Annotated in this window: 107 protein-coding genes, 1 tRNA gene and 1 riboswitch (2 of these 109 cut by a window edge); of the genes, 51 read left to right on the forward strand and 57 right to left on the reverse strand. The window is 34.0% G+C overall.

Annotated elements, in window-relative coordinates:
- A protein-coding gene (locus MTX13_RS09405; RefSeq protein ID WP_250434363.1) for an energy transducer TonB crosses the window boundary here: on the forward strand, positions 1-324 show its final stretch. It extends 405 nt beyond the left edge of the window; the window shows 324 of its 729 coding nt (coding positions 406-729); its start codon lies beyond the left edge, outside the window; the stop codon is at positions 322-324.
- Here the strand turns inward: MTX13_RS09405 and MTX13_RS09410 are convergent.
- Positions 321-1,553: an alpha/beta hydrolase-fold protein gene (locus tag MTX13_RS09410; protein ID WP_250434364.1), complete on the reverse strand. Its 1,233-nt coding sequence runs from the start codon at positions 1,551-1,553 to the stop codon at positions 321-323. The two genes, MTX13_RS09405 and MTX13_RS09410, sit on opposite strands and share 4 nt — an antisense overlap.
- A 205-nt stretch (positions 1,554-1,758) precedes the next feature.
- Between MTX13_RS09410 and MTX13_RS09415 the strand changes: the two genes are divergently transcribed.
- From MTX13_RS09415 to MTX13_RS09435, 5 genes are read left to right on the forward strand one after another with little or no spacing between them, the layout of a single operon-like run.
- Positions 1,759-2,382: a tetratricopeptide repeat protein gene (locus MTX13_RS09415; protein WP_250434365.1), complete on the forward strand. Its 624-nt coding sequence runs from the start codon at positions 1,759-1,761 to the stop codon at positions 2,380-2,382.
- A gap of 22 nt (positions 2,383-2,404) precedes the next feature.
- On the forward strand, positions 2,405-3,736 hold the full coding sequence (locus tag MTX13_RS09420) for a 2TM domain-containing protein (protein WP_250434366.1): 1,332 nt from the start codon (positions 2,405-2,407) through the stop codon (positions 3,734-3,736).
- Positions 3,736-4,047 carry a 2TM domain-containing protein gene (locus MTX13_RS09425; protein WP_250434367.1) on the forward strand — a complete coding sequence of 104 codons (312 nt, stop codon included), beginning with the start codon at positions 3,736-3,738 and terminating at the stop codon, positions 4,045-4,047. The genes MTX13_RS09420 and MTX13_RS09425 overlap by 1 nt, the downstream gene beginning before the upstream one ends.
- Position 4,048: 1 nt before the next feature.
- On the forward strand, positions 4,049-4,378 hold the full coding sequence (locus MTX13_RS09430; protein ID WP_250434368.1) for a 2TM domain-containing protein: 330 nt from the start codon (positions 4,049-4,051) through the stop codon (positions 4,376-4,378).
- 34 nt (positions 4,379-4,412) lie between these two features.
- Positions 4,413-5,168: a LytR/AlgR family response regulator transcription factor gene (locus MTX13_RS09435; RefSeq protein WP_250434369.1), complete on the forward strand. Its 756-nt coding sequence runs from the start codon at positions 4,413-4,415 to the stop codon at positions 5,166-5,168.
- Positions 5,169-5,174: 6 nt separating this feature from the next.
- Here the strand turns inward: MTX13_RS09435 and MTX13_RS09440 are convergent, their stop codons facing one another.
- Entirely contained in the window at positions 5,175-6,347 is a 1,173-nt protein-coding gene (locus MTX13_RS09440; RefSeq protein WP_250434370.1) for an LETM1-related biofilm-associated protein, read from the reverse strand.
- A 147-nt stretch (positions 6,348-6,494) separates the two neighbouring features.
- Here MTX13_RS09440 and MTX13_RS09445 point away from each other — a divergent pair, with 147 nt between their 5' ends.
- The 4 genes from MTX13_RS09445 (at position 6,495) to MTX13_RS09460 (ending at position 11,383) form a co-directional block, all read left to right on the forward strand.
- Entirely contained in the window at positions 6,495-7,142 is a 648-nt protein-coding gene (locus MTX13_RS09445; RefSeq protein WP_250434371.1) for a DUF4331 family protein, read from the forward strand.
- A 19-nt stretch (positions 7,143-7,161) separates the two neighbouring features.
- Positions 7,162-7,737 carry a DUF4331 family protein gene (locus MTX13_RS09450; RefSeq protein WP_250434373.1) on the forward strand — a complete coding sequence of 192 codons (576 nt, stop codon included), beginning with the start codon at positions 7,162-7,164 and terminating at the stop codon, positions 7,735-7,737.
- Positions 7,738-7,819: 82 nt separating this feature from the next.
- The gene (locus MTX13_RS09455; RefSeq protein WP_250434375.1) at positions 7,820-9,118 is read left to right on the forward strand and encodes a tetratricopeptide repeat protein; all 1,299 of its coding nucleotides are present in this window, start codon (positions 7,820-7,822) and stop codon (positions 9,116-9,118) included.
- Between the two features lie 21 nt (positions 9,119-9,139).
- Positions 9,140-11,383 (forward strand): TonB-dependent receptor, encoded by a 2,244-nt coding sequence (locus MTX13_RS09460; RefSeq protein ID WP_394801246.1) that lies wholly within the window; start codon positions 9,140-9,142, stop codon positions 11,381-11,383.
- 233 nt (positions 11,384-11,616) lie between these two features.
- On the opposite strand, the gene MTX13_RS09465 is transcribed toward MTX13_RS09460, so the two are convergent.
- The 3 genes from MTX13_RS09465 to MTX13_RS09475 all read right to left on the reverse strand — a co-directional run bounded on the left by MTX13_RS09465 (position 11,617) and on the right by MTX13_RS09475 (position 13,670).
- Positions 11,617-12,447 carry an anti-sigma factor gene (locus MTX13_RS09465; RefSeq protein ID WP_250434376.1) on the reverse strand — a complete coding sequence of 277 codons (831 nt, stop codon included), beginning with the start codon at positions 12,445-12,447 and terminating at the stop codon, positions 11,617-11,619.
- 2 nt (positions 12,448-12,449) lie between these two features.
- Positions 12,450-12,980 (reverse strand): RNA polymerase sigma factor, encoded by a 531-nt coding sequence (locus tag MTX13_RS09470; RefSeq protein WP_250434378.1) that lies wholly within the window; start codon positions 12,978-12,980, stop codon positions 12,450-12,452.
- Between the two features lie 90 nt (positions 12,981-13,070).
- Positions 13,071-13,670 (reverse strand): superoxide dismutase family protein, encoded by a 600-nt coding sequence (locus MTX13_RS09475; protein WP_250434380.1) that lies wholly within the window; start codon positions 13,668-13,670, stop codon positions 13,071-13,073.
- A 136-nt stretch (positions 13,671-13,806) separates the two neighbouring features.
- On the opposite strand from MTX13_RS09475, the gene hemN reads away from it, so the two are divergent.
- The 15 genes from hemN (at position 13,807) to MTX13_RS09550 (ending at position 28,760) form a co-directional block, all read left to right on the forward strand.
- The gene (hemN, locus tag MTX13_RS09480) at positions 13,807-15,171 is read left to right on the forward strand and encodes an oxygen-independent coproporphyrinogen III oxidase (RefSeq protein WP_250434381.1); all 1,365 of its coding nucleotides are present in this window, start codon (positions 13,807-13,809) and stop codon (positions 15,169-15,171) included.
- A 34-nt stretch (positions 15,172-15,205) separates the two neighbouring features.
- Positions 15,206-16,039, forward strand: coding sequence for a universal stress protein (locus tag MTX13_RS09485; protein WP_250434383.1), 834 nt, complete (start codon positions 15,206-15,208; stop codon positions 16,037-16,039).
- A 192-nt stretch (positions 16,040-16,231) separates the two neighbouring features.
- Positions 16,232-16,735, forward strand: coding sequence for a c-type cytochrome (locus MTX13_RS09490; RefSeq protein WP_250434385.1), 504 nt, complete (start codon positions 16,232-16,234; stop codon positions 16,733-16,735).
- Between the two features lie 7 nt (positions 16,736-16,742).
- A complete protein-coding gene (locus MTX13_RS09495; protein ID WP_250434387.1) occupies positions 16,743-17,318 on the forward strand; it encodes a fasciclin domain-containing protein in 576 nt (191 codons plus the stop codon).
- Between the two features lie 30 nt (positions 17,319-17,348).
- Positions 17,349-19,319, forward strand: a complete 1,971-nt coding sequence (nosZ, locus tag MTX13_RS09500; protein ID WP_250434389.1) for a Sec-dependent nitrous-oxide reductase — start codon at positions 17,349-17,351, stop codon at positions 19,317-19,319.
- Between the two features lie 138 nt (positions 19,320-19,457).
- Positions 19,458-20,057 carry a hypothetical protein gene (locus MTX13_RS09505; RefSeq protein WP_250434391.1) on the forward strand — a complete coding sequence of 200 codons (600 nt, stop codon included), beginning with the start codon at positions 19,458-19,460 and terminating at the stop codon, positions 20,055-20,057.
- A 44-nt stretch (positions 20,058-20,101) separates the two neighbouring features.
- Positions 20,102-20,539 carry a nitrous oxide reductase accessory protein NosL gene (locus MTX13_RS09510; RefSeq protein ID WP_250434392.1) on the forward strand — a complete coding sequence of 146 codons (438 nt, stop codon included), beginning with the start codon at positions 20,102-20,104 and terminating at the stop codon, positions 20,537-20,539.
- A gap of 1 nt (position 20,540) precedes the next feature.
- Positions 20,541-21,776 (forward strand): nitrous oxide reductase family maturation protein NosD, encoded by a 1,236-nt coding sequence (locus MTX13_RS09515; RefSeq protein ID WP_250434393.1) that lies wholly within the window; start codon positions 20,541-20,543, stop codon positions 21,774-21,776.
- Positions 21,770-22,477 carry an ABC transporter ATP-binding protein gene (locus tag MTX13_RS09520; RefSeq protein ID WP_250434394.1) on the forward strand — a complete coding sequence of 236 codons (708 nt, stop codon included), beginning with the start codon at positions 21,770-21,772 and terminating at the stop codon, positions 22,475-22,477. The genes MTX13_RS09515 and MTX13_RS09520 overlap by 7 nt, the downstream gene beginning before the upstream one ends.
- Complete coding sequence (locus MTX13_RS09525) at positions 22,470-23,252, forward strand: ABC transporter permease (RefSeq protein WP_250434395.1); 783 nt, start codon at positions 22,470-22,472, stop codon at positions 23,250-23,252. The genes MTX13_RS09520 and MTX13_RS09525 overlap by 8 nt, the downstream gene beginning before the upstream one ends.
- Positions 23,253-23,254: 2 nt before the next feature.
- On the forward strand, positions 23,255-23,707 hold the full coding sequence (locus tag MTX13_RS09530; protein ID WP_250434396.1) for a hypothetical protein: 453 nt from the start codon (positions 23,255-23,257) through the stop codon (positions 23,705-23,707).
- Between the two features lie 52 nt (positions 23,708-23,759).
- The gene (locus tag MTX13_RS09535) at positions 23,760-24,155 is read left to right on the forward strand and encodes a hypothetical protein (RefSeq protein ID WP_250434397.1); all 396 of its coding nucleotides are present in this window, start codon (positions 23,760-23,762) and stop codon (positions 24,153-24,155) included.
- 166 nt (positions 24,156-24,321) lie between these two features.
- On the forward strand, positions 24,322-25,173 hold the full coding sequence (locus MTX13_RS09540; protein ID WP_250434398.1) for a hypothetical protein: 852 nt from the start codon (positions 24,322-24,324) through the stop codon (positions 25,171-25,173).
- An 88-nt stretch (positions 25,174-25,261) separates the two neighbouring features.
- Entirely contained in the window at positions 25,262-27,259 is a 1,998-nt protein-coding gene (locus MTX13_RS09545) for a TonB-copper family protein (protein WP_250434399.1), read from the forward strand.
- Between the two features lie 232 nt (positions 27,260-27,491).
- Positions 27,492-28,760: an alginate export family protein gene (locus tag MTX13_RS09550; protein ID WP_250434401.1), complete on the forward strand. Its 1,269-nt coding sequence runs from the start codon at positions 27,492-27,494 to the stop codon at positions 28,758-28,760.
- Positions 28,761-28,802: 42 nt separating this feature from the next.
- On the opposite strand, the gene MTX13_RS09555 is transcribed toward MTX13_RS09550, so the two are convergent.
- The 12 genes from MTX13_RS09555 to MTX13_RS09610 all read right to left on the reverse strand — a co-directional run bounded on the left by MTX13_RS09555 (position 28,803) and on the right by MTX13_RS09610 (position 40,419).
- Positions 28,803-29,270, reverse strand: coding sequence for a hemerythrin domain-containing protein (locus tag MTX13_RS09555; RefSeq protein ID WP_250434402.1), 468 nt, complete (start codon positions 29,268-29,270; stop codon positions 28,803-28,805).
- Positions 29,254-30,411, reverse strand: coding sequence for a hypothetical protein (locus MTX13_RS09560; protein ID WP_250434404.1), 1,158 nt, complete (start codon positions 30,409-30,411; stop codon positions 29,254-29,256). Before MTX13_RS09560 ends, MTX13_RS09555 begins: the two co-directional genes overlap by 17 nt.
- A 140-nt stretch (positions 30,412-30,551) precedes the next feature.
- Positions 30,552-31,283, reverse strand: coding sequence for an iron-sulfur cluster repair di-iron protein (gene ric, locus MTX13_RS09565; RefSeq protein ID WP_250434406.1), 732 nt, complete (start codon positions 31,281-31,283; stop codon positions 30,552-30,554).
- Positions 31,284-31,330: 47 nt separating this feature from the next.
- Positions 31,331-31,765 (reverse strand): RrF2 family transcriptional regulator, encoded by a 435-nt coding sequence (locus MTX13_RS09570; RefSeq protein WP_250434408.1) that lies wholly within the window; start codon positions 31,763-31,765, stop codon positions 31,331-31,333.
- A 68-nt stretch (positions 31,766-31,833) separates the two neighbouring features.
- Complete coding sequence (locus MTX13_RS09575) at positions 31,834-32,535, reverse strand: sulfite exporter TauE/SafE family protein (protein WP_250434409.1); 702 nt, start codon at positions 32,533-32,535, stop codon at positions 31,834-31,836.
- Positions 32,536-32,982, reverse strand: coding sequence for a FixH family protein (locus tag MTX13_RS09580; RefSeq protein ID WP_250434410.1), 447 nt, complete (start codon positions 32,980-32,982; stop codon positions 32,536-32,538).
- A 10-nt stretch (positions 32,983-32,992) separates the two neighbouring features.
- Positions 32,993-34,417: a cytochrome c oxidase accessory protein CcoG gene (gene ccoG / locus MTX13_RS09585; protein ID WP_250434411.1), complete on the reverse strand. Its 1,425-nt coding sequence runs from the start codon at positions 34,415-34,417 to the stop codon at positions 32,993-32,995.
- Between the two features lie 23 nt (positions 34,418-34,440).
- Positions 34,441-35,391 carry a cbb3-type cytochrome c oxidase N-terminal domain-containing protein gene (locus tag MTX13_RS09590; protein ID WP_250434412.1) on the reverse strand — a complete coding sequence of 317 codons (951 nt, stop codon included), beginning with the start codon at positions 35,389-35,391 and terminating at the stop codon, positions 34,441-34,443.
- Positions 35,388-35,579: a CcoQ/FixQ family Cbb3-type cytochrome c oxidase assembly chaperone gene (locus MTX13_RS09595; protein WP_103052714.1), complete on the reverse strand. Its 192-nt coding sequence runs from the start codon at positions 35,577-35,579 to the stop codon at positions 35,388-35,390. The genes MTX13_RS09590 and MTX13_RS09595 overlap by 4 nt, the downstream gene beginning before the upstream one ends.
- Before the next feature lie 4 nt (positions 35,580-35,583).
- A complete protein-coding gene (gene ccoN, locus MTX13_RS09600) occupies positions 35,584-37,770 on the reverse strand; it encodes a cytochrome-c oxidase, cbb3-type subunit I (RefSeq protein ID WP_250434413.1) in 2,187 nt (728 codons plus the stop codon).
- 5 nt (positions 37,771-37,775) lie between these two features.
- Positions 37,776-37,967, reverse strand: coding sequence for a cbb3-type cytochrome oxidase assembly protein CcoS (ccoS, locus tag MTX13_RS09605; RefSeq protein WP_103052712.1), 192 nt, complete (start codon positions 37,965-37,967; stop codon positions 37,776-37,778).
- 82 nt (positions 37,968-38,049) lie between these two features.
- The gene (locus MTX13_RS09610) at positions 38,050-40,419 is read right to left on the reverse strand and encodes a heavy metal translocating P-type ATPase (protein WP_250434414.1); all 2,370 of its coding nucleotides are present in this window, start codon (positions 40,417-40,419) and stop codon (positions 38,050-38,052) included.
- Between the two features lie 105 nt (positions 40,420-40,524).
- Here MTX13_RS09610 and MTX13_RS09615 point away from each other — a divergent pair, with 105 nt between their 5' ends.
- Complete coding sequence (locus tag MTX13_RS09615; RefSeq protein ID WP_250434415.1) at positions 40,525-41,202, forward strand: Crp/Fnr family transcriptional regulator; 678 nt, start codon at positions 40,525-40,527, stop codon at positions 41,200-41,202.
- A 34-nt stretch (positions 41,203-41,236) separates the two neighbouring features.
- On the opposite strand, the gene MTX13_RS09620 is transcribed toward MTX13_RS09615, so the two are convergent.
- The 14 genes from MTX13_RS09620 to MTX13_RS09685 all read right to left on the reverse strand — a co-directional run bounded on the left by MTX13_RS09620 (position 41,237) and on the right by MTX13_RS09685 (position 62,095).
- The gene (locus MTX13_RS09620) at positions 41,237-43,183 is read right to left on the reverse strand and encodes a S9 family peptidase (protein WP_250434417.1); all 1,947 of its coding nucleotides are present in this window, start codon (positions 43,181-43,183) and stop codon (positions 41,237-41,239) included.
- A gap of 28 nt (positions 43,184-43,211) precedes the next feature.
- Positions 43,212-46,454, reverse strand: a complete 3,243-nt coding sequence (locus MTX13_RS09625) for a WD40/YVTN/BNR-like repeat-containing protein (RefSeq protein WP_250434419.1) — start codon at positions 46,452-46,454, stop codon at positions 43,212-43,214.
- A 44-nt stretch (positions 46,455-46,498) separates the two neighbouring features.
- Positions 46,499-47,065, reverse strand: coding sequence for a YdeI/OmpD-associated family protein (locus MTX13_RS09630; protein ID WP_250434420.1), 567 nt, complete (start codon positions 47,063-47,065; stop codon positions 46,499-46,501).
- 2 nt (positions 47,066-47,067) lie between these two features.
- Positions 47,068-48,705 (reverse strand): M1 family metallopeptidase, encoded by a 1,638-nt coding sequence (locus tag MTX13_RS09635; RefSeq protein ID WP_250434422.1) that lies wholly within the window; start codon positions 48,703-48,705, stop codon positions 47,068-47,070.
- Between the two features lie 87 nt (positions 48,706-48,792).
- The gene (locus MTX13_RS09640; RefSeq protein WP_250434424.1) at positions 48,793-50,601 is read right to left on the reverse strand and encodes an acyl-CoA dehydrogenase family protein; all 1,809 of its coding nucleotides are present in this window, start codon (positions 50,599-50,601) and stop codon (positions 48,793-48,795) included.
- A gap of 19 nt (positions 50,602-50,620) precedes the next feature.
- The gene (locus MTX13_RS09645) at positions 50,621-51,811 is read right to left on the reverse strand and encodes an acetyl-CoA C-acyltransferase (protein WP_250434426.1); all 1,191 of its coding nucleotides are present in this window, start codon (positions 51,809-51,811) and stop codon (positions 50,621-50,623) included.
- A gap of 4 nt (positions 51,812-51,815) precedes the next feature.
- Complete coding sequence (locus MTX13_RS09650; RefSeq protein WP_250434428.1) at positions 51,816-54,224, reverse strand: 3-hydroxyacyl-CoA dehydrogenase/enoyl-CoA hydratase family protein; 2,409 nt, start codon at positions 54,222-54,224, stop codon at positions 51,816-51,818.
- Positions 54,225-54,226: 2 nt separating this feature from the next.
- On the reverse strand, positions 54,227-54,682 hold the full coding sequence (locus tag MTX13_RS09655) for a MarR family winged helix-turn-helix transcriptional regulator (protein WP_250434430.1): 456 nt from the start codon (positions 54,680-54,682) through the stop codon (positions 54,227-54,229).
- Between the two features lie 131 nt (positions 54,683-54,813).
- The gene (locus tag MTX13_RS09660) at positions 54,814-55,206 is read right to left on the reverse strand and encodes a hypothetical protein (protein ID WP_250434432.1); all 393 of its coding nucleotides are present in this window, start codon (positions 55,204-55,206) and stop codon (positions 54,814-54,816) included.
- A 100-nt stretch (positions 55,207-55,306) separates the two neighbouring features.
- Positions 55,307-57,073, reverse strand: coding sequence for an AMP-dependent synthetase/ligase (locus MTX13_RS09665; RefSeq protein ID WP_250434433.1), 1,767 nt, complete (start codon positions 57,071-57,073; stop codon positions 55,307-55,309).
- A gap of 90 nt (positions 57,074-57,163) precedes the next feature.
- On the reverse strand, positions 57,164-57,925 hold the full coding sequence (locus MTX13_RS09670) for a LytR/AlgR family response regulator transcription factor (RefSeq protein WP_250434434.1): 762 nt from the start codon (positions 57,923-57,925) through the stop codon (positions 57,164-57,166).
- Between the two features lie 7 nt (positions 57,926-57,932).
- Complete coding sequence (locus tag MTX13_RS09675) at positions 57,933-59,717, reverse strand: sensor histidine kinase (RefSeq protein WP_250434435.1); 1,785 nt, start codon at positions 59,715-59,717, stop codon at positions 57,933-57,935.
- A 48-nt stretch (positions 59,718-59,765) separates the two neighbouring features.
- Entirely contained in the window at positions 59,766-60,968 is a 1,203-nt protein-coding gene (locus MTX13_RS09680) for a histidine kinase (RefSeq protein ID WP_250434436.1), read from the reverse strand.
- Between the two features lie 131 nt (positions 60,969-61,099).
- Positions 61,100-62,095 (reverse strand): hypothetical protein, encoded by a 996-nt coding sequence (locus tag MTX13_RS09685; RefSeq protein WP_250434437.1) that lies wholly within the window; start codon positions 62,093-62,095, stop codon positions 61,100-61,102.
- Positions 62,096-62,367: 272 nt separating this feature from the next.
- Between MTX13_RS09685 and MTX13_RS14435 the strand changes: the two genes are divergently transcribed.
- The 3 genes from MTX13_RS14435 to MTX13_RS09700 all read left to right on the forward strand — a co-directional run bounded on the left by MTX13_RS14435 (position 62,368) and on the right by MTX13_RS09700 (position 64,795).
- Positions 62,368-62,832, forward strand: a complete 465-nt coding sequence (locus tag MTX13_RS14435; RefSeq protein WP_250434438.1) for a T9SS type A sorting domain-containing protein — start codon at positions 62,368-62,370, stop codon at positions 62,830-62,832.
- 3 nt (positions 62,833-62,835) lie between these two features.
- Positions 62,836-64,689 carry a tail fiber domain-containing protein gene (locus MTX13_RS09695; protein ID WP_250434440.1) on the forward strand — a complete coding sequence of 618 codons (1,854 nt, stop codon included), beginning with the start codon at positions 62,836-62,838 and terminating at the stop codon, positions 64,687-64,689.
- 31 nt (positions 64,690-64,720) lie between these two features.
- A tRNA-Pro gene (locus tag MTX13_RS09700) sits at positions 64,721-64,795 on the forward strand.
- 169 nt (positions 64,796-64,964) lie between these two features.
- Here MTX13_RS09700 and purL read toward each other — a convergent pair.
- From purL to MTX13_RS09715, 3 genes are all read right to left on the reverse strand, one after another.
- Positions 64,965-68,627: a phosphoribosylformylglycinamidine synthase gene (purL, locus tag MTX13_RS09705; RefSeq protein ID WP_250434442.1), complete on the reverse strand. Its 3,663-nt coding sequence runs from the start codon at positions 68,625-68,627 to the stop codon at positions 64,965-64,967.
- A gap of 145 nt (positions 68,628-68,772) precedes the next feature.
- Positions 68,773-70,656 (reverse strand): endonuclease, encoded by a 1,884-nt coding sequence (locus MTX13_RS09710; protein WP_250434444.1) that lies wholly within the window; start codon positions 70,654-70,656, stop codon positions 68,773-68,775.
- Between the two features lies 1 nt (position 70,657).
- The gene (locus tag MTX13_RS09715; RefSeq protein WP_250434446.1) at positions 70,658-71,869 is read right to left on the reverse strand and encodes an RsmB/NOP family class I SAM-dependent RNA methyltransferase; all 1,212 of its coding nucleotides are present in this window, start codon (positions 71,867-71,869) and stop codon (positions 70,658-70,660) included.
- A gap of 64 nt (positions 71,870-71,933) precedes the next feature.
- Between MTX13_RS09715 and MTX13_RS09720 the strand changes: the two genes are divergently transcribed.
- The gene (locus MTX13_RS09720) at positions 71,934-72,974 is read left to right on the forward strand and encodes a WD40/YVTN/BNR-like repeat-containing protein (protein ID WP_250434448.1); all 1,041 of its coding nucleotides are present in this window, start codon (positions 71,934-71,936) and stop codon (positions 72,972-72,974) included.
- Positions 72,975-73,005: 31 nt separating this feature from the next.
- Here the strand turns inward: MTX13_RS09720 and MTX13_RS09725 are convergent, their stop codons facing one another.
- The 7 genes from MTX13_RS09725 to MTX13_RS09755 form a co-directional block, all read right to left on the reverse strand.
- The gene (locus tag MTX13_RS09725; RefSeq protein ID WP_250434449.1) at positions 73,006-73,458 is read right to left on the reverse strand and encodes a sensor of ECF-type sigma factor; all 453 of its coding nucleotides are present in this window, start codon (positions 73,456-73,458) and stop codon (positions 73,006-73,008) included.
- Positions 73,459-73,470: 12 nt separating this feature from the next.
- The gene (locus MTX13_RS09730; RefSeq protein WP_250434451.1) at positions 73,471-73,965 is read right to left on the reverse strand and encodes a hypothetical protein; all 495 of its coding nucleotides are present in this window, start codon (positions 73,963-73,965) and stop codon (positions 73,471-73,473) included.
- Positions 73,966-74,001: 36 nt separating this feature from the next.
- Positions 74,002-74,547, reverse strand: a complete 546-nt coding sequence (locus MTX13_RS09735) for an RNA polymerase sigma factor (protein WP_250434452.1) — start codon at positions 74,545-74,547, stop codon at positions 74,002-74,004.
- A 282-nt stretch (positions 74,548-74,829) separates the two neighbouring features.
- Positions 74,830-76,659, reverse strand: coding sequence for an ABC transporter ATP-binding protein (locus tag MTX13_RS09740; RefSeq protein WP_250434453.1), 1,830 nt, complete (start codon positions 76,657-76,659; stop codon positions 74,830-74,832).
- Positions 76,660-78,390: a phospho-sugar mutase gene (locus MTX13_RS09745; RefSeq protein ID WP_250434454.1), complete on the reverse strand. Its 1,731-nt coding sequence runs from the start codon at positions 78,388-78,390 to the stop codon at positions 76,660-76,662.
- 78 nt (positions 78,391-78,468) lie between these two features.
- Entirely contained in the window at positions 78,469-79,416 is a 948-nt protein-coding gene (locus MTX13_RS09750; protein ID WP_250434455.1) for a glycosyltransferase family 2 protein, read from the reverse strand.
- Between the two features lie 40 nt (positions 79,417-79,456).
- Positions 79,457-79,978, reverse strand: coding sequence for a DUF4199 domain-containing protein (locus MTX13_RS09755; protein ID WP_250434456.1), 522 nt, complete (start codon positions 79,976-79,978; stop codon positions 79,457-79,459).
- Positions 79,979-80,138: 160 nt separating this feature from the next.
- Here MTX13_RS09755 and MTX13_RS09760 point away from each other — a divergent pair, with 160 nt between their 5' ends.
- Both MTX13_RS09760 and MTX13_RS09765 read left to right on the forward strand, forming a co-directional pair.
- A complete protein-coding gene (locus MTX13_RS09760; protein ID WP_223034978.1) occupies positions 80,139-80,390 on the forward strand; it encodes a type B 50S ribosomal protein L31 in 252 nt (83 codons plus the stop codon).
- A gap of 74 nt (positions 80,391-80,464) precedes the next feature.
- The gene (locus tag MTX13_RS09765; RefSeq protein WP_250434457.1) at positions 80,465-81,640 is read left to right on the forward strand and encodes a GlmU family protein; all 1,176 of its coding nucleotides are present in this window, start codon (positions 80,465-80,467) and stop codon (positions 81,638-81,640) included.
- On the opposite strand, the gene MTX13_RS09770 is transcribed toward MTX13_RS09765, so the two are convergent.
- Complete coding sequence (locus tag MTX13_RS09770) at positions 81,641-83,221, reverse strand: ABC transporter substrate-binding protein (protein ID WP_250434458.1); 1,581 nt, start codon at positions 83,219-83,221, stop codon at positions 81,641-81,643. It lies immediately after the preceding gene.
- Between the two features lie 56 nt (positions 83,222-83,277).
- Here MTX13_RS09770 and MTX13_RS09775 point away from each other — a divergent pair, with 56 nt between their 5' ends.
- Positions 83,278-84,123, forward strand: coding sequence for a T9SS type A sorting domain-containing protein (locus tag MTX13_RS09775; protein ID WP_250434459.1), 846 nt, complete (start codon positions 83,278-83,280; stop codon positions 84,121-84,123).
- A 96-nt stretch (positions 84,124-84,219) separates the two neighbouring features.
- A complete protein-coding gene (mtaB, locus tag MTX13_RS09780) occupies positions 84,220-85,545 on the forward strand; it encodes a tRNA (N(6)-L-threonylcarbamoyladenosine(37)-C(2))-methylthiotransferase MtaB (protein WP_250434460.1) in 1,326 nt (441 codons plus the stop codon).
- A 2-nt stretch (positions 85,546-85,547) separates the two neighbouring features.
- Here the strand turns inward: mtaB and MTX13_RS09785 are convergent, their stop codons facing one another.
- Positions 85,548-85,844, reverse strand: coding sequence for an N-acetyltransferase (locus tag MTX13_RS09785; protein WP_250434462.1), 297 nt, complete (start codon positions 85,842-85,844; stop codon positions 85,548-85,550).
- Between the two features lie 118 nt (positions 85,845-85,962).
- Between MTX13_RS09785 and MTX13_RS09790 the strand changes: the two genes are divergently transcribed.
- Genes MTX13_RS09790 through cls form a run of 3 tightly spaced genes read left to right on the forward strand, consistent with a single transcriptional unit; the run spans position 85,963 to position 89,062 of the window.
- A complete protein-coding gene (locus MTX13_RS09790) occupies positions 85,963-86,634 on the forward strand; it encodes an alpha/beta hydrolase (protein ID WP_250434465.1) in 672 nt (223 codons plus the stop codon).
- Between the two features lie 44 nt (positions 86,635-86,678).
- The gene (locus MTX13_RS09795) at positions 86,679-87,608 is read left to right on the forward strand and encodes a lytic transglycosylase domain-containing protein (protein ID WP_250434467.1); all 930 of its coding nucleotides are present in this window, start codon (positions 86,679-86,681) and stop codon (positions 87,606-87,608) included.
- Positions 87,608-89,062 (forward strand): cardiolipin synthase, encoded by a 1,455-nt coding sequence (gene cls / locus MTX13_RS09800; protein WP_250434469.1) that lies wholly within the window; start codon positions 87,608-87,610, stop codon positions 89,060-89,062. The genes MTX13_RS09795 and cls overlap by 1 nt, the downstream gene beginning before the upstream one ends.
- A gap of 4 nt (positions 89,063-89,066) precedes the next feature.
- Here the strand turns inward: cls and MTX13_RS09805 are convergent, their stop codons facing one another.
- Complete coding sequence (locus tag MTX13_RS09805) at positions 89,067-89,645, reverse strand: DUF2892 domain-containing protein (protein ID WP_223034987.1); 579 nt, start codon at positions 89,643-89,645, stop codon at positions 89,067-89,069.
- A 219-nt stretch (positions 89,646-89,864) separates the two neighbouring features.
- Here MTX13_RS09805 and rpmH point away from each other — a divergent pair, with 219 nt between their 5' ends.
- From rpmH to MTX13_RS09820, 3 genes are all read left to right on the forward strand, one after another.
- Positions 89,865-90,026, forward strand: a complete 162-nt coding sequence (gene rpmH / locus MTX13_RS09810; protein ID WP_103052680.1) for a 50S ribosomal protein L34 — start codon at positions 89,865-89,867, stop codon at positions 90,024-90,026.
- Between the two features lie 96 nt (positions 90,027-90,122).
- Positions 90,123-92,975 (forward strand): carbamoyl-phosphate synthase large subunit, encoded by a 2,853-nt coding sequence (gene carB / locus MTX13_RS09815; RefSeq protein ID WP_250434470.1) that lies wholly within the window; start codon positions 90,123-90,125, stop codon positions 92,973-92,975.
- A 75-nt stretch (positions 92,976-93,050) separates the two neighbouring features.
- Entirely contained in the window at positions 93,051-93,914 is an 864-nt protein-coding gene (locus MTX13_RS09820) for a T9SS type A sorting domain-containing protein (protein ID WP_250434471.1), read from the forward strand.
- Between the two features lie 50 nt (positions 93,915-93,964).
- Here MTX13_RS09820 and MTX13_RS09825 read toward each other — a convergent pair whose 3' ends face one another.
- From MTX13_RS09825 to MTX13_RS09860, 8 genes are all read right to left on the reverse strand, one after another.
- Positions 93,965-94,669, reverse strand: coding sequence for a DUF3307 domain-containing protein (locus tag MTX13_RS09825; protein ID WP_250434472.1), 705 nt, complete (start codon positions 94,667-94,669; stop codon positions 93,965-93,967).
- Entirely contained in the window at positions 94,653-95,291 is a 639-nt protein-coding gene (locus MTX13_RS09830) for a SatD family protein (RefSeq protein WP_250434473.1), read from the reverse strand. Before MTX13_RS09830 ends, MTX13_RS09825 begins: the two co-directional genes overlap by 17 nt.
- A 142-nt stretch (positions 95,292-95,433) precedes the next feature.
- Entirely contained in the window at positions 95,434-95,802 is a 369-nt protein-coding gene (locus MTX13_RS09835) for a 6-phosphogluconate dehydrogenase (RefSeq protein WP_250434474.1), read from the reverse strand.
- A 14-nt stretch (positions 95,803-95,816) separates the two neighbouring features.
- The gene (gene rmuC / locus MTX13_RS09840; RefSeq protein WP_250434475.1) at positions 95,817-97,142 is read right to left on the reverse strand and encodes a DNA recombination protein RmuC; all 1,326 of its coding nucleotides are present in this window, start codon (positions 97,140-97,142) and stop codon (positions 95,817-95,819) included.
- A gap of 76 nt (positions 97,143-97,218) precedes the next feature.
- A complete protein-coding gene (locus MTX13_RS09845) occupies positions 97,219-98,940 on the reverse strand; it encodes a tetratricopeptide repeat protein (RefSeq protein WP_250434476.1) in 1,722 nt (573 codons plus the stop codon).
- Positions 98,941-99,049: 109 nt separating this feature from the next.
- Positions 99,050-99,844, reverse strand: a complete 795-nt coding sequence (locus MTX13_RS09850; protein WP_250434477.1) for an ABC transporter ATP-binding protein — start codon at positions 99,842-99,844, stop codon at positions 99,050-99,052.
- Positions 99,844-100,860: a FecCD family ABC transporter permease gene (locus MTX13_RS09855; protein ID WP_250434479.1), complete on the reverse strand. Its 1,017-nt coding sequence runs from the start codon at positions 100,858-100,860 to the stop codon at positions 99,844-99,846. Before MTX13_RS09855 ends, MTX13_RS09850 begins: the two co-directional genes overlap by 1 nt.
- On the reverse strand, positions 100,861-102,039 hold the full coding sequence (locus tag MTX13_RS09860; RefSeq protein WP_250434481.1) for an ABC transporter substrate-binding protein: 1,179 nt from the start codon (positions 102,037-102,039) through the stop codon (positions 100,861-100,863). It lies immediately after the preceding gene.
- A gap of 171 nt (positions 102,040-102,210) precedes the next feature.
- Positions 102,211-102,415, forward strand: a riboswitch (cobalamin riboswitch).
- Between the two features lie 32 nt (positions 102,416-102,447).
- Here MTX13_RS09860 and MTX13_RS09865 point away from each other — a divergent pair.
- Positions 102,448-104,280, forward strand: a complete 1,833-nt coding sequence (locus MTX13_RS09865; protein ID WP_250434482.1) for a TonB-dependent receptor plug domain-containing protein — start codon at positions 102,448-102,450, stop codon at positions 104,278-104,280.
- Positions 104,281-104,283: 3 nt separating this feature from the next.
- Entirely contained in the window at positions 104,284-105,342 is a 1,059-nt protein-coding gene (locus MTX13_RS09870; RefSeq protein WP_250434484.1) for a YncE family protein, read from the forward strand.
- Positions 105,343-105,392: 50 nt separating this feature from the next.
- Here MTX13_RS09870 and MTX13_RS09875 read toward each other — a convergent pair whose 3' ends face one another.
- Entirely contained in the window at positions 105,393-106,088 is a 696-nt protein-coding gene (locus MTX13_RS09875; protein WP_250434486.1) for a Dph6-related ATP pyrophosphatase, read from the reverse strand.
- 41 nt (positions 106,089-106,129) lie between these two features.
- The gene (locus tag MTX13_RS09880) at positions 106,130-107,545 is read right to left on the reverse strand and encodes a S41 family peptidase (protein WP_250434488.1); all 1,416 of its coding nucleotides are present in this window, start codon (positions 107,543-107,545) and stop codon (positions 106,130-106,132) included.
- Between the two features lie 134 nt (positions 107,546-107,679).
- On the opposite strand from MTX13_RS09880, the gene MTX13_RS09885 reads away from it, so the two are divergent.
- The 5 genes from MTX13_RS09885 (at position 107,680) to MTX13_RS09905 (ending at position 110,719) form a co-directional block, all read left to right on the forward strand.
- Positions 107,680-108,189 (forward strand): RNA polymerase sigma factor, encoded by a 510-nt coding sequence (locus tag MTX13_RS09885; RefSeq protein WP_250434555.1) that lies wholly within the window; start codon positions 107,680-107,682, stop codon positions 108,187-108,189.
- Positions 108,176-108,640, forward strand: coding sequence for a hypothetical protein (locus MTX13_RS09890; protein ID WP_250434489.1), 465 nt, complete (start codon positions 108,176-108,178; stop codon positions 108,638-108,640). Before MTX13_RS09885 ends, MTX13_RS09890 begins: the two co-directional genes overlap by 14 nt.
- 11 nt (positions 108,641-108,651) lie before the next feature.
- Positions 108,652-109,500: a DUF4252 domain-containing protein gene (locus tag MTX13_RS09895; protein WP_250434490.1), complete on the forward strand. Its 849-nt coding sequence runs from the start codon at positions 108,652-108,654 to the stop codon at positions 109,498-109,500.
- 91 nt (positions 109,501-109,591) lie between these two features.
- Positions 109,592-110,155 (forward strand): DUF4252 domain-containing protein, encoded by a 564-nt coding sequence (locus MTX13_RS09900; protein ID WP_250434491.1) that lies wholly within the window; start codon positions 109,592-109,594, stop codon positions 110,153-110,155.
- Between the two features lie 21 nt (positions 110,156-110,176).
- Entirely contained in the window at positions 110,177-110,719 is a 543-nt protein-coding gene (locus MTX13_RS09905) for a DUF4252 domain-containing protein (RefSeq protein ID WP_250434492.1), read from the forward strand.
- Between the two features lie 46 nt (positions 110,720-110,765).
- Here the strand turns inward: MTX13_RS09905 and MTX13_RS09910 are convergent, their stop codons facing one another.
- Both MTX13_RS09910 and purB read right to left on the reverse strand, forming a co-directional pair.
- A complete protein-coding gene (locus tag MTX13_RS09910; RefSeq protein WP_250434493.1) occupies positions 110,766-110,981 on the reverse strand; it encodes a hypothetical protein in 216 nt (71 codons plus the stop codon).
- 7 nt (positions 110,982-110,988) lie between these two features.
- On the reverse strand, positions 110,989-112,332 hold the full coding sequence (gene purB, locus MTX13_RS09915; protein ID WP_250434494.1) for an adenylosuccinate lyase: 1,344 nt from the start codon (positions 112,330-112,332) through the stop codon (positions 110,989-110,991).
- 124 nt (positions 112,333-112,456) lie between these two features.
- Between purB and MTX13_RS09920 the strand changes: the two genes are divergently transcribed.
- Both MTX13_RS09920 and MTX13_RS09925 read left to right on the forward strand, forming a co-directional pair.
- The gene (locus MTX13_RS09920; RefSeq protein WP_250434495.1) at positions 112,457-113,437 is read left to right on the forward strand and encodes a DUF1028 domain-containing protein; all 981 of its coding nucleotides are present in this window, start codon (positions 112,457-112,459) and stop codon (positions 113,435-113,437) included.
- A gap of 4 nt (positions 113,438-113,441) precedes the next feature.
- A complete protein-coding gene (locus MTX13_RS09925; protein ID WP_250434496.1) occupies positions 113,442-114,212 on the forward strand; it encodes a hypothetical protein in 771 nt (256 codons plus the stop codon).
- A gap of 4 nt (positions 114,213-114,216) precedes the next feature.
- Here MTX13_RS09925 and MTX13_RS09930 read toward each other — a convergent pair whose 3' ends face one another.
- Positions 114,217-114,780 (reverse strand): adenylosuccinate lyase, encoded by a 564-nt coding sequence (locus tag MTX13_RS09930; protein ID WP_250434497.1) that lies wholly within the window; start codon positions 114,778-114,780, stop codon positions 114,217-114,219.
- A gap of 38 nt (positions 114,781-114,818) precedes the next feature.
- Between MTX13_RS09930 and MTX13_RS09935 the strand changes: the two genes are divergently transcribed.
- Together MTX13_RS09935 and MTX13_RS09940 are read left to right on the forward strand one after the other, a co-directional pair.
- Positions 114,819-115,289, forward strand: a complete 471-nt coding sequence (locus tag MTX13_RS09935) for a heme-binding domain-containing protein (RefSeq protein ID WP_250434499.1) — start codon at positions 114,819-114,821, stop codon at positions 115,287-115,289.
- Between the two features lie 3 nt (positions 115,290-115,292).
- Positions 115,293-115,343, forward strand: partial view of a glycosyltransferase gene (locus MTX13_RS09940; RefSeq protein WP_250434501.1) — the 5' portion only. It continues 1,182 nt past the right edge of the window; only the first 51 of its 1,233 coding nucleotides appear in the window; it begins with the start codon at positions 115,293-115,295; its stop codon lies off the right edge, out of view.

A 115,343-nucleotide genomic window follows, 5' to 3' on the forward strand; every position in this document is an offset into this window, starting at 1 on the left:
CCCATCTTCCCAGGATGTAAAGGGAAAAACAATACAGAACTGCGTAATTGCTTTGCCCTAAAAATGAACGAGCATATTAAAAAGCATTTTAAGTACCCAGAGTCTGCACTGGAAATGGGTGTGCATGGTAAAGTATTTGTATTGTTTGCTGTAGATGCTAATGGTAACGTGAGCAATATTAAAACACGTGGCCCAGACAAAAAATTAGAGGAAGAAGCATACCGCATTATTAGTTTGCTGCCAACCATGGAGCCTGGCAAACAGCGCGGAAGACCTGTAAAAGTACCTTATAGTATTCCTATACATTTTAAAATACAAAATTAGTTTCCTGCTTTTAAAGCATCTAATTTAGCTTGCGAATAGCCATTTCCGCCATTGGTGGACATGGCTTTTTCGTAGGCCTCAATAGCCTTGTCGGTTTGGTTAACAGCCGTATAATAATCACCTAACGAATCGTAAACATTAGAACTGTTGGGATAGTTTTTAACGTTCAGCTTAAAAAAAGCTTCAGATTTGTCGTTCATGTTTTGGCGTAAAAAGGCATAGCCTAACTGATTGATAACGGCCTCTGGTGGCAATAATGTGTAGCCCATTTTTTGTGAGGCCCTTGCATAATGGTTTTCAAAAGCGGCTATAATACGTTCCGTGGTTATATCGTCTTCCATAATTCGCGGAATAATGTCGCCCATATCATACCAGGAAAAAATATACCGCAAACCGTCATACGTGCTAATTAAAGGGACACTGCCATGGGAGTCATCATTATAATACTTGTAATCAAATGCCAATCTACTACTGCTATTGGGAACAACTTGAGTAGAAAATTCCAAGATATCGCGAATGTGTTGCGTAGTACCTGTAGTATCTTGCATAACAGTGTTGACATCTATCCCAGGTGCCATGGTATTGGCAATACCCACAAATACGGTTTCCGCACTGTAATTGTTGCGGTTTAAGAGTACTTTAGATTTGTTGAGTAAATCAGAATGGGCCCACCACAAACTTGGGTCAATAGCAATATAGGCATTAAACAAGTCTGGGTGGTTTAAAAGGGTATGTAACACAGTTAATCCACCAAGCGAATGACCAATAAATAACCGATAAGGTGTTGTAGGGTAGGTTTCATCAATGTAGGGCATAAGCTCATCAGATATAAACTTAATAAAGTTTTCGCCACCACCAGTAACGTTTAAGGCACCCATGCTGCCATCGGCCACAGGTGTTAAGTCACGCATACGGTTAGTGTTGGGAATACCAACTACTATCATTTTGGGTATAAGGGTATTACCATTAATGGAGCTTAATTGACGTATCATACCAACCACAGACGGAAAGTGCGCACTGCCATCCAACAAATACACAACAGGAAAACGCTCTCCAGAATTAGGCTCTGTATTGGGTACATGAACCCAAAGTCTACGGTCTTCATTCAGTATTTGAGATGAAATAGTATCTATAGACCCAATATTGATTTTTCCATAATCTATATGTTGTGCAAAAGTAAATGGTACAAAAAACAGGAATAAAAGGGCAATAGATAAACGGGATTTCATGGCTTAAGTATTTTAAACGAAGGCTTTCATGGTCGATTTGATACCATTAAAGTAAAGAAAATTAATGGCGAATAGATTATATTTAACATTTCATCATGAAAAAATAACAGTTCGGTGTATTCTATTTTATTTCTCTGTAAATGGTGTAGATATTTGTCCTATCAATTTAAACGAACAGTTACAATATATTTTTAAAACTCGAATTATGAAAAAACTATTACTAACCGTATTTGCCCTAGTAGCATTAACAGTGCAGGCACAAACACCATTTGAAAAAGGAATGCAAAAGGCCTTTGCACTTTGGGAATCTGGAGACATGAATGCAGCCGAACAACTTTTTGAACGTATAGCTAATGCTGAAAAAGACGAATGGTTGCCTTATTATTACGTGGCACAGATTAATAGCTTAAAAAGCTGGGAGGAAAAAGATATTAATGTATTAAAGGCACAATTGGACAAGGCCCAAAACTATATAGATCAGGCCAAGGCCATTAGCCCTAAAAACCCCGAGATTATGGTCATGCAAGCCCACATATATACCAATTGGGTGGCTTACGATGGCGCAACTTATGGCATGAAATATGGCGGCATTGTTTCAGGAATTTATAGCGAAGCCTATACTATAGCTCCTAACAATCCCAGAGTGGTTTACAATAAGGCAGAATGGGAAATGGGAAGTGCACGATACTTTGGTAACGATACAGCACCATATTGTAAGGACATTGAAAAATCCATAGAACTTTTCACTAACTTTAAACCGGAATCACCTTTTGCCCCTAATTGGGGGAAAGAACGTGCCGAACAAGTATTGGCAGAATGTAAACAATAAGCCTTTAAGCAGATAGATACCTATGAACAAACATGTGAAAAATATTGTTATCACCTTCTGTATTGGAGTTGGTGTTTTTATAATTGGAAACTTCATTTCAGATGGTTTCGAATTTGAAAGTACAACCGACTTTTTTATTGAATTTTTGTTCTATCAGCTATATACATTTGTGTTGGGGTATTCCAATATGTACTTCTTTGGGTATTTAGAGTCTATTAATTGGAAGAAGACTGACAGGATTAAACGGTTGACAATAGGTATCGTAGGATCAGTAGGTATTACCTTAATGGGATTGTTTTTGCTTCGCATGGGAACCTCATTGTATTATTTTGGTAATACATTTCAACAGTTTTTAGAGCACGAAACCTTTAGAGCCTATCAATTTGGACTGTGGATTACCCTAAGCATCGTAATCGTATTTCACATCATTTACTTTTACAATAAGTATCAGCAGAACAAAATAAAGGAACAAAAAGTTATTGCTGGTACAGCTAGTGCCAAGTTCGATGCCTTAAAAAATCAGTTAGACCCTCATTTTTTGTTTAACAGCTTAAATGTATTAACCAGTTTAATTGATGAAAACCCAGATAACGCGCAGCGGTTTACAACAGCCTTATCCAAAGTGTACCGATACGTATTGGAACAAAAAAACAAGGACTTGGTTTCGGTAGATGAGGAATTGGACTTTGCCCGAACCTATATGATGCTCCTTAAAATGCGCTTTGAAGATAGCATTGTTTTTGAAATACCCAAAAAAGCATCAAATCCAGAAAGTAAGGTAGTGCCTTTGTCATTACAATTGTTACTGGAAAACGCGGTAAAACATAACACGGTAACATCCAGTAAGCCCTTACACATTAAAATTTATGAAGACCATGGCGACTTAATTGTAGAAAACAATTTTCAGCCCAAACAAATTGTAAAAAAGAGTAGTGGTGTAGGTTTAAGTAATATTATGCAACGCTACCAATTATTAACAAATAGAAAAGTAAACATCAATCAACAAGCAAACCGTTTTGCAGTAGCAATACCAATGCTTACAAAACAAATATCAATTATGGAATCAAATTATTCAAACAGTAAAGAAGAGGCTTACTATAAAGCTAAAAAACGGGTAGAGGAAATAAAAGGTTTCTATGGCAATGTCATTTCTTTTATGGTAGTAATCCCCTTTTTAATTTTTATTAATTATAGAACATCATGGGATTTTCAATGGTTTTGGTTTCCTATTTTGGGCTGGGGAATGGGTATTGTATTTCATGCTTTTGGCGTTTTTGGATATGGCAGAAACTGGGAAGAGCGTAAAATTCAAGAAATTCTAGAGAAAGAAAATCAACGTAAAAACTGGAACTAATGGAAACGGCATTCGAACAACAAAAACGATTGGAACGCGCTAAAAAACGTGTTAAGAAAATAAAAGGGTTCTACTCACACCTATTGGTGTATGTGGTTATAAATATAATGATTGTCATTATCAACGTTCAAAACTTGGAACCAGGAGAAAGTTATTTTCAATATAAGAACTTTTTTACCCTGTTCTTTTGGGGATTGGGACTAGCAGTACATGGCCTATCAGTTTTTCTACCTGATTTTGTACTGGGAAAAAACTGGGAGGAACGCAAGATTAAAGAAATTATGGACCGCGATAAAAAACACTGGAGTTGATATGGAACAGGATGCGTTTAAACCCTACCAACAGGATAAGGCAGAAAAAAGAGTAAAAGAAATAAAAGGCTTTTATGTGCATGTGTTTATATATCTGGTTACCAATCTGGTTTGGATAATGATTTTGTTGTATTACAACCAAATGTCCAGCTATACCCAATATGGTTTTTGGGGAATGGGTTACGGTCAGGTAGCTATGGCTGTATTTTGGGGTGTTGGCATACTTTCGCACTGGTTTTTAGTTTTTGGCAAAAACATATCATTTTCAAAAAAATGGGAAAACCGAAAGATCAAGGAACTACTTGATAAGGAAAACCAGAAATGGGAATAACATAAAATCAATTTATTAGTAAATTTAAAAAGTAATGACCGTAATAATTATAGAAGACGAAAAACCATCAGCTAGGCGTTTACAACGTATGTTGGATAAATTGGATATTCAGGCCAATACGCTGTTGCATTCGGTAGAAGAGTCTATTGAATGGTTTCAAAACAACCAGCATCCCGATTTAATATTTTTAGACATTCAGTTAAGCGATGGGCTCTCGTTTGAAATATTTGAATCTGTTGCCGTTAAATCAGCCATTATTTTTACAACCGCTTATGATGAATATGCCTTGCAAGCTTTTAAATTAAATAGTATAGATTATTTGTTGAAACCTATTGACGAAAGCGAACTTGAAAAAGCAATACATCAATACCGCGACAACTTTCCGGTTAATAAACAAGTAACTTTAGATTTTAGTGATATTAAAAATTTATTGGTCAACCCCATTGAGCGTGAGTATAAAAAACGGTTTTCAGTAAAAATAGGTCACCATTTAAAGCTGGTGAATATTGATGATATTGAATGTTTTTACAGTGAAAACAAAGGAACATATTTGCATACGGTCGATGGTAGAAATTACCTTATAGACCATACTTTAGAGCAGTTGGAAGAGGAGTTGGAACCACAAACGTTTTTTAGAATAAGCCGTAAGTTTTTTGTTAACATCAATGCCATCCAAGATATAATAAGCTATACCAACTCCAGATTACAAATCAAACTGAAAACATTCAATGGGCAAGAGGTAATTGTTGCTCGAGAACGTGTAAAAGATTTTAAAAACTGGTTGGAATAAATAGTATTACTCTTCTATACGATTATCATCAAATGCCGATGGCAATAACTTGGGAATAAACTTTATGACTATAGGGAGCAGCAAAGCGCCACCTGGTAGTAAAAAAATAGCCAGGCTAGGTATAGACTTAAAAATATCGAGTAATTGGTCGTTAACCTTTTTTTGCTCGTCTTCGGTTAAATCCCGAATTGTAGACTTGGTCAAGAGTTTCATAAGCTCTTTACTTTCACGCAACTCCCTCTGCAAACGCTTACTATTTCTAGAAATTAATTTAGTAACCATTTTACTGGAGTTGTCGTAAAAAGTCTTTACAATGTTTTTAGAACTTAATAACGCTATCTTATCTTTATGCTTGGCGTAAAAGACGTTTATAGATTCCATGGCAGCTAAAACTTTCTTGTTGTCCAATTGTAAATCGGTGCCCAATTGTTTTAGAAATTTTTTCTCGTCCTTATCAATAACCGAATCACCCCAAGTGGCCATACAGGCTATATCAATTATGTAATACGATTCTTCTGGTGTTTTAATATTAGCAATGGCTTCAGCATAGCTTATTTTATGGATATGTTGGTAGCGTAAGGATTGCTCAAATAGGTTGATTAAGCTATGGTCATAGTCACTTTTTTCAACTTTGGCATTTAGGGCCTCCATGACAATGGTTTCAATTGAAGACTCAAAATTCTGAATATAGGATTCAGAAATTTCATTGCGTTCCAAGAATGTTTTATAGGCTAATATATCTGTAAACAAAAGAGCATTGGTGATAAAGTAGTTAAAGCTTTTGTCTATAATGTTGTCATCAATCTGTATGCGCTTATGAATAATTTTTTCCAATAAACCATTGGACTTCTTTTCTCCGAGTAATTCAGAAAAAAAAGTGGTTTTATGGGCATTGATTTGAGTGTAAAAGTCAATAACACTATGCGTAAAGTCGTGTTTGCTGCCTGAAATATGGTACGTATAATAAAAAGCTATTAAAAAGTTTATTTTGCAAATTTCTTCATTGGTAAAATCGTCATTCTTAATCAGGTTACCAATAACCATAATATTGCTACCATATATAAAACCACTAGACCTTAAGGCCTCATAGAATGGAGTAACCGCTATCTCATGTATGCGCTCAATGAGTACTTGGTCTTTCAGTAATTTTTTTATCCAGCCATTTGCCGATGGATTCATACCGTGAATTTTATGAAGTAAAGATAATTTTTATATCCATAAGAAAAAGAGTTTTTGGCATTAACAAAACTTTAACAAAACCACTATAGGTGTTTTTCCGTAGGTAGGTGTGAGAGTCAAAAATTAATTAACAAAAACCTCAAAATTATGAAAAACATGAAAATTTATTTGGGAATAGGCATTATTGCAATTGCTGGTTTCCTATTAGTAGCAGCCGATCATATAGATGCGCCTGCAGTATCAGGTGGTACAAGTGATATTACCGACTTTTACGCCTTTCAGGCAGAGGATACAGACAATGTTGTGTTTGTAGCGAACCTTCAAGGGTTATTGGCACCGGGAGCAACCGAAAATGCTGCCTTTGATGAAAATGTACTTATTGAATTCAACATTGATACCGATCAAGATAATGTTGAAGATCTCGTTATTCAAGCAATCCCAAGAGATGGTAAAATGTACTTTTTTGGACCAGCGGCTCCTAACTCAACGGGATTAAACAGTATAATACTAACAAGCGCAACACAATCAAGTGTTGATATTTCTACAAGAATGACGCCTGTTACAGAGGACAATGCTGGTATGAAATTTTTTGCAGGACCTCGCGATGATCCTTTCTTTATGGATTTTGCTCAATACAGTGATATTATAGCCGGAAATGCTTCTGGATTTGATAATCCAGGTAGCGATACATTTGCGGGTAGTAATGTGTTATCGGTGGTTGTTGAGGTGCCTAAATCCATGGTTGGCGGTTCAGGAACTGTAAACACCTGGGTAGAATCAAAAAGAAAACAATAAAACATTAAAGACTTAGATTATGAAAATTTTGAATATAAAAAACACGTTAACCCTAATAGCAATTGCAGCCTTGTGCTTTAATTGTTCAAATGATGATGATTTTACACCAAATACTGGTGGAGATGGAAATAATGAACCTGATTTTTCTGGAGTATACATACAACAGGATCAAATGGGTAGGCCAGCGGTAAACACAGTATTTGTTTCGAGCGATAGTAAAAATATGTTTAATACTACAATTCCATCAGAGCAAAATGCAGATTTCCAAAATATGTTTCAAACCAATTTAGAGGCTTTAAGTCCAGCTTTTGCAAACCCTGGAGATATGAACGCCCTTGGACAGGATGCCGCTGCATTCACAACATTATTGGCTACAGATGTGCTGAATTTATCTTTAGACGGAACAACAACATTTTATGATGGGACCAATGTACTTACCGGTCGCGCTTTGGCAGACGATGTAATTACAGTTGAGTTACTATTAATTTTTGGAGGTGAAGACTTTAGCGAAAACCCAACGTTGTCCAATGATAACGTTGATGCTAACGATAAACCGTTCTTAACCTCGTTTCCCTACCTAGCAGCCCCTTGGTAGGAGTATGTAATCAGAGCATGCGTTCTGTGTGCTCTGATTTTTTTTTTTTTTTTTTTTTTTTTTCACTAATTAAAACCACAATATGATGACATTAACAACAAACCATATAGTCGTATTAATCTGTTTTATTTTTCTAATGGGATGTAACAATAACCCCAAGAAAATAACAGATGTCAATACTTACAATACATACCTTGAATTAGTCGAGAATGATGCGCTGCAAATGGCAAAAAGTGACTTACAATTTTGGGAAAAAAAGCTAGAAAAAGAACCGAAACAGTTTCCTTACTTTGCTAAAATTGCAGCCTGTCACTCTCAATTATTTAGTCATACTGGAGAAATTGTCCATTTAATCAATGCCGAAAAAAGTTTAATACAAGCTAACAAACGCACAAATTATAACCATGCAGGTTATTTAAGAGCGCTTGCAAGAAATTATATTTCACAACACCGATTTAAAGAAGCTTTGGAACTTTTAAATAAGGCAGAATTAAACGGTGAAAATATTGCTGCTACATATAAAATGCTTTTTGATGTACAATTGGAATTAGGAAATACTGTTGCTGCCAAAACCTATTTGGAGCGAATTAAAGATTTTAGTGATTACGATTATTTAATCCGCTTGTCTAAATGGAGCGATCATAATGGTAACTTGGAAGCAGCCATAAAATACATGGAAAAGGCTACAGCTATAGCAGAGTCTTCAAATATAAGTGCCACCAAGCAATGGGCTTATACCAATTTGGCAGATTTTTACGGACATGCTGGAGAGATTAAAAAGTCATATGATTACTATTTAAAGGCATTAGAGCTAAATCCTAATGATGCTTATGCTAAAAAAGGTATTGCATGGATAGTGTACTCCTATGAGCGTAACCCTCAAGAAGCCATGCGCATTTTAAATACGATAACAGAAGATTACCGCGTGCCAGACTTGTATTTGCTAAAAGCTGAAATGGCTGAATTTCTAGATAAAAATGAACATAAACGTAAAAACGTGAAAGCCTATCAAAACCTGGTTTCAAATAATCTCTATGGCGATATGTACAATGCTTATAACATTGAATTATATGTAAACAAACAAGAAACCGTTGATAAGGCAATTGAATTGGCGAAAAAAGAAATTGAAACTAGACCTACAGCTCAATCTTATGATTTACTGGCATGGAGTTACTACAAAAAAGGAGATGTTAAAAAGGCGTTAAGTATTATGGAAAGTTTTGTAGTGGGTTATACTTTTGAGCCGCTTTCTTTATATCATTTGGCTATTATCTATAAAGCTAATGGTTTGGACAGTAAAGCACTTGATGTCAAAAAGGAATTGGAAACCTGTATTTATGAATTGGGTCCAGTTATGGAACGCGATATTGAAAGAATTTAATCAACTAATCAACCTAAATCTATGCTTTTAAAAAATAATAGTTTCTATTTTCTAGTATTACTTTGTATAGGTCACACGATGTGGTCACAAGATACTATCAAAGGATTTGTGTTTGACGAATATGGTCAACCTCTAGAAAATGCATACATCTATAATAAAACATCTACCAGTCATGCACACGCTTTGGCCAATGGATCGTTTATTCTCGAAAATAATAAAAAAGGCGATACTATAAATATTGGCCTTTTAGGATACCAAAAAAAGAATATTGTAGTAACAAGTTTGCACTTCACCGAGGGAATGGAAGTGCGTTTGCAACCCAAGACTATTTTATTAAATGAGTTGGTAATAACAGAACAGGTTAATGCTTTAAACAGTGTGGCTAAAATTGATTTAGAAACCACACCAGTTAATTCGTCACAAGAAGTTTTGCGTAAAGTCCCTGGTTTGATTATTGGTCAACATGCAGGAGGTGGTAAAGCCGAACAGATTTTTTTAAGAGGTTTTGATATAGATCATGGTACAGATATTAACTTGGCAGTTGATGGAATGCCTGTAAATATGGTTTCGCATGCTCACGGACAAGGGTATAGCGATTTACATTTTTTAATTCCAGAGACTATTAATGCCATTAACTTTGGAAAAGGACCATACTATGCTAACAAAGGCGATTTTACAACGGCTGGTTATGTAGATTTTAATACCAAAGATAAATTAGAGTCAAGTGAGATAAGCTTGAGTTATGGTCAGTTTAATTCCTTGCGTACCTTAGGAATGTTTGACCTTTTAAAAAACAATAAACGTTCAAATGCTTATGTAGCATTGGAGTATATTGAGTTTGATGGCCCTTTTGACTCACCTCAAAATTTCAATCGTTTAAACCTTTTTGGGAAGTTCAGTACTTATCTAAAAGGTAATGATAAACTATCATTGTCTGTATCGCATTTTACAAGCCGTTGGGATGCTTCTGGGCAAATACCACAACGTGCTGTAGATAGTGGTTTAATAACACGTTGGGGAGCTATTGATGATACTGAAGGCGGTAATACGTCTAGAAGTAATGTAAATATAAGCTATGACGCAATGCTTAAGGAAAATTTACAGTTTAAATCTAATGTGTTTTATTCCAAATATGATTTTGAACTGTTTTCAAATTTCACGTTCTTTTTGGAAGACCCCATTAATGGGGACCAAATAAAGCAACATGAAAGTAGAAACATCTATGGTTTTAATACTCAATTCATTAATGATACTAAATTAGGGTCTATTGAAACACAATTAACATCAGGTTTTGGATTACGTTTAGATCAAGTTAACGATGTAGAACTATCACATACCTTAAACCGAAACGAAACATTGGATTTTCTGGCTTTGGGAAATGTTAATCAAACCAACATGTATGGGTTTTTAAATGCTAATTTTGAATTAGGGAAGTTTATTGTAGCACCAGCCTTGCGTTTAGATTATTTTAAATTCATGTATAATGACGATTTAATAACAGCCTATGAAACCCAAGCAGAAACAAAAACAACTTTAAGTCCAAAACTAAATGTGTTCTTTAATCAGAACAGCAATCTGCAATGGTATTTAAAATCAGGAATAGGCTTTCACTCTAACGATGCAAGGGTAGTAGTGGCGCAAAGTGGTGAAGAAATTTTACCAAAAGCATACGGAACCGATTTAGGAACCATTTGGAAACCCTTTCCAAAAATGGTGTTCAATACAGCATTATGGTACTTGTTTTTAGAGCAGGAGTTTGTATATGTAGGCGATGCTGGAATAGTAGAACCAAGTGGAAAATCAGAACGTTACGGTTTAGACATAGGGGTGCGTTATCAATTTACGGATTGGTTGTATTTTGATACCGATGCTACTTTTACCCATGCGCGAAGCGTTGATGAGCCTAAAGGAGCGGACTATATTCCGTTGGCACCAGACTTTACCCTTACAGGAGGCTTGGCAATTAACGATTTAAAAGGCTTTTCAGCAGGCATACGCTACCGTTATGTAGATGACAGGCCTGCTAACGAAGATAACTCCATAGTGGCCGAAGGTTATTTTGTAACCGATATAAATATGAATTATGCCTTCACTAAAAATTTGAGCTTGGGTATGTTAATAGAAAATGTATTTGATACAGAATGGAACGAAACCCAATTTGCCACAGAATCGCGATTACAAAATGAGTTGGAACCCGTTGAAGAAATACATTTTACGCCGGGAACACCTTTTTTTATAAAGGGTGTGGTGAGTTATAGATTTTAAGAATTTGTTGTTAATGAAGAAGCTAACAAATATCTGAAGTGTTTTGCTAAGACGTTTGTTAAGTGTTTTTGTTAGTTGAAAAGCGTCTGTTTTTGCAGACGCTTTTTTTGGTTCTGTTTAATTTATGTTGGATTAATATTCAAAATAGCGATTAAAGTAATGATACTATCATTCAAATCGTAACCTTACGTTCTAGATTATCTAAATTAACCGTTATTTATTAATATGAAACATTATGGAGTAGTCTGAACAGCACCCAAAGTATATAACTGCTCCATGGTTGGCGTCTCACTACCACCCGCTGGTTCTAAAGTAATACCAAAGGCTTCAGAGGCGTTGGTATTTGTGATAGTAAACACTTTGTTGTCATCAGTTTTAAAATCGTCTAGAGTTCCCAAACTGGTAGGTGTAAGCGGGCTTAATGTTAAAGACCAAACCTGATATACTTTGCCTCTAGGTGGTTCTGGCAGACCTTGTGCATCTAGATAAATATTATTGGTCTTTTTATCCCAATAGACTTTAGCGTAAGCTTCTGGATACACGGCTTGGCCAGCTAGTGGTATAGCAATAATCTCTTTGTCTCGTATAACATCAAGAAGTTTGTTGGTTTCTTTTAAATTAGCACGTGCGGTACGTATTTGTTCTTCAAGTAGCTGATTATCTATATGTTGTTTGTTTATTTCGGTTTCTATCGTTTTAATTTCAGTTTGTAAAGCACGGTTTTGATTTAATAACCAAATAAGGCCACCAGCCAATAATACCGATGCCGCCCAACCTGTATAGGTAAACCAATTGGTTCTGGGTTGGCGAGGTAAGGTTACCACTTTAGAATCGCTAGTGTCCAATCCAAGAGCTTCTTTAACAGCGGGGAATATATATTTGGAGTCTCTAGGACTTACTGCTGCAGTTAGTTGAATAACAGTAGCTTCAATCTTTAAGACTTCATCCAGAATATCTGGGTTTTTTAAAAGCTTTTGGTATACAGCTTCATTTTCTTCTTCAGAAAGTGCTCCGGCAACATAAAGTTCCAATATTCCAGATTCTATATATTCTTTATTCGTCATGGTTATACATCCAACATATTTCGCAATTCATTAATACAGTTCCTATTGCGTGTTTTTATAGTACCAATGGGCATTTCTAGCGATTCAGAAGCTTCTTTTTGAGTATACCCTTTAAAGTATAACAGCTCTATAACTTCTATGCATTTTTTGGCTAACTTATTTACAAATTTTTTAATACCAATGGCATCGGTTTGGCTGTTTAAATTATCTTGGTTTTCAAGAATATCTACGAAAAAATTAGCATCAAGGTTTTTTTTGGAGTTTTTAAAGGTTTTAGACCGTGTTTTATCAATGGCTGCATTTCGGGCAATATTTATAAGCCATGTGAAAAACCTCCCCTTTTTAGCCGAATAGCTACTGGCATTGTGCCAAGCTTTAATAAACACATCTTGCATAACTTCTTCTGCTATGTCATTATCGCGTACAATATTATAGATTACACCATGCATACTGTCACTGTACATATTATAAAGTGCTTCGAAAGCTTTTTCGTCTTTGCTTTGAAATTTTGAAACTAGAAGTTCTAACTGCATGCAGTACTTATTTTTTACCAAAGTAGGAATTAATTGGCAATTAAAAAAGCTACCGTTTCGGTAGCTTCTTGTAATGATATGTAAAAGTTTTTAGTCCTCTATAACACCTGCACAGCTAATACGCGCTCCAGCAGCACCAGAAGGTTGAGAAGTAAAATCATCGGCTCCTTGATGAACAATAATAGCTTTGCCTAATATATCTTTAGCTGGGTCACCACAACCAATACACCATTGGTCTGTAGTAAATGAAATAGTACCATTACCTTTATCATCAGCATTAAAATTACCTATATCTCCTTTATGGTAACCGGCTTCAGCTCCCCATTCGCCATGTGGCTGACCAGTTGGGTTCCAATGCCCACCTGTCGATTTACCATCGTCTGAAGAACAATCAGCTGTTTCATGTAAGTGAATAGCATGTGTTCCAGGTTCTAATCCAGACATAATAGCTATCATAGTAACCTCGCCATTCTCTTGTCTAAAAACAGCATTACCTGTTACATTGCTACCGCTTTTGGCATTTAAAGCAATTTTTATTTTTTTGTCTTCAGCAGTAGTTTCAACGTCTGCAGGAGCTTCTATTTCTGTTGTTTCAGTTTCAACAACTTTTTCGGTTTCTTTTTTATCATTTTTGCACGATAGTGTAGCTACAAGAACACAGGCTGTAAGTAATAAACTTATTTTTTTCATGGTTTAATTTTCGTTTTTAGTTACCATAAAATTACGTATTATTTAACTCATATTAAAATGTGCTTATGTAAGAATATGACAATTATCATATTATATTATATCTAATCGCGATAATTTTGGACTATAATAAAAAGGTATGTCTAGCAAATTAGTGAACAAATATAATATTCCAGGACCGCGTTATACAAGCTATCCAACAGTGCCGTATTGGGATGAGTCTAGTTTTTCTAAAGAGAAATGGTTGGATTCTGTTTTTACGTCTTATAAAGAAAGTAATGGTTCAGAGGGCATAAGTTTGTATATTCATTTACCCTTCTGTGAAAGTTTATGTACATTCTGCGGTTGCAACAAACGTATTACCAAACGTCATGAGGTAGAATCACCTTATATAAGTTATGTGTTAAAAGAATGGCAGTTGTATTGCGACCATTTTAAAACAAAACCTATTATTAAAGAATTACATTTAGGAGGTGGTACACCTACATTTTTCTCGCCAGAAAATTTAGAGCGCTTAATTAATGGGATTTTTTGTAAAGCTGAAATAGCCAAGGAGCATGAGTTTAGTTTTGAAGGACATCCTAATAATACTACACGCGAGCATTTGCAAACCCTCTATAATTTGGGATTCAGACGCGTGAGTTTTGGTGTACAGGATTATAATATTGAAGTACAAAAAGCCATACACCGCATCCAACCGTTTGATAATGTAAAGTTTGTTACCGAAACCGCTAGGGAAATAGGCTATACTTCAATTGGACATGACATTATTTTTGGTTTGCCGTTACAATCTATTGCCCATGTAAAAGAAACCATAGAGAAAACCAAACAGCTTAAACCAGACCGTATTGCTTTTTATAGTTATGCCCATGTACCTTGGATAAAAGGGAACGGACAACGTGGTTTTAGTGAAAATGATTTACCAACAGCTAGCGTAAAACGCCAACAATATGAGTTGGGCAAACAATTACTGGCAGATTTGGGTTATCATGAAATTGGTATGGACCATTTTGCTTTACCAACCGATAGCTTGTTTAAAGCTACAAAAACAAAAGCATTGCATCGTAATTTTATGGGTTACACAGCTTCCAAAACACAAATGATGATTGGTCTGGGTGTATCATCAATTAGTGATAGTTGGTATGGTTTTGCTCAAAATGCAAAGGACATTAAAACATATTACAACTATTTAGATCAAAACGAGTTGCCAGTTTTTAGAGGTCATATTTTAACCCAGGAAGACCTAGTAATCCGTAAACATATTTTAAACTTAATGTGTCAATTTGAAACATCGTGGGAAAATCAAGATTTATATTGTAACGAAATACCTGATGTGCTCATTAAATTAAAACCATTGGAAGACGATGGATTAATTGAAATAAACTCAAAACAAATTATAATAAACGAAAAAGGAAAACCATTTGTACGTAATGTTTGTATGGCATTCGATTTATTGTTGCAACGTAAGCAACCCAATTCGCAATTGTTTTCCATGACTATTTAATACTATTTATTAACCTTACTTAAACTTTAAAAAGATGAAAAAAATTATTGTACCTATAGATTTCTCAGAATATTCAGATTATGCACTGGAAACAGCAGCCATTTTGGCAAAAAAGAATAATGCTGAAATATTAGCCCTGCACATGTTAGAAATTTCAGATGCCATTTTAACAAAAAACGACAACGAAATGAAAATGGAAACGGTATTCTTTTTAAAGTTAGCCGAAAAACGTTTCAATGAGTTTTTAGAGAAAGACTATTTAGAAGGTGTAAACATCACGCCAATTGTTAAGCACTTTAAAGTGTTTAGTGAAGTTAATGATGTAGCTAAAGAACACAATGCCGATTTAATTGTAATGGGTTCGCATGGCTCAAGTGGATTGAAAGAATTTTTTGTTGGATCCAATACTGAAAAAGTAGTGAGACATGCCGAAATTCCTGTACTGGTAACAAAACACAACCCTATTTTAACCGATTTTGAAAACATTGCTTTTGCTTGCGACTTTTCAGAAGAAGCTATAGAGCCATATTTAAGAGCGTCTAGAATGTTTGAAAGCCTAGGGTCAAAAATGCATTTGGTTTACGTAAACCTACCAAGCGAAAGCTTTAAAAGTTCAGCAGAAATGGAAAGTAAGGTTGTTTCATTCCTTAAAAAAGCCAATGGTAATTTAGATAAATTGGATACGGTTAAATATGTAGCCGATTATACAGTAGAAAAAGGAATTTTAAATTTCGCCAATGTAATAGGAGCAGATTTAATAGCTGTTGCAACGCATGGACGTAAAGGTTTGGCACATTTCTTTGAGGGAAGTATTTCAGAGGATATAGCAAATCATTCTATGTTACCTGTAATGAGTTTTAAAATGTAATTAATAGCAAGTTTAGTTGATGTTTTAAATAAGAGGTGTGGTTAATAGCTGCACCTCTTATCATTTATAGCACTTTTTATGAATATTGAGCGTATTAAAAATTTAAATAAGATAAAAATATCCGAAATATGATTTTTATCATGTTTTTAAAGTTGTATTGACAGTAATTTTGTGTTATAAATAATAATTAACATGAAAGCAACACTAAAATTAATGACCTTATTATTTGCTGCACTTGTATTAAGTTGTGGTGGCAAAGAAGAAAAGAAAGAAGAGAAATTCTCTTATGAAAAGAAGTCGACAAAAACTGAAGCAGTTACCAAAAAAGAAGAAAAAGTGCCCGCTTCCAAACGTATTGATTTAGCTACTAAAGGAGTTGGACCAATTACTTCGCTTGAGTTACCAGCAGATATTGACCAAGCTATGGCAGCACAAGGAGAAGAGGTATTCAAAAAAATGTGTACCGCTTGCCATAGAGCTGATAAAAAGTTTATTGGACCAGCACCAACTGGAATAACAGAACGTCGCTCTCCAGAGTGGATTATGAACATGATTCTAAATCCTGAAGAAATGGTGCAAAAAGATGCATTGGCCAAAGAATTACTAATTGAGTTTAATGGTTCGCCAATGGCCAATCAAAACTTAACAGAAGAAGAAGCTAGATCTGTATTAGAATACTTTAGAACACTAAAATAATTTGAATATGAATACATTTAAACAGTTAGGTCTTGTTTTGGCATGTATAAGTCTATTCTTTGCATGTAAGAACGAGAGTCAAGAAGCCCAAAGTACAACTTCAGTAACTAATACTGAAGAGACCACAACAGAGCGATCTGGTCAAGCATTTATACAAGACGACGAGGGAACACCAAATTGTCTTCAAATAGCAATTGGTTCGCCTGATCACAAAACATTGGTAGCTGCCGTTCAAGCTGCACAAGTAGAAAATGCTCTGGTAAATGTTGGACCGTTAACAGTTTTTGCACCAACTGATGAAGCATTTGCAGCATTACCTGAAGGCACAATAGATAACCTTTTAAAACCTGAAAACAAAAATACTTTGGCAGACATTTTAAAGTATCATGTTACGCCAGGTAATTTAAGTACAACAATCCTTACCAAGCTACCAAAATTAGGACAAGCCAATAACCAAAGCGTTCAAGTTGAGGTGGTAGACGGAAAACCAGTTATAGGCGGAGCAAATATTATTGCTAGTGTTCCTGCTGGAAATGGTATTGTTCACGTAATCGATAAAGTATTATTACCACCTTCAGAATAATAAATCACTAACCTTATTTAATAAAAAACAATGAAGAATATTTTAAAATCAATTGCTGCACTTGTAACTGTTCTTATAGCGTTTACAAGTTGTAACGATACAAAAAAATCAGATTCAAAATCTGGTGCTTTAGCAAGTAATGTTGCAGAAAAAGTATATGTAGCTCCTGGAGAACACGATGAGTTTTACGCCTTTGTTTCTGGTGGATTTAGTGGACAATTAGCTGTTTACGGATTACCATCAGGGCGTTTGTTTAAAGTTATTCCCGTATTCTCACAAGACGCTGAAAAGGCCTGGGGTTATAATGAAGAAACCAAGCCTATGTTAGAAACTTCTCATGGTTTTATACCTTGGGACGATGCTCACCACCCAGATATTTCACAGACAGCTGGAGAACTAGATGGACGTTGGGTATTTATTAATGGTAACAATACGCCACGTATTGCGAAAATAGATTTAACTACTTTCGAAACTACCGAGATTATAGAAATTCCTAATAGTGCTGGTAACCACAGTTCGTCTTTTGTTACTGAAAACACAGAGTATGTGGTAGCTGGAACGCGTTTCTCTGTTCCAGTACCTCAAAAGGATATGCCTATTAAGGATTACAAAGGTAACTTTAAAGGCGCTTTAACCTTTATTTCTGTAGAACCAGAACATGGACACATGGATATTAAATTCCAGTTGATCATGCCAGGTTTCGATTATGATTTATCACATCCTGGCCGTGGAAAATCGCATGGATGGTTCTTCTTCTCAACCTATAATACCGAAGAGGCAAGCACGTTAATGGAAGTTAATGCCTCGCAAAACGATAAAGATTTTATTGCAGCTGTTAACTGGAAAAAGATTGAAGAGTATGTGAATAATGGTGGTGGAACCATGATGCCAGCCAATTATGCTCATAATGTTTATGATGAATCTACTCATATGGCGACATCAACCATGAAGAAGGAAGTTCTTACAGTAAATCCTTTAGATGTACCTGGAGCTGTTTACCTAATGCCGACGCCTAAATCGCCTCACGGCTGTGACGTTGATCCTACTGGTGAATATATTGTAGGTAGTGGTAAACTTTCTGCAAACTTAACGATTCACTCATTTACAAAAATGTTGGATGCTATTGAAAATGAAAAATTTGCTGGAGATGCTTACGGTATTCCAATTATTAATTTTGATGATTCTTTAGCAGGTGTGGTTGAGCAACCAGGTCTAGGGCCTTTACATACCGAGTTTGACGACAAAGGTAATGCCTATACAACCTTCTTTATTTCTTCAGAAGTTGTAAAATGGAAAGTAGGAACATGGGAAGTACTGGATAGACAACCTTGTTATTATTCAGTTGGTCACTTAATGATTCCTGGTGGTAACTCTCAAAAACCATTTGGAAAATATGTGTTGGCCATGAACAAGATTACAAAAGATCGTTATCTGCCAACAGGACCAGAGGTAACACAATCGGCTCAATTATACGATATTTCAGGTGACAAAATGGAATTGTTGTTAGATTTCCCTACAGTAGGAGAACCTCACTATGCCGCAGGTTGCCCTGCCGATTTAATTAAACCACGATCTAAAAAGTTATTCCCACTTGAAGAAAACAATCACCCTTATGCAACAAAAAGTGAAGCGGATACTAAAGTTGTACGAGATGGCAATACGGTTCATATCTACATGACCATGATACGTAGTCACTTTTCACCAGATAATATTGAAGGTATTAGAGTGGGAGACAAAGTATATTTCCATGTTACCAATTTAGAGCAGGATTACGATGTACCACATGGTGTGAGTATGATTGGAGCGAATACATCTGAATTATTAATCATGCCAGGACAAACAGAAACCTTCCTTTGGGAGCCTAAACAAGAAGGTGTATGGCCTTTCTATTGTACAGATTTCTGTTCGGCATTACACCAAGAAATGCAAGGCTATGTTCGTGTGTCTGCAGCAAATGCAAATACACCATTAAAATGGTCTCTTGGTGAGGATATAGAATAAAACAAATTAGGAGAATTTTGTTTTAGTGTTTATTTTCCTATCAAAGGCGAGAGCATGCATTTCGCTCTCGCCTTTCTATTTTCAAAACACTAATTATTCAGAGATATCTGATTTTTTAAACCACTAATTTCTATCACGATGAAAAAGTCAAATATAATTATGCTATTGGCTGCTATATTGCCACTCGGACTCTTTTTGTTTCCACTTTGGAAAATTACATTGGAGGCTCCACAATATCCAACACCATTGGGCATGTATATTTATATCAATGATTTCGCTGATGCCAATCCACACGATATCAAGAATATTAACCTTATGAACCACTACGTAGGGATGAAGTACATTCCAGAGGCCATTCCTGAATTTAAAATATTTCCGGCAGGCATTCTTATAACTACAGTAATAGGTTTACTTATTGCATTTAAAGGTAACTATAAGTGGTTTTTATACTGGTTTATACTCATGATTGTATTAAGTAGTGCTGGACTTTATGACTTCTACCTCTGGGAACATGATTATGGACATAATCTAGATCCAAGAGCTATCATGAAATTTACAAATCCAGATGGTACACAAATGGGCTTTCAACCACCTTTATTTGGTTCAAAAGATATATTGAACTTTAGAGCACATTCTTATCCGCGTTTAGGAGCCTTGTTTTTGGCGTTGGGAATAGGAACATCATTAATTGCTTACCTTGTAGGGAAAAAATCGTATAAAAAGTCTTTAGAAATGTAATAGCAAAGGAAAGCCATTCAGCAAAACACTAAAACACTAAAAAAATGCAAACACTAAAACACTATGTTGTACTTCTATTTGTTGTACTAATGGTAAGCTGCAATGTGTCACCAAAACCAATTGACTATGGTAATGATGGATGTCACTTTTGTAAGATGACCATTGTTGATAAAGTACACGCAGCTGAAATCGTCACCAAAAAAGGAAAAGTCTATAAATTCGATGCTACAGAATGTATGATTAATTTCATGGACGAGTTTGATACTTCTGAAATTGAATTGTACTTGTCAAATAACTATTCTGAACCTGAAGTATTAATTGATGCTACACATGCCACTTTTTTAATTAGCAAAAACGTGCCAAGCCCTATGGGTGCTTTTCTATCGGCATTTAAAAGCAGAGAAGAAGCCCAAAATGTTCAATCAGAAAAAGGCGGAACATTGTATACTTGGCAGGAATTATTAACGCATTTTAAAGATTGAAATGAGGTCAATACGCTTATTTTTGGTTACCATGTTTATGGCGACTTCACTTGGTGCGCAAACAATTAATGTATGTGGTACTTGTAATGTTACCTCATTGCGTGATGCTATCACTTTAGCTAAACCTTTTGATACGGTGAGGGTGAAAAAGGGCATCTACAAAGAGCATGATGTGGTTATAGACAAACCCTTGACTTTAGTTGGTGAAAATTATCCGGTTATTGATGGTGAATTAAAGGGCGAAATTATTACGGTAGTTTCAGATAGTGTAACCGTTGATGGTTTGTTCGTTATTAATGTTGGAACCAGCTATACGGAAGATTATGCGGCTATTCGTGTTAAAAAAAGTAAACATTTTGTGATACAGAATGTTGTTTTAGAAAAACTGTTTTTTGGCATATACATTGAAAAATCCAGTTATGGTAAAATTTATCATAACAAAATAATTGGCGATGCCGTTGAAGAATATAACTCAGGTAATGGTATTCAATTATGGTATAGTCATTATGTAGACATTGAGCATAATTTTGTTGAACATGTTCGTGATGGTATTTATCTAGAGTTTTCAGATAATTGTGTAATTAAAAACAATGTTAGTGCAGAAAATTTGAGATATGGCCTGCATTTCATGTTCTCTAATGATGATATTTACCAAGATAACACTTTTGAAGATAATGGAGCTGGTGTGGCTGTCATGTTTTCAAAGAAAATTAAAATGCTAAATAATACATTTAAAAAAAATTGGGGAACAGCATCATATGGCATGCTATTAAAAGAAATTAATGATGCCGAAATAATAGGTAATACCTTTGAAGAGAATACAATAGGAATCAATTTAGAAGGATCCAACCGCATTACTTACAAGAACAACAATTTTACCAATAATGGTTGGGCTATAAAGGTAAGAGGCGCATGTTACGCTAATCGTTTTATAGAAAATAATTTCTTGTACAACTCCTTTGATATTTCATATAACAGCAAGGTGAACGATAATATTTTCGATAGAAATTATTGGAGTAACTACACAGGATATGATTTGGATAAGGATGGTATAGGCGATGTGCCTTATAGACCTGTAAAACTCTTTTCCTATATCGTAAATCGTACACCAGAAACTATTATTCTGTTACGTAGTTTATTTATTGATATCATAGATTTTTCAGAAAAAGTGTCTCCAGTATTTACACCGGACAACCTTATGGATAATAATCCACAAACAAAACGCATAACATGGTAAGTATAGAAAATCTACATAAAAAGTTTGGTAAGAACGAAGTCCTTAAAGGTGTTGACTTAAACATCAAGAGTGGTGGTATTTTTGCTGTACTAGGTCCAAATGGATCTGGGAAAACTACCTTGATTAAGTCGGTGCTTGGCATGGTTGTTCCAAGTAAAGGGACTATTACAGTTCAAGGTGAGAATATTAAGAAAAATTCAAGTTACAGACATCAGATTGATTACCTACCGCAAATAGCTAATTTTCCTAGTAATTTAAAGGTAAAAGAGTTGATTCGTATGATAAAAGATTTACGAAAAAACACCAATGAAGATGAACGTTTAATTGAGCTGTTTAAGTTACAACCCTTTTTAGATAAAAAACTGGGTAACCTTTCTGGAGGTACAAAGCAAAAAGTGAACATTGTATTAACCTTTATGTTTGATAGTCCGCTTATTATTTTAGATGAGCCTACAACAGGTTTGGACCCTATTTCATTAATTAGGTTAAAGGAATTGATTCAAAAAGAAAAACAAAAAGGAAAAACTATTTTAATCACATCACATATCATGAGTTTTGTAGAAGAGGTTTCCGATGAAATTGTGTTTTTGTTGGAAGGCAAAATCTATTTTAAGGGTACCATATCAGAATTAAAAACCAAGACCAATCAGCCAGATTTTGAACATGCTATTGCGTCTATATTATCAGACAACCATGCTTAAAATTTTAAAATATAGTTTTTTCGATTTAATGCGTAGCCGTTGGAGCTACGTGTATTTTGGGTTTTATCTGCTATTGGGAGTTGTGCTCTTGTTTCTCAATAACGATTTGTCTAAAGCTGTCATAACCTTAATGAATGTTATCATTGTTTTAGTACCACTTATAGGAACCATTTTCGGAGTCATGTATTATTACAATTCCAAAGAGTTTACTGAATTACTTTTAGCGCAGCCACTTAAACGATCTTCCATTTTTTTAGGTCAGTATCTGGGTGTTGCTTTGTCTTTATCCATGAGTTTAATATTGGGATTGGGTATTCCATTTGTGTTTTATGGCTTATTTAAAAGTAATGCCATTTGGGATTTTTCATTACTACTTATAACCGGAACATTTTTAACCCTCATATTCACAGCATTGGCATTCAATATTGCCTTGTCTAACGAGAATAAAATAAAAGGATTTGGTTATGCTATTTTATTGTGGCTGTTTTTGGCCATTATTTATGATGGTATCTTTTTAATGACCTTAATATTTTTTGAAGATTATCCTTTAGATAAATTATCCTTGGTAGGTACTATGCTTAACCCGATTGACTTGTCTCGAACATTAATCTTATTAAAGCTCGATATTTCAGCGCTTTTGGGTTATACGGGAGCTATATTCAAACAATTCTTCGGTACTAGTTTTGGGTTGGTTGTATCGTTTGTAATGCTCGTAATTTGGGTTGTTTTGCCCGTATTGCGAATTATGTTTAAATCTAGAAGAAAAGATTTTTAGGTATGAAAGTTTATCATCTAATCTGGGTTGTACTAGTTCTTTCTAGTATAAGCTGTAAGAAAGACAAAAGGGAAGTGGATGAACCAATCAAAAAGGAGAAAACAATATCAATTGCAGATACTTTAAGTTTAGAACTTAATGCCGTTGACAAATGGTTGGTAAATAGTGAAACCCATGAAGGCGTGAATAAAATGGATTCAATTATTTCACAATTTGAAGCCAGAGGAATCATGAGTTATAAAGAATTGGGCGAGGCTCTTTCCAAACAGACCAGTTATATTATAAAAAACTGTACCATGACAGGCAAACCACATGATCAATTGCATGTGGTTCTGGTACCCATGTTAGATGAAATTTCAATATTACGTGAAACGGATAGTGAAACAGAATCGGCACATGCTTTGATTAATTTAACTGAACTTATCGAAGCGTATTATCAATATTTTAAATTGTAAAAAAGTGATGATTATCATATTTTAAACAAAAGCCATTAATTAAATTTGTGCCATGATTAAAAGTATAACCCATAAAATAACAGCGTATGTTTTAGTAGTTATTCTACTAGCACATAATATCAATACGCTGGTTATTGTGGGTGACTTTTTGGCCAACCAAGAATTTATAGCTAAAACCCTTTGTATTCAGAAAGATAACCAACAAGGGTGTAATGGTAAATGTCAACTAAAAAAGCAATTGGCGCAAAATGAAACAGGAACAGATGGTAAAGCACCAGTTCAAGAAAATAAGCGTCAGGTATTAGATGTGTTTTTTATTACAGACATTAATTCTGTTGATGCCCAATTTATTTCTTTCTATATAAACAAAAGCAAGGTGTTTTATCAAACACATATCATTTCTGAAACAACGCTTTCAGTTGACACACCTCCTCCAAACGTAGTTTAGTTTCTTTTATAAAAAACATGACGTTTTATGCTTTTCTAACCTGATAATAATGGTTGGACAAGGCTTTTATATTAAAATTTTTAAAAAACAAACCCAAAATTATGTATCAATGCTTGTAGCTATTTGTAAGCTACTGGCGATTGGTATGCTTTTAAAACAAATTAAAATGAAACTTAAATATATTTTACCTATCCTATTTTTAGCACTATTTACAGTTGCCTGTTCTTCAGATGATAATGATGATTATACTCCACCAACAAGTGAAGTTGATGGATTACAACTTATTCAAGAGCTATCTAACGATACACACACTATTGAATTATACAACGAATCTGGTATGTTCTATACAGGATACAATAACGTGAGTTTAAGAATTAAAGATAATTCTAACGGCCAATACGAAGAGGATGCGACCATAACATGGATGCCTATGATGCAAATGCCAACGATGCAACACTCATGCCCTAAAACCAATCCTATGAAAGCCAGTGGAAAGAATACTGTTTATGAAGGCACAATAGTTTATCAAATGACAAATACCGATGGTTCAGGCTGGTCTTTAATACTTGAATATACTATTGATGGTATGGACTATATGGTTTCTGAAACTATTACCGTAATGCAGAATGATGATCAAAATGTATCTAGTTTTATGGGCAGTGATGATAGTCGATATATTGTGGCTATGGTAGAACCTAAAGATCCAATAATTGGAATTAACGAATTAGTTGTTGGTGTTTATAAAATGGAAAATATGATGTCTTTTCCGGTTGTTGAAAACTATATGTTAACATTAGATCCTCGTATGCCTGGAATGGGTAACCATAGTTCTCCAAATAACACAAACTTGACATTTAATGCTGCTGATAATATGTATCATGCTAATTTATCATTAACCATGACAGGGTATTGGGTGTTGAATTTAAAACTAATGAATACAGAAGATGAGGTTTTAAAAGGTGAGGACGTTACCGATACTAACGAGCAAAGTAGCTTGTACCTAGAACTAGAATTTTAATTTTAAGCTAGGCCTCGATGCAAGGCATCGAGGCTTCTTCTAAATTGGTATTCATTCAATATTAAGAATGCCATCAAATACTGTAGACATGAAAAAACTCTTTATAGTTTGGAGTCTTATATATAGCACACTTTCATTTGGGCAAGAGGCCTTGCCTTCAATGGAAAAGGATACAACCCAATTGGATGAAGTTATATTAATATCACAACGAAAACTAAGTAATTATCGCCAAGAGAAAACATTATCTAGTATAGACGATTATTTAGAGAAATCTAATCGTGTTACCATGATAAAACGTGGGAATTATGCTTGGGAACCTACATTGAGTAATATGACCAGCGAGCGTTTAAATGTTACCATAGATGGGATGCAAATATTTGGCGCTTGTACCGACAAAATGGATCCTATTACCTCGTATGTCGATGTATCTAACCTAAAAAAAGTAACCATTGCTTCTGGGCAGGAAGGTACTGAAAATGGTCATTGTGTTGGTGGCGCTATAGATTTACAATTACCAGAATCTAAATATTATGATTTTGGTTTGAAATCGAGTGTAGATGTTGGTTATGAAACCAACGGAAATTACAGAACAGCAGGACTGGATATAGAGTATTCTGGGAATAAGTTTTATTTGAATGCTGACGGAATTTTCAGAAAATCTGACAATTATGATGCTGGAGGTAATCAAGAAGTTTTGTACTCGCAATTTCAGAAATATAATGTTTCATTACAAGGCGGTTATAAATTATCTGAGAACCATCAATTAGATGCTAATGTTATTTATGATAAGGCTACAGATGTCGGCTATCCAGCATTACCAATGGATGTGTCGCTTGCCGAAGCTTTAATTACATCGGTAACGCATAGCTTTGAAAATGATTCTACATTTATAAAATCTTGGGAGTCAAAACTTTACTTTAATACCATTACACATATTATGGATGATTCACAACGACCAGATGTGCCTATTCGTATGGATATGCCTGGATGGAGTGATACTTACGGATTTTACAGTAAGGTAAAAATGGAAGAAAATAAACATAGTTTGTTGTTCAATTTAAACGGATTCTACAACCGTTCATTAGCCGAAATGACCATGTATCCCAATGATTCGAATCAGCCATTAATGTTTATGTACACATGGCCAGATATTAGAACTCTATATTCGGGTATTTATGCTAAAGATGCCTACGCTATTTCAGAGAATGCTATTGTTTCGGCTAACTTGAGATTGGGTATTCAAAATAACACTATTGGCAATGAAGTTGGTTTGGAAAGTTTGCAAATTTTTTATCCGAATTTAACCGACTCAAAGAATAGATTTTTAATGGGTTTTGCCGCAGATTATCTTTATAAAAAATCTAATTATGATGTTTCATTTGGAGTTGGTTATGGCGAGCGTGCACCTTCAGTAAGTGAAGGGTATGGATTTTTCTTATTTAACAGTTTTGATAATTTTGATTATATAGGGAATCCATACTTATCCAATGAAAAATCGTTTCAGGCCAATATTAAAGCCAATTACCGTATTAATGATTTTAAGATTGGTATAGAAAGCTCATACTTCTATATTATGGATTATATTATAGGAGAGATCGATCCGACCTTAAGTGCCATGACCATTGGTGCTTCAGGTGTAAAGGTTTATACAGGTTTAGATCATGCATCTATTTTTGATGTGTATTTAAACACGTCATATAATTTTACCGAAAAGTTCTCGGTAAATGGAACAGTTGGGTATAATTACGGACAAGGTAGTAATAGCGAACCATTACCAATAATCAAACCATTTTCTTATGTAGCCGAAGTGGCTTATGCAACATCAAGATTCAATGCTGCCTTACAGTTGGAGGGTAATGCAAACCAAAGTCGTTTTAGTAGTTTTTATGGGGAAGACGAAACGCCAGCTTATGGTGTTTTAAATCTTAATTTAGGTAATGTTGTACATTTAAAAAGCAATAAGTTGGTATTTAAATATGGCATTGAAAACATACTGGATAGTTTCTATTCAACCTATGCCGACTGGAACAACATACCAAGACAAGGCCGAAATTTCTATGTTAATGCTTCGTTTGTAATTAGATAGGTTTTACTTTTCAATTCTAAAAGAGTTTAATAAAAATTGAATGCTATTAATAATTACCTTTGTTTCCATTTTTTTATTTTCGAATTAGTTTTTGTAGTTTAAATTTTTCAAATATGATATAAGTCATGTTTATGTGCGGACTTATAATGTACTTTTGAATAGTTTAAATAGGATATATTTATCCTATTTAATAATAGCTAACACGATAACAAGTTTCAAAAATCTTTATGCAATGAAGTATCAAAATTTTACCCTTTATATAATTCTATTATTTATAAGTCATAATCTTTATAGTCAAACCTTTGAATCGTCTGCAGAATTAAGACCTAGATTTGAGTATAGGCATGGTTTTAAAACTTTAGCTGTTGATTCGCTTAACGCTGCCACTTTTGTTTCGCAACGTACACGTTTGAATTTTCGTTATGGGAGTGAAAAATTGAATGCTTATGTAGCAATACAGAATGTAAGAGTTTGGGGAGATGTTGCAACAATGGCACTTTCTGATAGGAATGGTACAACTGTTCACGAGGCTTGGGCAGAAGCTATTTTAAGTCCAAAACTGTCAGTTAAATTAGGTCGCCAAGAAATTAATTATGACGATCAACGAATTTTTGGTAGTGTTGACTGGGCACAACAAGCACGAAGCCACGATGCCATGGTAACTACATTTAATCCTAATGAAAAGCATCAGTTAGATTTAGGTTTGGCCTTAAGTGCAGAAAGCGAATCGTTATTTGAATTGGATTATGATGTTGCCAACTACAAAAACTTTCAATATTTATGGTATCATGGTGTTTTTGGTGATGTTGGATTAAGTTTTCTGTTCTTGAATGGTGGATTTGCTTTTGACAATAATGGTAATCAAGAGGTTGATTATAATCAAACAATAGGTTCACGTGCAACATTTGCCAAAAGCAAATTTAAAGCAGATGTTTCTTTGTATTTCCAAACTGGAAAAATTATGCAAACAGATTTAAGTGCTTACAATGTGGCTGCAAACCTTCATTATGGATTTGCTAAAAATTTTAGTGCTAGTCTTGGAGCAGAAATTTTATCAGGAACCGATATGGATGCAACAGACAATACGCTTCGCTCGTTTAATCCATGGTTTGGTACAAACCATAAATTTAATGGTTTGATGGATTATTTCTACGTGGGTAATCATATTAATTCGGTTGGTTTGGTTGACCTTTATGCAACTTTTGCCTTTAAAAAAGACAAACTTATGGCAAAACTTATTCCTCATTTCTTTTCTTCGGCTGCCAATGTGGTTGACAATACTGGAAAAGTTATGGACAATGCTCTAGGAACAGAAATAGATTTTGTGTTTGGGTATAGCTATTCCAATAACATAAACTTACAACTAGGTTATTCTCAAATGTTTGCAACAGAGACTATGGAAGTGCTAAAGGGTGGCGATAAAGATTTAACAAACAATTGGGCTTGGGTCATGATTACTTTTAAGCCCAAACTACTTAATTATAACTTTGCAAAAGAGTAATAATGATTAAAGGAATTAATAGTAATTCGATTTAAAGTTTTATCATTTCCAGAATTCATCGGTTAAATTGTCGTGAAACGGTTCAGATTGATGAAGAGATTCAATTTCAAGCATTTGAGATTCTGTAGCCGTTTGTTGAATTTCGGGAAATAGTACACGCTCTTCAAAACGAATGTGTTTTTCCAATAGTATTTCAATAGCAGAAAGGGTTTGGGTGTCTTTTGCAGATTCTGTAAAGAGCATTTGCAGTTCTCGATGTTGTTCAATAGCTTCTATAACGAGTTTGTTACTGTTGTTTAGAATTGTAAATATATGTTTTTCTTCAACCCTAAAATGCGGAATTAAGTGTGTTTTGTAGAACCAAGTAGCATAGGTCCAAATGCGTTCTGTAGCAATATGGTTTTTAAATCCTGTTTTAATTTTCCAGCATAACAATAGTCCATGGTGATGCTCTCTACTTAATGGTTGTAAGGCCTTATGGCGTTTTAAGGGTTTATTTGGAGATTTCATACGTTTCTTTACTTATGGTAATAGTAATAGCGGCAATGCCTATAGGTAATAATATACTGAATAGAAATAACATTAAGTAATATTGGTCGATTAAACCTTTTCCTTGATAAAAACAATACCCTTGAAGCGCTATTATGAATTCTGTTAATAAAAATCCGCCTAAAAAAGCATAAACACCTATAGTTAAAAATTTGGATGCCTTTAACTTGAGGTTTTGAAAAATAAAAGCAAATAAAAATCCTGATATAACGCCTAGCATGTTTAAATGAATAAACCCGATCACAAAATTCCGATGTTCGTATACTACTTGTGCAAATTCAGGGAAAAGGGATGCGAGTTGAAAAATGTTTTTTAATACCAAGCAGAAAACAACAAATAGCAATAGGTATCGAACAAGGTTATTTTGTTTTTTTAAAAAGCCGACTAATTTCTGTTTAATAAGCTTAAAGAACAGAACTAATGTTATGATTTGTAATATTACACCAAGACTATTTATCCATATTAAACTATTGTGAGGAATGAACCATTGAATGGGCAACGCTAATGTTAAAACAGTTGAAGAAATTAATAGGTAAAAAAAGTATTTAAATACTTGAGAATATTCAATATTTAAAAGGAAAAAGAGAATGGTAATTACGCCAATAAAAAACCAACCATTAAATTGAAAATGTAAAAAGAACTGAATGGCAATTTGATAAAATGCACTGGTTTGACCAAGCGTAGCAACAGCCGGACCCAAGCACCAAACCCCTAAAGTAGAAATTAACATAAATAGAAGAGAAGCTCTTACCAATAGTTTGGTTACTCTAGAATTCGTTTTAAGATGCTTCCAGATTACATAAACAAAATAATAACTGCACAGGATATGAAGTGTTGAAAAACTAATGGATATTGCTGCATAACCTTGAAAGGGGAAACTTATCATCATTCCAATTACAGCTAGCTCTGTAACCCAAAACAAACGGCTGTAAATGGGTTTTTTATCTGGAATAAGATAATGTACATAATAGGTGTAAAGCATTAAATATACCCAACCTAACATAGCGACATGGGAATGGGCGTGCGTTAAAAAACGATAGTTAAAAGATACATTGTTAACGAAAGAATATCTTAATAGCAAACCCATTAGGGCTGCAATCAAGAAATTAATTAAACAAACAAAAGTAAGCTTTTTGTGCATTGATAAATTAAAAAAAATGAAAATACACATTTAAAAAAATTCCAGAAAGCCTTTGAGGACAACTTTCTGGAATTTTAACCAAACAAATAATTATTACATTATTAACCAAACAACTGTTCTAACTTTATGGCTTGTGGAAACAGTATATTATTTTCTAAATGAATATGTAAATGCAAATCTTTCTCAAATTCTTCAAGCATCGCAAATGTTACGCGATAAGTATTGCAGGCATCACTTGGGGGATTGTAATTGTCTGTTAAATCAGCAATTTGTCTAAAACGCTCTCCTTCATTGTCATGTTCATGTTTCATCATGGCAATAGGGTTTTCAACCATACCAAAGTGTGGTCTTTCAATAGATCCATTTGTTAATTGTGCTTGAACCATTTTTTTAATAAAAGGGAATAGAACAAGTTCTTCTTTTTTCATGTGGGCAGCCAAATCTCCAGCAGAACCTGTAAACAATTCATTAATTTTAAATAATTCTGGATGACGCTCACCATGAACACGACACAATTTATCTAAAAACTGTTTTAATACAGGAATTTTTTCTTCCACGTAACGGTGATGCTTTTTCTCAATGTAATCTATCAATAAATCCAATGGCCAAGATTTGTAATCTATGACTTCGTTTCCTTTATTATTTAAAACAGAATTAAGCTCATCTAGTAGTAGGTTACTGTCCACGCCTTTTTTTTGGCACGCTTCATCTATAGTTCTACCACCATTACAGCAAAAATCTATTTTGTATTTAGAGAATACGGCAGCTGTTCTGTAATCTTCAGCTACATAGTCTCCAATTTGTTTTTGGGTGTTTTTTTCTAATGTTTCCATATTGTTTTTATTTAAGATAAAATTATCCTATTTAATATTAATTTTTTTTAGACTTTTAAAAATGATGTACCAGATTTAATATCAAGGGCTAGTTCTTCCAAAGTGGTGTTTTCTAACATATACTGTAAGTTGTTACGAATACTTTTAAACTTATCATGAACAGGACAAGGATGATTTTCATCACATTTTTCCAAACCTAATCCACATCCTCTATAAATTTTATCACCATCGATGGCATTTACTATTTGAGCTAGTTTTATCTTGGATAAATTGTTTTTGTCAATTTCAAAGCCGCCATAAGCACCTTTAACAGAGTTAATGACATTGTGTTTTGCCAAAGCCTGTAGGATTTTTGCTGTAAAAGCTTGGGGAGAGTTAATTTCTTCTGCTATTTCCTTGGGTGTAACGCGCTTTCCTTCAGATGAGCTAAAGGCTATAAAAATAGATGCTTTAATACCGTATTCGCAAGCTTTTGAAAACATACTTTAATTATATGACACAAATTTAAGCCAAAAAATTAAATCGGACAAATTTATCTTAAATAAAATAATTAATGACAGTCTATAAGGCCATTTGCGGTTTCAATAACTGGAGCAGGAGAGAGGTAAGGTATGCCCAAACCTAATCCTCTAATTATAAATAATAGTCCAATAAGGATTACGAAAAGAGGTATTACTTTTTGAACACGTTGTTTAATGGTTGCATTTAAAAATTTACCCAAATAAATGGCAGTAGTCATTAATGGTATGGTTCCTAATCCAAAAAGCACCATATACAAAGCACCATGTGAAGCATTTTGCATAGCTACGGAAGCAAATACAGCCATATAAACCAATCCACAAGGCAAAAAACCATTTAAAAAACCAATAGTTAAAAAGGTGTCTGCTGTTTTTCTTTTTAAAGCGTTACCTAACCCTGACTTTACTTTGGAAATGACTTTGTAAATAGGTTTGGATAAATTGTATTTGTTGAATGTATTTACCGGAATCAATACCACTAAAATCATCAAAACACCAATAGCTATTGAAAGTTGTTGTTGTAAGCCAAATATATATAGACTTTTACCCACCAAACCAAAAAAAAGTCCAATAAAGCTATATGCTATAATGCGACCAATATGATATGTAGTAATTTGTGATATTTTCTTAATAGAATTACTTCGGTCAACAGGTAACATAAAGGCAATTGGACCACACATGCCGACACAGTGAAAGCTGCCCAATAAACCTAATATGATTGCTGACCATAGCATTTAATACACAATTTCTTTTTTGTAGAGATATGATTTTCCATTATATTGCCAATCAACTTTAATGTTCCAACGACCATCCAATAAACGCTTGTCAGGTATGAGCAAATTGTGGCTTGACAATGAAATGTCCCTTTCAAAGTCAAATTGTTTATTAGATGGTCTGTATAGGAACACTTTTCCTGTTATACCATTAACATCAAGGGATTGCGGAAATACTATAATTATGCCGTCTTCGGTTTTTTTCCAATTAATATTTTCTGCTAAAGCTTTAGCATTTTTTTCTTTATCAATATCATTTTGGAATTCCAGTTCTTGTTTGTAGTAGTCTTCAGTTACTAAATCATGATCCAATTCCTTATTGGTATTCATATTGATAACAAAATACATGATAAATGAAATGAATCCCACAAAAGCAATTACAATACCAGTTCCCCAATTAAATTTCATAATAGTTTTTTTAATTATAACTTCTTGGACCTAAAAAGTTTACCGTTGTAGTTTCTATTAACTCGTTACCACTGTAAACTTCAATCATAAGTTTGTTTTTGTCTCCTGTTAATTCTTTTTTATCTATTTCAATAAACAAAGTACCTTCAGATAGGCCTTCCTTAGGTATCACAATATTATTGGTGTTGGACACAACCTTTATTTCGCCGTTAAACTTGCGTAATTTAAAGTGAACACTGTCAATTTCATGAACTGTTTTATTTACCAATTTATAAGTAAACACATTACTAATAATATCACCTTCTTTGTGTTCATAAAGCTGGCCTGGTAATCGTAGTACACGAGCTTCAACATCATTTCTAATAAGCAACATACCAATTAAAACACCTATTAAAATAACCAGAACAGCTATATAACCTTTCATCCTAGCGGTTAGCTTAAACTTTTCTTTTGTTTCTATTTCGTGCTCGCTGGCGTAACGTATCAAGCCTTTAGGCAGATTAATGCTTTCCATTATATGATCGCATTCGTCAATACAAGCCGTACAGTTTACACATTCCAATTGTGTACCATTTCTAATATCTATTCCAGTAGGGCATACATGAACACATTGTAAGCAATCAATACAATCGCCATGTCCCAAAGCCTCGCGATCTTCATTTTTTCTAAACTTTTTACGACCATTTTCACCTTCACCGCGTTTATAATCGTAGGCTACAACAATTGATTTTGTATCCAACAGCACACCTTGTAAGCGTCCGTATGGACAAGCAATTATGCAAACCTGCTCTCTAAACCAGGCGAAAACAAAATAAAAAACAGCCGTAAATATGATTAATGGGAATAAGGTTCCCATATGCTCTGTTGGACCATCAGTTATATATTTAAGAAGCTTATCGCTACCAATTAAATATGCTAAAAAGATATTGGCTATTAAAAATGAAATGACCAAAAAGATAAACCACTTTAGCAAACGTTTTCTAATTTTTTCAGCATCCCACTTTTGTCTATCTAATTTGCGTTGTTTGTTTCTATCACCATCAATCCAATATTCAATGCGTCTAAAAACCATTTCCATAAAAATGGTTTGTGGGCAAATCCAACCACAGAATATTCTACCAAATCCAACAGTAAAAAGCGTAATAAACACCACGCCAATTATCATGGAGATAACAAATAGATGAAAATCTTGTGGCCAGAATGGAAATCCAAAAATATTAAATCGACGTTCCAACACATTGAACATCAAGAATTGGTTGCCATTAATTTTGATAAAAGGCGCAGCAAATAGAAAAGCCAATAGTATGTAACTGACTATTTTTCGTTTGTCATAATACTTGCCACTGGGTTTTTTTGGGTAAACCCAGGCGCGTTTTCCTTCTTCATCAATGGTACCTATCGAATCTCTAAACGATTCGTTTTCTGGAGCTTCCACGGCTATATATTTTCTAAATTACATTAATTTTCTATGGTTATAATAGAATCTGTTTTCACTTCCATGGCTTCTGTTGGAATGTCCTCAGCAGGCGCATTTTCATCTACCCATATCTCGCCTTCTGAATCTTTAGGTTTAGCCGGTGTTGTACCTTGGAATTGTAGCACATAACTAGATACTTGGGCTATTTCAGACGGTTTTAAACTTTGTTTCCAGGCAATCATACCCTTACCATTTCTGCCACCTTCAGATACGGTTTGGAAGACATTTTTAATGCCGCCTCCTAAAATCCAATATTCATCAGTAAGGTTAGGGCCAATACCACCTCCTCCATCAGCCATATGACAAGCTACACAGTTTTCTTCAAAAATGGCTTGACCGGCTTTTAAATCTGCAGCATCAGTTAAAACAGTTACCGTATTAATATCTACTAAATCTTTTGCTGTTTTTTTGTATTCTTCTATTTCAATTTTGGCTTGGGCATATTCTGCTTCAAGCTCCTGATATTGATTCTCTCCGTTAAAAATGTGGAATCTTACTAAATAGACGGCAGCAAAAATAATAGTTGCATAAAACCCGTATAACCACCATGGCGGAAGGCTATTGTCTAGCTCTCTAATGCCATCGTAATTATGGTCTAATATAATTTCGTGCTCCTCTTCAACAGGTTTTTGACCTAAAAGTTTTTTATAGGTTTCTTGAATCCAAACAATAAATCTTGGAGTTTCAGATTGTTGCGCATCATAACGTGCTTTAGCTTCAGCATCTAAACTTTGATATAATATATTATCCATTGAACTTACGATGGCTTCTACTGCAATGAGTATTATTAAAACCAAGACTAAAAAAAGCAAGATTACTGGCTGTTCCATGAATGCAGGTTGGTCTCCCGATTCAATAAAATATTCTACGAGTCCGAAGATTATAAAAAATACTAACGGGACTCTTATCCATGAAGGAATTAATTGTCTCATAGTTCTGTCTGGTTTTGGTTATCGTTATCTAAAGGTATGTTACTTACGGTTTTGATATAGTCCTTTTTAGCTGTTAAAACCCACCAAAATAAGACTACAAAAAATATGAAAAAGATAAGCAGCGAGATAATAGGATATATTTCTATACCTGCAATGCTATCCATATGATTCTTTACAAATTTTAGCATAATTCTAGTTTTGTGTGGTTGTTTCTAAATCGTTAACTTTTATATCTGTCCCTAATCGTTGTAAGTAGGCAATAAGCGCTACAATTTCTCGATTACGCATTTCAACAAAATCTGCTCCACCAGCTTGTTTGTCAGCTTCATAGGTTTCAGCAAAGTCAGGATCAGAATATAGGTTCTTTTCTATTTGGGTGCCTTGCTCTAACATATGTTGCTGAGCATTGGCGATATCTTCTTCTGTGTACGGAACGCCTAATGTTACCATGACTTCCATTTTGGCTTCGGTTTGCGACTTATCCAGTTCATTTCTAACAAGCCATTGATAAGCAGGCATTATAGAACCGGAAGATGTACTTTGTGGGTCGTACATATGGTTAAGATGCCAGTTATCTGAATATTTTCCACCAACACGATGTAAATCTGGCCCTGTACGCTTACTTCCCCAAAGGAATGGATGGTCGTAAACATATTCACCGGCTTTGGAATATTCGCCATAGCGCTCAACTTCACTTCTAAATGGACGTATCATTTGTGAGTGACATCCAACACATCCTTCTCGAATATAAATATCACGTCCTTCTAACTCCAATGGCGTGTAAGGCTGCACACTACTGATTGTTGGGACGTTAGATTTCACCATAATTGTTGGGATAATTTGTACAATACCACCTATTAATATAGCAACAGTAGCGTAAATAGTCAATTTTATAGGTTTGCGTTCTAACCAAGTGTGCCAACCTTCTCCGGCAACACGACCTTTAGCTACTCTTTGTAAGGCTGGTGCTTCGGCTAATTCATCTTCTACTTTAGAACCATTTTTAACGGTAAGAATAATATTGTAAACTAATACCAATAGTCCCGTAATGTATAATGTTCCACCAATAGCACGCATCCAGTACATAGGGATAATTTCAGATACGGTTTCCAAAAAGTTACCATATACTAAAGTACCATCCGGATTAAATTGTTTCCACATACTTGCTTGAGTAAAACCAGCGACGTACATAGGCAATGCATAAATAATAATTCCTAGCGTTCCAATCCAGAAATGAAAATTGGCTAAAGCAACAGAATATAGCTTCGTTTTCATTAACCTTGGAATGAGGTAGTATATAATACCAAAGGCCATAAAACCATTCCATGCTAATGCTCCAACGTGTACGTGGGCAATAATCCAATCGGTAAAGTGACCTATGGCATTTACATTTTTTAATGATAGCATTGGCCCTTCAAAAGTGGCCATACCATAACCTGTAATGGCAACAACCATAAATTTTAAAACAGGATCCGTACGTACTTTGTCCCATGCACCACGCAAGGTTAATAAACCGTTTATCATACCACCCCAAGACGGCATAATCAACATCACTGAAAAAGCAACTCCTAAGTTTTGAGCCCATTCAGGTAAAGCCGTATACAATAGGTGGTGAGGACCAGCCCATATATAGATAAATATTAAAGACCAGAAGTGTACAATAGACAATCGATATGAGTAAACAGGCCTATTAGCCGCTTTAGGAACAAAATAATACATAAGTCCTAAAAATGGTGTCGTTAAGAAAAATGCAACCGCATTGTGCCCATACCACCATTGTACTAGTGCATCTTGGACTCCGGCATAAACCGAATAACTTTTCATAGCGCTTACAGGCAATTCAAAACTGTTAAAAATATGAAGTACAGCTACAGTTACAAAGGTTGCCAAGTAAAACCATACGGCTACATATAAATGACGTTGTCTTCTTTTTAGGATAGTCCATATCATATTTACACCAAAAACGACCCAAACCAAAGCAATGGCGATATCTATTGGCCATTCTAACTCGGCATATTCCTTTGAGGTTGTATAACCTAACGGTAATGAAATAGCGGCAGCAACAATAATTAATTGCCAACCCCAAAAATTTATATTACTTAAAAGGTCGCTGGCCATTCTTGTTTTTAATAAACGCTGTAGAGAGTAATAAATACCAGCAAACATGGCATTACCAACAAAAGCGAAAATAACAGCATTGGTATGTAAGGGTCTTAAACGACCAAAACTTAACCACGAAATGCCATCGGTAAGGTTGGGGAATAGAAACATAAATGCGAGTAGCAAACCCACAACCATTCCTACAACACCAAATACAATGGTGGCATAGAGGAATTTTTTAACGATTTTGTTATCGTAATAAAACTGTTGTACTTCCATAATAATTAATTAGTTTTTTTTGGTTTAATGATGGTTTTTTTAGGTTGTTCTTTGACAAGTTCATCATCAAATAACATACGTACAGAAGGCGTATAACTATCGTCATACTGCCCATTTTTTACAGCATAAATAAAAGCTATAAAAAAAATTACAGCAACTATAATGCTGATACTCAATAAAATGTATATAACACTCATACCTATTTGAAGTTACATGTCAAAAATATTGTTAAAAGTTACTTAAAAATATGATAAAAATCATGTTTCACATTATTTGTAATCATTCTAATTTCCTACCTATTAAATTTGTTGCAATAGTTGTAAAAACTACAATGCTAATAGAACTTAAAGGCATTAATATAGCTGCAATTACTGGTGCTAATTGTCCTGTTACTGCAAAGTATAATCCTATTATGTTATAAATAAATGATAGTATAAAACTCCATTTTATAATTTTAATCGCCGATTTGGAAGCTTTAATAAACCGATATAGTTTATTGAATTTTGTAGCATCTAAAATAGCATCACAGGCAGGAGAAAATACATTTACATTTTCTGAAATAGCAATTCCTACATTACTTTGAGCTAGTGCTCCTGCGTCATTTAAACCGTCACCAACCATAAGAACTTTAGCGCCTTCGGTTTGATGATATTTTATATATTCTAACTTGTCCTCTGGTTTTTGGTTAAAAATTAATTTGGTTTTAGATGGGAGTAACTTTTTTAGGTTTTCTAATTCTCCTTCATTATCTCCAGAAAGTATTACTAAATCGTAGTGCTTTTTAAGTTTATTAAACAGTTTTGAAATACCTTTTCTATAACTATTATAGAATGTGAATTTTCCCTTGTACTTATTATTGGTACTAATATGAACTGTTGTGTTAAGCAATTGGGTTTCAGTAGCTCCAACAAAACTGGCTGAACCAATTTTTATACAATCTTGTTCATGGGATGCTTCTATACCTTGTCCTAAATGTTCTTCAAAGTGATTGAGCGAAATGATATTATGACTGTCTAAAATATCATATAATGTACGGCTTAAAGGATGATTAGATCCACGAAGGGTATTTTTTAATAAAATCTCTTCTGAATTAGAAAGTGATTCGCCTTCGTAGGCAGCTGTACTTTTTCTATTTGATGTTATAGTTCCAGTTTTATCAAAAATAATAGTATTAATGTGTGCCAACTGTTCAATAACCGATGCGTTTTTTACGTAAAATTTTAGCTTTCCAAAAATTCGTAACAAGTTACCAAATGTAAATGGCGCTGATAGGGCAATGGCACATGGGCAAGCTATTATTAAAACAGCTGTAAAGACATTCATAGCTTTAGAGGAATCTACTACCAACCAATAGCTTGTAGCTAAAATGGCTATACTAAGTACTGCTATAGTAAAGCGTTTGCTAATAGCATTGGTCAAGGTCGTAAAACCCTCTTCTTTATTTTTGCTAAATACATCATTACTCCATAATTGCGTTAGGTAGCTTTGCTCAACAGATTTTAAAGCTTCCATTTCTATAACACTAGAGGTTTGTTTGCCACCAGCGAAAAGTTTATCTCCAGAAGTTTTGGATATAGTTTCAGATTCTCCAGTTACAAAACTATAGTCAATTCTAGCTTTACCGTTAATTAAAATGCCATCTACAGGGATGAGTTCTTCATTTCTAATAAGTAATCTATCACCTTTTTTTATATCGTAAACTTGAATAGGTGTCTCTTTACCTTCAAAAATTTTAGTAATAGCAATTGGAAAATACGATTTGTAATCGCGTTCGAATGATAAAAATGAATAGGTTTTCTGTTGAAAAAATTTCCCTAATAATAAAAAAAACACCAAGCCTGTTAGGCTATCGAAAAAACCAGAGCCTAAATCAAAAATAATTTCAACTGTACTTCTAATAAACAGTACTGCAATACCTAATGCAATTGGAACATCTATATTTAAGAGTTTAGATCGAAGCCCTTTATAAGCCGAAATAAAATAATCTTGTCCAGCATAAAAAACAACAGGCAGAGAGAAAGCAAACATAATCCACCTAAATAGGTGTTTATACTTTTCCAACCAGAATTCACCAACTTCAAAATATTCAGGAAATGACAAAAACATAACGTTACCAAAGGCGAAACCAGCAATGCCTAATTTATAAATTAACGAACGATTTATATGTTCTTCACCGGTTTTAAAATCGTCGAGGGAAATGTATGGTTCATACCCAATGGAACTTAAAAGTAACACAACATCTTTTAAGGTTACGGCTTCAGAGTTATATGTAACCCTAACATTTTTTTTACCAAAATTAACTTGAGAAGCAGAAATATTTGCATTTAATTTAGATAAGTTCTCAAGAATCCAAATGCAAGAGCTGCAATGAATATGTGGAATGTATAATGTGGTAATTTGAATTTTACCATCATTAAATTCGGTTAACTTTTCTATAATATTCTCTTGGGACAGAAAATCGTATTTGCCTTCAATTTCTTTTGGTACCGCACCAGGAGCATTTTGAAAATCGTAATAACAGGTTAAGTCGTTTTCAGAAAAAATGTCATAAACAGTTTTACAACCATTACAGCAAAACAGTTTATCATTGTAAGTTATTCGTTCTGAATTACATATGTCGCCACAGTGGAAACAAGTAGCCTTGTCCATAAAAATTGCTCATTTTATACCTGTAACAAAAGTCACAAAACATGAGTAGACAATATATGATATTTGTCATGTTTTAACTAACTTTACAAAACATTTTTATTAGGTATGAGTAAGTGCGAACAATGTATTATACGCCAGTTTAATTCATTAAAATCTTTAACTAAAGAGGAATTAATTAGAATTTCTGGTTGTAAAACGACAAAAACCATAAAAAAAGGCGAAATTATTTTTGAGGAAGGTGAAAACATCAATGGCGTTTTTTGCGTAAAGGATGGGATTTGCAAATTGTCAAAATTAAGCGCCAATGGTAAAGACCAAATAGTAAAATTGGTTGTAAAAGGTGATTTGTTGGGTCAGCGCTCTTTGGTTGGTGAAGAGTCGGCTAATTTGAGTGCTGTAGCTCTAAATGATATGGAAGTTTGTTTTATACCCAAACATGAAATAATGAATGATTTACAACAAAACTCTAAATTTTCGTTTGATGTTTTACAACAAATGGCTAAAGATTTAAAAGAGAGCGATGACATTATTGTTAATATGGCTCAAAAATCTGTAAAACAACGTTTAGCTGAAACCTTAATTTATGTTTATAACCATTTTGGAAATAACGACGAAGGGTTTTTAGATGTAATCTTATCGCGCGAAGATTATGCTAATATTGTTGGAACAGCAACAGAGTCGGCCATTAGAATACTTTCTCAATTGAAAAAAGAAGGTTTGATTTCAACCTCTGGGAAACAAATAAAGATAGAAGACTTAAAAGGTCTTGAAAGTATAGAATAAAAAAACGCTCTCAAATTTGAGAGCGTTTTTTAGTTTATTTTTCAGCTTCGATTTCAGTATCTGGTATTTCACCATCAACAGGCTTGTTAACTTCCTTGAGGTAAGTATCTAAAAATTTCAGAATACTACTGTAGGCTTCAATTTGATTTTCCTTTTTAACAAAGCCGTGTCCTTCATCTTCAAATAAAACATATTCAACTGGAACACCATTTGCTCTAACACCCTCAACTATTTCATCAGATTCTACTTGTAATACTCTAGGGTCTTGTGAACCTTGCAGAACAATTAAGGGTTTGGTAACCTTGTCAGTATGAAACAAAGGTGATATGCGTTTTAACCTTATGGAATCAGCTGAATGAGGGTCCCCTAGTTCTAGATAAAGCGATTCTCTAAACGATTCCCAATAAGGTGGAATACTTTTTAAAGTACGTAGCCAATTGGTAACACCAAAAATGTTTACACCTACATCAAATTCTTCGGGAGTGTAAGTTAAGGCGGCCATGGTCATATAACCACCATAAGAACCCCCTATAATTCCAATTTTATCACCATCAATTTCAGGTAGTGTTGCCAGCCAGTTTTTGCCTTCAACACAATCTTGTAAATCTTTCTCACCATGGTTTAAATCATCCATCTTATAAAACGTTTTTCCATAACCGCTACTACCGCGATTATTGACGGCTAAAACAGCATATCCATGATTCACCATATACTGTATCAAGGAACTAAAGTTTTGACGAGACTGTCCTCCTGGACCGCCATGCACCCAAACCATAGCTGGTACTTTATTGGTTTCAGAGGCTTGATGTGGTAGGTAATAAATAGCTGGTATTTCTACACCATCAAACGATTTGAATCTAATAACTTTTGCAGTAACCAAATCATCTGGGTTAATCTCTTTATTAAGAACATTGGTCAATTTGTGTTGTTCTTTGGTTTCAAAATTGTAAGTGTATAAGTCTGATGGCGCGTTAGAACCTCCTACATACATGCGCATCCAATTTTCATCTTCAGAAAAACTAACACTAGTTATACTTTTATCTCCAAAATCAGGTAATTCTATAGGGTTCATAGTACTGGCATCCAAAACCTCGATAGTATTTTTTCCATCTTCATTTACAAAAACGGTCATGTACTTACCCTTTTCAGTAAAGCTTGAACCCCAAATATCCCAGTTTTTTTCTAAAACTTTGGTTTTTTCACCAGTTTCCAGATTATAGGCCATTAGGTATGCAAATTCAGCACCATCATCCGTTGTATAATAAAATGTATTATTATCAATAGAAAAACCTTGGGCAGAATTTCCACTTAAATTCTCGTTGACTTTTATTTTTTTATTAGTCTCTCTGTTTACTATAAACAAATCACTATCATTGGTGTTTAAAGATTTTGATAATGCGATGTGTTTTTCATTATTTGATATGCTATTAAGATTAAGCCCGTCGTTATTTTGATAAAATAGTTCAGATGAAAAGTCCTCAATATTCATTTCATAAACATCAAAATACCTCGAATCCCTTTTATTAGAACCGTAATAGAATTTAGTTTTATCGTCAGACCAACCATAAAAATTAGATTTTGCACCGTCAAACGGTGTTAAATCTGTAATATTTCCGTTAGGGTCTCTCAAATAAATATGGTCTAACTCATCTCCATTTCCATCTGATGAAAACAAAATGCGTTCATCATTGGGGAAGTAAGAAATAGCAAAAATTGAAGAGCTATCCGATTGTGTTAGTGGCTTAAATTCACCGCCTTTTACTGGTATTTCATATAAATTATAAATTCCAGATCGGTTGCTATGTACCAATAATTTTGAATTATCAGGTGCAAAACTACCATTGCCTACAGCCTCATTATCCATAAACTGTTCTATGGTGTACTGTGTTATTTCAGGTGCTTTTTTAGCAACTGATTCTTTTGGCTCATTTTTACATGATAAAAATGCACCAATCATAAATAATACAACTATTTTTTTCATTTTTAGTGTTTTAATTATGTAGGTTTATTTAATCGATTTTAAAGGTCTTTGTTTCTTTAAACGGATTTATTTCTAATTCCTCCATATTGGATTGATAATTTTTCCAATCGTTATTGAAAAATTCATTAGTCTTTTCAAAAGCATCATTAATAGCATTTTTTGCAAAATCTATTAATTGAGTTTCTGTCCTTGTTAATCCATTTTGACGAGAATTAACATAACTTCTTGCAGCACCTAATCTATTATTAACTGTCATTTCCCTACTTCTGGTAATGCCTTGTCTTTTGTCTTGCTTTCCGAGATATATGTCAATTAACTCATCAATTTTTTCAATTATTTCTTTTGATGATTTAATATTATCCTCATATTTTTCTTTATCTAACTTCTTTAAGTCTGATTGATACTTTTTGGCTATATTTTTACTTTCAACTAATTGCTTAACAGCATCAGCAATTTCTTGTTGCATAACCTCTAATTGCTTTCCTGCATTATAAACTTCATCAATATTTTTTTGAGAAACTTCAATTCTAGGGTCTGATTTAACCGTAATAAATGCTTCAGATTTTTGATCGCCATAACTCATAACTACTTTATAGCGACCAGGTTTAACGCTCACGCCTCCTGGCTCATTTTTAGATTCCCTAATGCTACGTGAAGGTCTAGAAACACCAGCTTCATCCATATACCAAGTCCATTTGTGTAAGCCTGATTCTTTAGGTGTTTTGCGCTTTAAGGTACGCATCAAACGATCACCATCATAAAATTGCATGGTAATGGAATCCCATTTGATAACATTTTCTTCTTTTTCAAAGTCGCTATTGTTATCATCAACTTCAACTTCGTCATCATTCTCAATATCTGTATTTTTATTTTTCTCATCATCATCAGCTTTTTTTTCATTGACAGTAATGAAGTAAGAGAGCGTAGCACCATAGCCTCTGTTCTCACCATGATACATGGCATCGGCTCCAAAACGACTTCCTGTTGGTTGTTGATATGCTGCTTGATAAGCGGTTGGAGGCTCAAATAATTGTAATTTTGAATTGATAACCGATTTATCTTTAGCCATAGCTCGTAATGGTCTAATATCATCTAGAACCCAAGCCGCACGACCAAAGGTACCAATAACCAAGTCATGCTCCCTTGGTTGAATGACCAAATCTTTTACGGAAACGGTAGGGAAGCCTTCTGTCCATTTCATCCATTTGTTTCCAGCATCTAACGAGATGTATAAGCCATCATCAGTACCTAAAAACAATAGATTAGGTTCTTCAATATCTTCAACTATTGCCAACGTGTAACTTTCAACGTCATTTTCATCTACAATACGTGACCAAGTTTTGCCATAGTCTTTTGTTCGATAAGCATAAGGTGTATAGTTAAAACGTCTATAATCATTAGCAATGAGTAAGGCTTCACCTTTATTTTTATTACTGGCTTTTATTTGTGGAATCCAACTGCCAATAGGTAAGCCTTTTATATTTTTGGAAACATCAGTCCATGTTTCACCACCATTTTGTGTAATGTGAACACGACCATCATCTGTGCCAACCCAAAGCATGTCTTTTTCAACAGGAGATGGTTCAATAACCAAAATAGTGCAATGGTTTTCAGCACCAGTAGCATCCATAGTCAAACCACCACTTTCTGATTGTTTTTGTTTTTCAGGATCGTTTGTTGTTAAGTCTTCTGAAATAATGTCCCAAGTTTCACCTTTATCCGTAGATTTATGTACAAACTGACTACCAAAATAAACCGTACTATTATCAAATGGATCGATATTTATAGCAGAATTCCAATTAAAACGTAACATGGTATCTTCGTCTGGTGGAGTAGGGCGAACCATGTAATTATTACCAGTTTTCCAATCGTAACGCGAAACATAACCTTGTTGACTCATGGTCCAACCAAATCTGGAATCGTCTTTGTCTGGAACTACGTCAAAACCATCTCCAAAACTGATTTCCTGCCAATAAGAATTGCGAATTCCTTGTGAGCGCCACACATAAGCTGGTCCTCGCCAAGACCCATTATCTTGCATACCACCATAAACATTATAAGGGAATTCATTATCAACATTAATATGGTAGAATTGCGCCACGGGTAGATTGCCTATAAAGCGCCACGTTTTTCCACCATCGTGTGTTATATTCATACCGCCATCGTTACCATCAATCATAAAACTCCCATCGTTTGGATGAATCCACCAAGCATGATGGTCAGGATGAATACCATTACTTACGCCATATGCTGGCATAAGTTGACTAAAGTTTTTACCACCATCTTCACTTACATTTACGTAAGTAAACACCGAATAGACACGATTTTCATTTTGTGGATCTACATAAATTTCGGAATAATAGAAAGGCCGATTACCAATATCATTTTTGTCATTGATTTTTCGCCATTTAAAGCCGCCATCAACACTTTTATAAAGTGCATTTTTTTTAGCTTCTACTAAAGCATAAATGATGTTTGGTTTATTGGCAGCTATGGCAACGCCTATTCGACCTAGATTTCCTTCTGGAAAACCATCGTTTGAAGTTACTTTATTCCATGTTTCGCCACCATCATGGGTAATATGTAAACCTGAACCTTCGCCACCGGAATTAAAAAACCAAGGGTCTCGCTTATGTTCCCACATGGCAGCGATTAATTTATTAGGATTTGTGGGATCCATAATTAAATCGGCAGCACCTGTTTTGTTGTTTGCAAACAAGATTTTTTTCCATGTTTTACCACCATCGGTAGTTTTATAAACACCGCGTTCTGGGTGTTCGCCCCATGGTGAGCCAATGGCTCCTGCATAAACCACATTAGGATTAGTTGGGTCAATGATAACCCGATGTATATGCCTGGTTTTTTCCAAGCCCATAAGCTGCCAATTCTTGCCACCATCTAAAGACTTGTAAATACCATAACCGCCATTGAGACTGTTTCTTGGGTTTCCTTCTCCTGTACCTACCCAAATCACGCTCGGGTTGGATTGTTGAATGGCTACTGAACCAATAGAACCAGTTACTTCATTATCAAATATAGGATCCCATTTTATACCTCCTGAAGTTGATTTCCATAATCCACCAGATGCTGTACCAACATACATAACATCTGGATTATTATGTACAACATCTATTGCTGTAACACGCCCAGACATACCGCCAGGCCCAATATTACGCGGTTTCATGTTTTTTACTAGATCTAAAGAGAATTCTTGTTGCGGAAATACAATAGCCAAGCTAAAAAGCATGACGAGGGTCACTATTTTTTTCATTCGGATTGGTTTGTTAAACACTAAAATTAATGAAAAAGAAATGGTTAATTTCTTGATTTTATATTTTTAACACAATACGAAATTATTTCTTTAATTCTTTTTTGTTTGGTTTCTTCGCGTTTAGCGCTATTTAACCAAGACAAATAACCTTTTCGATAAGACGGTGCAAAATTTTTGAAGTTTTCAAATGCTATTGGGTTTTTGTCAAATGCTTTTTTGAGATTATCTGGAATAATACCTTTTTCAACTGCATCCATAGCGAACCATGTACCTGTTTTTTTAGCATGCTCTATTGATTTATAACCGGACTCTTGAATTAAACCTTGCTGTTCAAGTTCAGCTATATACTTTTTGTTTAGTGTGCTCCAATTACTTTTAGACTTTCTACGTGTAAAATATTGTTTGCGTTTTCCATGGCCTAAACTTTTAACAGTAGCATCAATCCAACCAAAGCATAAGGCAACTTTTACAGCTTCTTCCCAACGCATGGTTGGCATATTGGTTTCTAGTTTGTAAAATATAAGATAAACGGCATTGTGCTTTTCATGATTTTGTAACAACCAGTCGTACCAATCAATATCACGCTGAAAATAAAGTTCAGGAATTTCCAATGTTATAGTTTTTTGCTGTACACGTAGAAATCTTTATCTATCTCTATATTATTAGATTTTATGGATAATGTTTTCCATTGGGCAGTAGGGAATAACCACTGCTTTTTATTATCAATGGTAACTTCAATTGGCATATCAAATTTGTCTACAATATTTATCCAGCGATATTTTAGGTTTCCATCTACAATCTCATATTCTAAAGTTGGAATCATTGTGGTTCTCAAATATTGACTAAAAAACTCGGTTAAATCTATTCCAGATTGCTCACTTAAGTAATCTTCTATTTGTTTTGTTGTAACGGTTTGATGATAGAATGTACTGTTCAGACCTCTTAAAATTTGTCGCCATTTGTCATCATCTTCAATAAGTTGACGCAGTGTGTGTAGCATATTTGCGCCTTTATAATACATGTCACCAGAGCCTTCTTTATTAACATTATAAGGGCCAATAAGTGGTTTGTCGTTTTGAATTAGTTTTCGTGTACCAATTACATATTCTGCAGAAGCTTCTTTTCCATAGTGGTAATCTAAAAATAAGTTTTCGGAATAAGCTGTAAATCCTTCATGAATCCACATATCGGCGATGTCTTTGTTAGTTATGTTGTTGGCAAACCATTCATGACCGGCTTCGTGGATAATAATAAAATCAAATTTCAAACCCCAACCTGTTCCTGATAGGTCATTACCTAAATAGCCTTTTTTGTATTGATTGCCATAGGTGACCGAACTTTGATGCTCCATACCTAAATAAGGAACTTCAACAAGTTTAAAGCCGTCTTCGTAAAAAGGGTATGGGCCAAACCAGTGTTCAAAAGCCTTCATCATTTTTGGTGTATCTTTGAAATGTTCTTTTGCTTTATCAAGGTTATAACTCAACACATAATAATCTAAATCCAATGGGCCTTTTTCACCTTGATAGACTTCTGAAAAATGGACATAATCACCAATATTAACATTAACGCCATAATTATTAATTGGATTGCTAACAAACCAATTTGATGTTACTGTACCGTCTTCATTATCTGTTTTAGATCGTAATCGTCCATTTGAAATATTACTTAATCCTTTAGGGTTAGTAATTGTTATAAGCATACTATCCACTTCATCATACATATGGTCTTTGTTCGGCCACCAAACGCTGGCACCTAACCCTTGACAAGAAGTTGCCACAAAATGATTTCCGTTTTTATCTTTTTTCCATGAAAAACCACCATCCCAAGGAGCTCTCACAGCTTCTTTGGGGTAACCTTGATAGTGTATTTCTAAAGAATTGATAGTGTTTGGAATTTGTTTGTCAATAAGTGAAATGAAATGGGCATTGCCATCACGTTTTACCGATAATTCTTTGCCATTTTGTGTTGCCTTTGTTATGACTAAAGGCTCTTGCAAATCAATTTGAATGGTAGAGTAGGGCTCCAAAACTTTATATTTTATGGTGTTTTTTCCAGAAATAAATTTTTCGTCTGGATTTACACTAATATCTAAATGATAATACGTTAAATCCCACCATTCACGTTCTGGGGTAATAGTTCCACGTAATGTGTCTTGACGAGTGAAATTCGATTTTTCTTGAAGTAACCCTTGGCTGAAACTACTGACTGAAATAAAAACAAGGACAAATAATATGTTAAAATGCTTCATGTTTATTTTTTGACTAAAATACTAAAAAAAGGAAAGCCGTTCCAATGATTGAAACGGCTTTTCACTCCTAACTAAACTTAACTACAACTAAAAGCAGTACTTATTTTCGGCTTTTACTTTTTCGGCTATTTCGTTTCTTAAGTCTACGATATCCGGATAATTCTGATATTTTGTAAATCGCTTAAGACCCATAAGCATCATGCGCTGTTCATCGCCTTCGGCAAATGAAATGATACTTTCTTTTCCTTTGTCTTCTACAATATTTACAGCATTGTACAAGTATAATTTTGCCATAGCTATTTGAACAGATTGTTCTTTCTCTCCAAATCGTTTCGCATTCTTTTCGGTACGAAGAATGGCAGATTCTGCCATGTATATTTCGATTAGAATGTCTGCAGCAGCTACCAATAATTGTTGGTGACCTTCTAAATCCGGACCAAATTTTTGAACAGCACCACCAGCAACCATTAAAAAGGTTTTCTTTAACTTTTTAATCATTTCCTTTTCTTCTGAAAACAATTCAGAATAATCAGGTGTTTCAAACGATGGAATACCCATTAACTCTTCTTGGACTGCTTGGGCAGGACCTAATAAATCCACATGACCTTTCATGGCTTTTTTAACCAACATACCTACAGATAGCATACGGTTTATTTCATTGGTTCCTTCATAAATTCTAGCAATTCTGGCATCTCTCCAGGCAGCTTCCATAGGGGTTTCTTTTGAGAATCCCATACCGCCAAATATTTGAATGCCTTCATCAGCACAGTTTTGAACATCTTCAGAAACGGCTACTTTTAGTATAGAGCATTCAATGGCGTATTCTTCAACACCTTTTAATTCAGCTTCTTGATGTGAATTTCCAGCAGCTTCTCTTAAGGCTATGCGGTCTTCTATATTTTTTGATGCACGATAGGTAGCCGATTCACCAGCATAGGCACTTGCAGCCATTTCAGCCAACTTCTTCTTGATAGCACCAAAATCAGATATTCTGGTTTTAAATTGTTTACGTTCATTGGCATATTCAACAGCTGTAGTTGTAATACGTCTTTGTGAATCTAAACAAGCAGCTGCTAATTTGATACGTCCAACATTAAGCGCATTCATGGCAATTTTAAAACCTTCGCCACGACCAGCCAACATATTCTCAACAGGCACAACTGTGTCATTAAAGAATACTTGTCTTGTTGAAGAGGCATGGATACCAAGCTTATGTTCTTCTTCACCTAAAGTAATACCATTTGGATTTTCAGGATCATATTCCACAATAAAGCCAGTAATATTTTTATCATCTTCAATACGCGCGAAAACAATCATTAAGCGGCAAAATCCAGCATTGGAAATCCACATTTTTTGACCGTTAATTTTATATGTTTTACCGTCAGCAGAAAGCTCGGCAGTTGTTTTACCTGAATTGGCATCACTACCAGCGCCTGGCTCTGTTAAGCAATAAGAACCAAACCATTCACCTGAAGCTAATTTTGGTACATATTTTTGTTTTTGTTCTTCTGTACCATATAAGGTTATTGGCATCGTTCCAATACCTGTATGCGCTCCAAAGGCTGTACTGAACGAACCAGTACCACTGGAAATGTAATCACATGTTAATACAGTTGATACAAATCCCATTCCTAATCCACCATAGGCTTCAGGAACGGCTACTCCCAAGAATCCGAGTTCACCAGCTTTACGCATGCACTCTTCGGTTAACGCGTAATCTTTTGCTTCAAATCGATTCTTGTGTGGAATGATTTCTCGGTCATTGAATTCCATAACCGCTTCTTTCATCATGTTTTGCTCTTCTGAAAAATCTTCAGGTGTAAACACATCATCGCAGTTAGTTTCTTTTACCAAAAACTGACCACCTCTTAATATGTCTTTTTCTATTGCTTCCATAACTCTATAATTGTGTTTTTTAATTTAAAAATTCGAAAATTCCACAAGCGCCTTGACCAGTTCCTACGCACATAGTAACGGCACCGTATTTTCCTGTCATGTTTCGCTTACGCATTTCATCAAACAGTTGCACTGAAAGTTTAGCACCTGTACATCCTAATGGATGTCCCAATGCAATGGCACCACCATTTACATTAACAATATCGTTGTTTAGGCCTAATTCTCTGATAACTGCTAATGATTGCGATGCAAAAGCTTCATTAAGTTCTATTAATTCCAAATCAGATTGTTTTAGGCCTGCTTGTTTTAAGGCTTTTGGAATGGCTTTCACAGGACCAATTCCCATAATTCGTGGTTCAACACCAGCAGCAGCATAGTTTACTAATCTGGCAATAGGTTCTAAATTCAATTCTTTTACTAAATCTTCACTCATAACCATTACGAATGCAGCACCATCACTCATTTGAGAAGAATTTCCAGCAGTAACACTACCACCTTGAGCAAAAACAGGTCGAAGTTTTGCTAGAGCTTCTAAGTTTGTTCCTTTACGAGGACCTTCATCTTTGGTTACGGTATAATTTTTTGTTGCTTTTTTACCGTTTTCATCAATATATGTTTGCTCTACTTCTATGGGCACAATTTGATCTTGAAAGCGATTCTCAGCTTGAGCTTTTAAAGCTTTCATATGTGAATTATAGGCGAACTCATCTTGGTCTTCACGAGATACTTTAAACTGATTGGCTACAGCTTCAGCTGTATTACCCATTCCCCAATAGTATTCTTCATGACCAGCTTTAACAATATCATAATTTAATTCTGGTTTGAATCCTGTCATAGGAACAGCACTCATGCTTTCAGCACCACCTGCGATAATACAGTCGGCCATTCCAGCTTGAATTTTTGCCGTTGCAATTCCTATAGTTTCAATTCCAGAAGAGCAAAATCTATTTACCGTCACGCCAGGAACATCTACAATGTCCAATCCCATTAAAGATATAAGCCTTCCCATGTTTAAGCCTTGGGAACCTTCTGGCATGGCGTTACCTACAATCACATCATCTATGCGTTTTTTGTCAAAATCGGGTAGCTCTTTCATCATATGAGCTATGGTTTCAGCAGCTAACTCATCTGTTCTTTTAAAACGGAACACGCCTTTTGGTGCTTTACCAACAGCTGTTCTATATGCTTTTACTATATATGCTTGTTTCATTTTATTAGTTTCTTAAAGGTTTTCCTGTTTTTAACATGTGTTGGATGCGTTCTAGAGTTTTTCGTTCCGTACACAACGATAAAAATGCTTCGCGTTCAAGGTCTAAAAGATATTGTTCAGATACCATTGTAGGTTCTGACAAGTCACCACCAGCCATAACGTATGCTAGTTTATTGGCGATTTTATGATCATGCTCACTAATGTAATTTGAAGCTTCCATAGAATCTGTTCCCACTAAAAACATTCCCAAAGCTTGTTTACCTAACACTTTAACGTCTGCTCTTTTGACAGGTTTGGTATATCCTGCGTCAGCCAATAATTTGGCATGGGCTTTTGCAGTTGCAATTTGGCGATCTTTGTTTACAACAATAACATCTTTTCCTTTTTGTAGGATTCCTAGGTCAAAAGCTTCGTAAGCTGAAGTGGATACTTTAGCCATTCCAATTGTTAGAAAGTATTCTTGTAATACGTTTAATTCCACATCTCCTTTTCTAAAGGTGTCTTGAGCTCTTAAAGCCATTTCTTTAGAGCCACCACCACCAGGAATTACACCAACTCCAAACTCAACGAGTCCAATGTAGGTCTCTGCAGCTGCAACAACTTTATCAGCATGCATTGATAACTCGCAACCACCACCTAAAGCCATTCCATGAGGTGCTGCTACAGTTGGAATAGAAGAGTAGCGCATACGCATCATTGTATCCTGAAAATACTTGATTGCCATGTTCAGTTCGTCATATTCTTGTTCGGCAGCCATCATAAAAATCATACCTATATTGGCACCTACCGAGAAATTAGCGGCTTGATTTCCAATTACTAATCCTTCAAAATCTTTTTCGGCAAGATCAACAGCTTTATTTAATCCTGCTAATACATCGCCACCAATGGTGTTCATTTTGGATTGGAATTCACAATTCAAAATACCATCACCCAAGTCTTCAATAACAACACCTGAATTTTTGAACACTTCGTTCGATTTTCTGATATTATTTAATATGATAAAGGCATCTTGTCCAGGAATTTTAGTTTGCGTTTTAGAAGGAATATCGTAGAAGTACGTAGCGCCTTCTTTTACCGAATAGAATGATTTACTACCTGATGCTAGCATTTCATTTACCCAATCGGCTACTTGATGCCCTTCAGCTTTAATTAGCTCCAATCCTTTTTCAACACCTACAGCATCCCAGATTTGGAATGGGCCATGTTCCCATCCAAAGCCAGCTTTCATAGCATCGTCAATCTTATATAAATCATCAGATATTTCTGGAATTCTATTGGATACATAGGCAAACATGGCGGCAAAATTCTTACGATAGAATTCACCAGCTTTGTCTTTTCCTTTTACCAAAATAGGGAAGCGGTCTATGACCTTGTCAACTGTTTTGGTTAATTCAAGTGTCGCAAATTGTGCACGCTTTTTTGAACGATATTCTAAAGTATCTAAATCCAGTGATAAAATTTCGCTTTTACCTTTGTCGTCTTTTATCTTCTTGTAGAAACCTTGTCCTGTTTTACTACCCAACCATTTGTTCTCCATCATGGTATTGATGAAATCAGGAAGCTTAAATAATTCATGTGCTTCATCATTAGGACAATTTTCATAAATACCATTGGCAACATGTACTAATGTATCCAAACCAACAACGTCAACTGTTCTAAATGTAGCCGATTTTGGTCGGCCGATTACAGGACCAGTTAATTTGTCAACTTCTTCAATGGTAAGCCCTAATTCTTTTACTTGATGAAATAAGGACTGAATTCCAAAAATCCCAATTCTGTTTCCAATAAATGCTGGTGTATCTTTAGCAATAACTGATGTCTTTCCAAGGAATTGTTCACCATAATTGTTTAAGAAGTCCAAAACATCTGAATCTGTTTTAGGACCTGGGATAATTTCAAAAAGTTTTAAGTAACGTGCTGGATTGAAGAAGTGTGTTCCACAGAAATGTTTTTGGAAATCATCACTTCGGCCTTCACTCATAAATTTAATTGGAATACCTGAAGTATTTGATGTAATTAAGGTTCCTGGAGTTCTGTGTTTTTCAAGATTTTCGAATACCTGTTTTTTAATATCCAAACGTTCAACAACAACCTCAATAATCCAATCGACATCTTTAACTTTTGCAATATCATCTTCTAAATTCCCCGTTGTTATTCTATTGGCAAATTTTTGATGATAAATAGGAGAGGGCTTCGATTTTAATGCTCCCTGTAGAGAATCATTAACAATACGATTTCTAACTATTTTATTTTCTAATGTCAAGCCCTTGGCTTTTTCATTTTCGTTTAGCTCTCTAGGAACAATATCGAGAAGAAGTACATCTACACCAATATTGGCAAAATGGCATGCAATACCGCTTCCCATTATTCCAGAACCAATAACAGCTACTTTATTTATTCTACGTTTACTCATATTTATTTAAGTATATGTTCTTTTTGGTTATATATTTTTTTGTTTGATATCATATTATTTATGAGTTCGGCAACTTCATAAAAGTGGTCAAGTTTCTCTTGAGAAATGTTTTTCCGAATAGCTTCATTAAAAGTCAAAACTTTTTCCCTTGAATAGGCACGTTTTTCACGACCAAATTCTGTTAAGTGAATAATGACACCACGACCATCTTCCGGATTTGGTTTACGCTCGATAAGTCCTTTTTCTTCCATGGTTTTTAAAGTCCTAGAAAGGCTTGTAGCTTCCATGCCCATTTTAGGGCCAAGGGACGTTGAAGGCGTCCCATTTTCAGGGTCAATACTCAACAGGGCAAAACCAGTAGCCATAGTGGTTTCGAATTGAGCAGCTTCTTCGTTGTACATTTTGTTAATGGCTAACCAGGTGGTCCTGAAGACATAATCAATGGTTTTATCCTTCATAATGTAATTTTTCGAAAACCAAAGATACAGAAAATTTATTATGCGTGCATAATAAATTTAAAAAATAAATAATAGAATAGATAAAAAAAGCGCTTCATAATTGGAGCGCTTTGAGTTCTGTAAAGATTAACTTAACCTAATTTACCGCTAACAGCTCCAACTGCACCACCTACAATACCAGAGGTAACAATATAAATGAACAATACAAGCCCAAACATTTCATAGTTTGGTGAAGCTTGTTCTGCAAGATTAAAAAAGCCTTCAATAAGACTCATAAATAGACCAATGATTACACCTGCCTTTAATCCTGCTCCAAACGTTGTTATATCAGCCCATTTATTAAAAATAAAGGAAATGAAAAATCCAAAAGCAAAGCATCCACAAGTAATAAACAACATGGCATTTGTTGTTTCATCTGGTTGAGGAAATTTATCTGCAAAGATAATTCCGTAAAACAACCACCCTAAAAGCCAGTCAATGATACCACCTACAATACCACCTACGATAAAATTTTTTGTACTCATAATTTTAAATGTATTAGTTAGTATTTTAAATTTAAAATTTTAAGAGCTAACTTGCTTAAGGATAGTAGAATAGTTATTAACTAAAATACTAAGGTTGTTTTTATGAACGATAAATCTTTTCGATAAGACCTTTATACTTTTCTTTTATAATCTTACGTCTCATTTTCATAGTAGGAGTGAGGTGTCCACCATCAATAGTCCAAACATCAGGAGTGATTTCAAATTTTTTGATTTGTTCCCATTTACCAAATTTTTTATTGGCGGAATCGATTTCTTCTTGAATTCTATCTTTTAATTTTTGATTTTCTCTAATTGTGCCGTTAGAAAACTCAATATTATGGCGTTTAGCCCATTCCTCTACAAATTCATAGTTTATCTGAATTAAGGCAGCAGGCATTTTTTCACCCTCACCTATAACCATTATTTGTTCAATAAAACGGGATTGCTTGAATTCATTTTCGAGTAGGGCAGGAGCAACATATTTTCCACCAGAAGTTTTAAAAATTTCTTTTTTGCGATCTGTGATTTTAAGAAAACCATCTGAATCGATTTCACCTATATCACCAGTATGGAAATAATCACCAGACATGACTTCTGCGGTTTTATCAGCATCTTTATAATAGCCTTGCATAACGTTGGGTCCTTTTACCAAAATCTCACCGTCTTCTGCAATTTTCACTTCCACATTATCTATAATGCGACCAACGGTTCCAATTTTAAACCCATTATTTCGCTGGTCATTTACAGAAATTACAGGAGACGTTTCCGTTAGGCCATAACCTTCCATTATTGGCATGCCAGCTGCAGCAAATACCCTTGTTAATCGAGGTTGTAAAGCTGCGCTACCTGAAACCATGAGTTCTAAATTTCCACCAAGGCCTTCTTGCCATTTACTAAATATGAGTTTACGAGCTAATTTTAATTGCTTTTCATACCACCAACCATTTACACCATAAGGTTCGTATTTTAAGCCTAAATCTATTGCCCAAAAGAAAAGAGCTTTTTTTACTCCTGACAACTCACTGCCTTTAGCAACAATTTTATCGTATACTTTTTCATATAAACGCGGAACTGCAGTCATGACATTAGGTTTGACCTCCTTTAAATTATCACTCATAGCTTCAATGGATTCAGCAAAATAAATTTCAACTCCACAGAATTGATACAGATATAAAATCATGCGTTCAAAAACATGACAAACTGGAAGAAAACTCAAAGATTTGGATTTTCCATAATCAAATGGAACCCGCTTTTCACTATCCAAAACATTTGATACAATGTTATTATGTGAAAGCATCACACCCTTTGGTGTTCCTGTAGTTCCGGAAGTATAGATTAAGGTGGCTAAATCATGAGGTTTCACTTGTTTTTTTCTATCTTCAACAACATCTTGATTAGAATCGTCTTTACCTAATTCTAGAACATCTTTCCAATTGGATTCACCTGTAACCTCATCAAAAGTATAAACGCCTTTGAGTTTAGTATTGCCTTTAATAGCATTGAGTTTTTCAACAATATCTTGGTCTGAAACAAAACAATAGGTTGATTCTGAATGATTCAAAATATATTCATAATCTTCTTTGCTTATGGTAGGATAAATAGGAACATTTTGAGCACCAATTTGAAGAATCCCAATATCAACAACATTCCATTCGGTTCTGTTGGTTGTAGAAATTACAGCTATTTTATCGTTTGGATCAACACCTAAACGTAGTAAACCACGGCTTATAGCGTTGGCTTGATTGATATATTCTTGAGTTGAAATTGAAAACCACTCACCATTATACTTAGTAGTAAAGGCTTTATTAAGGTTATAGGTTTCAAGTTGGTGGTAAGGAAAATCAAAAAGTCTGGTAATATCTGCCATCTGTCTTGTCTAATTTGAAGACATGCAAATTATGAAATAAAAAGGTATTATCAAATGGGAAAAATATCTTCAATTAGAATTCAAAATCTTTTATGTATCCATTAATGCAGACATGACTTTAATAAAATCTTCCTTTTTTGAACGTGAGATACTTACGGAATCGTTATTGTTCATGATTATATAACCGCCATCAGATTTAATATATTTTTTCACTTCCTTTAAGTTTATAAGAAAGCTGTTATGAACACGCATAAAATCTTGTTCGAGGAGCAAATTTTCATATTCTTTTAAATGCTTACTAACCAAAATGGTTTCTTTGTTTTTTAATATAAACTTGGTATAGGAACCTTCTGCCTTACAATAAAGAATGTTGCCTACTTCAATAAATTCAAAACCATCAGAGGTTGCTAAACAAATTTTATTTAAAGTAGGTTTCCTTTGTTTGAGATTCAGCATTAGTGTCTCTAATTGTTTTTTATATACGTCTTGGTTTTTCTTTTTTCTTGCTTTTTCAACGGCATTTTGTAGTTCTTCTAAATCTATAGGTTTTAATAAATAATCTAAAGAGCTAAATTTAACGGCCTTAATGGCATATTGGTCGAAAGCTGTAGTGAAAATAACATCGAATTGAATATTATTAAGTCGGTTAATAACATCAAATCCAGTTCCTGTTTGTAATTCAATATCTAAAAACACCACATCAGGTTTTAATTGTGCTATTGTTGAAACCGCTTCTTCAACTGATTCAGCTAATCCAACTATTTCAATATTTAAGCAAAACTCTTCTAACAGATTTTTTAATGATTCTCTGCTGTGTTTTTCATCTTCAACTATAACTGCTCTTAAATCCATGTTTTCTTTAATAGTTAATTTTTATAATAACTCTTGTTCCAACTGCTAAGTTATTGGCATCATATTTATCAATTACTTCAATATTGCAGTCTGATTGGTTATTGGTTTTTAAGCGTTCTTCAGTAACTTCTAACCCTCTAGATTTATTAGTATGCCGTTTGAATTTTTGAGCGGCCTTTCTTCCAATTCCATTGTCATCAATTATACATTCTAGATAAGTTTGTTTATCGTTAAATTTTATTACTAATAATTTGTCTTTTGATTTTTTGTTTAGCAAGCCGTGAATAATGGCATTTTCAATAAATGGTTGAATTATTAGCATGGGTATTTCAATAATATCTTGTTCTACTTCTGGAGCAACAATAATCTCGTATTTAAAAGAATTGTCAAAGCGTAATGCTTCTAATGCTAAATAATCATTTATCATTTTTATCTCATCTGAAAGTACAATTCTTGACTCCATAGAGCTTTCCAGTATATTTCTGGTGAGTCTGCTAAATTTTGATAAATATTTTAATGCTCCAGTTTTATTGTTGTCTGTTATAAAATGTTGTATAGAACTTAAAGCATTAAATATAAAATGTGGGTTTATTTGAGCCCGAAGCGCTTTGTTTTTGTTTCTAATGGCTTCTTCTTGATACCGCAATTTTTGCTTAAACTCTTCCTGAATTTTATACGCTAATCCAGATGCAAATATTAAAATCTCTAGAGTAGCACCAGCAATCATATACCTGGCATCGCTTAAAAACAAAAGTCCTAAAGCACCAGCCATATAAAAGAAAGAACCAATAACTACAAAGTAAGCTAGTTTATTGACACTTTTCCAGGTTAAATATATCATACCCACTAAACCAAAAACGGTCATAATAAGTTGCTCAAATCGTAATAGATATATATGGCCAATAAGGTAGTTGAAACCAAAGAAAAAAGCATCTAGAATAATTAAAAACACTAATAGATAAGCGATAGCTTTTAAAGCTACATGTAACCTTTTATAAGTTGTTTTAGTATTTAAATAATGCATAATGAATAATATATAACACAGGTTTATAGCCATTTGTGAGATTTGAAAAAAGGCATAACTCAATAAACCATAAGAACCAAAGAAAACCTCATGTAACTTAAATACCTCGGAGTTTAAATACAGTAACAAGAATAATACATACAACATGTAATATAAAAATTCTTGACGTTGAGAATACATATAAAAAGCTAAAGTTAAAAAGAACATGATGATGCAAATTCCGCTGAAAATATAGTATGGAGCAAGTCGTTTTATATTAGCGGTGGAATAATAATATCTAGTTAAATGTTCAACACGAGTGGATGCGAATCCAATTTTCCAATTTGAAATATTATTAATGTAGGCTGTACGCTTTAACTTTAAAATAAGGTATCGATTGTTGATTAAGTTTTCTGGTTTAAAAGGAATACCTGCACCATATAAAACAGATCTATCTTTTTCTGAAAATTCAAATCTTCCATATTTTTCTTCAGACAAACCATTTTTTGTTTGCTTATAAAGTGTTGCATGTTCAAACTTAGGCATTTTTAAAAACCACAATGTATCTTTAGAAATTGTAGTTAAATGCTTTTCAAAATCTATAAGCACCCAATAGGTGTAAGAAGGATGTGTCTTTTCTTGTTTTAAAAGCGTAGAATTGAATATTGATAAATCTGATAGAACATCAGATATAGACAATGTGTCTAGTTCTGTTTTATAAACGTCAAAATGTAAAGGTGTACTTTTTCTGTTAATTGAATTTTGAGCATAAATTAAGTTGCTTGTCAAAAAAAGAAAGCTAAAAAATAATGTAATAACAGAATATCTTTTTATCATTTAATTAATGATTGGTAAAGTAATTTTAATTGTATTTCCTACAATTTTATTCTTATTCTTTTTAAAAGTTATATGTTTTTTAATTCCATAGTTTTTACCCGTATTCAGTAACCGTATTTGATCCTGCCAATTCATGATTTTTTGACGATATTCCGGATTATATTTGGCTTCAGTAAGTTTAAGTGGATCGTGATTATAATTTATAAGAACAACTACCGATTTAGAAGAGATATTGAAATTAATCTCAATTTTTTGATTTTTATGCTCATTAAAAATAGAATGTTCTATTAAGTTTTCCATTAAGGTTTGAATAAGAAAACTAGGTATATTAACATCAAGATTGTCTTCTTTATTAGTTTTAATTTCAAAGTTAATTTTGTCACTGTACCTTAATTTTTGAAGTTTAAGATACCATTTTAGTAAATTAATTTCATCAAGAAGAGATACTGTTTCACTCTCAATATTTTTTAAATAGAAACGAATTAACTTACTAAATACAGATAAAAATTCCAGCGCGTCTTTTTTCTGATTTGAAGTAATAAAATATTGAATAGAGTTTAGGGCATTAAAGACAAAATGAGGGTTTAGTTGCGAATGCAGGACCTTTAGTTTTAAATCGATAAGTTGCTTTTGAATTTCTAAAGATTTTTTTTGTTCCTCTTGATATTTTTTTTGTGTTCTTAAACCTTTAAGCTTTATCGCCGTAATAGAAGACATGGTTAATAGCATATGCAAGTGATGTTCTGTAAAAAAGTTCTTTTCAGGATGTTCACAATCTATTATACCAATTACTTGGCCGTCTATAATTATAGGGACACAAACCTCAGACAATCTAAACTCGTCATCCATTCTGTACCTTTTATCTTTAGAAGTGTCATGAATTAACTCTGCATTGCCAGTTTGCGCTACGTGACCAACAATACCTGTTCCTAAAGGTCTATCAACAGGAGCATGAATTTCTAAATCTTTAGGGTTTTTTGGGCCATATGCTGCTTTTTGTAGCATAGTATCTCCAGTTTCATTAAGGAGGTATACTACACAATCTACAAAGCCCAATTTGGAAATACAGTTTTTAGCTAAATCCCAAAGTATGGCTTCTTCATCATTAATATCAAGCAAAGATTCAGAAAAATACATAAGTACATCTGAAAACTTGTTTACATCTGTTTCCGGATATAACTGTGAATTTTGCGTTATCTTCATTTTAGGTTTCATTGTCAATACAAAAGTTGCTTCGATATTAAAATTAGGTCATTAAATTACAATTAAAAAAATTGTTTTTAAAAATATAATAGCGCAGTGGGATTCAAATACTACTGCGCTATTTTAAAATTTTATCGTGCATAGAAAATATCTACATCAACAAAGAAAACGTTGCCTTGAACCTCTAAATCTTTAACATACATAAGTCCGGCATTTCCATCATAGGTCAAAAAACTGTAAATTTTACCAATGTTAACATCTTCAGCTTTTTCTTCATGAGAATTAAAGGATGCATCTTCAAATAAATTCATTATTTCAAATGAATCGTAAATGTTTAGTTCATAAAACTCATCAGCAGTCATCGAAATTTCTTTGAATTTTGTAATGCTTTTTTCTGTTAAATTATCTGTAAGTTGAGTTTCTATGGTTATGTTAGGTGATGAAAAATATAACCCAGAACCATCGTTCCAACTTAAAACCGCTGCCACATTTTTATCTAGTGTGCTAATATTCATGCCATTTATTGTTTCCTTTTTAAGTTCATAATAGTCAGCATAAACATAATATGGAAAATTATTGGCTGCGCTTGGAGGGTTATCTGTTCTCATTGCTAAATAAGAAAAGTGCATTGGCATTTTAGTTTCAGTTTTAGCAAATGATAAATTGTCAGCATTATTATTGATGTCTAATAACATAGCCTTAAACTCAATAACATCATTTACATCATCTTCACTTAATATATAATTTAAATGATAAGTAAATGTGTTGCTTCCTTCTACATAGTTGGGATGAGTAATGTCTATTGTTTCATATTCTGATGCGCTTCCGTTTACTACCTTTTCAATAACTAATGTATCAAAACCATCTGGTGCTGTTGCTTTTATAGTGTATTGTAAAGAGCCTGTAGTCGGGCTTCCAACAACGCCATAGTTAGTACTTGTTTGTCCATTAACCAATGTTAAGGTAGGTAGAACAGTTTGCTGTCCAGAGTTTTCTATAGGTTCGTCATCTTTACTACAACTTGTCAAGATAGTTGTTAAACCTAGCAGGATAAAGCTTAAAACAGCTAGGTATTTAATTGAATGTCTTTTGCTTTTTAATTCGTGATTTTTTTTAACTCGTGTCATGATTTTTTTTGTTTATTGATTTATGACGCAAACATACAGGCACTTCTTTCTATAAAAACTCCATAATTGATAATTGGTATTCTTCAATTGACAAATGGTTTTAATAGCGTTTACAACTATGTTTTTTTACAATTTTGGGTATAACTTGTTAACTATCAATTGAAAAATGTCATTCATCAATTAACAACAATTAGTAAGGTGATTAGATATTAGATTTGGTTTCAAATACAATTAATCAATTTATTATGAAATCAATTTTACTATTTATTTGTGTGCTACTATTTGCAACGCATAGTAATGCACAAGACATTTCAAAACAAGTCATAGGAGCTTCAGGAGAAACCCTAACAGGTACATCTTACGTTTTAGCATTCACTGTAGGTGAATCTATAGTGGGCGAAATTCAGAACAATGCGACTTTAAGCCAAGGATTCTGGTCTATACTTCTAAATGAAGGAACTTTAAGTGTAGATTATGAAGATGAGATAATGGAACATATTAAAATATATCCTAATCCTGTAAGTGATTATTTAAATATAAATGCTAGCAATAAGTTTAGCTCTAAAACAAATATAAGCCTTTATGATTTGAATGAGAAACTACTCATAGTAAAAGAAATTAATACTAATATGGATACAAGGTTAGATATGACTAAACTATCACATGGACTTTACTTTTTAACAATCAAGACTTTAGACAATAGATATAACAACACAATAAAAATTATAAAACAATAAATCATGAAAACTATTTTACCAATTTTAAAAATAATAATCTACGTACTTGGTTTACTATTTAGCATGGGGATTTACGCTCAAAAAGGAATTAATTATCAAGGTGTAGCACGAGATGCTCAAGGCGATTTAATGACAGAAGTTGAAATAACATTAGATTTTAATATTAATGAAGCAACACCAGATGGTACTACTGTATATGCAGAAAGCCATGTTACCAATACTGATGCAAATGGTGTGTTTTCTGTATTAATAGGAAACGGTTCTCCTACATTAAATCTTTTTGAAGATATTAATTGGGCATCACAACGCCATTTTTTGAATGTTTCATTACAAGGAGAAGAGGTAGGTACAACAGAATTTATGTCGGTTCCATATAGTAAAGCTATAGGAAACTGGCAAGCTCATGGTAATGGCGTTACTACTAAAGGAACTGGAGGTTCCATTTATATTGGAGATAATGCAGGAGAGCTAGATAATCTAGATGATAACCATAATATTGGAATAGGAGATAATACATTAGTAAACAATACCACAGGTGTTAGAAATATAGCCTTTGGTGAGGAAGCCTTATATTCTAATGAAACTGGCACCAATAATTTCGCTGCAGGTTACCAATCACTTCATACAAATACTCAAGGCTTGAGTAATGTCGCGATTGGTATATATTCACTTCATGAAAATAGAGATGGATTTGGTAATATTGGAATAGGAGGTTATACATTAAGGAATAATACAATAGGTAGAATAAATATCGCTATAGGAGATAGATCTGGCTATCATAATACTACAGGGGAAAAGAATATTGCTATAGGAGAAGAAGCTTTATTTTTTAATACTACAGGGTCATCAAATATCGCCATTGGAGCATTTGCATTAAAGGATAATGTTGCGTCAGATAATAATATTGGTATTGGAAGAAGAGCTCTTGAAAGTAATACGATGGGAGTAGATAATGTAGCTTTAGGTTATCTATCGTTGAGTTCTAATGAGGAAGGTGGCGCCAATACTGCTATTGGCTCTGGATCCATGAGATACAAGGTTTCAGGCGATTTTAATACGGTTTTGGGTCATACTGCATTAAGGAACAATGCTACAGGATTCAATAATGTGGCTATTGGTTCTGCTGCTGGATTTTTTAATCAAGGCAGTGATAATATATTCCTCGGTACTGCAGCAGGATTAGATGAAGAAGGAAGCAATAAATTGTATATTGAAAATTCTTCGAGTGCTACACCATTAATTTATGGAGAATTCGATAACGATATTATTGGATTCAACGCCAAAGTTGGTATCGGAACACAAAGCCCGAATATGCCTCTACATATAACAACCCACAATGACGTGAGTTTAGGATTAGGATCAGGAACATTAGTCATAGGCGAAGAATTGGGGCAAAATATAGCTATGGACCGAAATGAAATTCAAGCAAGAAATGCTGGTCTGGTTTCTGATCTTTATTTGCAAAATGAAGGTGGTAATGTAAGAATTGGTGGTGCAATTGTACAGGCTTCGGATAGACGACTAAAACGTGATATTGAAGATATATCATATGGTCTTAATGAGATTATCCAATTGCGTCCAACAGAGTATTTCTGGAAGGGTAGAGAACAAGAGTTTAAGTCATTAGGATTGATTGCCCAAGAAGTAGATAAAGTGATTAAAAATGTAGTGGATTATAGTAAAGAAGAAGATAAATACGGCGTAAACTATACCGAGTTAATTCCTGTGCTAATTAAGGCAATTCAGGAACAACAAATCATTATTGAAACACAGCAAAAGAGAAACAACAGACAGTCACAAGAACTATCTGATTTAAATTCTAGAATTGAAATTATTGAATCAAAACTATTACAATAAAAAAAGCATTTGTATTTTTGCGTCCTTAATTCGGGATGTGGCGCAGTCCGGTTAGCGTACACGGCTGGGGGCCGTGTGGTCGCAGGTTCAAATCCTGTCATCCCGACAAGCTAAAGCGGAAAGCTAATGTAGAAAGTTTACTTTTTTAAGTTAGCTTTTTCTTTAGAGACAATTAAAGCGTAGCTTTAATTTGCAATAGTAGTGACGTAAAAGGATTCTCCAAATCCTGTCATCCCGACAAAAAAAGGAGCTTAATTTTAAGCTCCTTTTTTTTGTTATCTATTCTCAATCCATTTTCTAGCATTAACAAAGGCTTCCAACCATGGAGACACTTCGTCATTTCTTCCATTAGGGTAGTTAGCCCAATTCCATTGGAATGTTGAACGCTCAATATGTGGCATAGTTACCAAATGCCTTCCAGTATTATCACACATCATAGCTGTATTAAAATCGGAGCCATTTGGGTTGTGAGGATAACCTTCGTAACCATATTTGGCAACAATATGATACTTGTTTTCACTGTAAGGTAAACTGAATTTTCCTTCACCATGTGAAATCCAAACCCCTAAGGTACTTCCTGCTAATGATGATAACATCACCGAATTGTTTTCTTGAACTTTTACCGAAGTAAATGAACTTTCGTGCTTATGCGAATCGTTATGAATCATTTTTCCATGTTCCTCATGGTCTGGATTAATAAGGTCTAACTCCATCCACAATTGACAACCATTACAAATACCAATAGACAAGGTATCTTCTCTTTTAAAGAAGTTTTTAATTACTTCATTTGCTTTGTCATTGTATTTAATGGCACCTGCCCAACCTTTTGCAGAACCCAAAACATCAGAGTTTGAGAAACCACCAACAGCACCTAAAAACTGAATGCCTTCTAACGTTTCTCGGCCTGAAATTAAATCGGTCATGTGGACGTCTTTTACATCAAAACCAGCCAGATACATTGCGTTTGCCATTTCGCGTTCAGAATTACTGCCTTTTTCTCGTAGAATAGCTGCTTTAGGTCTTGGTTTACTGTTATCTAATTCGGGAAGCTTTCCTGTAAAATGCTTTGGAAATTCAAACTGTAACAGTTGGTTTTTATAATTATCAAAACGGTCTTTTGCCAAACCATTAGCTGTTTGTTTTTGGTCAAGCAAGAAAGACGTTTTATACCACATATCACGTAATCGTGAAATGGTCATGGTAAATACATCGGTGTCATTAATAATACTCAATACATCAGCATCTGTAACTTTTCCGATGTTAAAAAATTCTATATGAGCTTCAGATAAAACAGTCTCAATTGATGCATCTTTAGCTTGAATTACTATACCAGCATTTTCAGCAAATAAGACTTTAAACGAATCTTTTTCGGCTAAAGCTGTGATATCTAATTCAGCCCCCAAATTATTATCTGCAAAACACATTTCTAGCAATGTTGTTATTAAACCGCCAGAAGCAACATCATGTCCCGCAACAATTTGTTCTTCAGTTATTAATTGTTGAATAGTGTTAAAAACTGTTTTTACATAATCGGCACTTTGCACATTAGGTGTTGTATTACCTATTTTGTTTAATATTTGAGCAAATGAACTACCACCAAGCTTAAAGGCGTCTTGTGATAAGTTTATATAATAAATATCACCAGCATTTTTTTGCAATACAGGCTCTACTACTTGATTAATATTATTGCAATTTGCTGCAGCAGATATAATAACTGTTCCAGGTGCAATGACATCTTCATTCGGATATTTTTGTTTCATGGAAAGTGAGTCCTTTCCGGTAGGGACATTGATACCTAAATCGATGGCGTATTCAGATACGGCTTGAACAGCTTCGTATAATCTGGAATCTTCGCCTTCGTTTTTACAAGGCCACATCCAATTTGCTGATAGTGAAACACTTTTCAAGCCATCTTTTAAAGGCGCCCAAATGATGTTGGTTAATGCTTCGGTTATTGCATTTCTACTACCAGCTTTCGGGTCAATTAATCCAGAAATAGGCGCATGGCCAAGACTGGTTGCAATACCCTCTTTGCCCTTAAAATCTAAAGCCATTACGGCAACATTGTTTAATGGTAATTGTAATAGTCCTGCACATTGTTGTTTGGCTACTTTTCCACCAACGCATCTATCTACTTTATTGGTTAACCAATCTTTACAAGCTACAGCTTCAAGCTGTAATAATTGATCTAAATAATCATAAAATTTGGTTTTATCGTAAGCAGTATCTGAATAATTTCTTTGTACAGTTTTATCATGCATGAATGTTTTTGGAGAGCTACCAAACATATCATCCATACCTAAATCCATAGGCTTTTCGCCAGTTGTTTTAGATTCAAAAGTAAAGCGATGGGTCCCAGTTACATCACCAACAGTATATATTGGAGAACGCTCACGTTCTGCAATTTTTTGAAGCGTTTCAATATGTTTTTGGGCAATAACCAATCCCATACGTTCTTGGGATTCGTTACCTATAATTTCTTTGGCAGACAATGTTGGATCACCAACAGGTAATTTGTCTAAATCGATATGGCCACCAGTCTCTTCAACTAATTCACTTAAACAGTTTAAGTGACCACCTGCACCATGGTCGTGAATGGATACAATATGGTTTTCGTCACTTTCTACCATTCCGCGAACAGCATTTGCTGCACGTTTTTGCATTTCTGGATTAGAGCGTTGCACAGCATTTAATTCTATTCCAGAAGAAAACTCACCAGTATCGGCAGAAGAAACCGCTGCACCACCCATACCAATACGATAATTTTCACCACCAAGAATGACGACTTTGTCACCAACTTTAGGTGTGTCTTTTAAAGCTTGACTGGCTTTACCATAACCAATTCCACCAGCTTGCATAATAACTTTGTCAAAACCAAGTTTTCTAGCATCTTCTTCATGTTCGAATGTCAAAACCGAACCACAAATTAAGGGTTGACCGAATTTATTACCAAAATCTGAAGCACCATTACTGGCTTTAATAAGAATATCCATGGGTGTTTGATACAACCAAGGACGTTCTGCCATAGCTTGCTCCCAAGGCCTGTTTTCTTCCAGCCTTGAATACGATGTCATATACACAGCTGTTCCTGCAAGCGGAATAGAACCTTTTCCACCTGCTAAACGGTCTCGAATTTCGCCACCAGAACCTGTTGCAGCACCATTAAAAGGTTCAACGGTTGTTGGGAAATTATGGGTTTCGGCTTTAAGTGAAATTACAGATTCAAAATCTTCGGTTTGGTAATAATCAGGAATATCTGCACGTTTTGGCGCAAATTGTTCAACTTTTGGACCTTTTATAAAGGCTACATTATCTTTATATGCCGATACAATATCGTTTGGATTTTTATTCGACGTTTCACGAATCATTTTGAATAATGAAACAGGTTTTTCTTCACCATCAATAACAAAAGTGCCGTTAAAGATTTTATGACGACAATGTTCGCTATTAACTTGAGAAAAACCGAAGACTTCAGAATCGGTTAAGGGTCTTCCTATTTTTTTTGAAACACCTTCTAAGTACGTTATTTCTTCATCGCTTAAAGCCAAGCCTTCTTGTTGATTGTAAGCAGAAATATCGTCGATATTAATAATTGGTTCTGGCTTAATATTTATAGTAAAAGACTCTTGGTTTAACCCATTGAACTTCTCTGAAATCATGGGGTCATAATCTTTGAAGCCTTTACTGCATGATTCAAATTCTTCAATTCTAATAATGCCTTCAATCCCCATGTTTTGGGTAATTTCAACAGCGTTGGTACTCCAAGGCGTAATCATGGCGGCTCTTGGACCAACAAAAAAAGCATCGATTGATGCTTGTTCTATTTTGGGTTGGTTGCCAAATAACCACACTAATTTTGTAATATTTTCAGTTGATAATTCTTTTGTTGCTTGAACAGCAAATACTTTACTGTTTTGGTTTCCGAAGAAGTGAATCATTATGTTTTAGTTTGTGTGTTGTATTAAAGATGCAAATTTACTTCTTTTTGATGTATTTTCTTCTATTACTTGATTCGAAAATGTTGAGTTATTCACGTGTTTATTAACCAAAAAAAAGTCCCGAAAAATTTCGAGACTTTATAATTTAATTTTTTATCAGTTTTTTGCTTATTGATTTATTACCTTGAATAATCTTTACGACATAAACACCATTTTTTAACTTAGAAGTGTTTATTGTTCCTGAACGCATTAGTGTTTCGTTTAAAACTTGCTTGCCAAGAATATTATAAATCGATATACCTGTTTTTTCAGGATTTTTTAGGTTGATATTTAGTATGTCTTTAACCGGATTAGGATAAATTTTGATTTCATTTAAACTATATTCTATTGTGCTTAAAGTTTGCGTGTGATTACCTAAATCTGTACAATTATCTTGAGGAAACGAATTCCATTCATTAATATCAAAGGTTGTAACAGGTTCGGTTATTTCCGGCTTTCTAACTAAAGTCACATCTTTTGCATAATCAGCGCTGCTGTTAAAATCACCTAAAATATCTATTAAAACATCGTTTTTAAAAAGCCCAATGGCATCATTTCCGTTAAATGAAGTAATAGCGTTATTTAAATCATCATATTCAGAGGTGCAAACTCCTGCGCTTCCATTGGCAATAACATATACGTCTTGATTTATAATTTCAGCATTGGCAGGAAACGAATATGGTGAACCCCAAGAAGCATTGCCGTTTGCACTTAATTTTAAAGTGTATATAGATAAATCAGTTATATCGGCTCCAGTAAAATTTGCTATTTCCAAGACTTTGTTATTCCCACTACCTTCAATATACTCTGAAAAGAATAAATCGACTCCGCCTCCAGATGAGCCGTTATTTGTAGTTGTTTCACAATCTTGATTACTAAAGCCAGATTCATTTCCTGTAGCGTCTTTGGCTTTAATGGTAAAGCAATAATTTGTGTCAGGTGTCAAACCAGTAACTGTGAATGAAGTTGTATTCGTATTAAATGTGTTATTACCATCAACATAAATATCGTATGAAGCCACCGCAACATTATCTGTTGACGCTGTCCAGTTTAAATCAATTGTATTGTCCGTAGGGTTTGATGCCACTAAATTTGTAGGATCTGTTGGCGCTTCGGTATCAGGTGTTGTATCCCAAATTAAAGCTACCCATTCTGGATGGTCAACAAATGGATTTCTGTTACTTTGGTGGTTGTAATAAATATTATTGTTTCTATCTATTTCTTTTTGTGAGACAGGATCGTTTTCATGCCAGGTGATTAAAATATTCAGAAACGGATCTGACAACACCTTGTCCGAACTACCATCAAACATATCATAAGCAGACCAGGCGCTAATTTGATCTTCATAACGTGTTGCAAAATAAAAATATATCCTTGCGATATCACCTTTAAACTCATCTATAGGCTCAAAAACTGTGCTTGTATATCCTGCAGAGTAGCCACTATTTAGATTTCCACCTAGTTTAGAACCGTTTAATGTTGGGTTAGAAATTCCACTTTGATTAATCAAATCATTATCATCAACTCGACCAAAAGGGTAATTGCTTCTAAAGCCATTTACACGACCATCAGTAGGCATTAGTATGTGGGCATCACTACGCATTGGTGTAGCCGAACTGAAAACCGATTGTGGGATAATATGTTCTTTATTATAACAATCGCCTTCACCAGAATAATTACCACACTCATCTGTGGTAGGTGAAAAATTATAAGGATCGTTAGGCGTATTATTACCACCATTAGGTATTTCAGAATAAATATCTAGAATAGTGTTACTACCATTGGAATCGTAATAATAATCGCGCTCGTAAGTGGAAATAAAGCCATCCATGGCATCGTATCCTTGATCGTTATGAGCATCAATAATATTATGTAGTTGTGTTTTTAAAGTATAGCCTGTACCTGTTGCAGAATCATAATATCCTGAGGGTATTTGTGCAAAAACAGTTGAGGTTAATACTAAAAATAGGGCTGTGTAAAATTGTTTCATATTATTTTTTTTCCATTAAAGCCATGTAAAATCCATCGTATCCAGATTCGTGGGCCAATACTTTTTTGTCTTCTACAAATTTAAAATCTTTTCCTAAATCAGATTTTAAAAATGCTTCTACTTGATTTTGGTTTTCAGATGGTAAAATAGAACAGGTCGCATAAACCAATTGTCCTCCAGATTTTACCATACGTGAATACTGCTGTAATATATCTTGTTGTTTGTTTTTAATTTTTTCAATAAAAGATGCTTCTAACTTCCATTTGGCATCTGGATTTCGACGTAATACGCCTAATCCTGAACAAGGCGCATCAATCAATACACGATCAGCTTTATCATAAAGTTTTTTTATGACTTTGGTAGAGTCTATTGCACGTGTTTCAATATTATGAGCACCATTTCGTTTTGCTCTGCGCTTTAATTCATGGAGCTTATTGGCGTAAATATCCAAGGCAATAACCTGCCCTTTGTTTTCCATTAAAGCTGCTAAATGTAGTGCTTTGCCACCTGCTCCAGCACAAGCATCAACAACACGCATACCTGGTTTTACATTTAAAAAGTCTGCAACCAATTGTGATGAGGCATCTTGAACTTCAAAAAGGCCATCTTTAAAAGCTTCAGTTTGGAAAACATTAGCTCGTTCTTTTAATTTTAAAGCATTTGGGTAACCTTTTATAAACTCGGTTTCGATATCTAGATCGAATAAAGTGGCCTGAAGTTTTTCTTTTGTTGTTTTTAAGGTGTTTACCCTTAAAATTACATCAGCTTGTTGGTTAAGCGCATGAATTTCTTTTGTCCATTTTTCTTCACCCAATTCGTTTATTCCAAGTTCATCTATCCAATCTGGAATAGACTCACTATATTTTCTGGTTTTTGATAATTCGTCAAAACGACCTTTGATTTTTCTGGTAGGTGTACCTTCAAAATATTTCCAATCAGGCAACTTAATACCTTTTAAGGTTGCCCAAACCGCAAACATACGCCATAGGTTATCACGGTCAAAAGGTTCTTTTACTTCAGCAATTTCGGCATATAAACGTTTCCACCTCACAATGTCGTAAGTTGTTTCTGCAACAAAAGCACGATCACGACTTCCCCAACGTTTATCACGTTTAAGGAGTTGTTGGATAACCTTATCAGCATACTCGCCCTCGTTGAAGATTTTCATTAATCCATCAATGGTGGCAAAACATAAATTTCTGTGTAAACGCATTCTATTTTATTAGGCGTGCAAAGGTACGTTTTAATTACGTATTTTTATCCTAAATATTTTATAAATGAGGAAATTATTACTATTTGTAGTGGCTGTGTCTTGCCTGTCTTGCCAGACTGAAAAAGAGATTCAAAAAAGAAAATTAACAGATATTGAGTTTAAATCCATATTGGAAGATTCTACGTTAAGCGTTCGTGCCATAGAGATTTTAGATCAAGAGAGTCTGGCTTTTGCAGCCAATAACAATACCTATGGATTATATAATAGTGAAGCCGATAAATGGTTGATTTCTAAAATTGAACACGATTCTTTGGATATTGAGTTTAGGGCCATAGCAAACAATACAATAGATTTTTTTATGATAAGTGTTGGAAATCCAGCTCTATTGTATAGAACTGGCGATACCGGTGAAATGGAGTTAGTTTACAAAGAAGAACATGACAATGTGTTTTATGATTCCATGAAATTCTGGAATGATCAAGAAGGTATTGCCATTGGTGATACAACAGATGATTGTTTGAGTATTATTATTACTAGAGATGGTGGGTTTACTTGGCAAAAATTATCATGTAGCAAATTGCCAAAAGGTATAAAAGGAGAAGGTGCTTTTGCAGCTAGTAATACCAATATTGATATTGTTGGAGATGAGACATGGGTTGCAACAACCACAGGTAGAGTTTATTATTCGCCAGATAAAGGGTTTAATTGGGAAGTAATTGAAACACCAATCATTAAAGCCAAAGAAACAGAAGGTATTTATTCAATGGATTTTTACGATAACTTAAAGGGTTTTGCTATTGGAGGTGATTATACTAAACCGGCTGATAGTTCTGCAAATAAAATTAGAACACTAAATGGTGGAAAAACCTGGCAATTAGTAGCCGAGAATCAAAGTCCTGGTTACAGAAGTTGTATACAATATATTCCTAATGGAATAGGGAATGAGCTAATAGCGATAGGGTTTAAGGGTATAGATTACTCAAATGATAATGGTGAAACTTGGAACCATTTAAGCGATGAAGGTTACTATACTATTAGATTTTTAAATGATAGTATAGCATATGCTGCTGGCTCCAAGCGGATTTCAAAATTGAAGTTCAAATAAAAAAAAAAGAGAAGCATTTGCTTCTCTTTTTTTATGGTTTATCTCCTCCTTTTTGATGACGACGTTTTTTGTATTCTTCAAACATTTTACGTTTAAAGTCGTCTTCTACTTTTTTAAGGAGGACTATCTTTTTCGATGATATTACTTTTTGTAAATCTGAAATATAATCGTTGTATAAATTATTTCGTTGGGTATTTGAATTTTTGAACTTTTGCAACAAACTATTAGCTTGATCTTCAGTCATACTTTCAATATCAATGGATTTACGATCCTTGTACATTTCTTCACGCATTTTATTCATGCGTTCTTCAAAATCATTATAAATAGGCCAGAATTTTTCGGCTTCTGTTTTTGATAAGTTTAATTTCTCTGTTATATAAGCTGTCTTTAAAGCTTTGATTTTTTCGTTTCTGTCCATCCTATCTTGAGAAAATGAAATGGCAGTAAACATTAAACAGATAAATAAAATTAGGGTATTTTTCATTATGTTGCTATTTTATTCAAGATCAAAATCTAAATCTTCTAACTCTGTATTGTTATAAAGATAGTCTTCAAGATTAACATCGCTTAAAGTTTCTTCTAGAATACTGTTTTCAAAAGTACTTGTATTGGTAATTAAATGGCTTAATTCTACAGATTCAAAATCTGAAGTTAATAAATAATTTTCTAACGTTTCACTATCAAGAGAAGCAAAGTTGATATTGTTTTTTGAGGTTGGAATAATTAATAACATCAAAAATACAGCAGCTATGCTTGCTACGTAAAGGATTGTTTTTTTGTTGAATAATGGAATGACTTTAGTTTCTGATTCAATAGGTGTTACATTAACTTTAAAGGCATTTAAATATCCTTCGGGTGCTTTAAACCCAGAATTAGAAACATTTTCTTTTAATTGTAATTCTAAAAGAAGATTGTCTTCAAACTGATTGAAATAATCGTCAGGAGTTTTAAAACCTGATGCTTTAACGTTATGTAATTTGTTTTTTGTCATGGTCTAATTATTAAGACTCTAAAATTTAATAAAGGTTTAATCATCCTCGGTTAAATAAGCTTCAATTTTTTTAACAGCTATATGGTATGAAGCTTTTAGGGCACCTTCGCTAGTTTCTAATATTTCGGACATATCTTTGTATTTTAAGTCTTGAAAATACTTCATATTGAATACTAATTGCTGTTTTTCTGGCAATGTGGCAATGGCCTCTTGTAATTTTAACTGAATATCATTGCCTTCAAAGTAAACATCAGACTTTAGGTTTTGAATATTGTTTTGTTGTAAATCTTCATTTGAAATTTTCATTTCTCTCGCACGTTTATTAATAAAGGTTATGGCTTCATTTGTCGCAATCCGATATAGCCACGAGTATAGCTTGCTATCCCCTTTAAAGCCTTCAATATTTTTATAAACTTTAATAAATGTGTTTTGGAGTACATCGTCAGCATCGTCATGCGATTTTACAATGTGACGAATGTGCCAATATAATCGTTCTTTGTAAAGCGATACAAGTTCGTTGAACGCAACATGTTTGTTGCGTTCGGTTTTAAGATTTTCTAATAAAACAGCTTCTTGACTCACAAAGATATTTTATAGTTAGACCTTTTAAATGTACTAAAGTTTAATGTCTTTTATCTTGTTTTTTTAATGAATTGATAAACAAGGTGTTAAAAACACAAAAATCGATTAAAAGCATAAAAACACGATAAAATGCATTTTTTTCTTGGTCTTTTCATTTTTTTAGTATATGTTTACAACTCCTAACCAACTTATGTTTGTTAGTCGTCCCCAAGTCTAACAAGAACCAAAAAAGAGCAAAATGTATTTTTTGCTCTTTTTTAATTTGAATATTGTGTTGAAGTTTTAATCGAAACTCTGCATTTCTACTAATCTTTTATACATACCGTTTTTTGCCAACAGGTCTGAATGTGTACCCTGTTCAACGATTTCGCCATGTTGCATAACTATTATTTCGTCTGCGTTTTGAATAGTAGATAGCCTATGGGCAATAACAACAGATGTTCTATTTTTCATCATATTTTCTAATGCTAACTGAACAAGTCGCTCACTTTCAGTATCTAGAGCAGAAGTTGCTTCATCCAAAATCATTATAGGAGGGTTTTTAAGTACGGCTCTAGCAATGCTTAAACGTTGCTTTTGACCTCCAGAAAAATTATTTCCAGCATCACCTACATTAGTATCGATTCCTTCGGGCAACTTTTGAACAAATTCCCAAGCATTGGCAATTTTTAAAGCATCGATAATTTCTTCATCTGTGGCATCGGGTTTACCAATTAAAATGTTATTCTTTATAGAATCATTAAATAAAATAGAGTCTTGGGTAACTAAACCCATATGTTGGCGTAATGATTTTTTAGTAACATTTTTAATGTCTATACCATCTATTTTGATACTTCCTGTGTTAACATCGTAAAAACGCGTTACCAAATTGGCAATGGTACTTTTCCCGCTTCCAGATTGGCCAACAAGCGCAACAGTTTTTCCTTTTGGCACTTGAATTGAAAAGTTTTTAAGAACGAATTCGTCTTCATATTTAAATGAAATATTTTCAACAGAGATTCTATCTTTAAAATCGCCAAGTTCCTTTGCATTAGGGAGATCAGGCATGCTATTTTCTTCATGTAAAATTTCAAAAACACGATCGGCTGCTGCCATACCGTTTTTTACTTTATACGATGCTTTACTTATTGCTTTTGCTGGTGTTAGAATAGCATAAGCAAGTCCCATAAAAGCAATAAAAGTTGTACCTTCAATTACCTTATCTATTAATACCAATTTACCACCATACCATAACAAAACAGCAATGGTTGCAATACCTAAAACTTCACTTACTGGTCCGGCAAGATTGTTTTTTAAGCCAATTTTGTTTGAAAGGTTTAAAATTTTATCTGCTGAATTTGTAAACTTGTTTGTAAAGATGGATTCAGCATTATAACTCTTCACAATTTTCAGTCCTGTTAACGATTCTTCTACAATGGAAATTAACTTCCCTGATTCTTGTTGTGCGCGTAATGATTTACTCTTGAGGCTTTTTCCAATTCTTGAAATCATAAAACCTGCTATTGGAATAAAGCATAATACAAACAACGATAATTCCCAGCTAATTGTAAACATGAGAATTAATGAAAAGATGATAGTTAAAGGTTCTCTAACTATAAGTTCTAGAATGATAAAGAATGAATTTTGCATTTCATTAATATCACCAAGAATTCTGGCCATAACATCACCTTTTTGCCTTTTGGAGTAAAAACCTAAAGGAAGTTGAATTATTTTGTTGTACATGTCTTTTCTTAAAGCGGTTAAAACACCATTCTTTAGAAACATAACATGCTGCATGGCTAAATACCCAAATAAGTTTTTTAGAATAAAGGTTGAAATTACTATGGCTATAACAATAACTAAAGCCATTTGTGCATTTCCATCTTCTAAATACCCACTAACTTTATAATTGAGTAAATTTTCGCCATAATCTTTAATGTCTCCAATACCTGTCCAAACAGGCGCTTTTCTTACTATTGTTGTTTTGTCAAACAAAACATTTAGCATAGGTATTAAAGACACAAATGCTAAAGAACTGAATAAGGCATATAGTAAATTGAATAAGACATTTAAAATGACATGCGATTTAAATTTCTTAATAAAAGGTAATAACTGATGAATTATTTTTTTCATTTAGTTAAGTTGCAAATCCTTTACAATAGCATCAATTCTTGACTCTAACGTCTTGTTGGTAGATTCAAATTCTGCTTTAGAATTTAATTCTTGACTGACACTAATATAGAATTTAATTTTTGGTTCCGTTCCGCTAGGTCTTAAGGCAATCTTACTGCCATCTTCTGTGTAATAGATTAGCACATTGGATTTTGGAATATGAATATCTTGCGTATCTCCTGTGAGCATATTTTTTGCTTGCGATAGCTGATAATCTTCAATCCTTACAACTTTTGATCCGTTTACTTGTGTTAATGGTTTGTTGCGTGCATCAATCATCATTTTCTTAATTTCGTTAGCGCCTTCTATTCCTTTTTTGGTAATGGATATCAAGCGTTCTTTATAAAAACCGTGTTTGGCATATAAATCAATTAAGGATTCATAAAACGAATATCCTTCAGCTTTTGCCTGTGCAGCAATTTCGCAAGCCAATAATGTAGATGTTACTGCATCCTTATCGCGTACAAAATCGCCTACCATAAAACCAAAACTTTCTTCGCCACCACCAATGAAATCAAGCTCTGGAAAATCTTTAATCATTTTGGCAATCCATTTAAAACCCGTTAGCCCAATTTTACATTCAACATTGTAAGCTTTAGCCAATTCTAGCATCATGGGAGTAGACACAATAGTCGAGCCAATAAATTCCTTGCCCTGTAATTTGTTGTTTTTCTGCCATTGTTTCAGTAAAAAAGCTGTCATAACAACCATGGTTTGATTTCCATTAAGCAGAATCATGTTATTGTCTAAATCACGAACAGCAATTCCAACACGGTCACTATCAGGATCTGTACCAATTACAATATCACCATTGACTTTTTCTGCCATATCTAAAGCCATTTTTAAGGCTTCTGGCTCTTCAGGGTTTGGCGACTTAACCGTTGGGAAATCACCATTTGGTTCGGCTTGTTCTTCAACAATGTAAACCGCATTATAACCTGCTTGTTTTAGGGTTTCAGGAATAGTGGTTATTGAGGTTCCATGCAATGAAGTAAATACAATATTTAAGTTGTCTTTGGCTGCTTGCGATGTATTAAAACTTCCATTTTCTATCGAAGATTTAATAAAAACCCGATCGATTTCTGAACCTATTGTGTTAATAATAGATTCGTTAGGATCAAATTTTATATCAGCATAGTTTAAACTATTTATTTCTGAAATAATTTCAGCATCTTGTGGTGGCACCAATTGCCCACCATCTTGCCAGTATACCTTATAACCGTTATATTCTGGAGGATTGTGAGATGCCGTTAATACTATGCCACAATGACAATTTAAGTGCTTTAATGCAAATGATAACTCTGGAGTAGGACGTAAATCTTCAAACAAGAACACTTCAATATTATTTGCAGAGAATACATTGGCAACAATCTTGGCTAATGATTTGCTGTTATGCCTGCAATCAAACGCAATGGCGACTTTTAGAGTTTCACTTGGGAATGATTGTTTAAGGTAATTGCTTAAGCCTTGCGTATTTTTCCCTAAAGTATATTTGTTTATTCTGTTGGTGCCAATTCCCATTACACCACGCATGCCACCAGTTCCAAACTCTAAATCTTTGTAAAAAGCTTCTTCAAGTTCTTTAGGATTTGTAGCAATTAGGTTTTTTATATAATCTTGAGTATCCTTATCAAAAGCTGGTGTTAACCAGGTGTTAACACGTTCTAATAATTTTGGTTCAATATGTATCATAGTATTGTTTATCGCGTACAAAAATACGTAATAGAATATAATGTGTTAATGAAATACGAGTTAATTTAAAATCAAGTATTACAAATTGATTTTTTCTTTTATCAAATAGCGTTTCTTATCCTGCTTAGTGCGAAGTATAATTTCACCAAGAAATCCAGCAACAAAAAACTGTGTTCCGATAATCATGGTGGTCAAGGCAATATAGAATTGTGGACGTTGGGTAATTAGTCGGCCAGTAGGATTAAAAAACACTTTGTCAATACCTAAATATAATGCAAAAGCAAAACCGATGGTCAACATAACCACTCCCAGAGCACCAAATAAATGCATAGGCCTTCTGCCAAAACGGGATAAAAACCAAATGGTAATTAAATCGAGAAACCCGTTAATAAATCGGTCCATTCCAAACTTGGTTTCTCCATATTTTCTGGCTTGGTGCTTAACTACTTTTTCTCCAATGTTGCTAAAGCCAGCATTTTTGGCCAGAACAGGAATATAGCGATGCATTTCGCCATTAACATCAATGTTTTTTGTCACATTAATATGGTAAGCCTTTAGACCGCAGTTAAAATCATTAAGTTTAACTCCTGAAGTTTTTCTGGCAGCCCAATTAAATAACTTGGAAGGCAAGTTTTTGGATAGTACAGAATCGTAACGTTTTTTCTTCCAACCAGAAACCATATCATAATTATCATTAATTATCATATCGTATAATTCTGGTATTTCTTCGGGATTGTCTTGTAAATCGGCATCCATAGTAATAATAACATCACCTTGAGCCTTTTCAAAACCGGCATGTAGCGCCTGCGATTTACCAAAGTTTTTTAAAAAGCGAATGCCTTTAACATGGTCGTTACTTTTTGATAGTTGATTTATTTTTTCCCAGGAGCCATCTGTACTGCCATCATCGATAAAAATTATTTCATAAGAAAAATGATTGGATTGCATAACATTTACAATCCAATCATGTAATTCTTGTAAAGACTCTTTTTCGTTAAGTAGTGGTATGACTACTGATATATTCATTGAAATGATTTCTAAATTAGAAAATCAAAAATATAAAATATTAATCTTGTGAGTTCGTTTTCATGACTAAACCTGCAATAGCAGACCAAATAAGTCCAAAAAAGGCACTTAAAGCAAGCCATAGCGCAGACCCTATAAATGGATTAGAAAACGTTTTGGCCATTTCCAAGCTTTTTTCTTTCATTTCTACAGGCATATTAGGGTCTTCTGCTATTTTTTCTTCAGCCATCTTCATCATTTCACCCATAAAATCAGGATCAATAATATAATTAAAAACCAAGCCATAAATAGCATATACCAAAGCGCTAATTACAGCAATTACCATTCCTGTCTTTAAAGCCTCACTAAATGAAAGGCTATTAGCATTTGTTTTTTTGAATTGTCCAATAGCATAAAAAATAATTACAGGGAAGATAATGTAATATAGGTATTGAGGCCATTCTTTGCCTTCAAGTAACATTCCTGTAACATACATAGCTATAGAAATTAAGATCATAATTGCCCCAAGAATCAAGCCGTAATTCATAGCAAATTTTCCAGGAGAGGGTTTTAGATTTTCCATTATTTTTGGTTTTAGTTAATTACAATGGGTTAGTAAACAAATATACCAAAACGTTACAGAAATTTGTAAATAATAAAAAAAACAAAAAAGTATTGCAATTTTAGTAAAATTGCTTAAATTTGCACCTCGAAAAAAAGTAAAGATTATAAAGCATTTAGCGATGAAAAAAGATATACATCCAGAAAATTATAGAGTAGTAGCATTTAAAGACATGTCTAACGACGATGTTTTTTTAACAAAATCTACTGCAAACACTAGTGAAACTATTGAAGTTGATGGTGTTGAATACCCATTGGTAAAAATGGAAATCTCTAGAACATCTCATCCATATTATACTGGTAAATCTAAATTGGTAGATACTGCTGGACGTATTGATAAGTTTAAAACAAAATACGCTAAATTTAAAAAATAAGTTTAGTTTAAAATATATTAGAAAAGCCTTTCAACTATTGAAAGGCTTTTTTTATTTTTACCAAAAGCATAACTATGAACTATATACTTTTTGATGGTCCTTCGCGTAATAGTCTATTGCCATTTACATTTACCAGGCCTGTTGCAGATATTCGTGTTGGAATTTTGACCATACGTGAAAAATGGGAGCGTTATTTAGAGTATACCACAACCACCATTACGGAAGAATACTTATCTGATAAGTATCCTATGGTAGAGTTATCAGAAAATGTTCTTATAAACGCTTCGTATTTGCCAAATCAAGAATTAGCTGAAATGATTAAAGGCCTTGGTGAAAATCAAGCTATTTTTAAAGAGGAAGATGTCATAGCGTTTTTCACTAAAGACACACAAGAGGATGTGGATTTTGAAAGCTATGAAGCCATTGAATACCATGATGAAATTCTGAAAATTGAAAACACTTGGGATATTTTTACTAAAAACGGAGAGGCTATTGCTGAAGATTTTGAACTTTTAACTAAAGGAAGACAGTCGGCAGTAATTCCTAAATCGGTTAATACAATAAAAGCTGAACACATTTTTATTGAAGAAGGTGCGTCATTAGAGTTTGTAACTCTAAATGCTACCAATGGACCAATTTATATTGGTAAAGGTTCTGAAATTATGGAAGGTAGTATTATTCGTGGACCTTTTGCGTTATGTGATCATGCTACTGTAAAAATGGGGGCTAAAATTTATGGTCCAACTACAGTTGGACCATATAGTAAAGTTGGTGGAGAGGTTACTAATTCGGTTCTTTTTGGATATTCAAATAAAGGTCATGATGGTTATTTGGGGAACTCTGTGCTAGGAGAGTGGTGTAATTTAGGTGCAGACACTAACAATTCCAATTTAAAAAACAACTATGCTCATGTTAGGCTTTGGAATTACGAAACTGAAAATTTTGCAAAAACAGGCTTACAATTTTGCGGGCTTATGATGGGTGATCATAGCAAGTGTGGTATTAACACCATGTTTAACACTGGAACGGTAGTAGGTGTAAGTGCTAATATTTTTGGCAGTGGATTTCCAAGAAATTTTGTCCCCAGTTTTTCATGGGGAGGCAATAGTGGTTTTACCACATATTTAACAAAAAAAGCCTTTGAAGTGGCTGAAGTTGTTATGGCAAGAAGAGATATTGAGTTTACTGAACAAGATGCAGCTATTTTAGAACATGTGTTTGAGGAAACCAAAAAATTCAGGCGCGATTAATTACTTTTTTTTTACATGCTTTAACTCCAATAGATTGATTGGGTTAATGCCTAACCCGTTTACATTTTTTCTAGTAAAACGAACCACTTCATCATAAAACAGGGGTACTATTGGCGCTTCCTGCATTATTAAGCTGTCCATTTCGCTGTATAAAACTTCTCTCTCTACAGTATTGGTTTCCATAAATGCTTGTTCATACCAACTGTCAAAAGTTTCGTTTTTATAATGTGTGTAATTTGGGCCGTTTGGAGCAAAATTTTTACTGTAATAGAGAGAAAGATAGTTTTCGGCATCTGGATAGTCTGCAACCCAACTGGCTCTAAATAAATCTAATTTACCGTTTGCTTTGGCATCTTTTAGGCTAGAAGCAGGAATAACATCGACATTAACCTGTAATCCAGTTTTTTGTAATTCACGCTGAATATATTCACAAAAACTCAAGTAGTTACTAGTTGTTGAAATACTAATTTCAGGGGATGCTATTCCGGTTTTCGTTTTGAAATTATTGACTAATTTTTTTGCTTTTTCTGGATTATATTTAAAACCTATGTTGGGGTTATAACCTGGTAAACCTTTTGGGATAAAGCCACCAGATGCAGGTATTCCAATCCCGTTGCGTAAATAAAGCATCATTTTTTCTCTATCAAAGCCAATATTTATGGCTTTGCGTATGAGTTCAGATTGTATTTCGGTAACATGAGATTCCATAAAGAACCCTAAATATTCTGTATTCAAATATGGGCCTCGTATCATATTAACATCTTTATTATAGGTGTCTCGTAATTCACCTTTTGCTGTCAATAATTCATCTTTATATGAGGCGTCTAATCCAGAAACATAATCTATGTTACCTTGGGCAAACTGTAAAAATTCACTTTGTTTGTCAGGCAAAAAAGTTATGGCGACAGCTTCTAAATAGGGCAGATTATTTCCATGTTCATCTTTTTCGAAGTAAAACTCATTTTTTCTAAAAACTAATTTTAAATTTTCTTCCCAACGCTTAAATTGAAATGGTCCAGTGCCGATTGGGTTAGATCTAAATTCATTTCCATAATATTCTATCGCTTCTCTGGGAACAACAGAACAGTACTTCATAGTTAGTAAGCCTAAAAAAGCAGGGAAGGGTTGTTTTAACTGGATTTGAAAAGTAGAATCGTTAACGGCTTTAAAGTCTTTAACCTTATTAAGCACCCAACTACCTGGAGAAGCTAAATTAGGGTCTTTAATTCTGTTAAAACTATATGCAAAATCTTGAGCTTTAACAGTACGTGTGGAATCCTTGCCAAATATTTTGTGTTTATGAAAATAGACGTCATTTCTTAAATGAAACGTATAAAAAAGCGCATCTTCAGAAATCACCCAATCTTTAGCTATACAAGGTAAAACTTGAAGCTCGTTGTTAACTTGAACCAAACCATTAAACAATTGATTAGTAGCCCAAATATCTGATAAGTCTTTTGAGAATGCAGGGTCTAATGAGCTGATATTTTTATGCTCATTGTATCTAAAAACATTAAGAGAATCTTCTTTTTTTGATGAGCAACCGATAAAAAGTAAGAAAATTATGAATTGATATTTCATTTTATTGCCTAAAAAAGCATATATTTAGTAGTTATTAATCTATAAAATTTAAAAATATGAAAAAAAATTACATCTTATTTCTATTTGCACTTTTAACTATAGGTGTTACAAACGCTCAGGTTACTCTCACGCAATCTGTAGATCCGGTTAATGTAACAGATGGAGGTGTAGCTTGTTGGAATAATGGTAATGGCGAATATCGTGAAAACTCTTTTATGAGAGCATATAATTTGGCTGATTTTGGTATTACTGAAGCTTTTGATGTTACTTCTGTTGAATATGGACAAGGTGCAGCCGATGATGGAAAAGAAATAACACTTAATATATATACTGCAACTTCAGATGATTTAAATACAGCTACACTTACGTTGGTGGGTACAGCTACACATACATCCGCTGCAGCCGATGATTTAACATTGGTTAGTGTTGCGCTTTCAGCTAGTATACCAGCCAATTCAACAATTGCTTTTGAGGTTTTAGCAGGAGATAGTGGAACAAATACTGGAGAAACTTTTTTTCCTGGTATTAACGCTGCTGGAGAAAATGATGACAGTTACTTAATGTCTGCTTCATGTAATATTAATGTACCGACTACCACTACTGTTGTTGGTTTTCCAGACAATCAGTATGTTATGAACGTGGTTGGTAACCTTTTAAGCGTAGACGAGTTTGAAATGAGCCAAATATCTGTCACTCCAAATCCTGCAACAGATTTTATTAATATTGAAATTCCAAACAACAGTTTAAACTTTGTTTCTGAACTGTATGACATTACTGGAAAGCAGGTTTTAAGAAAAGAAAATTTAGAAACACTTGATGTATCCCAATTAAAAACAGGAGTTTATATTTTAAGAATTAAAACAGACAATGGTATTGTTTCTAGAAGAATTATAAAAGAATAAAACAACACGTTGAATTTAAAACTTTTAAAAGGGCACTTTATTAATAAAGTGCCCTTTTTTTGTAAATTTGCATCCATTTTGAAAACTATTTAATAAGTGCGCAAAAAAGTAGCTTTTTATACATTAGGCTGTAAACTTAATTTTTCTGAAACGTCAACAATTGCTAGAAATTTTGTTAACGAAGGCTTTGATAGGGTGGATTTTTCTGAAGCAGCAGATATTTACGTGATTAACACTTGCTCGGTTACTGAAAATGCCGATAAGCGTTTTAAAAACATCGTAAAGCAGGCTCAAAGTAAAAACCCAGAAGCTTTTATAGCGGCTGTTGGTTGTTATGCGCAATTAAAGCCTCAAGCCCTAGCAGATGTTAATGGCGTGGATTTAGTTTTGGGCGCAACAGAAAAATTTAAAATTACCGATTATCTAAACGACCTTTCTAAAAACGATATGGGAGAGGTACACTCTTGCGAGATACAAGAAGCTGATTTTTATGTGGGAAGCTATTCATTTGGAGATAGAACCAGGGCTTTTTTAAAGGTGCAAGATGGATGCGATTATAAGTGTACATACTGCACGATTCCTTTAGCTAGAGGAATTTCACGTAGCGATACTGTAGAAAATGTTGTTAACAATGCAAAAAAAATTGCTTCTCAAAATATCAAGGAAATTGTTCTAACAGGTGTTAATATTGGTGACTATGGGAAAGGAGAATTTGGTAACAAAAAGCATGAGCACACGTTTTTGGATTTAGTTTCTGAATTGGATAAGGTTGAAGGTATAGAGCGTTTAAGAATATCTTCAATAGAACCTAATTTGCTTAAAAACGAAACTATTGAGCTTGTAGCCAATTCTAATTCTTTTGTGCCTCATTTTCATGTGCCATTACAAAGTGGAAGTGACGCTGTTTTGAAGCGTATGAAGCGTCGTTATTTAAGTAGGTTGTATGTTGACCGTGTGAATAAGATTAAAGAAGTCATGCCTAATGCTTGTATTGGAGTTGATGTTATAGTAGGCTTTCCAGGTGAATCTGACGACGATTTTTTAGAAACCTACAATTTTTTAAATGAGCTAGATATTTCTTATCTACATGTTTTTACCTATTCTGAACGACCAAATACAGCAGCTGCAGAAATGGGCAATGTAGTTCCAAAAAACATTCGCTCAAAGCGCAGTAAAATGTTGAGAGGACTGTCAGTTAAAAAACGCCGTGCTTTTTATGAAAGCCAAATTGGTAAAAAGCGTTCAGTCTTGTTTGAAGGTGAAAATAAAGAAGGTTATATTTTAGGTTTTACTGAAAACTATGTAAAGGTTAAAACGCCTTGGAATCCAGAACTCGTTAATACAATTCATGAAGTTGAACTGCATGAAATAGACGAAGACGGATTGGTTAGAATAGAATTGATAAAGGAGTTGGTGGTTTAAAATTAGATTCTAACACCCACTGGAAGCATACTTTTATATTGCCTGTTTTTTCGTATAAATTTAGCAATTTCAGGACTGGTGGGAACGACGCTTAAGTTGCGGTCTTCAATATGCTTTAAAACGGCTACAATAAATTCATTTTGAAACGTTTCAGAGTAGATTGATTCGGGTATTATAAGTTTAGTCAGGAAAATTTTACGTTCTTGAAGTGAATATTCAATTTTAGCAAGGTTATCTTCAAATTTCAATTCAAACTGACGTAAAAAGTCATTGTCTATAAGTTCATGTGCTTCAATCATAATCATATACTTTTATTCAATGGAATTATAAGGAGTGTCCACTATTTTTCAATAGTTTTGTAACGCAAAAGTACAAAAAAATATTGTTATTTTAAATAATTAGCTGCCTTAATGCCTTATGAATCAAGAATTAATACACGTCTATTTTATGCCGGGAATGGCAGCGAGCCCAAAAATATTTGAAAATATTAAACTACCCGAAAGTCAGTTTAAAATGCACTTTTTGGAGTGGATAATACCAAATAAAAAGGAATCAATACAAGATTATGCTTTACGAATAGCTAAAGATATCAAACATGATAATCCTGTACTTATTGGTGTTTCATTCGGAGGGGTTTTAGTTCAAGAGATAAGCAAACATATTAATGCATCGAGATTAATTGTAATTTCCAGTGTGTGTTCTAAACATGAGTTGCCCAAACGTATGAAAATTGCACGTAAAACTAAAGCATATGCTATTGCGCCTACAAGTGTTGCGAGTAAAATTGAAGTGTTTGCAAAATATGCTTTTGGATCTAACGTAAAAAAGCGTTTAGACCTTTATAAGATGTATCTATCGGTTAACGATAAGCGTTATTTAGATTGGGCAATTAAAGAGATGGTTTGCTGGAATCAAGAGAAAGTACCAGAAAACGTAATACATATCCATGGAGAGAACGATATGGTCTTTCCTCATTCTTATATACATAAATGTATTACAATCAAGGGCGGCACACATATTATGATTCTCAATAAATTTAGGTGGTTTAATGAGAATTTACCGAAACTTATTTTAGAAGGTCATCTGTAAACAATAGCGTTTTTTTTCATAACTTTAATGAAAAATTCCCCTCAATGAAAACTATAAAAAACATATTGGCTTTATTTGGATTAATGGCACTAGCAGGAATCTTTATTTTTGCATTGCAAGATGCACCAAGTGATGAAAATTTTGAAAAGAAACTAATAAACGATTACAATGTTTATGCATTACAAGTTCCTGATAATTTGAATTTTGCGGGAGAACAGCTGCCTCTCGATAACCCAGATATTTATGAGCGCATGGATAGGGAGTTATTGGTTAATACCTATTGGCAGTCTAACGGATTGCTTATGTTTAAAAGAGCGCATAAATATTTCCCAGTAATTGAGCCTATTTTAAAGAAAAATGGAATTCCAGATGATTTTAAATACCTCGCTGTTATTGAAAGTGGTTTGTTAAATGTGGTCTCACCAGCGGGAGCACGTGGAGTATGGCAAATAATGCCCAAGACAGGAAGAGAATTTGGATTAGAAGTGAATGATAATGTTGATGAACGCTATCATTTAGAAATGGCAACAGAAGCTGCCTGTAAGTATTTAAAAGAGTCTAAAGATAAATTGGGTTCTTGGACGTTGGCAGCTGCGGCATACAATGCTGGTATGTCAGGTATTTCTAGACGTTTGGAGGACCAAAATGTATCCAATTATTACGATTTGCTTCTTGGCGAAGAGACAGGGCGTTATATGTTTAGAATTGTTGCGCTTAAGGAGATATTATCACATCCTAACAAATACGGTTTTAACTTTAGAACTAAAGATTTATATACTGAAGTCCCAACTTATAAATTGGCTGTAGATACAGCTGTTACCGACTTTACTGCATTTGCTGAAAAATTCAATATTAATTATAAAATTCTAAAAATTCACAACCCTTGGTTACGTGAACCGCATTTAAATAATAAATCCAGAAAACAGTATTATATCGAAATTCCGAAAGAAGGATATTATTCAACTAATCCTTAATGTTTGATTTTTTAAAAGCACACATCTGGTCTATTTTAATAGGGCTAAATTATCTTTTAGCCTTAATAGCCATTGTTGTTATTCTGTTTAAGAATATCAATCCAACAAAAACCTTAACCTATATTTTGGTTTTGGTAATGTTTCCATTTCTTGGATTGCTGGTGTATTATTTTTTCGGACAGGAGTATAGAAAAAATAAAATATTTAACAGAAAAAGTATCTTAAACAAAAGTGTCGTAAAACGTGTAAACCACGAATTTATTCTCGATAAAAAAGATTTAAAGCGTTTAGATGATTTTTTAGATGATAAAATTAGGTTGGTTAGATTATTGTTTAATTCTGAAAACGCACCAGTTACAAAACACAACAAGGTAAAAATACTATTGAATGGAAAAGAAAAGTTTGAATATTTATTTAGTGATTTAAAGAAAGCTAAACATCATATACATTTAGAGTATTATATTCTTAAAGATGATAATATAGGAAGTGAATTAATAGACATTATTTGCGATAAGGCATTATCTGGTGTTTCGGTGCGCTTAAGTTTTGATGATGTAGGAAGTGAAATTTCAAGTAAGTCAAAACGAAAACTTAAAGATAGCGGTGTAGAATTTCATCCGTTTATGCCTGTGTTGTTTCCAGGTTTTACCGGTAAAATGAATTATAGAAACCATAGGAAGATAGTTGTTATTGATGGAGAAGTAGGATATGTTGGAGGAATAAACGTTTCCGATAATTATGTTAATTATAAAAATGGGGAATCGTTTTGGAGAGATACCCACATGCGAATTGAAGGAGAAGCTGTTAAGCAACTTCAACTACATTTTTTAATGACATGGGATTTTGTTTCTAGTTCAAACTTAAAAATAACCCAAAGCTTTTTCCCAGAAACCCAAGTTAAACAAGAATTGGCAGTACAAATTGCTGCTAGTGGGCCAGATACCGATTGGGCCAATATTATGGAAGCTATTTTTGTAGCCATCAATACTGCAGATGATTATGTATATATTACAACGCCCTATTTCATTCCTAACGATCAAATAATTACTGCGCTTCAGGTGGCCGCTAAAAGCGGAGTAGATGTTAGGTTGTTAATCCCTAAAGCATCAGATTCTTGGACGGCTAAATATGCGACAAACTCATATATAGAAAAATTACTTGAAGCCCAAGTTAAAGTGTACAGATATACCAACGGATTTATTCATGCAAAAACTATTGTTGTCGATGATATTTTCTGTACCGTAGGTACAGCTAATCTTGATTATAGAAGTTTCAATATCAACTTTGAAATAAATGCATTGGTCTATAATTCTAAAACAAGTTTAGAGTTAAAATCACAGTTTTTAAACGACTTGAAAGATAGCGAAGAGTTAAACTTAACAGATTGGCAAAATCGCCCTTCAGTTAATAAGATAAAAGAAGCCTATTCACGACTTTGGTCGCCATTATTATAGTCCTTTAACGTTTACTACGTCTATTTTGTCTTGCAGAAGTTGGCTGCCCGTAATGTTGTTTAGGAATAGATGTTCTTTTCATTTGTTGTTTAAACATCTTTATTTGATCGGCCAGCATATTTCTTTTATCAAGCTTTTCTGCTTCTTTCAATAATAATTGAGCTTCCTGTTTGCGTCTTTTTGAAAATGCTATTCCGGCTAAATTCAATTTAGCCATAGCTAGATCATGATCCATAGACAGGCCTAGAGCGACAGCATTTTTAAAGTACTTTTCTGCTTCATTCATATTATCCTGGCTTAACATAATGCCATGAAGGTAATTATAATATCCTTCTTGTTTTTTTACAAGAGCAGAACTCGGGTTTTTAATTTTGCTTAACCATTTTTTTGCGCCTTCAAAATCTTGCTTGCGCAATCTTAAAAAAGCCAACAAGATAAACTCATTTTTAAAGTATAAGAAAATAAATATTCCAGATAGTAGAATATACATAATGCCATTACCAATATTTCCTTCTGTAAATTGATAAATTGCAAAAGCAATAATCCCGAAAGCAATAATTAATTTGATAACTTTATTGTACATATTTTAATGGTATTTTATTATAAACTTGCCATATTTTCAGCAAGTATTCAATTTCACTTCATTTAGAGTGCAAAGAAACTAAATTTTTATTGAAAAAATATTTTTAAAATAAGGTTTGTCAAATAAAAAAGGGTTTGTATATTTGCACGCAGTTTTGGGAGTGCGTTTTGAAATCCCAAAATCTAAAAAATAATTAAGAAGATTTTAAAGATATAAGTAATGAGTAAAAGAACATTTCAGCCATCAAAGCGTAAGAGAAAAAATAAGCATGGCTTTAGAGAAAGAATGGCAACTGCCAATGGTAGAAAAGTCCTTGCACGTAGACGCGCTAAAGGAAGAAAGAAATTATCTGTATCTTCTGAACCAAGACATAAGAAATAATGATTAACAATTGTTAATATTTAAAGGTGTTACTTAGGCGTAACACCTTTTTTTGTACCCTATTGATAACTATTTTTGCAAAACAAAATTTTTAACATGCCAAAAAACAAAGACATAAAATCGGTTTTAATTATAGGTTCTGGTCCAATTATTATTGGTCAAGCATGTGAGTTTGATTATTCTGGAACACAATCTTTACGATCATTACGAGAAGACGGGATTGAAACTATTCTTATAAATTCAAATCCTGCAACTATCATGACTGACCCTTCCATGGCAGATCATGTGTACCTTTTACCTTTGACTACCAAATCAATAATTAAAGTTTTAAAAGATCATCCGCAAATTGATGCTGTTCTTCCTACAATGGGAGGACAAACAGCCCTTAATTTAGCCATTGAAGCTGATGAAAAAGGTATTTGGGAAGATTTTGGAGTTAAATTGATTGGTGTGGATATTGATGCCATTAACATTACTGAGGATCGTGAGCAATTTAGAGAGCTTATGATTAAGATTGGTATTCCAATGGCTCCACAGGCTACAGCTACTTCGTATTTAAAAGGTAAAGAAATAGCTCAAGAGTTTGGCTTTCCATTGGTAATTAGAGCATCGTACACTTTAGGTGGGGCAGGAGCATCTATAGTTTATAAAGAAGAAGATTTTGATGAACTGTTGACTCGTGGTTTGGAAATTTCGCCTATTCATGAAGTTATGATTGACAAGGCGATGATGGGGTGGAAAGAATACGAATTAGAGTTATTACGAGATAAAAATGATAACGTTGTTATTATTTGTACAATCGAGAACATGGATCCAATGGGAATCCACACAGGAGATTCTATCACAATTGCACCAGCAATGACACTATCTGATAAAACCTTCCAGCGCATGCGTGATATGGCCATTCACATGATGCGTAGTATAGGCGATTTTGAAGGAGGTTGTAATGTACAGTTTGCAGTAAGTCCAGATGAAAAGGAAGAGATTATAGCCATTGAAATTAACCCTCGCGTATCACGTTCTTCGGCTTTGGCAAGTAAAGCTACAGGGTATCCAATTGCTAAAGTGGCGACTAAATTGGCTATTGGCTATACCTTAGATGAATTAACAAATCAAATTACAGGTTCTACTTCGGCGTTGTTTGAACCAACTATTGATTATGTGGTTGTTAAAATTCCACGTTGGAATTTCGATAAGTTTGAAGGATCAGATAGAACGTTAGGTCTTCAAATGAAAGCTGTGGGTGAGGTTATGGCTATTGGTCGTTCATTTCAAGAGGCTTTACATAAAGCCACACAATCCCTTGAAATTAAGCGTAATGGATTAGGTGCTGATGGAAAAGGGTATAAAAATTACGATCAAATAATAGATAAATTGACACATGCCAGTTGGGATCGTGTTTTTGTGATTTACGATGCTATTCAAATGGGAATTCCGTTAAGTCGTATTCATGATATCACAAAAATAGATATGTGGTTCTTAAAGCAATACGAGGAACTTTTTCATTTAGAAAGAGAAATATCCAAGTTCACCATCGATACCATTGAACGTGATTTATTGTTGGAAGCTAAACAAAAAGGTTATGGAGACAGACAAATAGCCCATATGCTTAAATGTTTGGAGAGCCAGGTTTATAAAAAGCGAGAAGAATTCAATATAAAACGTGTTTACAAATTAGTTGACACTTGCGCAGCAGAGTTTAAGGCTGAAACACCTTATTATTACTCAACCTTTGAAAATGAAGTTGAAGATTCTAATGGTAGTAAAAAACCTATAAATGAGAGTGAGGTTAGTAATAAGAAGAAAATAATAGTATTAGGTTCTGGTCCTAACCGAATTGGACAAGGTATAGAGTTTGATTATTGTTGTGTGCATGGAGTTTTGGCAGCATCAGAATGTGGCTACGAAACCATTATGATTAACTGTAATCCAGAGACGGTTTCAACAGATTTTGATATTGCTGATAAGTTATATTTTGAACCTGTGTTCTGGGAGCATATATACGACATCATTCAGCATGAAAACCCTGAAGGCGTTATTGTGCAATTAGGTGGACAAACGGCTTTAAAATTAGCAGAAAAGCTAGATAGATACGGAATAAAGATATTAGGAACTACCTATCAATCTTTAGATTTAGCTGAAGATAGAGGGAGTTTCTCTAAACTCTTAAAAGAGAATAATATTCCTTATCCTGAATTTGATGTAGCTACCACAGCCGATGAAGCATTGGAAGTAGCTGATAGATTGGATTTTCCAATTCTGGTAAGACCATCTTATGTTCTTGGTGGTCAAGGCATGAAAATTGTTATCAATAAAAAAGAGCTAGAAGAGCATGTGGTTGATTTATTACGTGGCATGCCAGATAACAAATTACTTTTGGACCATTATTTAGATGGTGCCATTGAAGCAGAGGCAGATGCCATTTGTGATGGTGAAAATGTATATATCATTGGAATAATGGAGCATATTGAGCCTTGTGGTATTCACTCTGGAGATAGTAATGCTACATTGCCACCATTTAATTTGGGCGAGTTTGTTATGCAACAGATAAAAGACCATACTAAAAAGATAGCTTTAGCACTTAATACAGTTGGTTTAATCAATATTCAATTTGCTATAAAAGATGATGAGGTTTACATAATAGAGGCCAATCCAAGAGCATCTAGAACGGTTCCTTTTATTGCAAAGGCGTATGGTGAACCTTATGTAAATTATGCTACTAAAGTGATGTTAGGAGACAAAAAGGTGACTGACTTTAATTTCAACCCTAAATTGGAAGGATTTGCCATAAAGCAACCTGTGTTTTCTTTCAACAAATTCCCTAACGTAAATAAGCAGTTAGGACCAGAAATGAAAAGTACGGGCGAAAGTATATTATTTATCGACAGCTTAAAAGATGACGAGTTTTACAACTTGTACTCTAGACGTAAAATGTATTTGAGCAAATAATTCAATCTAAATACAGAAGAATTTCAACGCTTTTGCTAAAAATGTATTATTTTAGTAAAAAATATGCTGAATATAATGAAGAAAAAACTACTTTTTTTATCTCTAACACTGTCATCATTTATAGCATTTGCACAAGTTAGTGCAGGTCAGATTGATGATTTTGAAGATGGTACTGTTCAGAACTGGATTATTGGAATTACCGGTCCTCTTTCTCCAATTAATGTTGCAACTGGTGGTCCAGGAGGTGTTGACGACAACTTTTTAGAATATACCTCAACTGGAACTAATGGAGCGGGAGCCAGAATGGCCATATTCAATTCGTTTCAGCAATGGTCTGGTGATTTTGCTGCACAAAGTATAGTTGAAGTTCAAATGGATGTTGAAGTATTGACCAACGATTTGCACTTAAGACTAGCATTTCAAGGACCTAATGGAACACGAATGATTTCTACTAACCCAGTAATTGTTACAGCTGGCTCTGGTTGGAATAGTATTGCGTTGCCTTGTGGAATAAATGATTTTACCGTTCAATCTGGGCCTAATACAGTTTCTGAGGTTTTGGCTGCGGTTTCAACTATGCGAATAATAAGTGTTAGAGAAGAGAATATTGATAGTTGGAGAGGAGAGGTTATTGCTGCTACACTACGTGTTGATAATATCACAGCTTCTACAACGTTATCTCGTAAGGATTTTGATAGTAAAAACAATGCCTTTACAATTTATCCAAATCCAAGCAGATCTAAATTAAATATTACTTTACCAACCATAGAACATGCTTCTAAAGTTGAAGTTTACAATATTTTAGGTGCTCGAGTTTATAGTACAGTATTAAATAAATTAAATACTTCTATTAATGTTTCGCAATGGAATAACGGTGTGTATTTAGTGCGTGTATCTTCAGATTCTGGAACTTTTACCAAGCGTTTTGTGAAGCAATAATATAATGAATATCTATAATTTAAAACCATCAGTTTTCACTGATGGTTTTTTTATATCAAAACAGTAAATAATAATCCAGTAACAATAGCAATTCCAAAGCTAATAAGTGTACCAATCAATATGTACTCGGTAAGTTTTCTGTGTTTACTTTCTTTTAAATCACCAAACCTAAATACTGATTTGGCAGTAATTAAAAATCCTACAGCATCCCAATGACCTGTAACTATAAAAATAAAAACTAAAAGCCGTTCTAAAATACCTATGTACTTTCCAGCATCTTTAAGAGATTCGTTGCCTTTGGTTAGCTCTTTTATATTCCATTTGCTAAAAATAGCTTTCATGATAATTGAGACAGGTTGTGTTAAAAACAATAAGCATGTTATGAGTAGTACCGTGTTTTCTGTAAATAGGTTATCTGTCTTTATTGTATCGCCAGTAAATAGGTGGAATGCTATTACAATACTTAAGAGATGTAATAATTGATCTATAAAAAACCATATGCGTTTGGTGTTTTTGGTTTGAAACAACAGCTTAATAACATCAATTAGAAAGTGCGAAGCACCTATGGTAATTAGTAATGGCCATTTGGTTAAATCCCAAACAATTAAAAACATTATGGCTATATGTATAGCAACATGTATATAGAGTTTAGATGATTTAAGTTTTCTCTTTTCTTTATCCTTAACCCATTTTTTGGGTTGCAGGAAAAAGTCACCAATAAGATGTGCTAGAATAAGTTTAACTAATAGAATCATTATTTTTTAATAGGTTTTGAGCCACTTTTTTTTTGAACATTTGATTGACTTCCAATATTTCATCAAGATAAGCACGTTTCATACGCTTACTAACGGCATCTTGACTAATACCGATTATTTTGGCAATTTCTTGTTGAATTTTATTTTCGTTTTCTAAATGTAATTTAACTATTTCTGCTGAATTGGAAGACCAGCTATCCATAGGTATACTTATAAGCTTAAAATAAAGGTTTAGCTCACTATCTAGTTCGTGGTTGCCTGTACTTATTTTTAGATTGGCTTTATTTTTCTTTAAGTGTTCTATTAAATTTCCAGATTCTTGAAAAGCACTTCCATTAGATTCTGTTACTGATTCTCCTTCAAATGTTTTAGATCCTATGCCTATAGCTATTCTAACATCTAACCCTTTTACTAATTTTATGCAAGATTTTATGTATACGGCACTTATAAAACAGTTATAAACATCTTTTATTTCTATTTGAAAACTATCACCCCTGTATATTTCCCAATCTTTAGTATTGGTAGATATAGTTTGTAGCGCACCCTTTAAAGGCATGAGCCATTCATTAGAGTTTTTGTACTGCGTTGAGTTTATAATATCTCCTGTTATTACACTGGTCATATCTTAATTTTTAATATTCCTTATTTAAGGAATAATTAAAAATATGCCTTTTTTACGGAATAAACAAATATATTCCTAAAAAATGGAATTATCGTGTATTTTAACCAAAGGTGTTTTTAGAACTTAAACTGTTGGTTCAATATTATAAACGTCTATTACTGCGCTCAACGTCCTCAACTACTTTTGTAATAAAGTATTTAGTGTCACCTAACCAGAAAAACGATTTGAAACGTTCAAAATAGTGAAGTTTTACATATTTTCCTTGAAGTCGCTGTAAATCCTCAATAACTTGTGTTTCTCCACTCTCAACAGAAAATTTAAAAATTTGTGCTTCAGAAACACCTTGACTTATTTCGCCTTCCCAAGTTTTTACAATAACCCCTTTATGGCTAAACTTTACCAATTCGCCTGCCCGAATACCTTCACTATATTTAGCGAAATAAATAAATACAGCATAGGCAATAAATAACAGTACGGCAATACCTAAAACTTTTAAAAGAAATTTTTTCATATAACTATATATTATTACTCTTCGTCATCATGTTCAGCACGTTTTAAAATAGGTTCGGGCAAAGATTTCTTGGCTTTGGCTCCCATTTTTTTCAATTTCTCAACACGCCCTATTAAATTACCTTTACCTTCAACCAATTTATTCATGGCTGAAGAATAATCGGCCTTTGCAGCATCAATTTTCTTTCCTACACCTGTTAAATCACTTACAAGTCCTTCAAACTTATCGTATAAAGCACCAGCTTGCTTGGCAATTTCAAGCGCATTACGTTGTTGTTTTTCATTACTCCACATGGTGTCAACCGTTCGTAATGTGGCCAAAAGAGTAGAAGGTGTTACAATAACAATGTTTTTTTCAAAGGCTTTGTTGTAAAGGGTGTTGTCTTCATTTAAGGCTACAGCGAAAGCAGGTTCGATAGGAATGAACATAAGTACGAAATCTGGAGATTCCATATCATACAAATCCTCATATTTTTTTTCTGATAATTGTGAAACATGTTTATTTATGGAGTTGACATGAGCTTTAAGAAACACTGCTTTTTCATCATCATCAGCATTGGCGTAGCGTTCATAATCTGTTAAAGACACTTTACTATCAATAATCATACGTTTGTTATCTGGAAGGTGCAAAACGACGTCGGGTAAAACACGAGTACCATCTTCACGATTAAAACTCTGTTGCACAAAATACTCGCGATCTTTTTCTAAACCTGATTTTTCCAAGACACGCTCTAAGACCAACTCGCCCCAATTTCCTTGCATTTTACTATCACCTTTTAAGGCTTTAGTTAAATTATTGGCCTCTTTTGTCATTTGCTGATTCAAATCTTTTAATCCCAATAGTTGCTCCTTTAAAGCGGAATGCATGCTAATGCTCTCTTTTTGGGATTTTTCAACTTTATCTTCAAAGGTCTTTATCTTTTCTTGAAGTGGATTAAGTATTTGCTTAATGTTTTCTTTATTCTGAAGCGTAAACTTTTCACTTTTCTCATCTAATATTTTACTGGCCATTAATTCAAAGTCCTTACGTAACTGTTCTTGTTGTTTGGCAAGTTCTTCATCACGTTTTAGATTAAGCTGTTGTAAGTTTTCAAATTCGGTATTTCGTCGTGTTAGTTCAGAATTCAAAAAATCCTTTTGTTTTCTAATTGTTTCCCGTTCTGTTTCAACTTTGGTTAGGTTTTCTTTTAAATCGTTAATAGTATTAGATAACTGGTTTTGTCGCTCTTCTAGAGTGCTTTTATCTCCTTTACTTTTTAGTTTAGAAATGGTTATGCCAATATAGGCTCCTAAACCAGCTGAAAAAAGAATGGAAAGGATAAGAATTATACTATCGTTCATTTAAAATTGAAGTTTACCCAAAGATAAATTTTTAGCTTGAGGATAAAAAGAAAAGCCTTTAGATAAATACAATTAATTATAGCACAGATGTTACAATTTCAATATCAGCATATTGCCAAGCCGTATTGAATTCTTGCATAATGGCTGCGGCTTCATCTTGTTTACCTTGCGCAACTAGACTTTCATGTAATCCCATTAAAGACCAACCGTTTTGTCTTAAATCTGATAGGTCTTCGAGATAAACTGCTTCAGCTTGTTGAAATTTACCTGCTTTCAATAAAACGGCACCTAAATTTTGTCTTGGAGGAATATGCCAAGCTGAAGGTTCATTATAGATGAGATTGTCTTCCATTTCTACGGCTTTTTCCAGGTGTTCTATAGCTAAATTTAAATCCCCCTCAAGAGCAGCAATTTCACCTGCAACAACTTCATAAGCCAGTTTTGCAATGGTAGTTCCTGTGTCAAAACCACTAGCTAAAATGTTCTCCATTTCTGGGTCATTAATTAACGCTTCAATAGCGTCAAGTTCTTCTTTAGCTTCCTTGCTATTATTCTTTCTAGTAAAAGCTATACCTCTTGAATAATGCCATATAAGCTTTAAATGTTTAATGCTGTCATTGGGTTTTGGAAAGGTCAAAATATCATTCCACTTTCCAAATCGTGTATAAGCAAGGAGTGGAGTGGCCGCAAAGTTTTGAAGAAAATGTAATTCTTCCATTTCACCAACAGGAACTTTTTCAGCTGTTTTCTTGGCAGCATCAATGGCAGTCTCGCTATCGCCCAATAAACTAGCTGCAGACCATAAAAAATGAATGTTATGTGGGTAATACCCTAGAGGATACATGCCTTGGGAATAACACTGCGAAATATAGTCCTCGTCAGCAAGTATAGCTTTTTGATTAGCCGAAACAGCATCTTTGTAGCGGCCAACTCTTATATATATGTGCGATGGCATATGAACCAAATGACCGGCAGCAGGCATTAGTGTACCTAATTTTTCTGCACTAGGAACTGCTAAATCCGGTTTCGGAAGTTCTACCATATGAATATAGTAATGATGAGCACCTGGGCTGTCTGGATTAATACTAATGGCTTTTTCTAAAGCTAATTTGGCTTCAGGGATATTAGGAGATGGATTGCCTTCGTTATCCCAATAATTCCAGGGAACGGTATTCATTACAGAGGCTGCGTAAAGGGTTAAAATATCTGAATCTTCAGAATAGTCCTTTGCCACTTTTTCCATGGCTTCCATATATGATAAATTTAATTCAGAAACATCATTTTCTAAATCTGTTGAATACCTAAAAGATAAGGCATGAATCAAAGCCTGCTCTCGTGCAGAAGCGTTGGGAGCTAGTTTAATTGCTTTGGCAATAGCCTCATTGTATTTTGTTTTTCGTTCATCATCTGGAAATGGATCATTAATGTTTGGGCCTAACGTATAGGCCTGACCCCAAAAAGCGATGGCTAAATTAGGGTCAATCCTCGAAGCTTCCATAAATGAACGGTGTGCTTCAGCATGATTAAACGCGTATGTTAAACGCAGCCCTTGATTAAAAAACTGTTGGGCCATATTGTCGTTGGTGCTAACTTTAAAGCTATGACTGCCCAAATTATCAAATAAAGGGGCTATTTGTTTTGTAGTATCAATATCAGTAAGTAAGAACTCCGCAGGAGTACATTTAATAAAGTTCATGCCTACTTTATCTGGATAATCCGTTTGACTTTGGTAATTAATAAAAAAGAGACTACAAACTATAACTAAAAAGAGAACTATTGGTAAGGACTTGTTTTTCATGACGTTTGAATTAATGGTTAAAAGAGCAGGATATTAATTCAATAAAAAGTAGTTTAAAGGACTGAAAACGAATAAGGTAAAGATAGTGAATTGTAGTTAGTAATAAAAATTATTTGTTTACACGAAAACTCCCTGTTTTTTCATCAAAAGCAATAAGATCCTTTGGGAACAACTCATTGAATATTCCTCTTTGAATAAGATTACAAGGCATGTCTGAAACCACACTGCCATTTGTCATGACAATCATTTTATCGCACAATTGAATAGCTAAATCTATTTCATGTGATGAGAATAAAATAGTCTTGCCGGTTTCTTTAACTAGTTTTTGTAACAATTTTAATATGTAAGCTTTATGATACATGTCTAGATGTGTTGTAGGTTCATCTAGAATAATCACATTGGTATCTTGTGCTAGAGCACGTGCAATCATAACTTTTTGAAGTTGACCATCGCTTAACTCAAAACATTTTCTATGCTTTAGTTCAATAATATTTGTTTGCTTCAGTGAGTTCTCAATAATATCAGTATCGTATTTTGATAAATTACCAATCCAATTGGTATAGGGCTGTCTACCTAATGCTACCAACTCAAATACGGTTAAGTTTTTCGATACAATTTGTTCGGTTAATACCAAACTTAAATTCTTGGCTAGTTCGAGTGGTTGGATTTCAGAAAGGTCCTTATCATTTAAAACAATTTTTCCTTCTAAAGTGTCATGCACTTGGGTTAAGGTTCGCAGCAATGTGGACTTACCAATGCCGTTAGCACCAACCAAACCAACCAATTCCCCTGCTTGTAAATCAATGTTAATATCAGATGCAACTACCGTTTTCGAGTTTTTAGATTTATAACCAATGGTTAAATCTTGAGTTTTTAGAATGCTATGTTGGCTATTGTTGTTCATTAAAACATCATTTTGCGTTTACGCACCAATAACCATATAACTACTGGCGCACCAATTAATGAGGTAATGGCATTTATAGGTAAAGTATAATCGCTTGTAGGTAGTTGGGCTATACTATCGCAAATAAGCATAACGATGGCACCAAGCAATACAATGGCGGGTAATAAAATTTTGTGGTTTGATGTGATAAATATTTGCCGTACAATATGTGGTATAGCCAAACCAATAAATGCAATTGGCCCAGCAAAAGCAGTGATGGTTCCTGCCAACAGGCTGGTGGCAATTATGATAACGAGCCTACTTTTATTGATGTTCAAGCCTAAACTTTTGGCGTAGTTTTCTCCCAATAATAATGTGTTTAGTGCTTTTATGGAAACGATGCCCATAAGCAATCCTAAAAGGTATATACAAAAGAAAACAAACAATTCGCTCCATGATAAGTTTCCAAGGCTACCAAAGCCCCAAAAAATATACTGTTGCAGTTGTTCAGCTGAACTAAAGTAGGAGAGTACGCTAACAACAGCTGCAGTAATACTGCCAAACATTAATCCGATGATTAAAATGGCCATGGTGTCTCGTACTTTAGTTGAAACAGCCAAAACAGATAATAGCACTAAAAAACTACCTAAACTTGCAGCAATAACCACACTCCATTTAGAAATTAATAATGTTGAAAAAGCACCTCCAAAAACACCAACACCTAATATAACAATGGCAACCCCTAAACTGGCTCCAGAGCTAATACCCAAAACAAATGGCCCAGCTAGTGGGTTCCTAAAAAGCGTTTGCATGAGCAAGCCCGATACACCTAAACCTGAACCAACAAGTATAGCGGTTATAGCCTTTGGTAATCTATAGTTTTGAATAATATAGTTGTCTGAAAAACCAAAAAGGCTATTAATTATTTCGCTAGTTGAAATGGATACAGAGCCTAAGCTTATATTAATAAAAAAACAAGCTACCAATAATATAATTAGAATTAAAAACGATACTCTATATGTTTTAATTTCTGACACTTACCTTAAAGCTTTAAAGAAATGGGTTTCGTAGTTAGTGAGTAAGTTAGGGTGACAAATTTTTATTAAATCTTTTAATATTAAATCTGGTCTTGCAATCCCTAATTCATAATAGGTCACACCACCTGTTGCACCTGTGGTATTACTAAACGAGTAAATAGCTTTATTTTTAAAAGCATCAAATTTGGTATAATGTTCACTTGCTTTTTCAAGACTTTCATAAGATGTATAATAAGAAGGGCTTAACCAAATATCTGCATCTTTAGCCTTGTTGTATACGCTCTCAAAACTTAAGGCTAAACTCCCATTTCCAGTACTATTTTGCCATAAATAATTTACGTTGGCATCTTTTAATAATTGTGCTTCTGGACTTGTACTACTTGGTAAGTACCAAATATCTTTATGCATTGCACCACATAAAACTGTAGGTTGTTTTGTAACGTTAGCTGCCAGTAATTTAGCTTCATTGTAATTGTTTTCAATAATTTTAAAAACAGAATCGGCTTTTTTCTCCTTATTGAACAAAACACCAAAGAATTTAATCCATTCGGCTTTTGCCAAAGGTGATTTTTCAACCCAATCACCATTGTATATAACCGGAATTCCAGATTTCTTAATGGTTTCAAAAGTTTTATTATTCCCGTCAATACCAAAACCAACTACAACTTCTGGTTGAAGTTTCAATAATACTTCAGTATTTATACCTTCATTTTTACCCAACTCCCGTATGTGTCCATTATCAATTAAAGACCTGGTTTTTTCAGATGACACATAATCTGTTCCTGGAAAGCCAACAAGTGTTTGCTCAACTTCTAAAAGTTCTAAAGCTGGAATATGTGTTGTAGATGTCACAACAATACTTTTAATAGGTATAGTTATAATACCATCATAATCATCTTTATTATAAGTGCTTGTCATGGCTTGTTTTTTGGTAAGCAGCAGATAGCTATAGGTCTTTTCAGAATTTGGCCAAGGCGAATTAATCTCTAATAATATATTGTTAGTTGTTTTAGTGATTTTAAACCCTTCAGCATAAGAGTTCTTTAGAGATTCCTTTTGTATTGCCGGCAATGCAATTTCCGATTTACGGTTTTTTTTACAGCTCGAACAAAGCACCATTACCAATACCATTAATAATGTATTTTTTTTGAGTAACATTTGTAACTGCAATAACTTCATTTAAAGATTAAATTTGAGAAAATTTTCTATTATGCGCGACGGTTCAAATTTAACAATATATATAGTAGGAGGAATTATATTACTTCATTTTTTGGTTGGGTTTATTTATTTAATCATAAAAATGAATAAGAAAAAGTAAAATTTTTATAGTTTCCTTTTATAAAAGCACCTATTTTTGCAGCGAATTTTGGTTCCATGTAATTTATTACATGGATTAAAAGGGAATCTGGTGAGAATATAAAACTTCAATTCCAGAACTGTTCCCGCAACTGTAAGCTATAAGCTTTATGTTAAACTTCATGTCACTGGAAACTATTTCTGGGAAGACCAACATAAAGACGCAAGTCAGGAGACCTGCCAATTTTCATAATTAAACAGTAAAGCTTTCGGGAAAAAGGCTTTTAGGTTATGAAGCAATTTGCATTTTATATTTTAGTGCTTTTTAATACTGTGGTTTGGTCACAGGAAAGATTAGATTCTTTACAGCTTCTGGATGAAGTTGTTTTAAAGGCGGATATTTATTTAAAAACTTTTTCCAATACGCAATCTGTTAGTGTGCTTAAGGATAGTGTTATGACCAGAAGTGCATCGTCTCTAACTAATTTGCTTAATTACAATTCAGGGATTTATTTTAAAGAAAACGGATTGGGAATGGTGTCGTCACCATCCTTTCGAGGGACTACTGCTCAACAAACTGCCGTTATATGGAATGGCATCAATATTAATTCTCAATTTAATGGGCAAACCGATTTCAATACGATTAATATTCGAAATTTTGATGACGTAAGTGTGCGCAGTGGTGGTGGCAGTGTACTTTATGGCAGTGGTGCTATTGGTGGTTCCATTCATTTAAATAATGAGTTAGAATTTAATTCGGGTTTTGAAAATACCATTTATGCTAACTATGGTAGTTTTAACACATGGGATGTGGGATATACATCTCGTTTTTCAACTAATAAATTTAGTGTGGATATTGCTTTGAGTAGAACACAATCTGATAACGATTATGATTATGTTGATAGTGACAAAAAGAATTTAAATGGATCATTTTATAATCAAAGTCTGGCAGCCAATTTTGGATATAAAATCAATTCAAAAAATATACTAAAACTATATAGTTACGTATTTGATGGTGAACGCAATTTTTCATTAATATTTTCAACCGAAACACCTGCAAAGTATCAGGATCTAAACTCGAGAACTATGTTAGAGTGGTTAGGAAATTACGGTAGATTTACATCAACTTTAAAAGTAGCTTACTTAACTGAACAGTATAAGTATTTTCCCAATATAGACAAGGATATTCATACGTTTGGTGAAGCAAAAACATTAATAGGCAAGTACAATTTAGATTATAAACTTTTTAAAAACGCTTCGCTACAAAGTGTTATTGATGTGACACACACCATAGGTGAAGGCTCAAGTATTGGAAAAACCAATAGAACTATAACAGGGTTTAGTTTGTTGTTTAAACAACAATTAAAAAACTTCTTATATGAAGCTACTTTAAGACAAGAGATTACTAATAATTATGATAGTCCGTTGTTGTATAGTTTAGGTATTAAATATAAACTAAACAAACATTATTCAATATTAGTAAATGGTTCTAAAAACTTCAGAATACCTACCTACAATGATTTGTATTGGGAAGGCAGCGGAAACACCAATTTAATACCAGAAACGTCTTATCAGGTGGAATTAGGTCAAGTGCTGTCGTTTAATAATTTCAGTTTAAAAGCAACCGGTTTTTATAACGATATTACAGATATGATTCGTTGGTTGCCAACAGGAAGTTTATGGCAACCTATAAATACAGACCATGTGGTAACATACGGATTGGAATCACAGCTTGACATTAATGTTAGTTTGCAGTCTCATAAATTATCATTTGGAGGCAATTACACCTATACAGTATCTGAAAATCAAGATACCAACAAACAACTTATTTATGTACCCAAACATAAAGGTTCTGCAATGTTTAATTACCAATATAAACGTGCTTCACTTTACTATCAAGTGTTATTTGTAGGTGACGTTTTTACATTGTCAGATAATAATCCCAAATATATGCTTGATGCATACACAGTTTCTAATGTTGGTTTTGAGTATGCCTTAGGAAAAGAACAACAGTATGTTTTGGGAGCCCAAGCCAAGAATGTTTTTAACGAAGACTACCAAAGCGTAGCCAATAGGTTTATGCCAGGTATTCATTATAATTTTTATTTAAACTTTAATTTTTAAACTATGAAAAACCTATTTAAATTTTTAACCTTTAGCTTGTTATTGGCTTTAATAACGACCTCTTGTAGCAGTGATGATGATTCTGTTAATCCACCAGTGTCATTGGGAGATTATCAAAACGGTATTATTGTAAGTGCCGAAGGAGGTCCTGCATCAATATCATATATTTCTAACGACTTTTCAGTTACTGAGAATAACGTTTATGAAAATGTAAATGGTGAAGCTCCTGGTGTATATTTACAATCAGTAGGTTTCAATGGAAATTTGGGCTATATTATTTCCGATAATGTGAATACCATTAATATTGTTAATCGTTACACTTTTGAGAAAGAAGATGCCATAACAACGGGTTTGCAAACCCCAAGATATATCGGTTTTGCAAATGGTAAAGGTTATGTAAGTAATTGGGGCGATGGTGTTGATGATAGTGATGATTTTATTGCAGTGGTAGACTTATCAACAAACTCTGTAGAAACCACAATCCCAATAGGAGAAGGGCCAGAACGTGTTTTAGTTCATAATGGAAATGTTTATGTGTCTCATAAAGGCGGTTGGGGAAATAATAATATCATTTCTGTTATTGATGTTTCAACCAATGCCGTTGCGACAATAACCGTCGGTGATGTTCCAGATGAGTTATTCATTAATAACGCTGGAGAACTTGTTGTTTTAAGTGAAGGTAAGGCAGCCTGGACTGGAGATGAAACAGTTGCTTCAATTTCAAAAATTGATTTATCTACAAATACAGTTTCAGAATCCTTAACTTTTGCGAATGGTGCACACCCAAGTCAAATGGCTTTCGATAACGGAACTATTTATTACGTGTTAAACAACGAAGTTTATGAAATGCCTGAAACAGTGAATGATTTACCAACTTCCTCAATAATAAATTTAGGTTCGATTAATACTTATGGTTTGGCTGTAAATAATGGTAATGTCTATGTTACGGATGCTAAAGACTTTGCATCACAGGGGGATTTGTTGATTTACGATATCAATACTGGTGAATTAACGAATACTTTTGAGGTAGGTATAAATGCTTCAAAAGTATATTTTAATTAAATGTATTTTTAAAAAAATAATTGAAAAGCTGCTCAATTTTGAGCGGCTTTTTATTTTGGAATTAAATCACAAAACCAAAAACCAGATGTTTCTGAAGAAGTATTGGGTTTAGCGTATTCTCGATAAGTCTTTTTTCCAATTTTAAAAGCTATAGGATTGCTAAATATAGGTCCATCATAGCAAAAGGTGTGAAATTCTCCATTCTCTCCACAAGGATCTACAGTTTTAGGAAGAGAATCAATAAGTGATTGCGTTAAGGTTTTACCAACAAAATCTTCGGAAAAATAATTAGCATCTGCGCTAACAATAACAGCTTTAAATCCTAAATCAAAAAAATCTTGAATTAACTGTTTGGTGTTTTTGTTCCAAAGCGGAAAAATAGCTTCTACATGCTCTTTTGCGAGTTGTTGTTCGCGATAGGCTCTTAAGTCTTCGAGAAAAATATCACCAAATGCTGCATGCGTAAAACCACAATTGTTGAGTTTTTTTACTTCGGCCTGCATAATACAATTATAATCCTGTATACTTACCTGTTCGGGGAGCTTGATTTGATGTGCTGGAATTTTAATTGATGTTACTTGTTTTTCTAACAACGACAAAGGTAATCCGTGCATAGAAACCCTATTGTTTGAACCGTTAATGGTGGTAATTAATCGTTCTACCTTATAATGTCTGTTTTTCAACAAATAATAAAGAGCCAAAGCAGAATCTTTACCTGTACTCCAATTAAAATAAGTTTTATGCATACATTTTGGAGATTTTGCATTAAATAATGAAAGAAAACATATTACTTATACATTCCTGTATTAGGTGGATTAAATGTTTCTTTACCTCCTAAGATATTTAAGGGTTCGAAACTTTGATTTGATAGTCTTGTATTATCAGAAATATGCTGTAGTGCAACAGATAATAGTAATTCATTTTCATTACCTAAAACTCCCATATTACTATAGTTTTCAGACACTAAAATATCTGGTGTCAATCCGTTTGAGTAATCTGTATTACCTACTGAATTCAAAGATTTTAAAACCAGTGGTTGCATGGCGTATAAATGTGAAGGGTTAGCTCCAGAACGTCTAAAATTTGGTGAATCATAAAGTGTAACAGATGCTTGAAACTTTCCAGCTGTACTCGTGCCAATATGAACTACATCTATGTAGGGGTCTAAACTGTTTATAACAAGCTCACTGGCAGAAGCCGATCGTTTTGTGGCCAAAACATAAACCTTATCTAAATTTAAAATGTTTAAGGGTGTCCCGTTATCATTATTTGTAAACCTATTTGTTACTGATTCAGATGAAAGGGTGGCTTGAATATCGCTATTCCATTGTTCGGTACTAAAAACTTCTCCTGTTCGTCCTGCAATCATACTCGATAACAAGATAGCCGTATTTACAGATCCACCTGGATTATAACGTAAATCCAACACGACGTTCTGCACATTGTTAGACCGAAAATTTCCAAAAACAGCATTAAGTTGCGAATCGAAATTTTGTGTAAAACCATTATACATTAAATATCCAACCTTGGTTCCATTAATCTCAAAGATTTCAGTTTTAAAAATGGGGTTTTCAGTGTAATTCGACTTACTTAAACTAATGCTTTGCCCATTGGGTGTAATAATATCGTCGTCGGGTTCAGGCGTTCCATTGTCATCGTAAGTAGCTAAATTAATGGTGTAGTTATTTTGCCTTAATAAATCGGAATAGTTGCTTTGGTTTAAAGGCATGCCATTAACGGCATAAAAAATATGACCGCGTTGTACACCTTGACTTTCTGCGTGGGTTCCTGGCATAACATAACCTACAAAACCAAATATAGAATTTGGATTGTTTGGATACTCTACTAAACCAAAGTCCATTCCATTTGTAGCTGAATTACCTTGAAAAAATTGCTCTAGAGCAATATAATTATTGGTTATCCAACTAAACTTGTCAACTGTTTCTGGCATGTACAATAAACTGCTAAACATGTTTTCAGGTGAGTTGAAACCTGTTATAAACTCTTCATATCCTCCCGTTGAAAATCGATCATTAGCTAAATCGGGTACATTATCTTTATACAGATAGTAAGTGTTTAACCCTCTGTACACAAAATCGTTTAAATCTCTTACACTGGCAGGATTGTCGTCTAAATCTTCAAAACAACCAGTGAATAATAGGCAAAAAGTAATAGTAGCAGTGACTAATAGAAGTTTTTTCATAGCAATAAAATGGTCTTTTTCAGTTTAAAAGTACTTACTTTATACAAGAATAAAAATTTTTTGTAACAAAATTAATAGTCGGTCGTCGTAATAGTAAATAAGCCAAAAAGCTTAAAATGACCCAACCACAAATAATGACACAAACGGAGTTTTTACATATTGTAATGCCATTTAAAGATAAAGTGTTTCGTTTGGCAAAACGATTACTGGTATCTCGTGAAGAAGCAGAAGATGCTACCCAAGAAGTGTTGTTGAAACTGTGGAATAATAAAACAAAAATGAGTGAGTATAAAAACGTAGAAGCGTTTTCAATGACCATGACTAAGAATTTTTGTTTAGATAAATTAAAGTCAAAGCAAGCTCAAAACTTAAAGATTGTACATAGCAATTATCAAGACCATAATGTTTCAGTACAAAAACAAGTTGAGTTGAATGACAGTTTAGATTGGGTAGGACGTATTATTGAAGATTTACCAGAACAGCAGAAAATGGTTATTCAATTACGAGATATAGAACAGTACGATTACGACGAAATAGCAAAAATGCTTGATATGAATCCTACGGCAATACGCGTAGCATTGTCTAGAGCACGAAAAACAATAAGAGAAAAATTAACTAATACACATAGTTATGGTATTAAATAATATAGAAAAGTTACTAGAAAAGTACGAAAACGGAGAAACCACATTACAAGAAGAGCAACAGTTAAAAAGCTATTTTTCTCAAGAAACTGTAGCGCCACATTTGGAAGTGTATAAACCCATTTTCGCCTATTTTTTGGTAAATGAAAAAGAGCAGTTTACAAAAGACGTTCCATTAAAAACTAAGAGAACATTTAATTACACGTGGATTTCTGTCGCTGCTGTCGCTGTCTTATTTTTCGGCTTCTATTTTGGATCGCCTTTTTCACAAGAGCCGTCTAAAGAAGAGCAACAAATGGCTTTTAACCAATTTAAAGAAGCCATGCAAATGGTGTCGAGTAACTTAAATAAAGGTACATCAAGCATCGGTTACCTTGAAAGTATAGGGAAAGGCACTGAATCTGTGAATTATTTAGATGAGCTAAATAATCCAATTCAACGAATTTTCAAATAACAATTAAAAAAATGAAAACTAAAAATACTACCACAGCACATACTGCAAAAAAATATGCAGTTACCTTGTTAATGGCAATTTTACTATTACCATTGACCTCTATGGCACAAAATATTTTTGCTAAATATGATGGCAATCCAGATGTAACTTATGTGGACATCAAGCCAAAAATGTTTCAGATTTTAGCTAAAATGGACATTAATACAAATGACCCCGAAACACAAGATTATTTAGAAATGGTCAACAGTATTGCCAGTTTAAAAGTTCTTGTTACTGGAGAAAGCAGCATTTCAGCAGATATGAGTACTTGGGTTGATTCGAAATCTAAAAATTTAGATGAGTTGATGGAGGTTAGAGATGATGGAACCCTAGTTAAATTCTATGTTAAAGAAGGAAAAGATGCAGACCATGTTGAGGAGGTTTTAATTTTTGTTAATGGAATAGGCAGTCATATTAATGATTCTAATGCTAAAACAAAAGGTGACCAAAGAAATATTGAAACCGTTTTGGTTTCCCTAACAGGAAATATAGATATAACAAAAATTAATTTTGATTTAATTGGAGACCAAGTTCAACTAAAAGAATCTTCGGCTACTATATTGACTGAAGACAGTATGGTATTTAAAGATTTAAAAGTATACCCTAACCCATCACAAGATTTGGTAACTATAGATTTGCCATCAGAAATGGCCAATAGTGCCAATGTAACAGTATTGGATTCTCAAGGAAAACAATTGCAAACGCAAGACATAAATGCAAGCAAGAACACCTTAAATGTATCTGACTGGCAAGCAGGTGTATATTTAATACAAATTGAATATGGTGATTCCCGCATTGTAAAACGCTTTGTAAAAAAATAGATTAAAATCAATTATATATTAAAGACTCCAGAAGTATAATTTTTTAAATAAAAAAACAATGAAAACTATAATAAATAATAAATCAAACTCAATGAAAAAGAATGTAATTTTAATTGTAATGGCATTATTAATGATGCCCTTAACATCCATGGCGCAGGATATTTTTGCTAAATATGCCGACAATCCAGAAGTAACTTATATTTCAATTAAGCCAAAAATGTTTCAAATGTTAGCAAAGATGGATATTGACACAGATGACCCTGAAGCACAGGAATACATTAAAATGGTAAATAGTATTACCAGTTTTAAAGTAATTACTACAGGAAGTAAATCTATTTCAACAGATGTTGCTAATTGGGTGAACAAACGTAAAGGTGGTTTAGAAGAACTAATGGTAGTAAAAGACGATGGTGTTAATATGACGTTCTATGTTAAAGAAGGTCGTGATTCAGATCATGTTAGCGAATTTTTAATGTTTGTCGATGGTTTAGGAGCCATTACCAAAGAAGCAGATATTGAAATGAATGGAAAAAAACGTGAATTTGAAACCGTAGTCGTATCTTTAACAGGAGATATAGATTTAAATCAGATTTCAAAGCTGACCCAAAAAATGAACATTGAAGGCGGTGAGCACTTGGACAAAAAGAAACAGTAATTTGAATTGCTATTAGATATTATGAAAACATCAATCAAAACAATTTTTTACGGTTTACTAGCAAGTATCTTGCTAGTAAGCTGTAATAATGGGCCAACATTGCAAACCTATTTTGTAGATAATCAAGAAGCGCCGAATTTCATTTCGGCAGACTTGCCAACATCTGTTGTAAAGCTAGATGAAGCTAGTTTGTCTGAAGATCAGAAAGAGGCTTACAGTTCATTAAAGAAACTAAATTTCTTGGGCTATAAAATGAGCGAAACCAATTCAGATACCTATAAAGCAGAACTAGAAAAAGTAAAGCTAATTTTGCAAGACAAAAAGTATATAGAGCTTATGGAATTTAGAGATCAAGCCATGAAGTTTGAAATAAAGTACATTGGTGATGACGATTCCGCCGATGAGGTCGTAATTTTTGCCAATTCCCCAGACATGGGTTTCGGGATTATACGTGTGTTAGGTGACGACATGCGTCCAGAAAAAATAGCAACACTGACCAATGCTGTTCAAAGTGCAGATTTTGATAAATCGCAATTAGACGGTATTACAGATTTTTTTAAGTAATATCTATTATATATAAATAAAAAAGGGATCAATTTGATCCCTTTTTTTATATCTCGTTTTGATTAGAATTATCCAATTCACCAGTTTGCTCATCTGGTGCTTTTTTACTCTTAATAATTAAAATGTTGGCAATAATTATTAAAAAGCCAACAATCAGCAAGCCAATAACGGCATAGTTATCCAAAATGCCAATTATACCACAAGCTGAAAAGCCTAAAGCAACTACAGCAGAAAGAATTAAAGATTGTTTATCGGTAAGCATAACAACACTAAATACCAGTATAATTACTAGGCGAAATAGCTTTAAGTTCGGTTTTTATTTCATTTGAGACCTCTAATGTATCAATAAAATTTGAAATGGAATTTTGATTGATTTTTTCATTGGTTCTGGTCAATCCCTTTAATGCTTCATAGGGGTTAGGGTAGCCTTCACGTCTCAAAATAGTTTGAATGGCTTCGGCAACAACAGCCCAATTATTTTCTAGGTCTTCGGCAAACTTGTCTTCGTTCAGCAATAATTTGTTCAGGCCTTTTAAAGTCGATTTAAAACCAATTAACGTATGTCCAAAAGGAACACCCACATTACGTAGAACCGTACTATCTGTTAAATCACGTTGTAGACGCGAAATAGGAAGCTTGGCTGATAAATGCTCAAATATAGCATTGGCAATGCCCAAATTACCTTCGCTGTTTTCAAAATCTATTGGATTCACTTTATGTGGCATAGCAGAACTGCCTACTTCGCCAGCCTTAATTTTTTGCTTGAAGTAATCCATAGAAACGTAAGTCCAGATATCTCTGTCTAAATCTATAATTATGGTATTGATACGTTTTAGGCAATCAAACAAAGCCGCCATATGGTCGTAATGTTCAATCTGGGTTGTAGGGAAGGAGTGATACAACCCTAATTTACCTTGAACAAAATCACCACCAAAAGTTTTCCAATCAACATTAGGATAGGCTACTTTATGAGCATTGAAATTCCCTGTTGCGCCTCCAAATTTGGCTGCACTAGGTATATCGTTCAATAAATTAAATTGCTCTTTTAAACGTGTGGTAAAAACGGCAATTTCCTTTCCTAATCGTGTAGGAGAAGCAGGTTGACCGTGAGTTCTAGCTAACATAGGTACATTTGACCATTCTTGCGAGAGGGCCTCAAGCTTTTCCAATACCATCATATATTCAGGAACGTACACATCATTCATGGCATCCTTAATACTTAAAGGAATAGCTGTATTGTTAATATCTTGCGAGGTCAACCCAAAATGGATAAACTCTTTGTACTTTGAAATGTTTAAAGCATCAAATTTTTCCTTAATAAAGTATTCAACAGCTTTAACGTCGTGGTTTGTAACCTTCTCTATATCTTTTATTGCCGAAGCATCAATTGCTGTGAAATTTTTATAAATAGCACGTAAATCATCAAATAAATCCGAGTTAAAATCAGCAAGTTGTGGCAACGGGATTTCGCATAATGCAATAAAGTATTCTATTTCTACTTGAACGCGATATTTTATTAAGGCTTCTTCAGAGAAATAAGGTGCTAATTTTTCAACTTTATTTCTATAACGACCATCAACAGGAGAGATGGCATTTAATGATGATATAGACATGATTTTGCTTTGTTTTTGAAAGATGCAAAGATAATCTTTTTACTTCGAAGAGCGAAGTTTGAGCCAATAAGATTTAGGGACGTATTTTATTTTTTAAGTATATTAGATTTATAAACTTTTTACCATGAACAAATACTTTCTATTACTCGTTTTTTTTCTTTCAGAACTTACTTATAGTCAAGTATACAAAAAATCAGAACCCTTCACGCACACCTATTCCATAGTTGCGCGCGATTCCGTTACTGGTGAAATGGGCGTTGCTGTACAGAGCCATTGGTTTAGTGTTGGTAGTATTGTCACATATGGTAAAGCAGGAGTTGGTGTTGTGGCCACACAGTCATTAGTAAATCCGAGTTATGGTCCTAAAGGTTTGGCTTTAATGTCAGAGGGTAAGTCACCTCAAGACGCATTAAATACTTTACTAGCTCAAGATTCTGGACAAATGTACAGGCAAGTTGCATTTTTAAACTCAAAAGGTGAAGTGGCAACACATACTGGTGATTTATGTATAGCTGAAGCTGGACACAAGCAAGGCAATAACTTTTCTGTTCAAGCTAATATGATGTTAAAGAATACTGTTTGGGATGCTATGGCAGAAGCCTTTGAAAGGGCAAAAGGATCATTAAGTGAACGCATTTTAGCTGCAATGAAAGCTGCAGAAAACGAAAGAGGTGACATACGCGGAAAACAGTCGGCTGCCATATTAATTGTAAAAGGCGAATCTACCGGTAATTCATGGGAAGATAAAGTTATGGATTTGCGTGTTGAAGATCATGATAATCCCATTCAGGAATTAGAACGATTAATCCAAATTCATAAGGCATACGATTTTATGAATAAAGGTGATTTGGCTATGGAACATGGCAATTCAACCGAAGCCGAAACGCTTTACATGAAAGCTCAAAACCTGTTCCCTGAAAACTTGGAAATGCAATATTGGTATGCAATCAATCTATTAAACAACAAACAATTTGAAAAGGCTAAACCCATTCTAAAATCAATTTTTAAACAAAACAAGGACTGGAAAACTTTGACCTCGCGACTTGTTGTAAGTAAATTGTTGCTAGTTACGAATGAAGAACTTCAGGACATTTTAAAATGGTAGCATAATGGGACGTATACATCTATTTGAATTTGAAGATCAAAGATGGTTTCCAAATTTTTTAAGGAATTATGGTACAGACTTTTTACAATTCTTATCAAATAAAACGAAACTATATAAGCCAATTATTCCAATTATCAAAAAGGGTTTAAGTAAAGTCGATACCAATCAAATTGTAGATTTGGGTTCGGGTGGAGGTGGTGGATTACTATGGTTGAATAGCGAATTGATAAAGGACATTCCTGACTTAAAAATTATTCTAACGGATTATTATCCCAATATTCCAGCTTTTGAATACACTAAAAAGCAAGCTGATAATTTTGAGTTTATAAGTGTCTCTATCGATGCCAGAAATGTTCCCAAAGAATTGAAAGGGTTAAGAACCCAGTTCTTGTCATTACATCATTTTAAACCTCTCGATGCCCGACAAATTCTTCAAAATGCTATAGATTCAAATGCTACTATTGCCATTTTTGAAGCGCAAGAACGAAGTGTTCCTAGTATATTGGCCATGCTGTTTTCTCCTATAAGTGTATGGCTAACTACGCCTTTTATAAGGCCATTTAAGTTTGGACGTATTTTGTTTACGTACATTATTCCAATTATTCCGCTATTTGTACTGTGGGATGGTGTCGTGTCTTCATTGCGAACCTATTCTGTAAAGGAAATGCAAGAATTGGTTACAAGTTTGGACAATTCTGATGATTATAATTGGGATATGGGAAAACTAAAGTCTGGTCCAGGTGTTGTTTTGTATATGCTGGGCACTAAAACATAAACAGTTACGGTTTTATTTTCTTCAAAATATGTCGTGCTCTGGCTTTAAATCCGGAGCTCTGCATTTGGTAGTCACGTTCCAGAATAAGTGCCAATTCGGGATGAATCCAATCATAATCTTGTCCAAGTAAAAATAAGGTGTTCATGGCATAGGCTTTTGGCGCTATCTTTTCATCATTAATCATATAATCAAAACAGGCTTCAATAATGCGTTCTTTGTGTTTAGGCGTTAAAGCCATTTTTATCTTATTATCTGTTTTGGAATAATAGGCTTTTGTTAAGTACTCGCAGACTTTAGCAACTGGCCTTACAGCCGAATCTAAATGAACTTTGCCAAAGTTTTCTGTAAACGTATCAAGATAAGGGATAGCTGCTTCCAGGTTTTCACCACACATAAACTCAAAAACCCAAGCCGCTCTGCAGGACACCTTATCGTCAACCATAAATAGAATTTCCAAAAGTTTGGGAATTAAATTAGGATTGTCAATCACTAAATTGGCATAATACAAGCGTTTTTCACGGGAGTGATTAACATAATTTAATTCTTCGTAAAGTTGTTCTGTAGTCACGAATATTTTCTATTTTTAAAAATCTAAAATTACACAAAATGAAACTATTTAAGAAACTCCTAGTCATACTGTTAGTCCTTTTCGTTATCGCACAATTTTTTGGGCCAGAAAAGAACGATGGCGATTTAGCCATTAACGCCTTTATAAATGATACCAACCCACCACAAGATGTTGAAGCTATTTTAAAGGAATCTTGCTACGATTGCCATAGTAATTCCACAAGATATCCTTGGTATAACAATATTACACCTGTTAATTATTGGTTGGCAGACCATGTAAAGCATGGTAAGGGGCATTTTAATGTATCGGTTTGGGACGAATACTCTACCAAGAAAAAAGACCATAAGTTAGAAGAGTTAATTGAAATGGTTGAAGAAAAAGAAATGCCACTAAATTCCTATACATGGACTCATGGTGAAGCTAAACTGACTGATGCACAAATACAATCGGTTATTAACTGGGCACAAGCCGTTAGAATTAAATACGGTTTAGAAGCAAAACCAGAATAGTTTATGAATCAATTGCTCATCATAGGCTATGTATGGCCAGAACCCAAAAGTTCT

It is taken from the genome of Hanstruepera flava (genome assembly GCF_023634025.1).
In the GTDB taxonomy this organism is placed as follows: Bacteria; Bacteroidota; Bacteroidia; order Flavobacteriales; family Flavobacteriaceae; genus Hanstruepera; species Hanstruepera flava.

Bases quoted from the DNA above. Each gene is read 5' to 3' on its own strand.
- MTX13_RS09775 (WP_250434459.1), top strand. From the start codon at position 83,278: ATGAAAAAAAATTACATCTTATTTCTATTTGCACTTTTAACTATAGGT.
- MTX13_RS09760 (WP_223034978.1), top strand. From the start codon at position 80,139: ATGAAAAAAGATATACATCCAGAAAATTATAGAGTAGTAGCATTTAAA.
- MTX13_RS09495 (WP_250434387.1), top strand. From the start codon at position 16,743: ATGAATACATTTAAACAGTTAGGTCTTGTTTTGGCATGTATAAGTCTA.
- MTX13_RS09475 (WP_250434380.1), bottom strand. From the start codon at position 13,670: ATGAAAAAAATAAGTTTATTACTTACAGCCTGTGTTCTTGTAGCTACA.
- MTX13_RS09465 (WP_250434376.1), bottom strand. From the start codon at position 12,447: ATGACGAATAAAGAATATATAGAATCTGGAATATTGGAACTTTATGTT.
- MTX13_RS09440 (WP_250434370.1), bottom strand. From the start codon at position 6,347: ATGAATCCATCGGCAAATGGCTGGATAAAAAAATTACTGAAAGACCAA.
- MTX13_RS09575 (WP_250434409.1), bottom strand. From the start codon at position 32,535: ATGCTATGGTCAGCAATCATATTAGGTTTATTGGGCAGCTTTCACTGT.
- MTX13_RS09790 (WP_250434465.1), top strand. From the start codon at position 85,963: ATGAATCAAGAATTAATACACGTCTATTTTATGCCGGGAATGGCAGCG.
- rmuC (WP_250434475.1), bottom strand. From the start codon at position 97,142: ATGAACGATAGTATAATTCTTATCCTTTCCATTCTTTTTTCAGCTGGT.
- carB (WP_250434470.1), top strand. From the start codon at position 90,123: ATGCCAAAAAACAAAGACATAAAATCGGTTTTAATTATAGGTTCTGGT.
- MTX13_RS09520 (WP_250434394.1), top strand. From the start codon at position 21,770: ATGGTAAGTATAGAAAATCTACATAAAAAGTTTGGTAAGAACGAAGTC.
- MTX13_RS09545 (WP_250434399.1), top strand. From the start codon at position 25,262: ATGAAAAAACTCTTTATAGTTTGGAGTCTTATATATAGCACACTTTCA.
- MTX13_RS09515 (WP_250434393.1), top strand. From the start codon at position 20,541: ATGAGGTCAATACGCTTATTTTTGGTTACCATGTTTATGGCGACTTCA.
- MTX13_RS09580 (WP_250434410.1), bottom strand. From the start codon at position 32,982: ATGAAATTTAATTGGGGAACTGGTATTGTAATTGCTTTTGTGGGATTC.
- MTX13_RS09555 (WP_250434402.1), bottom strand. From the start codon at position 29,270: ATGAAATCTCCAAATAAACCCTTAAAACGCCATAAGGCCTTACAACCA.
- MTX13_RS09450 (WP_250434373.1), top strand. From the start codon at position 7,162: ATGAAAATTTTGAATATAAAAAACACGTTAACCCTAATAGCAATTGCA.
- purL (WP_250434442.1), bottom strand. From the start codon at position 68,627: ATGATTCACTTCTTCGGAAACCAAAACAGTAAAGTATTTGCTGTTCAA.
- MTX13_RS09925 (WP_250434496.1), top strand. From the start codon at position 113,442: ATGGGACGTATACATCTATTTGAATTTGAAGATCAAAGATGGTTTCCA.
- ric (WP_250434406.1), bottom strand. From the start codon at position 31,283: ATGGAAACATTAGAAAAAAACACCCAAAAACAAATTGGAGACTATGTA.
- MTX13_RS09660 (WP_250434432.1), bottom strand. From the start codon at position 55,206: ATGAGTACAAAAAATTTTATCGTAGGTGGTATTGTAGGTGGTATCATT.
- MTX13_RS09430 (WP_250434368.1), top strand. From the start codon at position 4,049: ATGGAACAGGATGCGTTTAAACCCTACCAACAGGATAAGGCAGAAAAA.
- MTX13_RS09825 (WP_250434472.1), bottom strand. From the start codon at position 94,669: ATGATTCTATTAGTTAAACTTATTCTAGCACATCTTATTGGTGACTTT.
- MTX13_RS09505 (WP_250434391.1), top strand. From the start codon at position 19,458: ATGAAAAAGTCAAATATAATTATGCTATTGGCTGCTATATTGCCACTC.
- MTX13_RS09740 (WP_250434453.1), bottom strand. From the start codon at position 76,659: ATGAAAAAAATAATTCATCAGTTATTACCTTTTATTAAGAAATTTAAA.
- MTX13_RS09730 (WP_250434451.1), bottom strand. From the start codon at position 73,965: ATGACAAAAAACAAATTACATAACGTTAAAGCATCAGGTTTTAAAACT.
- MTX13_RS09435 (WP_250434369.1), top strand. From the start codon at position 4,413: ATGACCGTAATAATTATAGAAGACGAAAAACCATCAGCTAGGCGTTTA.
- MTX13_RS09620 (WP_250434417.1), bottom strand. From the start codon at position 43,183: ATGAAAAAAATAGTTGTATTATTTATGATTGGTGCATTTTTATCATGT.
- MTX13_RS09770 (WP_250434458.1), bottom strand. From the start codon at position 83,221: ATGAAATATCAATTCATAATTTTCTTACTTTTTATCGGTTGCTCATCA.
- MTX13_RS09725 (WP_250434449.1), bottom strand. From the start codon at position 73,458: ATGAAAAATACCCTAATTTTATTTATCTGTTTAATGTTTACTGCCATT.
- MTX13_RS09665 (WP_250434433.1), bottom strand. From the start codon at position 57,073: ATGGCAGATATTACCAGACTTTTTGATTTTCCTTACCACCAACTTGAA.
- MTX13_RS09720 (WP_250434448.1), top strand. From the start codon at position 71,934: ATGAGGAAATTATTACTATTTGTAGTGGCTGTGTCTTGCCTGTCTTGC.
- MTX13_RS09490 (WP_250434385.1), top strand. From the start codon at position 16,232: ATGAAAGCAACACTAAAATTAATGACCTTATTATTTGCTGCACTTGTA.
- MTX13_RS09850 (WP_250434477.1), bottom strand. From the start codon at position 99,844: ATGAACAACAATAGCCAACATAGCATTCTAAAAACTCAAGATTTAACC.
- MTX13_RS09765 (WP_250434457.1), top strand. From the start codon at position 80,465: ATGAACTATATACTTTTTGATGGTCCTTCGCGTAATAGTCTATTGCCA.
- MTX13_RS09415 (WP_250434365.1), top strand. From the start codon at position 1,759: ATGAAAAAACTATTACTAACCGTATTTGCCCTAGTAGCATTAACAGTG.
- MTX13_RS09570 (WP_250434408.1), bottom strand. From the start codon at position 31,765: ATGTTTTCAAAAGCTTGCGAATACGGTATTAAAGCATCTATTTTTATA.
- MTX13_RS09795 (WP_250434467.1), top strand. From the start codon at position 86,679: ATGAAAACTATAAAAAACATATTGGCTTTATTTGGATTAATGGCACTA.
- MTX13_RS09745 (WP_250434454.1), bottom strand. From the start codon at position 78,390: ATGATACATATTGAACCAAAATTATTAGAACGTGTTAACACCTGGTTA.
- MTX13_RS09670 (WP_250434434.1), bottom strand. From the start codon at position 57,925: ATGGATTTAAGAGCAGTTATAGTTGAAGATGAAAAACACAGCAGAGAA.
- rpmH (WP_103052680.1), top strand. From the start codon at position 89,865: ATGAGTAAAAGAACATTTCAGCCATCAAAGCGTAAGAGAAAAAATAAG.
- MTX13_RS09755 (WP_250434456.1), bottom strand. From the start codon at position 79,978: ATGGAAAATCTAAAACCCTCTCCTGGAAAATTTGCTATGAATTACGGC.
- MTX13_RS09880 (WP_250434488.1), bottom strand. From the start codon at position 107,545: ATGAAAAAACTTCTATTAGTCACTGCTACTATTACTTTTTGCCTATTA.
- MTX13_RS09550 (WP_250434401.1), top strand. From the start codon at position 27,492: ATGAAGTATCAAAATTTTACCCTTTATATAATTCTATTATTTATAAGT.
- MTX13_RS09935 (WP_250434499.1), top strand. From the start codon at position 114,819: ATGAAACTATTTAAGAAACTCCTAGTCATACTGTTAGTCCTTTTCGTT.
- MTX13_RS09885 (WP_250434555.1), top strand. From the start codon at position 107,680: ATGACACAAACGGAGTTTTTACATATTGTAATGCCATTTAAAGATAAA.
- MTX13_RS09510 (WP_250434392.1), top strand. From the start codon at position 20,102: ATGCAAACACTAAAACACTATGTTGTACTTCTATTTGTTGTACTAATG.
- MTX13_RS09830 (WP_250434473.1), bottom strand. From the start codon at position 95,291: ATGACCAGTGTAATAACAGGAGATATTATAAACTCAACGCAGTACAAA.
- MTX13_RS09470 (WP_250434378.1), bottom strand. From the start codon at position 12,980: ATGCAGTTAGAACTTCTAGTTTCAAAATTTCAAAGCAAAGACGAAAAA.
- MTX13_RS09650 (WP_250434428.1), bottom strand. From the start codon at position 54,224: ATGAGTAAACGTAGAATAAATAAAGTAGCTGTTATTGGTTCTGGAATA.
- MTX13_RS09535 (WP_250434397.1), top strand. From the start codon at position 23,760: ATGATTAAAAGTATAACCCATAAAATAACAGCGTATGTTTTAGTAGTT.
- MTX13_RS09710 (WP_250434444.1), bottom strand. From the start codon at position 70,656: ATGAAACAATTTTACACAGCCCTATTTTTAGTATTAACCTCAACTGTT.
- MTX13_RS09525 (WP_250434395.1), top strand. From the start codon at position 22,470: ATGCTTAAAATTTTAAAATATAGTTTTTTCGATTTAATGCGTAGCCGT.
- nosZ (WP_250434389.1), top strand. From the start codon at position 17,349: ATGAAGAATATTTTAAAATCAATTGCTGCACTTGTAACTGTTCTTATA.
- MTX13_RS09715 (WP_250434446.1), bottom strand. From the start codon at position 71,869: ATGCGTTTACACAGAAATTTATGTTTTGCCACCATTGATGGATTAATG.
- ccoS (WP_103052712.1), bottom strand. From the start codon at position 37,967: ATGAGTGTTATATACATTTTATTGAGTATCAGCATTATAGTTGCTGTA.
- MTX13_RS09900 (WP_250434491.1), top strand. From the start codon at position 109,592: ATGAAAAAGAATGTAATTTTAATTGTAATGGCATTATTAATGATGCCC.
- MTX13_RS09870 (WP_250434484.1), top strand. From the start codon at position 104,284: ATGAAAAACCTATTTAAATTTTTAACCTTTAGCTTGTTATTGGCTTTA.
- MTX13_RS09805 (WP_223034987.1), bottom strand. From the start codon at position 89,645: ATGTACAATAAAGTTATCAAATTAATTATTGCTTTCGGGATTATTGCT.
- MTX13_RS09455 (WP_250434375.1), top strand. From the start codon at position 7,820: ATGATGACATTAACAACAAACCATATAGTCGTATTAATCTGTTTTATT.
- MTX13_RS09685 (WP_250434437.1), bottom strand. From the start codon at position 62,095: ATGACACGAGTTAAAAAAAATCACGAATTAAAAAGCAAAAGACATTCA.
- MTX13_RS09655 (WP_250434430.1), bottom strand. From the start codon at position 54,682: ATGAAGGATAAAACCATTGATTATGTCTTCAGGACCACCTGGTTAGCC.
- MTX13_RS09645 (WP_250434426.1), bottom strand. From the start codon at position 51,811: ATGAAACAAGCATATATAGTAAAAGCATATAGAACAGCTGTTGGTAAA.
- MTX13_RS09410 (WP_250434364.1), bottom strand. From the start codon at position 1,553: ATGAAATCCCGTTTATCTATTGCCCTTTTATTCCTGTTTTTTGTACCA.
- MTX13_RS09610 (WP_250434414.1), bottom strand. From the start codon at position 40,419: ATGGACAAGGCTACTTGTTTCCACTGTGGCGACATATGTAATTCAGAA.
- MTX13_RS09890 (WP_250434489.1), top strand. From the start codon at position 108,176: ATGGTATTAAATAATATAGAAAAGTTACTAGAAAAGTACGAAAACGGA.
- MTX13_RS09625 (WP_250434419.1), bottom strand. From the start codon at position 46,454: ATGAAAAAAATAGTGACCCTCGTCATGCTTTTTAGCTTGGCTATTGTA.
- MTX13_RS09595 (WP_103052714.1), bottom strand. From the start codon at position 35,579: ATGCTAAAATTTGTAAAGAATCATATGGATAGCATTGCAGGTATAGAA.
- MTX13_RS09785 (WP_250434462.1), bottom strand. From the start codon at position 85,844: ATGATTGAAGCACATGAACTTATAGACAATGACTTTTTACGTCAGTTT.
- MTX13_RS09865 (WP_250434482.1), top strand. From the start codon at position 102,448: ATGAAGCAATTTGCATTTTATATTTTAGTGCTTTTTAATACTGTGGTT.
- MTX13_RS09910 (WP_250434493.1), bottom strand. From the start codon at position 110,981: ATGCTTACCGATAAACAATCTTTAATTCTTTCTGCTGTAGTTGCTTTA.
- purB (WP_250434494.1), bottom strand. From the start codon at position 112,332: ATGTCTATATCATCATTAAATGCCATCTCTCCTGTTGATGGTCGTTAT.
- MTX13_RS09895 (WP_250434490.1), top strand. From the start codon at position 108,652: ATGAAAACTAAAAATACTACCACAGCACATACTGCAAAAAAATATGCA.
- MTX13_RS09905 (WP_250434492.1), top strand. From the start codon at position 110,177: ATGAAAACATCAATCAAAACAATTTTTTACGGTTTACTAGCAAGTATC.
- MTX13_RS09460 (WP_394801246.1), top strand. From the start codon at position 9,140: ATGCTTTTAAAAAATAATAGTTTCTATTTTCTAGTATTACTTTGTATA.
- MTX13_RS09750 (WP_250434455.1), bottom strand. From the start codon at position 79,416: ATGAATATATCAGTAGTCATACCACTACTTAACGAAAAAGAGTCTTTA.
- MTX13_RS09590 (WP_250434412.1), bottom strand. From the start codon at position 35,391: ATGAGACAATTAATTCCTTCATGGATAAGAGTCCCGTTAGTATTTTTT.
- MTX13_RS09820 (WP_250434471.1), top strand. From the start codon at position 93,051: ATGAAGAAAAAACTACTTTTTTTATCTCTAACACTGTCATCATTTATA.
- MTX13_RS09860 (WP_250434481.1), bottom strand. From the start codon at position 102,039: ATGAAGTTATTGCAGTTACAAATGTTACTCAAAAAAAATACATTATTA.
- MTX13_RS09445 (WP_250434371.1), top strand. From the start codon at position 6,495: ATGAAAAACATGAAAATTTATTTGGGAATAGGCATTATTGCAATTGCT.
- MTX13_RS09635 (WP_250434422.1), bottom strand. From the start codon at position 48,705: ATGAAGCATTTTAACATATTATTTGTCCTTGTTTTTATTTCAGTCAGT.
- MTX13_RS09420 (WP_250434366.1), top strand. From the start codon at position 2,405: ATGAACAAACATGTGAAAAATATTGTTATCACCTTCTGTATTGGAGTT.
- MTX13_RS09540 (WP_250434398.1), top strand. From the start codon at position 24,322: ATGAAACTTAAATATATTTTACCTATCCTATTTTTAGCACTATTTACA.
- MTX13_RS09845 (WP_250434476.1), bottom strand. From the start codon at position 98,940: ATGAAAAACAAGTCCTTACCAATAGTTCTCTTTTTAGTTATAGTTTGT.
- MTX13_RS09615 (WP_250434415.1), top strand. From the start codon at position 40,525: ATGAGTAAGTGCGAACAATGTATTATACGCCAGTTTAATTCATTAAAA.
- MTX13_RS09835 (WP_250434474.1), bottom strand. From the start codon at position 95,802: ATGAAAAAATTTCTTTTAAAAGTTTTAGGTATTGCCGTACTGTTATTT.
- hemN (WP_250434381.1), top strand. From the start codon at position 13,807: ATGTCTAGCAAATTAGTGAACAAATATAATATTCCAGGACCGCGTTAT.
- MTX13_RS09695 (WP_250434440.1), top strand. From the start codon at position 62,836: ATGAAAACTATTTTACCAATTTTAAAAATAATAATCTACGTACTTGGT.
- cls (WP_250434469.1), top strand. From the start codon at position 87,608: ATGTTTGATTTTTTAAAAGCACACATCTGGTCTATTTTAATAGGGCTA.
- MTX13_RS09485 (WP_250434383.1), top strand. From the start codon at position 15,206: ATGAAAAAAATTATTGTACCTATAGATTTCTCAGAATATTCAGATTAT.
- MTX13_RS09530 (WP_250434396.1), top strand. From the start codon at position 23,255: ATGAAAGTTTATCATCTAATCTGGGTTGTACTAGTTCTTTCTAGTATA.
- MTX13_RS09920 (WP_250434495.1), top strand. From the start codon at position 112,457: ATGAACAAATACTTTCTATTACTCGTTTTTTTTCTTTCAGAACTTACT.
- MTX13_RS09680 (WP_250434436.1), bottom strand. From the start codon at position 60,968: ATGAAGATAACGCAAAATTCACAGTTATATCCGGAAACAGATGTAAAC.
- MTX13_RS09640 (WP_250434424.1), bottom strand. From the start codon at position 50,601: ATGGAAGCAATAGAAAAAGACATATTAAGAGGTGGTCAGTTTTTGGTA.
- ccoN (WP_250434413.1), bottom strand. From the start codon at position 37,770: ATGGAAGTACAACAGTTTTATTACGATAACAAAATCGTTAAAAAATTC.
- MTX13_RS09425 (WP_250434367.1), top strand. From the start codon at position 3,736: ATGGAAACGGCATTCGAACAACAAAAACGATTGGAACGCGCTAAAAAA.
- MTX13_RS09875 (WP_250434486.1), bottom strand. From the start codon at position 106,088: ATGCATAAAACTTATTTTAATTGGAGTACAGGTAAAGATTCTGCTTTG.